Source organism: Promicromonospora sp. MEB111, assembly GCF_030209445.1.
In the GTDB taxonomy this organism is placed as follows: Bacteria; Actinomycetota; Actinomycetes; order Actinomycetales; family Cellulomonadaceae; genus Promicromonospora.
In genome coordinates, this window is record NZ_JARVSD010000022.1 from 1 (window position 1) to 115,343 (window position 115,343).

The window sequence follows — 115,343 nt, forward strand, 5'->3', positions numbered from 1 at the left end:
GGGCAGCGCGGGGCCGCGCGTCCGGCGTCGGGCGGCGGGCGTACCGCGGCCGACCACTTCCCGCGGCCGGACGGCGCCGCCCCCCGCCGTCGTCGGCGGGGCGGCCGTGGCCGCGGCGCGGGCAACGCGAACGCGTCCGCCGCGAGCTGACGCGGCCACAGCAGGACTCGTGGGGCCTTCCGACCGGTCGACCGGTCGGGAGGCCTTACGTGTTCGTCACCGCTGGAACACCGGCGGCGAGCGGGAAGTTGCTCTGTGCGGAGGTGTTGAGATGACGTACAAGATTTCGAAGTCCGACCAGGAGTGGCGCGAGCAGCTCTCGTCCCAGGAGTACGCGGTGCTGCGCCAGGCGGGCACGGAGCGGGCCTGGACGGGCGAGCTGCTGGACGAGAAGCGCACCGGCGTCTACCGGTGTCGCGCGTGTGACGCCGAGCTGTTCCGCTCGGACACCAAGTTCGACTCGCACTGCGGCTGGCCGTCGTTCTACAGCCCGCTCGCCGGCGACTCCGTCGAGCTGATCGAGGACCGCTCGCTGGGCATGGTGCGCACCGAGGTGCGCTGCGCCACCTGCGGCTCCCACCTGGGGCACGTGTTCGACGACGCGCCGCAGACCCCGACGGGCGACCGGTTCTGCATGAACTCGGTGAGCCTCACGTTCGAGGAGAGCTGATCCCGGAGTGCGCTGACGCCGGAGAGCGCGTCAGCGCACGCTCGCCTTCCACGCCACGATGTCCGCCGAGTAGCGGTTGAGGAGCCGGGCGAGCTGGGCGACGTCGTCGGTCTCCCAGGTCGTGAGCGCGCCCTCCAGCATGGCGACCCGGCTGGTACGCGCCTGCTCGAAGCGGGCGCTGCCGTCGGGGGTCAGGGTGATGCGCTGGCCGCGGCTGTCGTCGGGGTCGACGGTGCGTTCCACGAGGCCGAGCTCGACCAGGCGGCTGAGCTGCCGCGAGACCGTGGCCCGCCCGACGCCGAAGTAGGCGGCCAGGTCCGAGCCCCGGGTGCCGGGCCGCTCGGCGATGTGCGCCAGGAGCGGGTACGCGCTGGCGTCGAGCTCGGGGTGCACCCGCTGGGCGATGGACGCCCCGTTGGACTGCGCCCGGCGGATCAGCAGCCGGATCTCGCGTTCCAGGCTCTCGTACGGCCCCGGCCCGGTCCCCGTGTCGTCGACGGTGCCGCCGCCGGCCCCCCTGCCGGTGGCGGCACCGTCTTCGGACGTGTCCGTGCTGGACCTGCCGTTACTCGAGAGCATGCGCCCATGATGACGGGTCAAGCGCTCGGATCACAGCCCAGGGGTACGAAATCCCCCACTTGATCGCCCTACGCCTCGACGGGGTCGAGGTCCTTGAGCTGGTCGATGCCCGACCGGTGACCCAGCGGCACCTCCTTGATGAGGGAGACGCAGAGCAGCGCGACCAGGGCGAGCGGGACGGCGGCGAGGAAGATGTCCGCGATGCCGTTCGCGTAGGCCTTCTCGACGACCTCGACCAGCAGGGCCGGGAGCGTCGAGAGATCGGGCAGCGTGCCGCCGCCGGAGGACAGCGCCGACGGGTCGATCCCCTGCTTGGCGAGCTCGGGTGCGATCGCGGTGACGCCCTCCTTCAGGTTCTCCTTCACGCTGTGCCCCAGGATCGCGCCGAGCGCGGAGACGCCGATGGCGCCGCCGAGCGAGCGGAAGAACGTCACTGTGGACGTGCCCGAGCCCGAGTCCTTGATGTGCAGCGTGTTCTGCGTGGCCAGCACCATGTTCTGCATGAGCATGCCGACGCCCGCGCCGAGCACGAACAGGTAGATCGACACCAGCACGAACGAGGTGTGGTAGTCGAGCGTCGACAGGAGCAGCAGGCCGCCCGTCAGGAGCACGCCGCCGGCGACCATGAACGGCTTGTACCGGCCGGTCTTGGAGATGAGCTGCCCGCTGATCGTGGACGACAGGAACAGGCCGACCACCATCGGGATCGTGTAGAGGCCGGACTCGGTGGGCGTCTTGCCGCGCGAGAGCTGCATGTACTGGCTCAGGAACACCGACGAGCCGAACATCGCGACGCCCACGGCGACCGATCCGATGACGGCGAGCACCAGCGTGCGGTTCTTGAAGAGGTACATGGGGATGAGCGGGTTCTTGACCCGCAGCTCCACGAGCACCGCGATCGCGAGGATCACCAGGGAGCCGCCGACCATCGCCACGGTCTGCCACGACATCCAGTCGAACTTGCTGCCCGCGAAGGTGATCCACAGCAGCAGGGTGGCGATGCCGACCGAGATGAGCGTGGCGCCGATGACGTCGATCCGGGCCGAGCCACGGGGGCGCTTGGGGAGCTTGAGCGTCATCTGCAGCACGATGATCGAGGCGATCGCGAACGGCAGGCCCACGAAGAAGTTCCAGCGCCAGCTGATGGCGTCGGTGAGGAAGCCGCCGAGGATCGGGCCGCCGACCATGCCGACACCCATGATCGAGCCCATGAGGCCCATGTACCGGCCGCGCTGGCGCGGGCTGATGATGTCCGCGATGAGCACGGCGGCCAGGGACTGCAGGCCGCCCGCGCCGATGCCCTGGAAGGCACGGAACGTGATGAGCTGGCCGACGTCCTGCGAGAAGCCGGCGGCGGCCGCCGACAGCACCGAGATGACCAGTGCGATCTGGATCAGGGTCTTGCGGTTGGTGAGGTCGGCGAGCTTGCCCCAGATCGGGGTCGAGATCGTCGAGGTCAGCAGGGTCGCCGTCACGACCCAGGTGAAGGCCGACTGGCCGCCCTCGAGGTCGGTGATGATCTTTGGCAGGGACGACGAGACGACGGACATCGCGAGGACCGACACGAACATGCCGAGGAGGATCCCGGACAGCGCCCGGAGAACCTCGGTGTGCGTCATGGCGGGTGGTTCGCCCTGGAGGTGGTCGGGCTCGGCCACCGTGGTCGTGGTGTTGGGGCTGGTCATGCACACTCCTGCTGGTTCTGGGGCGTCTTTCGGTCCGGGATGTCCGCACTGATGGTGTCGACGAGGCGGTCCAGCGTGCGGGTCGCCTGGTCGAGGTCCTCGGGCGACCAGGCGGCGAACGCCCGGTCGATGAGCTTCTTGTACTGCTCCGTGGCCTCGGCTGCGAGAGCCCGGCCCGCATCGGTCAGCTCGACGGTGCGGACCCGGCGGTCCTCGTCGTCGACGGTCCGGACGACGTATCCGGCGTCGGCCAGGGTGCTGACCTGGCGGCTCGCGACCGACAGGTCGACGCGCTGGCGCGCGGCGATGTCGGACAGGGAGACCGGGCCGCACTTGGCGAGCAGGTGCAGCACGGCGACGCCGGCCCTGGGCCAGTCGAGCTCGTGGGCGATACGTGCCGCCGCCTCCCGCTGGGCGCGGGACAGGCTCTGGAGCGCGGTGATCAGGGCGACGGCGGGGGCTTCGGTGCCGGACGGCGTCCGGCTGCTGTGGGAAGTCATGGGTGCCTCGCGTTTGATTGCTTAAAGCAACTATATCCGGATGGTTGCCGAATGCAAGGGTCTCCGGGCCGGGGGGTCGACGGCGGCGGTGTGACCTGCGCGACACAGCCCGTCCACCGCCCGCGCACATGGAAACGGCGCCGCTCCCCGGGTGGGGAGCGGCGCCGTGGCCGCGGCTGGTGCGCGGCTGGTGCGGTGTGCCGGGGTCAGGCCCCGGCGCGGGACTCGTCGCCCATGTCCTCGAGCTCCATGCCCTTGGTCTCGGGCACCTTGCTGAACACGAAGAAGAAGCTCAGCGCCGCGAAGGCCGCGTACATCAGGTACGGCACGCTGGCGCCGAACGCGGACAGCAGCGGCGGGAACGTCAGGGTGATGGCGAAGTTGGCGATCCACTGCATGGCCGCCGCGACTCCGAGGGCGGCGGCGCGGATGCGGTTGGGGAACATCTCGCCGAGCAGCACCCACACGAGCGGGCCCCACGAGGCGCCGAAGAAGACGACGAACGCGTTGGCGCAGATCAGGGCGATGACGCCCCACGGGCCGCTCAGCGAGATGTCCTCGCCCGAGCCGGTCGCCTGCGTGAACGCGAGGGCCATCAGGCCGAGCGAGACGGTCATGCCGGCCGAGCCGATGAGCAGCAGGGGACGGCGGCCCACCTTGTCGATGAGCGCGATGGCGATGAACGTGACGGCGACGTTCGTGATCGAGGTGATGGTGGAGACCAGGAACGCCTGGCTCTCGTCGAAACCGACGGCCTGCCAGAGCGTGCTCGAGTAGTAGAAGATCACGTTGATGCCGACGAACTGCTGGAACACCGACAGCAGGATGCCCACCCAGACGATCGGCTTGAGGCCCAGCGCGCTGCCCCGGAGCGAGCCCTCGGCGGCGTTGGTCTCGTCGATCACGATGCTGCGGTGGATCTGCGCGAGGCGGTCGTCGACGTCCTCGTCGGGCCCGAGGACGCTGGCCAGGACGGCCCGCGCCTCGTCGTCGCGCCCCTTCGCGGCGAGGTACCGCGGCGACTCGGGGATGCGCAGGGCGAGGATGCCGTAGACGGCGGCCGGGACCACTGCGACGAGGAACATCCAGCGCCAGGCCTCCCAGCCGAGCCACAGGACGTTCGCGGCGCCGCCGGCCGACTCGGCGAGGATCTGGTCGGAGAGCAGGGCCGCGAAGATACCGACGGTGATCGCGAGCTGCTGCAGCGAGCCGAGGCGGCCCCGCATCGCGGCGGGCGCGATCTCCGCGATGTACGCGGGCGCGATCACCGACGCGATGCCGATGCCCACGCCGGCCATGAACCGCCAGACGGCGAGGTCCCAGGCGGAGAACGCGATGGCGGAGAGGATCGACGACACGAAGAACAGGACGGCGCCGAGCACCATGACGTTGGTGCGGCCCCAGCGGTCGGCGAGGCGTCCGCCGGCCCACGCGCCGAGCGCGCAGCCGAGCAGCGCGACGGCCACCACGAGCCCGGTGATCGTGGGGTCGAGCGAGAACTGGCCCTCGATGGCGTTCACGGCGCCGTTGATCACGGAGCTGTCGAAGCCGAACAGGAAGCCGCCCACCGCTGCGGCGAAGGCGAGTGCCGTCGCCTTGCGGTGGGCCGATTGCGCGGAGGCGTTCGGGACGGTGTGACCAGTGCTCATGCTGCGATGCTAAGTCGCCCCCCGGGCCAGTCGCGCGCGGAGAGCTCGCCCGGGGGTCTGGTCAGGTCAGGAACGGCCAGAGCGCCCACGTCGCCAGCGCGGCCACGAGGGCGGCGGCGGGGATGGTGAGGACCCAGGCGATGGCGATGTTCTGGGCCACGCCCCAGCGCACGGCGGAGAGCCTGCGGGTGGCGCCCACGCCCATGATCGCGGAGGTGATCGTGTGCGTGGTGGAGACCGGGGCGTGCAGCACGAACGCGTTGACGTACAGCACGAGCGCCGAGACAGACTCGGCCACGAAGCCTCGGGCCGGGTCGAGCTCGATGATCTTGCGGCCGAGCGTGCGCATGATGCGCCAGCCGCCCGAGTACGTCCCCGCGGAGATGGCCGCTGCCGCGCACAGCTTGACCCACAGGGGAATGCCGCTGTCCGGGTTGGCCCAGCCCACGGTGAGCAGCGCCAGGTAGATGACGCCCATGGTCTTCTGCGCGTCCTGCAGGCCGTGGCCCAGTGCCATCGCGGCGGCCGAGGCCGTCTGCGCGATGCGGAAGCGCCGGTGGGTCTTGGCCGGCGCGGCGTTGCGGAAGATCCACAGCACGGCGATCATCACGGCGAAGGCCAGGCCGAAGCCCACCAGGGGCGAGATGACCATCGGGAGCACGACCTTGTCCACGATCGCGGACCAGTAGACGCTCATGCCGCCCGCGAGCCCGGCCCCGACCAGCCCGCCGATGAGGGCGTGCGTGGACGACGACGGCAGCCCGAACCACCAGGTGATGAGGTTCCAGGTGATCGCGCCGAGCAGCGCGCACAGCACCACGGCGAGCTCCGCGTGCGTGCTCGCCCCCGTGAGGTCGACGATCGAGGTGGCGATGGTCTCCGCGACCTCGGTGCCCAGCAGGGCGCCCGCGAAGTTCATGGTCGCCGCCATGAGGAGGGCGACGCGCGGCGTCAGCGCCCGGGTCGAGACCGACGTGGCGATCGCGTTCGCGGCGTCGTGGAAGCCGTTCGTGTAGTCGAAGCTCAGGGCGAGCGCGACCACGAGGACGACGAGGGCGACCTCCAACTCAGGACTCCTTGAGGGCGATGGTCTCGACCATGTTCGCCACCTTCTCGAAGCTGTCCGCGGCGTTCTCGAGAACCTCCACGATCTCCTTCAGCTTCATGAGCTGGACGGGGTCGCCCGCCAGGTCGTCGAAGAGCTGGGCGATGAGCTTGCGGTGCAGCTTGTCCGCCTGGTTCTCCAGGCGGTTCACCTCGACCCAGTAGTCGGCGAGCTTGTCCATCGAGCGCAGGCGCGGCATCGCCTCGGCCGTCAGCTCCGCGCACCGCTGCAGCACCTGGACCTGGTCGGAGACGCGGTCCGGCAGGCCCTCGACCTTGTAGAGGACGATGAGGTCGGCGGCCTCGTCCATCTCGTCCATGCAGTCGTCCAGGGCCGAGGCCAGGCTGGAGATGTCCTCACGGTCGAACGGCGTCACGAAGGTCTGGTTGAGACGCCGCATGATCGAGTGCGTGGCGTCGTCGGCGAGGTGCTCGACGTCGTGCATCTCGTCGGCCAGCTTTTCGCGGCCCGCCCTGTCCGCACCGAGCAGCTCCGCCAACAGGGACGAGCCCCGGACAAGATGCTGGGCCAGGGCGGCGAGAAGGTCGAAGTACGTGGTGTCGCGCGGAGTAAGGCGCACGAGGGCTCCCGTTCTGAGGGCTCTGGAACCTGCTCAGCGTAGGGCTGTTGCCGACTATCGCCAATTTGCAAGGTCATGCTTTGGCAACTCGTGACACACGGCACAGCGCCGGTGCCGGGGCGCCACGGAGGGCGCGGGAGGCCGGGATGTGGGGGAAGAGTTGGGCGACGCCGAACCGGGAGCGCCTCTCGGCGCGGGGCCGCTCGTAGCGGCTTGAGGTGGAGCCCGGGGCTACCGCAGCCCGGCGTCGCATGGACCATCGTAGTCCCGTACGCGGATCTGCCAAGGGGGTCGGACGTCACAGGGCGCGCCCGCGCGGAGGGCTTGACAGCGTGCGGGCCTACTCCAGGGAGCCGGTTCTCCACAGGTCACCGGCTCTTTCCAGCTCTTCCGCGGTGCGCAGCAGCGAGCTGGCGCCCCGGGTCATCCGGGTGGCGCCGGTGGGGTCGGCGACCTCGCGGGAGTCCGCGTCGAAGGCCGCGCCGGTCGAGAGGATCCGGCAGAACGCGCCCGCCCGTTCGAGCGCGACGGCGAGGTCTCCGGTGAACACGCCGGACAGCACGGCGTCGGCGAGTATCTGCAGGTCACCGGGTTCCGGCGGGCTCGGCACGCCCGCGACGGCCTCCTGGACCGGGGCGGCGTCCACACCGAGTCGATACCTGAGCATGACGGTAGGCATGTCCCGCCGCACCCACTCGCGCAGCACGTACAGGCGCCAGAGCGCGCCCGGCAGGGAGACGGGGGCGGCGTCGGCCCACAGGCCCGCGACGGTGTCCAGGCCCTCGTTCTCGACGAGGTGGATGAGCCGCTCCACCACGGCAGGGTCCTCGGTGGTGCGGGCGCGGTCCACCAGGGCCCTGGCCGTCGCGTGGGCGATCTCGTCACGCAGGGCAGGGTCCGTCTCGCCGGGTAGCGCGTCGGCGTCCCGGGGATCCAGCATGGCCGGCCGTCTCGGCGGTCGTTGGTCGCTGCTCATGGAGACCGATAGTGCGCCGAAATGAAACGTGTGTCCACCACGATCCTGGTCGATCTGGTCACCAGACCTGCGGACTTGCCTTCTCCGTGGCCACGACGCGCGGTCCCGAGGGCGTGTCGGCGACGTGCGCGACGAGCACCTCGCCGGGTTCGAGGAACGGGTCCTGCCGGGGCAGGCCGTCCGCCACGGCACCCTCCGCATGCTGGGTGAGCACGTCCAGCACGGTGGGCAGCACGGGCCGGTGGGTGCAGATCAGCGACGACTCGGTGGCCTCCTCGAGCAGCTCGCCCACGGTCGCCGCGACGCGCGACGGCGACCGCTCGTGCTGCGCCTCCGTGAGGTACTCGCTGTAGCTCGGGCGCAGGCCGGCGGCCCGCACGTACGGGTCGATGGTCGTGGCGCAGCGCTCCCAGCGGGAGCTGATCACGTGCTCGACGCCGTAGGCGGCCAGCACGGGTACCAGCGCGGCGGCCTGCCCGTGCCCGAGCGGGGTGAGAGGACGGTCGCGCTCCCCGCCGTGCCAGGAGGTGCGCGACACCGCCCGGCCGTGCCGCGCGATCACGAGCACGCGGGTGTCCAGCGCGCCCTCGGCCTCGGCGGCGAGCAGGGCGTTCAGCGGCCCGCGGTCGGACGCGCGGGTGAGACGGCTCACGGCGTCGGCGGCGTCCAGCCACTCCACCGTGTCGACCTCCTCGCGGTCGACCGGGGCCACCGGCACACGGGCCGCGAGCCCTGCGGTGTCCCGGCCCCTGCGGGCCCGGCGGGATGCCCAGTAGTGCACCCGCTTCACGCGGCCCTCCGGCGTCAGGTACTGCAGGCCGGGCAGAGGGCGGCCGAGCACGATCTCCTTGCCCGTCTCCTCGGCGACCTCGCGGATCGCCGCGCCCTGGAAGGTCTCGCCGGTCTCCAGCTTGCCCTTGGGCCACGACCAGTCGTCGTAGCGGGGGCGGTGCACCAGCTGCACCTGTACGTTGCCGGCCCGACGACGCCAGACGATCCCGCCCGCCGTCATCACCACGGGAGTGTGCATCCCCGCCGGCGGCGAGGTCGCCGTCGTCGGCTCGGTACCCACCACCGACCTCCGGCCCGTCACCGGACGGGCTCGAGCCGGCGCCGCTGCCGCTGGATCAGGACCGCCTGCAGGTCGCGGAGGCCGTTGCCCTCCGAACCCGACGAGGGGCGCTCCCACCGGCCGTCCGGCAGCAGGTGCCAGGACGCCGTCGTGTCCGCCATGGACTCGTCCAGCAGGCCGAGCAGCTCGCCGATGTGGGTCGGGTCGGAGATCCGGATCAGGGTCTCGACGCGCCGGTCGAGGTTGCGGTGCATCAGGTCGGCCGACCCGATGTACACCTCCGGGCCCGTCGCGGGGCCCTCGGCGAGGGCGGGGCCCACCGAGTTGGCGAACGCGAAGATGCGCGAGTGCTCCAGGAAGCGGCCCAGGATGGACCGCACCCGGATGTTCTCGCTCAGGCCCGGCACGCCCACACGGACGGCGCAGATGCCGCGCACGACCAGGTCGACCTTCACGCCGGCCTGGGAGGCGCGGTACAGGGCGTCGATCACCGTCTCGTCGACCACCGAGTTGATCTTCATCTTGACCCACGCCTCGTGGCCCGCGCGGGCGGCGGCCGCCTCGCGCTCGATGCGCTCGACCAGGCCGGAGCGCACCGCGCGGGGCGCCACGAGCAGCCGGTGGAACGTCGACTTCGGCGCGTACCCGGAGAGCTGGTTGAACAGGCGGGTCAGGTCCTGGCCCACGTCGGGGTCGCAGGTCAGCAGGCCGTGGTCGGTGTACAGGCGCGCCGTCTTGGGGTGGTAGTTGCCCGTACCCACGTGGCAGTAGCGCAGCAGGGAGCCGTCGGGCTCCTGGCGCACCACGAGCGACAGCTTGCAGTGCGTCTTCAGGCCCACGATCCCGTAGACCACGTGCACGCCCGCCTCTTCGAGCTTGCGCGCCCAGGAGATGTTGGCCTCCTCGTCGAACCGGGCCTTGATCTCGACCAGGGCGAGCACCTGCTTGCCGGCCTCGGCGGCGTCGATCAGCGCGTCCACGATCGGAGAGTCGCCCGACGTCCGGTACAGGGTCTGCTTGATCGCCAGCACGTTCGGGTCGGCCGCCGCCTGCTCCAGGAACGTCTGCACGCTCGTGGAGAAGCTGTCGTACGGGTGGTGCAGCAGGATGTCCCGGCGCCGGATCGCGGCGAAGACGTCGGTGGGCTTGGAGCTCTCCACCTCCGCGAGGTGCCGGTGCGTGGACGGCACGAACGGCGGGTAGTGCAGGGAGGTCAGGTCGAGGTCCGCGATGAGGTTGAGGCCGGTGAGGTCCAGGAGCGCGGGCAGCTCGTAGACCTCCTCCTCCTTGACGCCCAGCTCCCGGACGATCAGGTCGCGGATGCGCGGGCTGATGTCCTTGGCGATCTCCAGGCGTACCGGCGGGCCGAACCGGCGCCGCAGGAGCTCCTTCTCCATCGCCTGGAGCAGGTTCTCGGCGTCGTCCTCCTCGACGTCCACGTCCTCGTTGCGGGTGACGCGGAACGTGTGGCTGTCGCGCACCTCCATCCCGGGGAACAGGTAGTCGAGGTGCTGGGCGATGACCTCCTCCAGCGGCACGAACGAGAGCGGGCCGCGCTGCGGGTCGGCCTTCTTGGTGCCGGGGCGGCGCGGCTTGCCCGACGCGTCGACCGCGATGAAGCGCGGCAGCAGCGGCGGCACCTTGACGCGGGCGAAGTGCTCCTTGCCCGTGGCCGGGTTGGCCACCACCACGGCCAGGTTGAGCGAGAGGCCCGAGATGTAGGGGAACGGGTGCGCCGGGTCCACCGCCAGCGGGGTGAGCACCGGGAAGATCTGCTTGCGGAAGAACTTGTGCAGCCGCTCCTGCTCCTTGGTGTCCAGCTCCTCCCAGTGCACCAGCGTGATGCCCTCGGCGGCAAGCGCCGGCTGCACCTCGTCCTCGAACACGCGCGCGTGCCGGGCCATCAGGGTGTGCGCGCCCTCGGAGATCGCCGACAGCGCCTGGCGGGGGCTGAGCCCCGAGGCGCTCGTGACCGCGATACCCGTGGCGATGCGGCGCTGCAGGCCGGCCACGCGCACCATGAAGAACTCGTCCAGGTTGGACGCGAAGATCGCCAGGAACCGCACGCGCTCCAGCAGCGGGATGCGCGGGTCCTCCGCGAGCTCCAGCACCCGCTGGTTGAACGCGAGCCAGCTCAGCTCCCGGTCGGCGAACCGGTCGACCGGCAGCGGCTCGCCGAGCAGCGGGTCGAGCAGGCTCGTCCCGCCGGGGTTCTCCGCGATGTGCTCCGCGATGTGCGCGGCCAGGCTCGGGTCCAGGGAGTGCGGCGCCAGGATGTCCTCCGGCTCGCCCGGCTTCGGCGGGGCCGGCCTCGGCGCGGCCGGCTTCTGCGCAGGCTTCTCGACGAGGGCGGACCTCAGCGCGGTCGGCCGCGCGGCCCCGGCGGCGACGGCGGGCACGCCGTCGGTCACCTTGGCGGCCGGAACCGGGACGGACTCGCCGTCGGTCGGCTCCACGCTTGCGGTACGGGGGCTCTGCTTCATGAATCGACCGTTCTTGTCCCGGGTCCTGGCGGAGCTGCTCGCGACGCTGTCCTTCATGTCGTTCATGGTGTCACCGTTCGGTACACAGTGGGTGACGCTCCCGGAGAGCGTCCGTCACGGGCGGGCATACTGCACGTGTACAGCGGCCCGCGCGAAGCCTGCGCGCTCGTACGTGGCGAGGGCGGGCGTGTTGTCGCCCTCGACGTAGAGCACGGCGCGCGTGGCCCCGGATCGTGCGAGGTGGGCCAGCCCCACCTCGGTCATCAGCCGGCCGAACCCCTTGCCCTGCTGGTCCGGGTCGACGCCCAGCGCGTAGATCTCGCCGTCGCGCGCGCCGTCCGGCTGGCCCGGCTCCGTCTTGGTCCACTGGAACGCGACCGGGTCGGCGTCGTCCACGCCGGGCGCCTCGTCGGGCACCAGGAGGAAGAAGCCCTCCGGGTCGAACCACGGCTCGGCCTGCCGGGCGCGCAGGTCGTCGAGCGACATCCGGCCCTGCTCCGGGTGGGTGGCGAAGGCGCGCGCGTTGACGCGGAGCCAGGCGGCGTCGTCGGCCCCGGGGCGGAAGGTGCGCAGGCGGTAGCCGGCAGGGGCGGCGGGCACCTCCGGGGCGCCGTCCGCCCCGGCGAGCGGGCGGGCCAGGAAGAGCAGCTCACGCACCGGCCGCAGCCCCGCCGCCCGCGCGAACTCGCGGGCGGGCTCCAGGTCGCCGTGCGCCCACACGCGCAGCTGCTTGCCGTGCTGGCCGGGCTCGCCCGAGCGTGACGGCAGCGTGGCGTCGCGCTCCGCGGTGCGCAGCAGCACCCGGCCGTGACCGTTCCTGCGGTGCTCCGGATGGATCACCAGCTCGGCGCTCGCGGTCTCGCCCGACCGGTCGATCTGCACGTAGCCGACCGTGCTGCCCGCCGTGGTGTGCGCCACGACGTGCGTGATCCACTCCGCGTCCGTGCCGAGGTTGAGCAGGGGCTGTTCGGACAGCGGCGCGACGCCGTCGTGCGCCTCCGCGGCCGCGGCCAGGTCTCGGACGGCCTGCTGGGCGTCGGCGTCGAGCGGGCCGATCTCGATGGGGGCGGCGATTCGCATGGACCCATCTTGCTCCACGGGGCGGGGTGACGTTTCACACGGCCGCGCCGCACCGGACACGCGGCGGAAACAGGCCGCCTCTAGCGTTCCGAATGTTCCTCTGATCAACATTCTTGTCCGGCCGGGCCGGCGGAGAGGAGATGCCGTGCACGACGGCACCACGAGGTCGGCGCCTCTCCCCGTCGGTGGTCCCGACGGTGCCGCGCTGCTCGCCGGCGCCCACGTCACCGCCCTGCGCGGTGTGCGCACCGTCGACGGCGAGCTCGTCGACGTCGAGATCGACGCCGGCCGGGTCACCTCCGTGGCGCCCGCCGGCCGGTTGCCGCACCTGGGCGACGACGCGGGGCGGCTGGACGCGACGGGCTGGCTCGCGCTCCCCGCGGCGTGCGAGCCGCACGCGCACCTCGACAAGGCGCTGACCGCCGCGCGCATCCCCGCCGGGACGGGGGAGGACCTGGTGGGCGCGATCGAGCGCTGGCGGGAGATCGCCCCGCACATCGACGGCGCCGACGTGCTCGACCGCGCCCGGGCCGCCGTGGGGCGCTACGTCAGCCGGGGCATCACGACGGTCCGGACCCACGTGGACGCCCCCGCGGAGGGCGACCCGCTGCGCATGCTCGACGCGCTGCTCACCCTCCGCGAGGAGCTCGCGGGGTCGGTGACGCTCCAGGTCTGCCTCCTCGGCGGGTGGCACACCCCCACCGAGGTCTTCGCCGAGGCGGCCGCCCGCGGGGTGGACGTGCTCGGCGGGTGCCCGCACCTGGCTCCCGACCCGCGCGCGGAGATCACCCGGGTGCTCGACCTGGCCGAGCGCACCGGTCTGCCCGTGGACCTGCACGCCGACGAGCAGACGGCGCTGCCGGACGACGGCGTGCTCGACGTCGAGGCGCTCGCCCGCGAGGTGATCGCGCGCGGCCTGACCCAGCGCGTGACCGCGAGCCACGTCGTGCGGCTCGGGTCGCTGCCGCCGGACCGCCTCGGCCCCGTCGTCGACCTCGTCGCCCGGGCCGGCCTGGGCGTGGTGACGCTGCCGATCACCAACCTCTACCTCCAGGGCCGCGACAGCACGCACCTCGCGCCCCGGGGACTGACCGCCGTGCGTGCCCTCCTGGACGCGGGGGTCCCCCTGGCCGCGGGGGCCGACAACCTGCGCGACCCCTTCAACCCCGCGGGCAGCGCCGACCCCTTCGAGACGACGTCGCTGCTCATGACCGCGGCGCACCTGTCCGCGCGGGAGGCGCTCGACGCCGTGACGTCGGGCGCCCGCACCGTGCTCGGCCTCCCGGCCGCGGGACTGTCTGTCGGCGACCGTGCCGACCTCGTGCTGGTGCCCGACGTGCCGCTCGGCGACGTGCTGGCCGGCGCGACCCTCGCGCGCGTGGTCGTCGCCGGCGGCCGCGTCGTGGCCGACACCCGCGTGCAGACCGCCCTCGCCCTCGGACCGGCCGCCATCCCGGCGGCCGAGGCCCCGCAACCCGACCAGCTCGTGAGGTGACCCCAGTGAGCACAGTGAGCACGACGACCCCGCGACCCCGGTCCATGACGCGCACCCTCGTGCTCGACGACGTGGCCAAGGCGTTCCCGACCGGCACCGTGGCGCTCGAGGGGGTGAGCCTGACGGTCGCCGCCGGGGAGTTCGTCTCCGTCGTCGGGCCCTCCGGCTGCGGCAAGTCCACCCTGCTGCGCCTCGCCTCGGGGCTCGACGAGGTGACCGGCGGCGACATCGAGGTGAACGCCACCTCGACGTCGTACGTGTTCCAGGAGCCCACGCTCCTGGAGTGGCGCAGTGCGCTGCGCAACGTCGAGCTCGCGGGCGAGCTGCGGGGCGCCGCGAAGGCGGACCGCCGCAAGCGGGCGCAGGAGGCGCTCGACCTCGTGGGCCTGACCGGCTTCGAGAAGCAGCACCCCCGGCAGCTCTCCGGCGGCATGCGGATGCGCGTGTCGATCGCCCGGGCGCTCGTCGCCGAACCCGACCTCGCGCTGTTCGACGAGCCGTTCGGGGCACTCGACGAGATCACCCGCCTGCGGATGCAGACCGAGCTGCAGAGCCTGTTCGCGCTCAAGGGCTTCGCCGGGCTGTTCATCACGCACTCCGTCTCGGAGGCGGTCTACCTCTCCACCCGGGTGGTCGTGATGAGCGGCCGCCCCGGCCGCGTGGTGGCCGACATCCCCGTCCCCTGGTCCTACCCGCGCCCGCCCCGGCTCCGGTACGAGCCCGAGTTCGCGGCGCTCACCGGCGAGGTCTCGGCGGCCCTCGAGGAGCACTCATGAGCACCGCCCGACCGATCGCCGCCCGCCCGACGACCGCCCGACGCAGGCTGTTCTCCGCCGGGGCCGCCGCTTGGCCGCTGCTCGCGGCCGTGCTCGGCATCGTCGCCGTCTGGTACGGCGTCACCTACCTCGTGCTCGCACCCGAGCGGCGCTTCCTGCTGCCGCCGCTGCACGAGGTGCTCGGAAACACGCTCGGCAACCCGAACGTCATGAACCCCATGTTCGACGCCCTCTGGCAGACCGTCGGGGTGGCGCTGTGCGGGCTGGCGATCGCGGTGGTGCTGGGCATCGGGTACGCCGTGGTCATGGCGCAGGCCGGCTGGGCGGAGAAGATCCTCTACCCGTACGCCGTGATCCTGCAGACCATCCCGATCCTGGCCCTCACGCCCCTGATCGGGATCTGGCTGGGCTACGGCTTCAGCGCCCGCATCGTCGTGTGCGTGATCATCGCGCTCTTCCCGATGATCGCGAACACGCTGTTCGGGCTGCAGTCCGCCGGTCCCGCCGCGCACGACCTGTTCACGCTGAACCGCGCCACCCGCGTGCAGCGGCTCCTCAAGCTCCAGTTCCCCGCGGCGCTCCCGTCGATCTTCACCGGCCTGCGCAACGCGGCGGGCCTGAGCGTCATCGGTGCCATCGTCGGCGACTTCTTCTTCCAGCAGGGCTCGCCGGGGATCGGCGGCCTGCTGCGCACCTACACGCTGCGCCTGAACATGGACGCCCTGTTCATGGCCATCATCCTCACCGCGCTGTTCGGGGTCGCGATGTTCTCCGTCTTCGCAGCGCTGGACCGGGCCGTCATCGGCCGCTGGTACGGCCGCGGCGCCGCCTGAGCGCCGCGCGTCCCCCTCGCCCCCCTCCCCCCTCAGGAGTCCTCATGCCCTTGTCCCTCATGCCCTTGTCCCGACCGCGACGCCTCGCGTTCGCCGCGCTGTCCGTCCTCCCGCTCCTCGCCCTGACCGCCTGCGGCACCGGCACCGCCGACGCGCAGGCGGGCGGCACCGGCCAGGTCGACGCGCCGGCGGCGGAGGCCGGCGGACCCCTCGACCTCGCCGACGTGTGTCCCGCGACCGTCGTCATGCAGCAGGACTGGCAGCCCGAGGCGGAGCACGGGGCGATGTACTCGCTCGTCGGCTCGGACCTCACGGTGGACACCGACGCCAAGTCGGTCACCGGCTCCCTGGTGGCCCAGGGCGTCGACACCGGGGTGGACATCGAGGTGCGTCCCGGCGGGCCGAACGTGAACTTCCAGCCCGTCCCGTCGCTCATGTACCTCGACGACTCGATCCTGCTCGGCGCGGTGACCACCGACGCCCAGATCACCGCGCTGGCCGACAACCCGGTGGTCACCGTCGCCTCGATGCTCACCACCAGCCCGCAGATCGTGATGTGGGACCCGGAGAGCCACGACGGCGCCGAGACGATCGAGGAGGCCGCCGCGGACGGCGACCCCGTGGTGTCCTCCGGCGACGTCTTCCCCCGCCTGCTCGCCGCCCAGGGCATCATCGACGACGCGCAGATCGACCTCAGCTACGAGGGCACGCCGCAGCGCTTCGTCTCCGACCCGGCCGTGCTGCAGCAGGGGTTCGCCACGGCCGAGCCGTACATCTACGAGAACGAGATCCCGCAGTGGGGCAAGCCGGTCGGGTACCAGCTCCTCGCCGACGTCGGCTACTCGGTCTACCCGGAGGCGCTCGCCGTGCGCGCCGACAAGGTCGAGGAGAACGCCGACTGCCTCGCCAAGCTCGTGCCGATCATGCAGCAGGCCCAGATCGACTACCTCGACGACCCGCAGGCCACCAACGAGCTGATCGTCGACCTCGTCGACCAGTACCAGACCGGGTGGACCTACTCGCTCGGCGTGGCCGACTTCTCCGTGCAGGCCCAGAAGGACCTCGACCTCGTGGTGGACGACCCGGCCTCCGGGGTGTTCGGCAGGATCGACCCCGACCGCATGACCGAGATCGTCGACACCTTCGCGCCGATCCTCGTGGACGCAGGCCAGATCGAGTCCCCGGACATCGAGCCCGAGTCGCTGTACACCAACGAGTTCACCGACGACACCATCTCGATGGGGAGCTGACGAGCACCGATGACCGACCACACTCCGAACACCGCAGAGCGGTCCGGTCTGGCCGCGGCCGAGATCGCCCGCACGCTCGGGCCCGGGCTCGTCTCCGTCGAGGCGGAGCTGCTGCTCAAGGCGTCGTCCGACTGGTCGCGCATGTCGCCGATCCTGCGGGAGAAGGTCCCCGCGGGCCGGTACCTGCCCGACGCCGTGGTGCGCCCGACCACCGCGGACGAGGTGGCGCAGGTGCTGCGCATCGCCTACGAGCACGACGTACCGGTGACCCCGCGCGGGTCGGGGACGGGCAACTACGGGCAGGCGACGCCGTTCGACGGCGGGCTCGTGCTCGACCTGCGCGGCCTCGACACGATCCGGGTCAACGACTCGGGCACGGTGACGGCGGGCGCGGGCGCGAAGATCAGCGCGATCGACGTGGCGGCCCGGGCCGCCGGACGGGACATCTGGATCTACCCGTCCACCAAGGGGACGACGATCGGCGGCTTCGTGGGCGGCGGCTCGGCCGGCACAGGGACGATCGAGCACGGGTCCACCTCCGACGGGTTCGTGCTCTCGCTCACCGTCGCCCCGATGGACGGCAGCGGCACCACGTTCACCGTGACCGGCCCCGACGTCATGCCGTACGTGCACGTCTACGGCGTCACCGGCGTGATCGTGGAGCTGGAGATCGCCACCGACCCCGCCCGCGACTGGGTCGCCGTCTACGCGGCCTTCGCCGACTGGGCGTCGCTCACGGGCGTGCACCGCTCGCTGCTCGACCTGCCGGTGCTGCCGCGGCTCGCGTCCGCGGACCCACCCGCGCTGGTGCCGAGCCTGCCCGCCACCGTGCCGCTCGACCCCGAGCGGTACAGCCTGCGCGTCATCGCAGAGGCCTCGACCGTGGCCGAGGTCGAGGCGCGGATCGTGGCGGCGGGCGGCGCGGTGGTCGCGAGCCTCGCGGACTACGCGGAGACCGACAAGCTGTCGTCGATGTCGTACAACCACCCGGTCTACCACCTGCAGCAGGCGCACCCCGAGCGCACGTGGTTCCACATGGAGACCGGCGGCCGGGCGCACTGGGAGCGTGAGGACGAGGTCCGGGCCGTCTACGACGGCGACGTCCACCTGCACCTGGAGCTCATGGGCACCGCCCCGCTCGCCATGGTGGTCGCCGACTACGTCTCGGAGGCCGAGGCGCTCGCCGGGATCGAGCGCCTGGAGGCGCTCGGCCTGGGCGTGCACTCCCCGCACCAGTGGTACGTGGACCGGCACGTCGACCTCGCCCGCGAGACGGCCCGCACCACCGACCCGAAGGGTCTGCTCAACCCGGGCAAGCTCGTGGACGCTCCGCCGGTCGACACCCGCGTGAACATCGGGGTGCGCTGATGGGCGCGGCCCGGGCCCCGCGGTTCGCCGACTTGACCTGGCCGGAGATCGAGGCGCTGCCCGACGACACGGTGGCGGTGCTGCCCCTCGGCGCGATCGAGCAGCACGGCCCGCACCTCCCGGTGTCCACCGACCTGGTCACGGCGACGGAGGCCGCGGCGGCCGCCGCCGCGGCGGTGACGGCGTCCGGTACGGCGTCCGTCGTGCTGCTCGAACCGCTCGCCTACACCAAGTCGGACGAGCACGCCGGGTTCCCCGGCACGATCTGGCTGTCGTGGGACACGCTCATGCGCGTGCTGGTGGACGTCGGACGGTCCGTGGCGGCCTCGGGCATCACCCGGCTGCTGTTCGTCAACGGGCACGGCGGCAACTCCGCGCTCGGCCAGGTCGCGAACCGTGAGCTGCGCCGCCGGTTCGGGCTGCGCACCTTCTTCGCGCACGTCGCGACGCCGCGCGACCAGGGCGGCGCCCCGGCGTCCGGCGCCGAGCACGGGCTGGGCGTGCACGGCGGCCACGGCGAGACCTCGCTCATGCTGCACCTGCGCCCGGAGCTGGTCCGGATGGACCGCGCCGAGCGGCGCGTGCCGGAGGACCTGCTCGCGTACGAGCAGATCGGGTTCGGCCGGTCGACGTCGTTCGGCTGGCTGTCGAGCGACTTCGGCCCGGACGGCCACATCGGCGACCCGACGACCGCCACCGCCGAGGCGGGCAAGGAGCTCTTCGAGCACGCGGTCGAGCACCTCGCACGCACCTTCGTCGAGGCGTCCAGGTTCACCACCCCGGCCGACGGGGCCGCGGGGCTGACGCCGCGGGACCGCGGGTGAGCGCTGCGGGGGCGGGCGGCGAGGTCGGCGGCCGGCCGCGGACGGCGCCGGGGCTGGTCGTGCGGGGTGCGCTCGCGGTGCGCACCGGGCCGGGCGCCGTCGAGGGCGAGCCGGGCGGCGACGTCGTGGTGGGCGCGGACGGCCGGGTGGTGCGTGTGGGTCCGTCCGCTGGGCCCGTGGCCGGCGGGCTCGCGGGCGGCGTCGAGGAGCTCGACGCCACCGGGTGCGTCGTCACGCCCGGGCTCGTGAACGCGCACCACCATCTGTTCCAGACGGCCTTCCGGACGCTGCCCGGCACCCGCGGCGTCCTGATGCGCGAGTGGCTCGGCCTGATGGCCGCCGCCTACGCGCGTGCCCGGGTGGACGCGGAGCTGGTGGGTCTCGCCGCACGCGCGGGGCTCGCCGAGGCGCTGCTCAGCGGCGTCACGACCGTCGCCGACCATCATCTGACCTGGCCCGCGGTGCTCTCCACCGCCGAGACGGTGGACCTCGCCCGGGCGGCGGCCGGGGCGGCCGACGAGCTCGGGGCGCGCCTCGTGCTGGTCCGCGGCTCCGCGGGCGACGACGCCGAGGCGGCGGCGTCGAGCGCCGACGCGATCGCCGCGGCGCTGGTGGGCGACGCGCCCGGTGGCGTGCGGGCCGACGGCCGCGTCCAGGTGGCGGTCGGCCCGGCCGGCGTGCACAGCGACGGCGAGCAGACGTTCCGGCTGCTGGGCGAGGTGGCGGCGCGGCGCGGGCTGCGCCGTCGCACCCAGGCCAACGAGCAGGTGGACGTGGTCGCGGCGCTGGAGCGCTACGGCCGGCGCCCGCTGGACCTGCTGGACGAGTGGGGCTGGCTGGCCCCCGACGTCACGGTCGCGCACCTGTGCGACGTCACCGACGACGAGATCGCCCGCCTCGCCGCCTCCGGCGCGTCCGCGACGCACGCGCCGGGGTGCGACGTGCCGATGGGCTGGGGCGTCGCGCCGGTGGCGCGGCTGCTCGCCGCCGGCATCACCGTGGGCCTCGGCACGAGCGGCGGCGGGTCCAACGACGCCGGCCACCTGCTCGCGGACGCGCGGCTGGCCATGCAGGTCTCCGCCCTGGTCGGCCGCCAGCTCACGGCGCGCGAGCTGTTGGACGCCGCCGGCGCGGGGTCGGCGGACGGGCTCGGCAGGCCCGAGCTCGGCCGGCTGGAACCCGGCTCGGCGGGGGACCTGTGCGTCTGGGACGTGAGCGGAGTCGCCGACGCCGGGGTGGCCGACCCGGTCGCCGGCCTGCTCTGGGCCGCGCCCGGGCGCAGGCCGCGCCACGTCGTGGTCGGCGGGCGGGTGGTCGTCCGCGACGGCCGCCTCGTGACGGCGGACGAGAGCGACATCGCGCGTGGGCTCAGCCGGCGTCTCGCGGGAGTCGCTGCTTGACGACCAGCAGGCGGTAGGGCTCGCCGTCGGCGCTGGCCCAGCGGTGGCGGGTGCCGCCGCGGTAGAAGGCGGAGTCGCCCGGTCCGGCACTCTCCAGCGTCCCGTCGAGGTCGAGCAGCACGTGCCCCTCCACGACGTAGGCGAACTCGTCCTCGTCGTGCGCCCAGTACGGACCCGGCTCGCGGGACGTCCCGGTGTACTCCATCGGGTCGAACGGGCGGTCGCCGGCCGGAGCGAGGGCCCGGACGGTGCCGCCGCCCGCCGAGGCGGCCGAAGCGTCGTCGGTCCGGCGCACCACGGGGGTGCCGCCCGCGGCGGGCGCCGTGCCCTCGGTGAGCAGGAGCTGCTGGGTGGTGCCCAGCCGGTCCGCGACGCGGAACAGCGACGACATGCTCAGCCGTGCCCGGCCGCGTTCGACCTGGCTGAGGAACGAGTGCGAGAGGCCCGTCGCCTCGGCGAGCTGGACGAGGGTCAGGCCCTGGGCATGGCGCAGCCCGCGGATCTTCTGCCCCAGGCGGGTGACCGATCGATCGAGAGGGTCGGTGGCCTCGTCGATACGCACGTCCATGCCTCGAATGCTAGGGGAGGCGGGCCCTCGGACGGTGGCGTTGCGGCGCGTTTCGGGGCTCGTCCGCAGCCGTAACAGAACCCGCGCGCCGGAGTGATCCCGGCGAAACATCGAGCGCGGAGGATGGAGAGATGTTGATGTCATCAACATCGCCTCTCGATCCCGTCGCCGACGGTTTCCGGGACGCGATGGCCGGGCTGGCGAGCGGCGTGTGCGTGGTGACGACGGCGGCGGGCGGAGTGCCCGCGGGCCTGACGACCACGGCGGTGATGAGCGTGAGCTTGGACCCGCCGCTGGTCGCCGTCGGGGTCGCGCACTCCAGCCGCACGCTCGGACCGCTGCGGGCGGCGCGACGGTTCGCCGTCCACGTGCTCGCGCACGACGCGCGGGACGTGGCTGCGGTCTTCGCCTCCAAGGCGCCGGACAAGTTCGCCGGCCTCGCCGTCCGACCGGGTGAGGGCGGTGTACCGGTCCTCGTCGAGGACGCGCGGCACGTGCTGGAGTGCGAGACCTGGACCGAGGTCGAGGCCGGCGACCACCTGCTGCTCCTGGGGCGGGTGGTCCGGGTGCACGCCTCCGGGTCCGTCGAGGGGCGCGCTCTGGTGCACTTCGACCGCACGTTCCACGAGGTCGGGCCGGAGCGCACCGAGGGCTGACGGCGGCGGCCGCCGAGGTGGTCGTCCCACCTCGGCGGCCGCCGGTCCGGTCCGCCTGGGACTCGGCCCTCCGGTAGCTCAGTCCTCGGAGGACGCCGACGGCGCCGCCAGGCCCGCCGTGATCAGGTCCATCACGGAGGAGTCGGCCAGCGTCGTGGCGTCGCCCACGGCCCGGTCCTCGGCGACGTCGCGGAGCAGGCGGCGCATGATCTTGCCGGACCGGGTCTTGGGCAGCTCCGGCACCACGAGGATCTTCTTGGGCTTCGCGATGGGGCCGATCTCCTTGCCCACGTGGTCGCGCAGCTCCTTCTGCACCTCGGCGGCGCCCTCCGGCGTCGAGGCCCGGCCGGCGTGGCTGCCGCGCAGGATCACGAACGCGACGACGGCCTGGCCGGTGGTGTCGTCCGCGGCACCGACGACGGCGGCCTCCGCCACGATCTCGTGCGACACGAGCGCCGACTCGATCTCGGTGGTGGACAGCCGGTGGCCGGACACGTTCATCACGTCGTCCACGCGCCCGAGCAGCCAGATGTCGCCGTCCTCGTCCTTCTTGGCGCCGTCGCCCGCGAAGTAGAGGCCCTCGAACCGCGACCAGTACGTCTCCTTGTAGCGCTCCAGGTCGCCCCAGATGCCGCGGAGCATGGACGGCCACGGCTCGGTGAGCACGAGGTAGCCGCCACCGCCGTCGGGCACGGGCTGCGCCTCGTCGTCGACCACGGTCGCGGCGATGCCGGGCAGCGCCACCTGCGCCGAGCCGGGCTTGGTCGCGGTCACGCCCGGGAGCGGGCTGATCATGATGGCGCCGGTCTCGGTCTGCCACCAGGTGTCGACGATCGGGGCCTTGTCGCCGCCGATGACGCGGCGGTACCACATCCACGCCTCGGGGTTGATGGGCTCGCCCACCGAGCCGAGGACGCGCAGGGACGAGAGGTCGAACCCGCCCGGGATGTCGTCGCCCCACTTCATGCAGGTGCGGATCGCCGTCGGCGCCGTGTAGAGGATCGAGACCTTGTACTTCTCGATGAGCTCCCACCAGCGGCCGCGGTGCGGGGTGTCGGGCGTGCCCTCGTACAGGACCTGCGTCGCGCCGTTCACGAGCGGGCCGTAGACCACGTAGGAGTGGCCGGTGACCCAGCCGACGTCGGCGGTGCACCAGTAGACGTCGGTCTCCGGCTTGAGGTCGAACACGTTCCGGTGCGTGTACGCGGCCTGCGTGAGGTAGCCGCCGGTGGTGTGCAGGATGCCCTTCGGCTTCCCGGTGGTGCCGCTGGTGTACAGGATGAACAGCGGGTGCTCCGCCTCGACGGCCACCGGCTCGTGCTGGTCGGACGCCTCGGCGAGGGCCTCGTGCCACCACACGTCCCGGCCCTCGACCCAGTCCACGTCCTGCTCGGTGCGCCGCACGACGAGCACCTTCCGCACCGTCGTCGGGTCGGCGCCCTCCTTGGGGGCGAGTGCTTCGTCGACGGCCGGCTTGAGGGCCGACGGCGCGCCGCGGCGGTAGCCGCCGTCCGCCGTGATGACCAGCGTGGCCTCGGCGTCGGCGACCCGGCTGCGCAGGGCGTCCGCGGAGAATCCGCCGAAGACCACGGAGTGCGGGGCGCCGATGCGGGCGCAGGCCAGCATCGCGACGACCGACTCGACGAGCATCGGCAGGTAGATGACCACGCGGTCGCCGGTCTGCACGCCCAGGGCGGTGAGCGCGTTGGCCGCGCGGGACACCTCCTGCTGCAGGTCGGCGTACGTGACCGTGCGGGTGTCGCCCGGCTCGCCCTCGAAGTGGATGGCGACGCGGTCGCCGTGGCCGGCCTCGACGTGGCGGTCCACCGCGTTGTACGCGGCGTTCAACGTGCCGTCGGCGAACCAGCGCGCGACGGGGGCTCCGCTCCAGTCCAGGGTCTCGGTGAACGGCGTCTTCCAGGTCACGAGCTCCCGGGCCTGGCCGGCCCAGAACTCCAGGCGGTCGGCCGACGCCTTCTCGTACAGGTCGGCCTGTGCGTTCGCCTGAGCCGCGAACTCCGCGCTGGGCGGGAAGCTCCGAGTCTCGTGCAGAAGGTTCTCGAGGCTGGGGCTGGATGCCGAGCCCGACGTCGGGTTGGTGTCTGTCACGGTGACCTCCGGTGCGCGTCTTCGCGTTCGTTCGGGCAGGTGCTTGGGGCTGCCTTGACGTTGTCTCTGGTCGGTGAGTGTAGTCCCGGACGGTGACCCCCCTCACAAACCGGTGTCACTTCCTGAGACGTCGTGCCGATGCCCCGGAATTGCCCGGAGACCGGCCACGTTAGGGGCTGGCGTGAGCCTCCTCCTCGAACCGATCGCCCTGCGCGACCTCGCCCTGCCGAACCGCGCCTGGCTGGCGCCGATGTGCGAGTACTCGGCGGACGACGGGCTCCCGAACGACTGGCACCTCGTGCACCTCGGCGCCCGGGCCGCCGGCGGGTTCGGGCTCGTCATGACCGAGGCGACCGCCGTCGTGCCGGAGGGGCGCATCTCGCCGCAGGACACCGGCATCTGGAACGACGTGCAGACCGCCGGGTGGAAGCGGATCGTCGACTTCGTGCACGCGCGCGGGGCGCGGATCGGCATCCAGCTCGCGCACGCGGGGCGCAAGGCGTCGACCTTCCGTCCGTGGGCACCGGAGCAGGGCAGCGTCCCGGCGGCCGACGGCGGCTGGCCGACCGTCGGGCCGTCCGCCACGCCCTACCCGGGGTTCGCGACGCCCGAGGAGATGACCCCCGAGCAGGTCGCAGACGTCCCTGAGCACTTCGCGGCGGCCGCGCGCCGGGCCCGCGAGGCCGGCTTCGACACGGTCGAGGTGCACGCCGCGCACGGGTACCTGTTGCACCAGTTCCTGTCGCCTGTCGCCAACTCGCGGACCGACGAGTACGGCGGGTCGGCCGAGGCGCGCTCGCGGCTCGTCGAGGAGACGGTGGGCGCGGTGCGGTCCTCGTGGCCCGAGGACCTGCCCGTGCTGGTCCGGCTCTCCGCGACCGACTGGCTGGAGGGCGGGCTCGAGGTGGACGACGTCGCCGCCGTCGCGGGCCGGCTCGGCACGCTCGGTGCCGACCTCGTGGACGTCTCGACCGGGGGTGTGGCGCCGGCGCACATCACCGTGGGGCCGGGCTACCAGGTGCCGCACGCCCGCCGTGTGCGTGAGGTGTCGGGCCTGCCGGTCAGCGCGGTGGGGCTGATCAGCGACCCGGTCCAGGCCGAGCAGATCCTCGTGGAGGGCTCGGCGGACGCCGTCATGATCGGCCGCGAGGCGCTGCGCGACCCCTCCTGGCCGCTGCGGGCGGCGCACACGCTGCGCGACAAGATCGGGACGGTTCCCGTGGACGCCGGCGTGGGGGTGCAGCCGCAGTACTCGCGGGCGCAGTGGCGGTGAGGGCTGCTGTGCAAACGGCGGGAATCGCGGCTGACGGCGTTTCAACGCCTGGAGAATGCCGGGTGTGGTGATTCTTTTCCGGCCGGCGTGCATTCCGCGAAACGATTCGCCGTGCGGCCGGGCTCCTCGCAATTTCCGTTCGCGATCCGGAAGTGCGAGGGCCCGGCCACTGCGGTGGCGAGATCTCGGCCTATCGAGTACGGAATCCGGGAGCATCCTCAAGCCGGGTTCCGCTCTCACCAGCTGGACGGGGTTGACCGTGCACGTCGCTCGCCGTCGATCAGGCTTGCGCCTTTTCGACCCCCAGGGCACGGTCCCTGCCGCCCTGAATACTTGCTGTGAACACAATCACACTGCCTGTCGCTTACAAAAGCAACCTGAACGCAGTGATCTTCACAATTGCCAATTCCTGTCATGTGCGCAATTGCCTGGGAAAATCTTCGGCCTTACCGATCCTTGACCTTTTGCGGCGGCCAGGATGAGGTGGGGTGCGCCCGTCGGATCGGCAGCTGGCCCGCCCTGGTTCGGCAGTGCGCCCGTTGGTTCGGCAGTTGGCATCGAGATCGGCACAGGCCTGTGCCGATCTCGATGCCAACTGCCGACCTCACTGGGCGGTCTGCCGACCTGGGGGCAGTCTCAGAGGCAGCCAGGTGCCGACGGCTGACGTGTACAGGGGTGGCTCAGCGGCGGCGTGCGCGGCGTCGGGCGGCGCGCCAGACCAGCCAGACCGTGACCCCGACCGCCACGGTGCCCACGACCGCGAGGAGCGGGAGGGGTTCGATGCGGGGGCGCAGCGCGATCGGGCGGGTGAACGCCAGTACGCCCCAGCCGGACTGCGTGGCCCGGCGCCTGAGGACCCGGTCCGGGTTGACCACGAAGGCGTGGCCGACCGCGGCCAGCATGGGGGCGTCCGTGATGGAGTCGGAGTAGGCGAAGCTCCGCGCGAGGTCGTAGTCCTCGCTCGCGGCGAGGCGGCGGACGCCCACCGCCTTGTTGTCGCCGTAGTTGTAGAAGTCGATCTCGCCGGTGAAGCGGCCGTCCCGCACCGTCATCTGCGTGGAGAGCACGTGGTCCGCGCCGAGCACCGCCGCGATGGGCCCCACCAGCACGGCGGCCGACGCCGACACCACCACCACGTCGCGGCCGGCCGCGTGGTGCTCCTCGATCAGCTCGACGGCCTCCGCGTAGACGTAGGGGTCGATGAGCTCGTGCACCGTCTCGGTGACGATCTGCCGGACCTTCTCCACGTCCCAGCCGGTCACCAGTGACGAGAGGTGTGCGCGCATCCGCTCGGTCTGGTCGGCGTCGGCGTTGCCGATCATGAAGATGAAGTGGGCATAGGCGCTCCGCAGCACGTCGGCACGCGACAGCAGCCCGCCCGCGAGGAGCGGTCTGGAGAACGCCGCCGACGAGCTGGTGGCGATGATCGTCTTGTCGAGATCGAAGAACGCGGCGGTGCGCTGTGCGCGCGACTGCGGTCGAGAAGCGATCTGGGGCACCTGCTCGGTCACGCGACGAGCCTAGCGGGGCCGTCCGTCGGAGCGGGTGTCCGCGCCGTGATTTCTTCCACCTGGATGAACTCGTCCGCCCGTTCGACAGACCGCCCGCACGGCGGGACGGGCGTCCGAGCCCGACCACAGGGGTCACTTCTCGCCGTTCGTGCACAGCCGCGCCGATGCGGGCCGCACGGGGTGCGGCCCTACGACCAACCTGGTCGCAGAGCCCGGGCGACGTGCCCGGGACGGCCGCCGGACCGGCTGCCGGGCCTGTGTCGGAGGAGGCGTGATGGTCAGCACGACGGGTGGTGCCCGGCCGGAGCCGGGTCGCGTGATCGGGGTGGTCGGGGCGTGCGGTGGAGCGGGCACGTCGGTGGTGGCCGCGTGCGTCGCGCACGGCCTGCGCCGTGGCGGCGAGCGCGCCACGCTCGTCGACCTCGACGCGCACGGGCCGGGTACGGACCTGCTCCTCGGGGCCGACGGCGGACGCGGCGCGCGCTGGCCGGACCTCGTCGAGGCGCGCGGCGAGGTCGACGGGCTGGGCGTGGTGGCGGCGCTGCCCCGCTGGGGCGCGGTACCCGTGCTGAGCGGCACGGCATCGGGGCCGCCGCCGGACGACGACGTGGTGCTCGGCGTCTGCCGCGGCCTCGTGCGCGCCGGCGAGATGCTCGTGCTCGACCTGCCGCGGCCCGGCGCGTGGGAGTCCGCTACCCGTCGGGACGGCGGTGGATCCTCGACCGCGCCGTCGGGCGGCGCCGGAGCCGTGGCCGCGCAGGGTCGTGAGCCTGCGGATGTGCGGAGCGGCGGTGGGCGTGCCGTCCGGGCACTCCTCGCGGCCTGCGAGACGGTGCTGCTCGTCGTCCCGCTGACCCTGCCCGGCGCCGTCGCCGCGCAGCGGGTGCGGGACGCGCTCCGCGCGGCGGACGTGTCCGACGTGCGCGTGGTGGCGCGCGGCCCCGCGCCCGGAGCGGTCGACCCCGACGACATCGCCGCCGCACTTGGGCTGCCCGTGATCGGCGTCCTGGACCGGGACGCGGGACTGGCCCGGGCGATCGAGCGGGGCGAGGGCCCCGCCGTGACGCACCGGACGGTGCTCGGGCGCTTCGCTGCCGATGTGGCGGCCGCCCTGTGACCGCGCTGTCGGTCGAGCCGTCCCTGCTCGACGACGTCCGCGCGCGGCTCGCGACGGGCCGTGCCGGCGCGGGCGCCGCCGTGCGTGCCGCGGTACGGGACTCCGGGCGGGTGCTCGGGTCCGACGCCCTGCGGGAACTGGAGCGGGCGGCCCGGGCCGAGCTCACGGGCGCCGGTCCGCTGCAGCCGCTGCTCGACGCACCCGACGTGACCGACGTGCTGGTCAACAGCCCGCGCGACGTATGGATCGAGCGGGGTGCCGGGCTGGAGCGGGCCGTGGTCGACCTGGGCTCGGCCGCGGACGTGCGGGCGCTCGCCGTCCGCCTGGCGGCGCTCGGGGGCCAGCGCCTCGACGACGCCTGCCCCACCGTCGACGCGCGCCTGCCCGACGGCACCCGGCTGCACGCCGTGCTCGAACCCCTGGCCGAGACGGGCGCCCTGATCTCGCTGCGCGTGCTGCGCACCCGCGCGTTCACGCTCGACGAGCTCGTGGCCGGCCGCGCCCTGCCGCGGCAGTGGGCGGGCCTCCTGCGATCCCTCGTGCGGTGCCGGGCGAACGTGCTGATCAGCGGGGGTACGGGCACAGGCAAGACGACGTTGCTCGCCGCCCTGCTCTCCCTGGTGCCGGACGGCGAACGCGTCGTGACCGTTGAGGAGGCCCGCGAGCTGCGACCCGTCCACCCGCACGTGGTGCACCTGACCGCGCGGCGCCCCAACGTCGAGGGCGCCGGCGCCGTGGACCTCGCCGACCTGGTACGGAACGCACTGCGCATGCGGCCCGACCGGATCGTGCTCGGCGAGTGCCGGGGCGCCGAGGTGCGCGAGGTCCTCATGGCCATGAACACCGGGCACGACGGCGGCTTCGCGACGCTGCACGCCAACGCCGTCGGGGTGGTGCCCGCTCGGCTGGAGGCGCTCGCGGGCCTCGCCGGGATGACCCGGGAGGCGGTGGCCGCGCAGGCGGTGGGTGCGCTGGACGTGGTGCTGCACCTGCGGCGCGGGCAGGGCACGCGGTACCTGGCGGAGATCGGGCTCGTGGGACGCGGCCCGGGCGGCGACCTGGAGGTGCGCACCGCCGGGCGCTGGGACGGCGGCGGCGAGTGGACGACTGACCCGGGCGCGTGGAGCGACCTGGTGGGGAGGTACGGGCCGTGGTGAGGGTCGTGGAGTCGCTCGGCGTGGGCCTGCTCGTCGCGGTCGGCGTCTGGCTGGTGCTGGCGCGCGGCGGCCGGCGGCTGCGTAAGGTGCTCGTCGGACCTGGCCTTGGGGCTGGTTCGGGTCCTGTGCCGCGCGTGGCCGTGGCACCCGATGCCAGTGCGGCCGGCGCGGCGACTGGCCGGTCAGGGCGCGGGGGCACGGGCGGGCGGGCGCCCGGCGGCGACGTCCGGGTGGTCGTGCTGCAGGTGGTCGCGCTGCTCAAGGCGGGCGCGCCGCCCGGCGCGGCGTGGTCGCGTGCCGCAGGGGTGGGCGTCGACCTTGCAGGTGTACCCGACGTCGACGCGCTGTCCCGGGTGCTCGGCTCCCGGCATGCGGCGGCGGTGGTCGCGGCAACCAGGCTCGCGCTCGACGTCGGGGCGCCGCTCGGCCGGGTCCTGGAGCAGGTCGCGGCGACCCTGGTCGCGGAGGCCGAGGCACAGGCCGAGCGAGACACGGCACTCGCCGGGCCGCGGACCACGGGTCGCCTGCTCATGTGGCTGCCGGTCGCGGGTGGGTTTCTCGGGTGGGTGCTCGGCGCCGACCCGGTGGGTACGGCCACGGACGGTGGCGTCGGAACGGCGGCCCTGGTGGCTGGTGCGGTGCTGCTCGTGGCCGGGCGGATCTGGTCGGACCGGCTGGTGGTCGCGGCCGGTGGCGCGGAGCGGTCCGGAGTTGACGTCCAGGTGGTGCTGGAGCTGGTGGCGGCCGCGATGCGGTCTGGAGCAGGTGTGCCGCGCGCGCTCCAGGCGGTGGGGGCAGCAGTTGACGGTCCCGATGGTGAGGTGCTCACCCGCGCGGCTCACGCGCTCGTGCTCGGCGCCGCCTGGGAGCGCGCGTGGGCCCACACCCCGAACGCCCTCTGCCCGGTGGTGCACGCGCTGCGCGGTGCGTGGCTGGACGGCGCCCCGGCGGGCGAGGCGTTGCGGGCTGCCGGGGCAGAGGTGCGGCACGTGCGGACCGCGGCGAGCCGGACCGCCGCGGCACGGCTCGGGGTGCGGCTGGTGCTGCCGTTGGGCGTCTGCTACCTGCCGGCGTTCGTGCTGGTGGGCCTGGTCCCGGTGCTTCTGGCCCTGGGTATCGACCTGCTCACCGGCTGAGGCGGGACAGGGGCGGGCCGGGGTACCGGGCGGCCGGCACCCGACGAGAGATGGAGGACTTCGGCGTGCTCACGCGCGCCGGTGCCGTCCGCCGTACGGCGGACGGGGCCCGTCGAGACGGGCCGTACAGGGTGCCCGCGGGCAGGCCGTGAGGTTCGCGCGCGGGCGGAGCAGGAGGAGAAGACATGACGATCACGACAGCGGTGGCCTGTCCCGAGCCGGACGACCGGTCGCGGACGGATGCCGACGGGCGCGAGTCGGAGAGGGGGCTGGCCACGGCCGAGTACGCGATCGCGACGCTCGCCGCGGCCGCCTTCGCGGGTGCGCTGATGGCAGTCCTCAAGGGCGGTGACGTGAAGTCGATGCTCACGTCGCTCATCCAGTCGGCGCTGACGGCCGGCTGACCCATGGCGGAGCGTGAGTCGGAACGCGGCACGGTGACGGCCGAGCTGGCCCTCGGGCTGCCGGTCGTCGTCCTCGTGCTCGTCGCCGTGCTCACCCTCGTGGCCGCGTCCACGGCGCAGATGCGCGCCCTGGACGCGGCCCGCGCGGGGGCGCGGGCGGTGGCGATCGGGGAGCAGAGCGATGCCGTGGCGGCGGTTGTCGCGCGGGTGGGCGGGCCCGAGGCCGAGATGTCGATCGCGCGGGAGGGCGAGTGGGTGCGGGTGACCGTCACACGCCCGGTCTCGGGTGGCTGGGTGTCCGGTCCGCTGCGGGCCACCGGGACGGCGGCGGCGTGGGTGGAGCCGTGAGGTGCTCGGCGGGTGCCTCGGCCGGCCCCGGGCGGGACGGGGCCGGGCGGTGGGATCCATGGCCGCGTCGTGCGGGACGGTGTCGCCTCGGGAGCGATCCCGAGCGCGGTGCCGGCACCGTCCTGGTGCTCGGGATCGTCGCCGGGGCCCTGCTTCTCGCGGTGGGGATCGCGGCGCTCGGCGCGGCCCAGAACGCGCGTGGCACCGCGCAGGCGGCGGCCGACCTCGGAGCGATCGCCGGTGCGACCGCGCTCCGCGACGGGTTCGACCCGTGCGGTACGGCGGGCGCGGCCGTCGTGCGCAACGGCGCGACGGTCGCGTCGTGCGAGGTGCTCGGCGGAGGAGTGGTGCGGGTCGTCGCGACGCGCGCGGCCGCCGGGCCGGTGGGGGAGTTCGGCGGTGCTCTGGGGCAAGCGCGGGCAACGGCGAGGGCCGGCCCACGGGAAAAGGGGATGACGTGGAACCCCGACGGATCGTAGTATCACTGCTATGGATGGTATGGAGAGTGCGATGACTGCACAGGACCGACCTCCGCCGTCGGGCGACATGGCGCTCGACGTGCGTGACCTACGGATGAGGTACGGGACGAAGGACGTGCTCAAGGGCGTGTCCTTCACGGCGCAGCGCGGCGAGGTCGTCGCCCTGCTCGGGCCCAACGGCGCCGGCAAGACCACCACGATCGAGATCCTCGAGGGCTTCCGCATGCGGTCGGCCGGAGAGGTCTCGGTGCTCGGGCAGGACCCGGCGCACGGCGACGAGGCATGGCGCGCACGGCTGGGCGTCGTGCTCCAGTCGTGGCGCGACCACGGCCGGTGGCGGGTGCGGGACCTGCTCGGATACCTCGCACGGTTCTACGTCCCCTACTCGACCGCCGAGGTGTCGCGGCCGTGGGACGTGGACGAGCTGATCAAGGTGGTCGGCCTCGCCGAGCAGACCAAGGCCAAGGTCCAGACCCTCTCGGGCGGTCAGCGGCGCCGCCTCGACGTGGCCATCGGGATCGTCGGCCGTCCGGAGCTCGTGTTCCTCGACGAGCCGACGGCGGGCTTCGACCCGCACGCCCGGCGCGAGTTCCACGACCTGGTGCACCGCCTGGCCGACTTCGAGAACACGACGGTCCTGCTCACGACGCACGACCTCGACGAGGCCGAGAAGCTGGCCGACCGGATCCTGGTGCTCGACGGGGGTGTGGTCGTCGCCAACGGGTCGGCGGAAAAGCTGGCACGAGAGCTGACCACGCAGGCGGAAGTGCGCTGGACGTCCGAGGGACGCCGGAACATCCACGCGGTGACCGAGGGCGATCCCACCGCGTTCGTCCGCCGGCTGTTGGCAGGCGACCCCGATGTCAGCGAGCTCGAGGTCAAGCGGGCCAGCCTCGAGGACACCTACATGGCACTCGTGCACCGGGCCGAGACCTATCGGCCGGAGTCGGACGGCGCGGTGTCGGACGGCGCAGTGTCGGACGGCGCCGGGCCGGACCACTCCGAGCCGGATCTGGCGGGGGAGGGCCCGACCGACCGGGCCGAGCAGAGCGAGGGAGTGCAGTCATGACCGCGACCGCGACCACCGACAGGCGCACTCAGAACGACGCGCGCTGGGCTGCGGTCCGCGCCGGGCTCACCCGCGGCTGGCTCGAGACCAAGTACTCGATCCTGAGCCCGAGCGATCTCATCTGGATCCTCGCGTTCCCCGTCATCTACGCGGTGGTCCTGCTGTTCATGCGGGGCAGCACCGTCCCCGGCACCGACTTCGCACTGGGTGCGATGGTGCTGCCGAGCCTCGTCGGCATGAGCATCGCGTTCGGCGGGCTCACCGGGCCTGCCAGCACGATCGCCGTCGACCGGGAGGACGGGACGCTGCTCCGGGCCAAGGCGACGCCCAACGGGATGCTGGGCTACCTGGTCGGCAAGATCCTGATGTTCGCGCTGACCACTCTGGTGGGCCTGATCGTCCTGGTCATCCCCGCCGTCACGGTCGCGGGAGAGCTGCGGCTGGACGGCCGCACCTTCCTCCTGCTGGCCCTGATCTTCCTGGTCGGGATGGTCGCCACGGTGCCGATCAGCGTGGCGCTCGGCTCGCTGTTCAAGAGTGCCTCGCAGACGGGGCTGCTGTTCCTGGGGTCGATGCTCCTGATCGTGCCGTCCGGGATCTTCTACCCGATCACGGCGCTGCCCGAGTGGCTGCAGTGGGTGGGGCAGGCGTTCCCCTACTACTGGCTCGGGCTGGGCGCCCGGTCGGCGATGCTGCCCGAGAGCATGGTCACGGCGGAGATCGGCGAGTCGTGGCGCACGTTCGAGATGTTCGCGGTGCTCGGTCTCTGGGCGGTTGTGGGTATGGTGCTCGCGCCGATCGTGCTTCGCAGGATGGCCCGGCGGGAGTCGGGTTCCACGGTGGCGGCGGCGCGGGAGCGTTACATGGCCAAGGGGTACTGAGCTGGTGGGGGAGCAGTCCGACGTCGTCCACAACCGCATAGCGATGCTGCGTGCCGAACGCGGCATCTCGCGGCGGGAGCTCGCCGACGCGCTCGGCGTGCACTACCAGACCGTGGGCTACCTCGAACGGGGCGAGTACAGCCCGTCGCTGTTCCTCGCGCTGCGCATCGCGGAGTACTTCGGCGTGGCGGTCGAGGTCGTCTTCTCGACGACGCCGTTCAAGCGACTGGGCGAGTAGCACCGCGGCGGCGAGAGCCCTCGCCGCCGCGGGCGCGCCTCACCGCGGCACGACCACCCTGGCCTCGGGCAGGAGCGCCGACCGGGTGACGTCGGCAGCGTCCGGCACCAGGCTGTGGCCGGGCGTGAAGCTCGTCATCGGACCGGACACGGGCAGGTTCAGCGCCGTGGAGCCGAGGTCGATCGAGTACTGCGTCGCCGCCCGGTCCACGGTCACGGTGGCGCCCCGGTCGGTGCCCATGACCACGAGCCCGAGCTGGTGCCCGGCGGGGACGACCAGGTCGTTCGTCTGCATCTCGACGGTCACGGTGTGCGTGCCTGCGCCGTCCAGCCGGGCCCAGCCGCGGCCCAGCACCTGGAGCTCCGTGGACCCGATGTTCCGGACCACGTCGCGGTAGCAGGCGTCGTCGACCCCGGCGGACTCGCCGTAGCAGGACTCGGTGCCGAGGGTCGTCGCGCCCTCGCCCCCGGTGAGCACCCGGTCCATCACGCCGTAGTCGACGAGACCCACCGTGATCTGGCCGGTCGACGCCCCGTGGGTGACGGTCGTCGTCACCGACGCCGCGCCCGACAGCCGCAGGTCGTCCGTCAGCGTGCCGGTGCGGAACAGCAGGCGGTTCGGGTTGGCGCCCGCGGTCAGGGCGGTGTTGAAGGTCTGGTTGGGGGCGTTCACCCAGCCGGCGTCGGCCGGCCGGCCGCGTGCGCCGAGCGCGAGGTTGCCGTCCGCGCGCGGCCGCAGCCGGGCGGTGCGGTCCGTGACCGGCCAGGTGTCCGAGGTGACCACCTCGTTCGGCGCTACCTCGACCCGTACCGCGGGCTCGTCGGTGATCCCGTTGTCGACGCCGAGCAGCTCGTGGTCGAACCAGCGGTGCAGGGTGTCGACCCACTCGACCCGGTCCGAGTCGAACGGGTCGACGTGGCCCAGACGGGTGAGCCACAGCTTGCGCTGCACGCCGTGCTCACCGAGCGCCGTCCACCAGCGGGAGAAGTTGGGGGTGTCCACGTTGGTGTCCTGCGCGCCGTGCACCACGAAGACGCTGGCTGTGACCCGCGAGGCGTCGAAGAGGGAGCCGGAGCGGTAGTCGCGCTCGTCCCAGAAGGCGTTGTGCGCGCCGGACGCGTCGTCGCCCGCCGTGTTGAGCGCCTCGGTGATCGCCGAGCAGTCCGTCGCGACGTGCCGGCCCCCGGCCACGTAGCCCATGAGGAACCGCGGATAGTTGGCCGAGAACGGGAGCCCCTGCGCCCGGTCGTAGTCGTACCAGGAGCTGATCGCGCCGATCGGCACGATCGTCTCCAGCCCCTCGACGCCGGTCGCCGCCACGCCGTTGGCGAGCGTGCCGTCGTAGGACTTGCCGATCATGCCGGTCTTTCCCGTCGTCCAGTCGGCGACCACGGGATCCCCGGTGCGTGGGTCCACCGCCATCGCGTTCCCGTTCAGCCAGTCCACGACGGCCTTCACCGAGAGCACGTCGGAGGGCCCGCCGTGGTCGGTGCAGCCCGTGGACCAGCCGGTTCCGGCCATGTCGACCGCGACGTACGCGTACCCCCGCGGCACGAACCAGTTGTCGTAGTACAGCGGGAACAGCGCCGGGTCCCCGGCGGCGTCGTACTGCTTGAGCTCGCTCTCGTTGCCACGGCCGCAGCACGCGTAGTACGGGCTGGCGTCCATCACGACGGGTACCTCGGCGACGCCGTCGAGCTCGGCCGGGCGGATGATGTCGGCGCGGATCTCCTCGGCGTCGCCGTCGCCGTCCAGGTCCGGCGCGATCACGTTCACCGACTCGCGGATCGCGCCGGCGTAGTCGTAGACGGGGGCCGTGACGCCGTCGTCGAGGACGTACGGGGCGTCGGCCGACCCTGCCGACAGCGCCCCGGCGGCGTCGGGAGACGTTCCGGCGGGAACCGCGGCGGCCGGTGCCTCGGTCGCGGCGACGACCCCGCCCGGAACCTCACCGGCGGGATCCGCTGCCGCGGGAACCGTGCCGGCCGCAAGGGCCAGTCCCGTGAGTGCGGCGACGGCGGCTGCGGCGACCTGCTTCGCCCGGACGTGGTGGACTCGCATCGGCGTGCTCCCTCGCGACGAACGGCCTGGTCCCGGGGAACATATCGGGTGAATGTCGCATACGGAAGACTCCTCCGTTACGACCCGGTAAGCGCCGCCCGCGGGTCGTGGGAGAGCACTGCGTCCAGCAGCCGCACCGCGGCGTCCTTGTCGAGCGGCGCGTTGTAGTTGCCGCACTTGGGCGACTGCACGCACGCCGGGCAGCCGTCCGCGCAGGGGCAGGCGGCGATCGCGTCGCGGGTGGCGCGCAGCCAGGTCGCGCCCAGGTCGTAGGCCCGCTCGGCGAAGCCCGCGCCGCCGGGATAGGCGTCGTAGACGAACACCGTGGCCTCGCCGGTGTCGGGGTGCAGCTCGGTCGAGACCCCGCCGAGGTCCCAGCGGTCGCATGTCGCCAGCAGCGGCAGCAGTCCGATCGACGCGTGCTCCGCGGCATGCAGCGCGCCCGGCGCCTGCTCGGGCGAGATGTCTGCCGCCCGCAGCACGAACTCCGGCACCGACCACCAGACCGCGACCGTCCCGAGGGTGTGCTCCGGCAGCTCGAGCTGCTCCGTGCCCAGCACCTGCATGTCCGGGACGCGGCGGCGCTGGAAGCTCACCACCTGCGACGTCACCTCCACCGGGCCGAGGCCCCACGTCACGGGTCCCCACTCGCGGGTGACCAGGTCGCGGCCCGGCCCGTCGTCCTCCTGTGCCGTGGCGGCACCGTCACCAGGAGACTGGTCCCACCCCTCGATCGCCACCGACATGACCGAGCGCGACCACGTCCCGTAGTCGAGCCGCCGCCGCTGCACGACGGCGGTGTGGTCGGTCAGGTCCAGGTGCGTCACCACGTAGGTGGTGCCCTGGTGCACGTAGACGGCGCCGTCGTGCACCTGACCGTCCGCCGAGGCCGCGTCGACCGTGCCGAGCATCCGGCCGGTCCCCTGCTCCACCACGCGCACGGGCGTGCCGCCCGCGCCGCGCAGGTCGGTCAGGCCCGCTGCGGGCTGGTGGTGGGTCCAGTACCACCCGGAGGTCCGACGCCGGAGCGCGCCGCGGGCGACGAGCACGTCCAGGATCCCGCGCACGTGGCCGGCGTCGCCGAATGCCGCGAGGTCCTCGGACCGCAACGGGGCCTCCTGGGCCGCCGCGCACAGGTGCGGGGCCAGGACGTGCGGGTTCGCGGGATCGAACACCGTCGCCTCGAGCGGGGCGTCGAACACTGCCTCCGGATGGGTCACGAGGTAGGTGTCGAGCGGGTCCTCGCGCGCCACGAAGGCGACCAGGCCGTCCGCCCCGGCCCGCCCCGCGCGGCCCGCCTGCTGCCACAGCGACATGCGGGTGCCGGGCCAGCCTGCGATGAGCACCGCGTCGAGGCCGGAGATGTCCACGCCCAGCTCCAGCGCGTTGGTGGTCGCCAGGCCGAGCAGCTTCCCCGTGCGCAGGTCCTGCTCCAGCTCGCGGCGCTCCTCCGGAAGGTAGCCGCCGCGGTAGGCGGCGATCCGGCGGGCAGCCTCGGGCGCGGCGTGGCGCAGATGGTCGCGGGCCTGCTGGGCCACGGACTCCGCCCCGCGCCGCGACCGGGTGAACGCGAGGCTGCGGGCGCCGGCCTCGGCGAGGTCGGCCAGCAGGTCGGCGACCTCCGCGGTGGCCGACCGGCGCGGGTGCTCCGGCGGTGCTTCGGTCGCGACGGGCTCGGCCTCCTGGTCGTCGCCGGGCAGCGCCCAGGGGTCGGGCTCCTGGGGGTCGGCACGTCGCATCGAGGTCGGCTCGTCCCTGGACCGATCTCGGTGCGAGCTGCCGACCTCGGCGTCGTCACCGTCCACAGGCGGGCGCCAGGAGGCGATCTCCGGCGGCTGCCACAGGAGCACGGTCCGGCGGCCCGAGGGCGAGGCGTCCTCGGTGACGGCCGCGACGTCGTCGGGCGACACCCCGATGAGGCGGGCCGCGCTGACGGCGGGCGCCGCCGTCGTCGCCGAGGCGACCACGAACGTGGGCGAGCCCTCGCCGTACCGCGCCGCGAGGCGCGCGAGCCGGCGCAGCACCAGCGAGACGTGCGCGCCGAAGACGCCGCGGTAGGCGTGCCCCTCGTCGACGACGACGTACCGCAGCCCCTTGAGCAACCGTGACCAGCGACGATGGTTGGGCAGCAGGGCGTAGTGCAGGAAGTCGGGGTTGGTGAGCACGACGTCGGCGTGGTCCTGGACCCAGGACCGCTCCTCGCGCGAGGTGTCGCCGTCGCAGGTGGCGACGCGGACGTCGCGCGTGCCCGCCGCGTCGAGCACGCGTTCCAGCGCGCTGAGCTGGTCGGCGGCCAGCGCCTTGGTGGGGCTCAGGTAGATGGTCGTGGGCCGCACGTGCGCCGACGCGATGTTCCCCGGGTCGAGGATCGCGGTCGCCGCCGCGGTCCGCACCGCCGACAGCGCGGGCAGCCAGAAGGCGAGCGACTTGCCCGACCCCGTGGACGTGGCCAGGGCGGTGTGCCGACCCCGGTGGACCAGGTCGGCGGCCACGGCCTGGTGCGTCCACGGCCGGTCGACACCGAGCTTCCGGTACCCCTGCACCACGGTCGCGTCCGCCCAGTCGGGCCAGTCCACGTGCTCGGCCGTGCGCTCCGGGAAGGTGCGCGACGCCGTCAGCCGCTCGGCGCGCGCGCCACCGGCGAGGAGCACGTCGAGGAGGGGGTGGGTGGGGACGTCGGGCACGGAGGACAGTGTCGCATCGGGTGGCGGGCGGCGAGGAGACCGGTCTTGGTTCCTCGCTGTCCAAGGAACGTGTGCGCTCTGGTCATGCATCGGTGCTGTTCTTTGCGTGGGACGCATTTCACCCGGGGATTCACCTGTTGAATGACGGTTTTGTGGCTTCTCAGGCGATACATTCCGAACGCCATCCTCTCCACTCCACCCGGAGCGCAGCCATGTCATGGTCGTTCGGAGATCGCTCCCAGTTGCGACGAGCGTTCTCATCACTCCTTGCTTTCGGCGCTGCGGGTGCCCTCGTCGTCGGGCTGGCAGTAGAGCCTGCCGCCGCAACAGCTGTTGCAGATGCATCCGTGGAGACGCCCCGCTTCATTCAGGAGGGCACCCGGGCAGACAACGGCGGCCAGGCAGTGCCATGGGGCGCCGGTCTGGGCCTCAGGGCCGACGACGACACTACTTACGCATGGGAACTGCCTCCCGGTGTGACGCACACAGCGGTCTCGACCGGCGGCACGGGAAGTGCTGGGATCACAATGTTCTTGCGCAGCGACGGCCGAGTCGTCGGGTTGGTGGACGACGATCGACAGTCGCAACCCGTGGTTCCCGAGCTTCCCGACGGCCTTGAGTACACGGCGGTGTCCGCAGGACAGAACGGGGCGAGCTTCCTCCTTCGGTCAGACGGTGCGCTCGTCACGGTGCTCCGGCCAAGCGTGCCGACGCCCCAGGTGCCGGCTCTGCCTGCCGGAATGTCCTACAGCGCGGTCGACGTCGGGCTGGCTGGTGCCTATGCAGTCAGGTCGGACGGGCAGATTGTCGGCATCAAAGCCGGGTGGTCCAGTTCACTCCCCTTGACGTGCACCGATGCGTTCATTCCGCCGGCGGGACTCAAGTACACGGCTGTCAATGCCGACCATCTCAGCTGGGCCGCGGTTCGTTCAGACGGCGCTGTCGTGTACTGCCGCTACGGCAACAGCAGCGCCCAGGTTGTCACGCCGGCCGCGGGCACTCGTTTCGTGGGCGTTGACGTTGCGCGCGGCCCGGATGGCAACGCTCAGGGGTTCGGGTACGCCCTGCGCGACGACAACGTCATCGTTGGTTTCGGGTCCGCTCCCGAGCCCGCTGCTGTCCCGGTCGGACGAGCTGTGGTAGGCCTTTCCGCACACGTCACGTACCCCAGCGCGGAGCATGGTTCTGGCGGCGCTGCGGTTCTCGACGACGGGACGCTCCTGACGTGGGGTGGAGCCGAGGCCGCTCCGCCGCCCGACCTTCCCGGCCCGCTCGGTGCGGTCGCTGTCTCCGAGTACGGATCGGCGAAGTGGCTCATCCGAGCTGGCAACGCGGCAGCGGTCGAGCTGGAGGTCACGTCACCCACCACCGTCGACTACAACCAGTTGACCGACGTCGAGGTGGCTGTCAGGACAGCGGACGGGACTTCGCCATCCGGCTGGGTGCGATTCGGAGACGTGCGCGATGACGGCACCACGTCGTGGGGAGCTCCCAAGAAGGTCGTGGATGGTCGCGTGGCGTTCACATTTCGGGCTTCGCCGGCGGGCACCTACCACCGCGCGTTGAGGTTTGACGGCCCGCCCTTCACGACCGCCGTGCTTCCGGTCGATTTCGTCGTGCGGTCGCAAAGCCCCTCGACGCTGACTGTCGACATGCCCGAGTCCTGGAGCGTGGGTGAGTCCGGCGTTTACGTGCAGACCCACGTGACGGCCGAAGGCGGGGCCTCGACCGAGGGCGGCTCGCTCAGGGTGATCGCTGAGGCCACCGGCGAGGCACTGAGCACAAGCCCCTATCAGGGGAGCCTGAGGATCGATACGAGCGTGCTCCCCGTCGGTGGCAGGCAGCGGGTCCGTGTCGACTATCGGTCCGAGGGACCGGCTGCTTCGACATCATGGGTGGGCACGGTGACGGTCCTGCCCACGCCAGAGACAGTGACGACCGCACAGTCCGAACTGGTCGTCGACTATGCGGACTACAGCGCACTGCTCGGCATCGGCGTGTCGGTCAGGACCCGCGACGGCTCACGTCTGGGGGTTGGCAGCTTTGAGATCCTTGCTGCGGACGACACGGTGCTGGGTTCGTCCGGTCAGCTCCGGGACGACGACTCCGGTGTTCTGACCGACTTGGTGTATGTGCATCTCGACGAGATGCCGCCTGGCGAGCACCCGGTCACGGTTCGCTGGGTTCCGACGCCCGACTGGGACCTCGCTCATCCCACGGGCGAGACGCTGCCTTCCCAGTGGTCCGGGACACTGACCATCCGCAAGGCCCCTACCTCGACACGTGTTGCCACCTCGAACAGGTTCGAGTACGGCCGGGACACCTCCGTCGGCGTCACGGTCGTTCCCAGCACCATCACGGATGTCGAAGGCGAGCTCGTGGCCAAGATCGATGGTGTGGAGGTCGGTCGCGCCGACCGTACTGGTACCTCGGGCGCCAGCGTGTCCGTTCCGGTGCTGCTGAGTGGTGTGTCGGCGGGTACTCATCAACTTGAGATCTCGTACCTCGGATCGGATCGCCTGAAGCCGTCCGCTGTTTCCCAGCAGATCGAGGTGGTTCGAGCAGCTTTCTCGGCTCCTGCCGTCACGATCGTCGGGACAGCCCAGGTCGGCGCAACGCTCACCGCGAACCGAGGAACGTGGACACCGGTCCCTTCCTCGACGACTTATCTGTGGATGGCCGATGGTGCACCGATCGCCGGCGCCGCGACGTCGAGTCTCACTGTTCCTGAGTCAGCGCTGGGCAAGCGAATCAGCGTGGCCGTGACCGGGGCTCGCGCGAACTATACGAACCTGACGCGAACGAGCACCCCGACGGAGCCGGTCCTTGGGGTGTTCACCCCGTCCAGGCTGCCCTCCGTCGCCGGCACCGTCCAGGTTGGCAAGACCCTGACCGCGAACCGGTGGACCTGGACCCCGACGCCGACGACGGTGAAGTACCAGTGGCGTGTTGACGGCAAGGCGGTCTCGGGTGCGACCTCGAAGACCTGGACGGTCCCGGCGTCGGCCAAGGGCAAGAAGGTGTCCGTGGCGATCACGGGCTCGACGACGGGTTACACCTCCAAGACCCTCGTGAGTCCCACGACGGCGGCCGTGAAGGCAGGTGCGTTCGTCGCGCCGGCGACCAAGATCACGGGCACGACCAAGGTCGGCTCCACGCTCAAGGCCGTGCGCGGGACCTGGACCCCGCAGCCGTCCACGGTGAAGTACCAGTGGAAGGTCGGCGGTGTCGCGGTCAAGGGCGCGACGAACTATTTCTTCAAGGTACCGGCATCGGCGAAGGGCAAGCGTGTCGCCGTCGTGGTCACCGGTTCCAGGACGGGCTACGTGACCAAGACCGTCACCAGCGCGCTGACGAGTGTGATCCGTTGATGCGGTTCGCAGGGCCTTCAGGTAACCCCACGAGCGAGGAGACATCCATGCGCCAAACGGACAAGGGCACGTCACATCGCGCGCCGATGCCGGCATTCATCGCAGGAGCGGTGACCACCGCGCTGATCGCTGCGGCGTTCCCGGTCACGGCGTCGGCGCAGGAAGCGCCCCGCACCGAGCCCGCCGGGAACCAGGAGGCCGAGAGCACCTACATCGACGGTTTCGTGCAGGAGGGAACGCCCGCGCCGGTCGGCGGGCGCTTCATCCAGCTCGATCCGTTCTCCATCGAAGGCCCGTCGTACTCGATGACCAAGGGCGGCGGATATCCGTTCGCCGGCGAGATGCGCGTCGAGGACGGCGTGCTGGACACGGCGTTCGTCTCGTCGGCCCGGTACGCGGCGGTCTACCGGAGCGATGGCTCGATCGAACAGTTCGACGAGTCCGGCTACTGGATGCCGGACGTGCCGGCAGAGAGCGGCGTCCTCAGCATGGCGGGCAGCTCGAGCTTCGGGTCCGCCTTCGTCGTGACGGGTGACGGCGAGCTCACGACCAACTACTGGGAGTGGCAGCAGATCCTTCCGGAGGATCCGCAGGGTCTCGGCTACTCCGCCGTCGCCGCGGGCGACGACCTGTTCTATGCGATTCGCGGCAACGGCGAGGTCGTCGGATTCGCCAAGCCTGTCGACGAGTCGCGACTCAGGTGTCAGGACCACTGGGTCCCGGCCGAGGGGACGCACTACACGGCAATCAGCGCGGCGGGCGGGAGCTGGATGGCGCTGCGGTCCGACGGCGCCGTCGTGACCTGTGGTTATGCGGAGGGGGCAGATCCCTACGTCGGCGAGGTCCACGCCGCGCCGGCCGGTTCCACGTACGTGGGAGTCGACGCCGGCCGGATCTACGGACTGGCGACGTCCAGCGCCGGCGCTGTTTCTGTGATCGGTACCACCGACCTGGTCCCGCCGCAGCCGCCGGCCGGGACCCAGGTGGTGGGGCTATCCGCGGGAGCTAGGACTGGGGCATACATCCTGAGTGACGGCTCCCTCACGACGTGGGGCGAGCCACTACGACTGCCGGACTTTCCCACCGGCACCGATCGGTTCATCGCCATCAGCGAGACCGCAACCGGTGACACGTACGCGATCTGGGCGCACGAGGTTTTGGACCTGGACATCGAGGTGACGGTCCCCGCCAGCGTGCGGATCGGGCAGCGGGTCGATGCCGAGGTCGAGGTCACGTTCGACGGCACGTACCGCCCGGAAGGGCGGCTCTGCCTGGTGGACCTCGGCGAGTCGACCGATGCGCAGTGCGCCTTTCCGCTGACTGACGGGACGGCCACCATCCCGATCGAGACCGATGTGAGCATGTCGAGCACGGTGCAGCAGCCGGGCACCAGGGAGTTCGGCTTCGGCTTCATCAATCCGCTCGGACGGTTCACATACACGACCGCCACCTTCGAGGTGCTCCCGCCCGCAGCCACTGAGCTGACGGCTACGGTTCCTTCGACCTACCGGCCGGGCTCCGCGGTCACGGCCACCTTCGAGCTCGACGTCGAGGACGACACGGTCCCTGCCGGGTCGGTTGTTCTTCGGGCGATCATCGGCGAGGACGACGACGACCTGGGATACACCGACGACGACGTGAACCTTGGTTACACGCGCATCGAGTCGACCGATCCAGCAGTGATGACGATCGACTCGAATGCCTTGCCGGACGGCCAGTACGCGCTGAAGGCGAAGTACGGGCCTGACATGGGTTCGGGCTGGTACGCCCCGACCGCTCCCGCGCAGTGGCGAGGAACGCTGACCGTCGGGTCGAACTTCGTGCCCTCCCGGTCCCCCTCCATCGCCGGCACCGTTCAGGTCGGCAAGACCCTCACCGCCAACCGGTGGACCTGGACCCCCACGCCCACGACGGTGAAGTACCAGTGGCGCCTCGACGGCAAGGCGGTCTCCGGCGCGACCTCGAAGACCTGGACGGTCCCGGCGTCGGCCAAGGGCAAGAAGGTGTCGGTCGCGATCACGGGCTCGAAGACGGGCTACACGACCAAGACCCTGGCGAGCCCCGCGACGGCGGCCGTCAAGGCCGGTGTCTTCGTGGCGCCGGCGACCACGATCACGGGCACCGTCAAGGTCGGTTCCACGCTCAAGGCGGTGCGGGGCACGTGGTCCCCGCAGCCGTCGACGGTGAAGTACCAGTGGAAGGTCGGCGGCGTCGCGGTCAAGGGCGCGACGAACTACTTCTTCAAGGTGCCGGCCTCCGCCAAGGGCAAGCGGGTCGCCGTCGTGGTCACCGGCTCACGCACCGGCTACACGACGAAGACCGTCACCAGCGCACAGACCAGCGTGGTCCGCTGAGCGCGCCTGGGGCAGCTCACAGGTCGAAGAGCGTGGGCTGCTCCAGGTAGACGCCCTCCTTCTCCAGCATGCGCAGCTTGGTGCGCGGGCCGCCGCGGGCCGAGAAGCCGCCGATGCGGCGGCCCGCGGCCAGCACGCGGTGGCACGGCACGATGGGCGGGAACGGGTTGCGGCCCATCGCCTGGCCCACGGCCTGGGCGGCGCCCGGCGCGCCGAGCTCCGTGGCCACCTCGCCGTACGTCCGGGTCTCGCCCGGCGGGATGGCGCGCACGATCTCGTAGACGCGGCGGTCGAAGTCGGGCACGGCGCTCATGTTCAGGGGGACCTCCGCGAGGTCCCCCTCGCCGTCCTCGAGCAGGTGCTTCAGCGCCTCGACGGTCGGCGCGACCGGGGCGGGCGAGGCCTCGACGGCACCCGGGTACCAGCCGCGTACGGCACCCCGTACCTGGTCGGCGCTGCCGTGGGGCAACGTCGAGCCGACGATCTCCGCGTCCTCGTTCCAGACGAGCGCGCACTCGCCGATCGCGGTGGGGACCACCGCGAACTCGAGCCTGTTCCGGTCCATGCGTCACACGATAGGCCGCGCCACTGACACTGCCGCGACCGCGTCGGAGAGGTCAGTCGGTGGTCCAGCGGGCCGCCAGGTCGGTCGCCTTCTGCGTGGGATCCGGTTCGGCGACGAGCGCGCCGGCCGCTGCCAGGCCGTCCGCGTAGCCGACGGCGTAGGTGGTCAGCGGGGCCGCCGGACGCTCGACGGCATGCGCGGCGTCCCGGGCGAGGTCCAGCACCTTCTTCATGTCGATGGTGCCGGTGGGGAGGCCGAGCTCCGACTCCAGGTCGGAGATCCACTGCTTGAGGTCTGTCATCTCACGTCTTTCCGGTAGCGGGCCACGTCGGCGGGGGTGTCGATGTCGTCGCTCCAGCCTGCCGGGTCCGGCACCTCGGTGCACCGGAGCGCGCCGACCAGCCGCTTCATCGGCGCCCCGTCCGTCTCGATCCCGTCCAACGCCTCGTCGAGCGCCGCGCGGCGGTACAGGCCGACCAGCCACTGCGCCCGACCCCCGCGCACCAGGTAGGCGCCGTCCGCCGGTTCACGTGAAACGGCCTCCTCCAGGTGGGCGATCGCCCGCGCGGCGCGCGGCACGTCCACCGCCAGGAGCAGCACCCACGGCGCACCCGGGTCGGGCAGGGCGCGCAGCCCGGCGGCGAAGCCCGCCACGGGCCCGCCGAACGGCGGGTCCTCCCTGGTCAGGAGGGGGGTGGGCCCGGCATAGCCCGACGCCGGATCGCGTGCCGGGAGCGCACGCGCCAGCTCCGGCGGTCCTACGACCACGACACGGCGAGCCCGCGCGCTCGCCGCGAGCGCACGGTCGAGCAGCCGGGTCCCGCCCACGACCAGGCCCGCCTTGGAGGTGCCGTCCAGCCGGGAGGCCCGGCCGCCGGCCAGCACGACGGCGTCGTACCCGACCCGGGGAGCGGCCCTGGTCATCGCAGCATCAGCACCTGGACGACGTCGCCGGCCCGCACCTTCTCGACGTCCGGCGGCACGAGGGCGAGGGCGTCGGCGGCGGCGAGCGCGGACAGGGAGTGGTGCGATCCGGCGGGCTCGACCCCGCCGTCGACCCACCGCACCGGCAGCACCTGGAGCCGGCCCGCGGGGCTGGACCAGGCCGTGGCGGCGCGGAGGGAACGGTGGGCGTGGCCGAGGGGGTAACGGAGAGGTAGCAGTGCTCGCTCAGCGTTACGTGCCTGGCCGGGTAAGCCTTCCGCCGCGCCCCCGAGGCCCCGGAGCCGGTCGATCGCCGGCCGCGCGAACAGCTCGAACGACGCGTAGGCGCCCACCGGGTTGCCGGGCAGGGCCAGCCACGGGACGCCCCGCCAGCGGGCGAGCGCCTGCGGCTTGCCGGGCGACATCGCGACGCTCGCGACGTCGGCGTCCGACACCCCGCCCGCCTCCGGACCCGATGCCGCCAGCACCTCGCGCACCACGTCCGCCGCGCCGGCCGAGACGCCGCCGGCGGTCACGATCAGGTCGGTGCCACCGACGGACGCCGCGTCGAGCGCGGCGCGCAGCGCCGCGGCATCATCGGACACCGGCCCGAGCCGGACGACGTCGGCCCCTGCCGTCCTGGCCGCCGCCGCGAGCATCGGGCCGTTGGAGTCCGTGATCTGACCCGGGCCGAGCACCCCGCCGACCGGCACCAGCTCCGAACCCGTGGAGATCACGGCGACCAGCGGCCGCCGTCGGACGGCGACACGCATCGTGCCTGACGCCGTCAGTGCACCCACCGCCGCCGCCGTCACCTCGCTCCCGGCCCGCGCCAGGAGCTCGCCCCGGCCGACATCCTCGCCCGCGGCGCGGACGTGCGGTCGTGGCCTGCGGGCCAGCGTGACCGAACCCTCTTCCCGGGCCGCCCCGGCGACGAACCGGCCCGTCGAGGTGTGCTCCACGGGGATCACGGCGTCCGCCCCGGGTGGGAGCGGGGCGCCGGTCATGATCCGCACGGCCTGTCCCGGCCCGATCCCGGCCCCGGAACCGGAGCCCGCGGCGACGTCGCCCGTCACCTGGAGCGTCACCGGTGCGCCGTCGGCCGGGAGGTCCGCCAGCCGCACGGCGTACCCGTCCATCGCGGCGCTGTCGAAGGGCGGCACGGCCACTCTGGCGTGCAGGTCCTCGGCGAGGACCGCGCCGTCGGCATCCGTGAGGTCCAGCGAGACGACCGGCAGTGGCCCGACGAGCGCGAGCACGCGCTGGACGTGCTCCGTGACGCTCCGCAACCCGGACTCCATGGGACGACGCTAGACGAAGGGCGTTCGGACGGGGTTACCTGTGCCTCACAACACGGCACCGTTTCCTGTGAGCACGGAATCATTCGGCGTCGTTCGTGATGCGATCGAACAGTTTGCGCAGGGGATCGAGGTCGCGGTTCTCGTCGGCCGCGCGGCAGGCGGAGTCGTTCTCCTCGCCCTGGACAGCGCGCCAGTCGAGGTCGTATCCCGCGGCGCTCACCACCCTGCTCCAGAAAAGACGCTGCGTACGCCCGTTCCCTCGCGGAACGGGTGCAGATAGTTGAACTGGTCGTAGTGGAAGGCAAGCCGCTCGACCAGTCGCTCACGCGGCATGCCGCGGAGGAATCCGTCTTCCCGGAGTGCCTCCGCTGCGTAACCGGCAGCCCGCTCGATCATTCCGACGGGCACGAAGAACTCCGCGCCGGCGACGTTCTTGCGGATATCGACGGTGCGGATCCTCCCCGCCCAGTCGTAGACGTCCTGGAACAGGTGACGATGGATGGCACAGAGCTCGGCAAGATCGTTGGTGGCCTTGATCCCGCGCGTCTGTATCTGCGTCGCGCGGGCCAAGGTGAGGTCAGCTTCGGCTTCGTTCAACGCGTCCTGAGACGAGATGCCCAGGTGATTGCGCAGGATGCCGGAGTCCGGGTCGGTGTAAGGATCGCGGAACTCACTCAAGGCCGTACCGGGCCCGCGTGATCCTGACGAGCTCGTCCTCGTCGATCTTGCCGCTCACATAAGCGACGGCGTCTGCGCGTGCGGCCGCCGTGACCTGAAGGCCTTCCATCTCGTTGCTGTGTATTGCCTCCTCGACGATCCGCTGCCTCTCGGCGCGGCGCAGGGTCCGGTAGGCGATCACGTCGACCATCGCAACGCGGCGATAGGTGTTGACCTTGGTGAACGGGATCTGCCCGGACTCCAGAAGCTTGACCAACGTTGGCCGCGAGACACCAAGGATGTCGGCGGCTTCCTGGGTGGTGAGCATGCGCGCGCGGTCCACGATCGTGACGGAGCTGCCCGTTCGCAGCGACTTCGCTGCGCTGTCGAGAAGGCGCCGAAGCTGGTCGGGCAGGTCCACGGCGACACCGCTCTCCGTCTGGAGCGTTACGTGACCGGGGCGCGCGAGAAGGTCACCGACCTGTTCCAGGACATCCAGGCTCTCCACGGTCGGCAGGACCGTGTTCTCGTCGATCATCGACATGACAACCACGGTAAGTCGAAAAAGTCGAAACGGCTAGGCCGATCGATCTCGGACCAGCATTCAGGCCCGCGCCCCCCGGCGCACCGGCCCGAGCGTGAACAGCAGCGTCGCCAGGCCCGTGGCCGCGAGCAGCGCGAACCCCATGCCGTAGTCGCCGTTGAGCTGGTAGACCGCGCCCATGATCAGGGGTGGCACGAACCCGCCGAGCCCGCCGGCCGCGCCGACGATGCCGGTCACCGCACCGACCTTGTCGGCGGGGGCGACCTTGGCGACCAGGGCGAACGTGGCGCCCGAGGACGCGCCCAGCGCCGCGGCGAGCCCGAGGAACGCGATGGTGCCCACCGGGACGAGCCCGGGCTTGAACGCCACGACAGCGGCCAGCACGGTCACGGCGGCGAAGCACCAGACCGACACGTTCACGGGTCCTAGCCGGTCGGACAGCATCCCGCCGACCGGGCGCATCACCACGGCGAGCACCACGAACCCGGCGGTGCGGGTCGCGGCGTCGGTGGCGGTGAGGTCGTAGGCGTTGGCGAGGAACGTCGGCAGGTACACGCTGAACGCGACGAACCCGCCGAACCCGACCGCGTACAGCCAGGCGAGCTCCAGGGTCGCGGGCAGCTTGAGCAGGGACCAGGTGCGCGCCAGCATGCCGCCGGTGGCGCCGGCGGTGCGCCCCGGGGCGTCGCGGAGCAGGAACCATGAGGCGATCGCGAAGACCGCCAGGATCGCGGCGACCAGCACGAACGGCGCCCAGCGCCCGTAGGCTTCGGCCAGCGGCACGGTGGTGAACGACGAGACGGCCGTACCGCCCATCCCGACCCCGAAGATCCCCAGGGCGGTGCCCCGCCGCTCGGGAGCGAACCACGCGTTGACGAACGGGACGCCGATCGCGAAGGTCGTGCCGCCGAGGCCCAGGAGGAACCCGCCGACGATCAGCGCGGCGTACGAGTCGGCGACGAGCCCCACGAACAGCACCGGGACGATCGTCAGCGCGCTCACGAGCGGGAACATCGTCCGGGCCCCGAACCGGTCGGTCAGGGCGCCCACGGGGATCCGGCCCACGGACCCGACGAGCACGGGGACGGCCACGAGCACCGACTGCTGGATCTCCGACAGGGTGTACTCGACCCCGTACGCCTTGCCGAGCGGGCTGATCAGGGCCCAGGCCCAGAAGTTCACCGCGAAGCCCACGGTGGCCAGAGCGAGCTGCACGCTCGACGACGTGCCGCTGGTCTCGGCCCGGCGGCTCGCCCGGGTCGGTGGTGCCTGCGCCATGTCAGCTCCTCGGGCGGGGTCCGGGTCCGGTGGGCGGCTCCCAGCCGGGACGGGTGCGGTGCGCGCCGGACCCGCCGGGGGCGGCGCCGGTGCCGGTGGCGTCGCGCGACCGGTAGACGACGTAGGGCCGGAACAGGTACGGCACCGGGGCGGAGAACGCGTGCACGAGGCGGGTGAACGGCCACAGCGCGAACAGCAGGAAGGCGGCGAGGATGTGCACCTGGAAGGCGACCGGCACGCCGCCCATCAGCTCGGGCTGCGGCTGGAGGTACCAGAGCGAGCGGAACCAGGGCGAGATGGTCTGCCGGTAGTCGTAGCCGTGCTCGGTCACGAGCTGCGTGGTGGCGGTCGCCCACGCGCCGGACAGCACCGACAGGGCGAGCATCGCGTACATGACCTTGTCCATCACGGTCGTCGCGAGGAACACGGCGCTGGTGGTGCGGCGGCGGTAGATCAGGATGAGCAGCCCGAGCACCAGCACGGCGGACGCGGCCGACCCCGCCAGCGCCGCGACCAGGTGGTAGACGTCCTCCGGGATGCCGACCGCCTCGGTCCACGACGCCGGGATCACGAGCCCCGCGACGTGCCCGAGGATCACCACGAGCAGGCCGAGGTGGAACAGCGGGGACCCGATGCGCAGCAGCCGCTTCTCGTACAGCTCGGACGAACGGGTGGTCCACCCGAACCGGTCGTACCGGTAGCGCCACACCGACCCGACGACCAGCACGGCGAAGGTCACGTACGGCAGCACCACCCAGAGCATCACGTCCACGGCGGCACACCCCCTCGGGCTCCGGGTCCGTCGTCCGTCCCGAAGCCCGGCAGCCCAGACAGGCCGACCAGCTCCGCGGGCGGCCCCTCCGCCACGAGCGACGCCACGCGGTCGAGCGTCCGCGCGTCGACGGGCGGGAGAGTCAGGCAGACGGCCTCGACCGCCGCGACCCACGGCGAGCCCTCGGCGGCGAGCGCCTGCCGGAGCACCTCGATGCCGTCGCGGTGGGCGGTCAGGAGCGCCCCGACGATGCGGGCGCCGTCGCCGTCGGCCCGGGCGGAGAGCTCGAGGACGCTGCCGAGGTGGTCGGGCAGCTCGCCCCGGGTGACCTCCCAGCCCACGGCGCGGTACGCCTCGGCGAACCGGAGCAGTGCGGCCCCGCGCCGCCGGGTGTCGCCGGCGGCGTAGTAGGAGAGGTAGAGCGTGCAGCGGCGCTTGAGGTCGAAGGTGGCCACGTAGGCGGCCTGGAGCGCGCCGAGGTCGCCGTCGGTCAGGGCGGTGGCCAGGCCGGTCAGCCGTTCGGCCACGGGCGGCGGCAGGTGGCCGACGGCGGAGCGCACCTCGTGTGCGGCGCGCACCGCCGCGTCGTCCGGGTAGGCGAGCAGGAGGGAGGCGGCCATGTGGGCGAGGCGGCGGTCGCCGTCGGACAGGGGGACGGGGGCCAGCGGCGCGCCCGACCCGGCGGAGCGGGCACCGCGGCGCAGCGTGGGGCGGGGCAGGAACGACAGGCTCACGACGGCCTCCCCTCGTCCGGCGGGAAGAGGCCGTCCGGCCGCCCGTTGCCGTCCCAGTTCAGGAGGTTGACCCGGCCGGGGGTGGACGGGCCGTTCGGGGAGTCGGCGGTCTGCCGGGAGGAGAGCGCGTGGAAGTTCTCCACGGCGACCGGGACGGGCGGGCCCGACGACTCCCCGAGGGGTCCGGCGCCGCCCATGCCCGGGCCGCCCTCGTAGTCCAGCGAGCAGGCGATCTCCTCCAGGTCGCGGGCCTGCTCGGCGTGCGCCGTCGGGATCACGTACCGGTCCTGGTACTTGGCGATCGCGAGCAGCCGGTACATCTCCTCGACCTGCGCGCCCGTCATGCCGACGGCGCTCGCGGTCTCCTCGGACGGGGTGTTGCCCAGGTTCACGTCGCGCATGTAGGAGCGCATGGCGGCGAGGCGGCGCAGCACCCGCTCGACGGGCCGGGTGTCGCCGGCGGTGAACAGGCCCGCGAGGTACTCCAGCGGGATGCGCAGCTTCGAGATGGCCGCGAACAGGGTGCGGGGGTCCTCGCCGTCGTTCCCTGAGCTCGCGACGACATCGACGACGGGGGACAGCGGCGGGATGTACCAGACCATGGGCAGCGTCCGGTACTCGGGGTGCAGCGGGAGCGCCACCTCGTAGTCGTTGATCAGCTTCCAGATCGGGGACGCCTGCGCGGCCTCGATCCAGTCCTCGGGGATGCCCTCGCGGCGTGCGGCGGCGACCACCTCGGGGTCGTCCGGGTCGAGGAACACCGACCGCTGGGCTGCTAGGAGCTCGTGCTCGTCCTCGACGGACGCGGCCTCGGTGACCCGGTCGGCGTCGTACAGCACGAGGCCCAGGTAGCGCAGGCGGCCCACGCACGTCTCCGAGCAGACCGTGGGCAGGCCCACCTCGATGCGCGGGTAGCAGAGCGTGCACTTCTCTGCCTTGCCGGTCTTGTGGTTGAAGTAGACCTTCTTGTACGGGCAGCCGGTGACGCACTGCCGCCAGCCGCGGCAGGCCTCCTGGTCCACGAGCACGATGCCGTCCTCGGCGCGCTTGTACATGGCGCCCGAAGGGCAGGACGCGACGCACGCGGGGTTGAGGCAGTGCTCGCAGATGCGGGGCAGGTAGAACATGAACGTCTGCTCGAGCTCCTCGGCGACGTGCTCGCTCATGTGCTTCAGCACCGGGTCGTCCTGCATCGTCGCGGTGGACCCGGCGAGGTCGTCGTCCCAGTTGGCCGACCACTCGATCTTCATGTCCTTGCCCGTGAGCAATGACTTCGGTCGTGCCACCGGGGTGTGCGCACCCTGCGGCGCGGACAGGAGCATGTCGTACTCGTAGGTCCAGGGCTCGTAGTAGTCGTGGATGGACGGCATCTTGGGGCTGGCGAAGATGGTCGCGAGCTTCTTGAGCCGGCCGCCCGCGCGGAGCTTGAGCCGGCCCCGCCTGGTCCGGACCCAGCCGCCGTGCCACTCGTCCTGGTCCTGGTAGGTGCGTGGATAGCCCAGCCCGGGGCGGGTCTCCACGTTGTTGAACCAGACGTACTCCATGCCGGACCGGTTGGTCCAGGCCTGCTTGCACGTCACCGAGCACGTGTGGCACCCGATGCACTTGTCGAGGTTCATCACCATCGACATCTGGGCCATGACCTTCATGAGTAGCGCACCTCCTGTGAGCGACGCCGGACCACGGTCACCTCGTCGCGCTGGTTGCCCGTGGGCCCCAGGTAGTTGAAGGCGTAGGAGAGCTGGGCGTACCCGCCGGCCAGGTGCGACGGCTTGAGCAGGATCCGCGTCAGCGAGTTGTGGATGCCGCCGCGCAGGCCGGACGCCTCCGCGATGGGCACGTCCACCGTGCGGTCGGTGGCGTGGTGCATGTAGACGGTGCCCTCCGGCATGCGGTGGCTCACCACGGCCCGCGCGACCACCACGCCGTTGCGGTTGACGGCCTCGACCCACTCGTTGTCCGCGACGCCGATCCGCTCGGCGTCGCCCGGCGACATCCAGATGTTCGGCCCGCCGCGCGAGAGCGACAGCATGAACAGGTTGTCCTGGTACTCGGAGTGGATGGACCACTTGGAGTGGGGCGTGAGGTAGCGGACGACGACCTCGGCCTCGCCCGCAGCCTGACCTGCGCCCCGCTCCGTGCCGCCCCGCGACCCGGACAGCTCGGGGGAGTCCGGGAACAGCCGGTGCATGTCCAGCGGCGGGCGGAACACCGGGAGCTGCTCGCCCAGCTCCACGAGCCAGTCGTGGTCCAGGTAGAAGTGCTGCCGCCCGGTCAGGGTGTGCCAGGGCTTGAGCCGCTCGACGTTCACCACGAACGCGCTGTACCGGCGTCCGCCGTGCTCGCTGCCCGACCACTCGGGCGAGGTGATCACGGGCGTGGGCCGGGCCTGCACGTCGGCGAACGTGATCCGCCGGCCCTCGTCCTCGCGGGCCAGGTCGGCCAGCGGGCGGCCGGTGCGGCGCTCCACGCGCTCGAACCCCTGGACCGCCAGGCGGCCGTTCGTGGTCCCGCTCAGCGCCAGGATCGCCTCGCAGGCGTGCGTGTCTCGGTCCAGCCGCGGCCGCCCGGCCACGGGCCCGTCGGGGACCAGCCCGTTGATCTCGCCGAGCCGGCGGACCTCGGCGTCGGGCGTGAACGACACGCCCTTGGTGACCATGCCGACGCCGTCCGTCAGCGGACCCAGCGCCGCCATCCGGGCCGCGAAGGCCGGGTAGTCCCGCTCGACCTCGACGATCTTGGGCATGTTCATGCCCGGCACCAGGTGCCGCTCGCGAAAGGGGACGTCGGCGTCGGTCAGCGTGCCGTGCGCCACCGCCATCTCGTCGGGGGTGTCGTGCGCCAGGGGCGAGGCGACGACGTCCTGCCGAACGCCCAGATGGTGCACCGCCATGGCCGAGACCTTGCGCGCGATCGCGTGGAACGCGGCGAAGTCGGTCTTGGTCTGCCAGGGCGGGTCGATGGCCGGGCTGAACGCGTGCACGAACGGGTGCATGTCCGTGGAGGACAGGTCGTGCTTCTCGTACCAGGTCGCGGCGGGCAGCACGACGTCGGAGAACAGCGTGGTGCTGGTCATCCGGAAGTCCAGCGTGACCAGCAGGTCGAGCTTGCCCTGCGGGGCCTCGTCCCGCCAGGTCATGGTGGCCGGACGCCGGTCCGGCGCGGACTCCTGCGCGAACACCGCCGAGTCCGTGCCCAGCAGGTGCTTGAGGAAGTACTCGTTCCCCTTTCCGCTCGACCCCAGGATGTTGGCCCGCCACACGGTCAGCACGCGCGGGAAGTTCGCGGGGTCGTCCGGGTCCTCGACGGCGAACCGCAGTCGCCCGGCCTTCAGCTCGTCCACCACGTGCTCTGCGGGCGGCTTGCCCGCGATCCGGGCCTCGTCGGCGAGGTCCAGCGGGTTGCGGTCGAACGTGGGGTAGCTCGGCATCCAGCCGCGCTGCGCCGACTCCACGAGGGTGTCCGCGGTGGTGCGTCCCGCGAACAGGCCGGGCGCCAGCGGCGAGGCCAGGGTGTCGGCCGGCAGGCCGTCGTACCGCCACTGGTCGGTCGCCAGGTACCAGAACGCCGTGCCGATCATCTGGCGCGGCGGGCGCACCCAGTCCAGCCCGCCCGCGTACTGGGCCCAGCCGGTGACGGGGCGGCACTTCTCCTGGCCCACGTAGTGCGCCCAGCCGCCGCCGTTCACGCCCTGGCAGCCGGTCATCGTGGTCAGCGCGAGAAAGGCCCGGTAGATCGTGTCCGAGTGGAACCAGTGGTTGGTCCCGGCGCCCATGATGATCATCGACCGGCCGTCGGAGTCCACGGCGTTCTGCGCGAACTCCCGCCCGATCCGGGCTGCCGCGGCCGCGGGGACGCCCGTGATCTCCTCCTGCCAGGCCGGGGTGCCGGGCGCGGGGTCGTCGTAGTCCGCGGGCCAGTCGCCCGGCAGGCCGGGCCGGCCCACGCCGTACCGGGCGAGCATCAGGTCGAACACGGTGGTCACCAGGTGCCCGCCGACGCGCCGCACGGGCACGCCCCGCACGACGACGCCCTTGCCGCCGGTGTGGGCGTCGTCGTCCGGCCCGGGCACGACGTCGAAGCGCGGGAGCGCGACGGCGACGGGCTCGGCCGGGCCGTCCGACCCGGGGCCCGCCGCGGGGGCGTGCGCCCCGGCCGGGAGGTCCGCGATGCTCAGGGCCGGGTCGACGTCGCCCAGGTCCAGGTTCCAGCGCCCCTCGTCGGCCTCGCCGTAGCGGTGGCCCAGGGTGCCGTTCGGCACCACGGGCCGGCCGTCGGCGTCGAGCAGCACGGGCTTGAAGTGCGAGTTCGCCTCGGTGGTGACGCCGGGCAGGACGTCGTCCGACAGGTCGGCCGCCGTCAGGAACTTGCCCGGGACGTAGGCGGTCTCGGCGTCGCCGGCCGCGTGCTGCCCCGCGCCGGACGACGGCACGAGGTCCAGCCGCACCAGGAACGGCGAGTCGCTGTACTGCTTGAGGTACCGCTCGAAGCGCTCCGTGCGCCGGTCCACGAGGTACTCGCGCAGGATCACGTGGCCCATCGCCAGGGCGAGCGCGCCGTCCGTCCCGGGGTGCGGGGCGAGCCACGCGTCGGCGAACTTCGTGTTGTCCGCGTAGTCGGGGGAGACCGCCACGACCTTCTGGCCCCGGTACCGGGCCTCGGTCATGAAGTGCGCGTCCGGCGTGCGCGTCACAGGGATGTTCGAGCCCCACATGATCAGGTAGGCGGCGTTCCACCAGTCCGCCGACTCCGGCACGTCGGTCTGGTCGCCGAACACCTGCGGGGAGGCCACCGGGAGGTCGGCGTACCAGTCGTAGAAGCTGAGCATCGTGCCGCCGAGCATCTGCACGAACCGGGCGCCCACCCCGTGGGAGACCATCGACATCGCGGGGATCGGCGAGAACCCGGCGATGCGGTCCGGCCCGTGCTCCTTGATCGTGTGCACGTGGGCCGCCGCGACGATCTCCGCGGCCTCCTCCCACGTGGCCCGGACCAGCCCGCCCTTGCCGCGCGCCCGCTTGTAGGCCGCGGCCGTGGCGGGATCGCCCGTGACCTCGGCCCAGGCGCGGACCGGGTCCCCGGTGCGGGCCTTCGCCGCCCGGTAGGCCTCCAGCAGCACGCCCCGCACGTACGGGTAGCGCACCCGCGTGGGCGAGTAGGTGTACCAGGAGAACGCGGCGCCGCGCGGGCAGCCGCGCGGCTCGTACTCGGGGGAGTCGGGACCCACCGACGGGTAGTCCGTCTGCTGGGTCTCCCACGTGATGATGCCGTCCTTGACGTACACCTTCCACGAGCACGACCCCGTGCAGTTCACGCCGTGCGTCGAGCGGACCACCTTGTCGTGCGACCACCGGTCCCGGTAGAACGAGTCGCCGCCCCGGCCGCCCTCCAGGTAGAGCCTGCGCAGGTCCTCCGACACCTCCCCTCGGCGGAGGTGCCGACCCAGCCTGACGAGCGTGTCCTCGGTGGCCATATTTTTCAGTTTCACCTGGGGCTGGTGAATGCGCGACCGGGCCGGGGCCCGGATGCCGCGGGCAACCCCTCACACCCCGGACAGGCCGCCTGTGCGTTCTTCCTTACGGTCGATTAACTGCTCTTGGACGGGCGATGAAACACCGCCTCCCTAGTTTCATAGCCGTCGGTCCGACGTCGGGCCGGCCCCGGACACGGCACCTGTCGGTCCGGGCGCGCCCGGCGTCGTCGGGCATACGCCCATGCAGGGAGGACGACGTGTCCACTCCGACCACACGCGACCAGGCACCCACACCCAGCGAGTCCGCCGTCCGGCGCCGCACCGGACGCTGGATCGAGCACTGGGACCCCGAGGACAAGACGCTCTGGGAGGACGGCGGACGCCGCACCGCCCGGCGCAACCTCGTGCTGTCGATCTTCGCCGAGTTCCTCGGGTTCGGGGTCTGGGCCGTATGGTCGATCGTCGTGCCCCAGCTCCCCGCCGCGGGCTTCGACCTCACCGTCGACCAGATGTTCTGGCTCATCTCCGTCCCGAGCCTCGTCGGCGCCACGCTCCGCATCCCCTACACCTTCGCCGTCCCCGTGTTCGGCGGCCGCAACTGGACCATCGTCTCCGCGCTGCTCCTGCTGCTGCCAACGACCGCGCTGATTCTCACGGTCGGCGACCCGACCACACCGTTCCCCGTGCTGCTCGGCGCCGCGGCGCTCGCGGGCCTCGGCGGCGGCAACTTCGCGTCGTCGATGGCGAACATCTCGTTCTTCTTCCCCGAGAAGGAGAAGGGCGCCGCCCTGGGCTGGAACGCCGCCGGCGGCAACATCGGCACGGCGGCCGTGCAGCTCGCGGTGCCGCTGGTCATCGTCGCCGGGGCGGGCGTGGCGCTCGACCGGGCCGGGCTGATCTTCATCCCGTTCATCCTGCTGGCCGCGTTCCTGGCCTGGCGCTGGATGGACAACCTGTCCTCGGCCAAGGCGGACCCGCGCTCGTTCGCCGTGGCGGTGCACCACAAGCACACGTGGGTCATCAGCTTCATCTACATCGGCACGTTCGGGTCGTTCATCGGTTACGCGGGCGCCTTCCCGACGCTCCTGGCCGCGCAGTTCCCGGAGGTCGCGATCCCGCTCGCCTTCCTGGGGGCGCTCGTGGGGTCGGTCGCCCGTCCGCTCGGCGGGATCCTCGCCGACCGCGTCGGCGGCGCGGTCGTGACCATCGGCGCCTTCGCCGTGATGGCGCTCGGGGCCGTGGGCGCGATCCTGGCGCTGGGGTCCGGGAGCTTCCCGCTCTTCTTCGGCTCGTTCCTCGGGCTCTTCGTGGCCACCGGCGTGGGCAACGGCTCCGTCTACCGGATGATCCCGGCGGTGTTCCGGGCCAGCGGCGGGACGGCGAAGGCCGCGGCCGGCTGCATCGGCATCGCCGGGGCGATCGGCGCGTTCGGTGGGTTCCTCATCCCCCGCGGGTTCGCCCTGTCCACCACGGTGGCCGGGTCGATCGTGCCAGCGCTGTGGCTGTTCATCGGCGTGTACGTCGTGATGGCCACGGTCTGCTGGCTGGTCTACGGGCGCGGTGCCATGGCCGCGGCACGGGTCTGACCATGCTCGCCTCCCCCGGGACCGCGGTCGAGTCCCACTGCCCCTACTGCGCGCTGCAGTGCGGCATGTCGCTGACGCCGCGCGCGGCGGTGCCCGACGCCGGTGCGCCGGGTGCCGTGGCGCCCGGTGGCGCGGGTGCGCCGGGTGCCGTGGCGGTGCTCGGCATGCCCGAGGTGCAGCCCCGCGACTTCCCGACCAACCGGGGCGGGCTGTGCCAGAAGGGGTGGACGTCGGCGGCGGTGCTCGGGGCGGCCGACCGGATCACCGTGCCGCTGGTCCGGCAGTCCCTGCTGACGGGTGCGGACCAGCCGACTGACTCGGCCGATCGGCCTGGCGAGTCAGCTGGTTGGTCCGACCAGCCGACTGACTCGGCCGATCAGCTTGGCGAGTCAGCTGGTTGGTCCGACCAGCCGACTGACTCGGCCGATCGGCTTGGCGAGTCAGTTGGTTGGTCGGACCAGCCGACTGACTCGGCCGACGACAGCCGGCGAGTCAGTCCGCTGGTGCCGGTCTCCTGGGACGTGGCACTCGATCTGGTGGCCGGCCGGCTGGCGCGCATCCAGGCGGAGCACGGCCCGCAGGCGGTCGCCGTCTTCGGCGGCGGCGGGCTGACCAACGAGAAGGCGTACGTGCTCGGCAAGTTCGCGCGCACCGTGCTGCGCACGCCGAACATCGACTACAACGGGCGGTTCTGCATGGCGTCCGCGGCGGCCGGCATGAACCGGTCGTTCGGCGTCGACCGCGGCCTGCCCTTCCCGCTGTCCGACCTCGGCGGCGCCCAGGCGGTGCTGCTCCTCGGCTCGAACATCGCCGAGACCATGCCGCCCGCCGTCCAGCACCTCGCCGGGGCGCGCGCGGCGGGCGGGCTCGTCGTCGTGGACCCGCGGCGGTCCGCGACGGCCCGGCTCGCCGAGGACCCGGCGTCGGGCGGGCAGGCGGGCGGCGCAGGGACCGCGGCGGCCCAGGGCGTGCACCTCGCCCCCGTGCCCGGCACGGACCTGGCGGTGCTGCTCGGCCTGCTGCACGTGGTGCTCGCCGAGGGGCTCGCCGATCGGGAGTACCTGGCGGAGCGCACCACGGGGTTCGACGACGTCGCCCGCTCGGTCGCCGGCTGGTGGCCCGAGCGGGTCGAGACGGTCTCGGGTGTGCCCGCCGACGACCTGCGCCGGGTGGCCCGCCTGCTGGCCGCCGCCGCCCCGGCGCACGGCGGCGCGGGCGCATACGTGCTGACGGGGCGCGGCGTCGAGCAGTCCACGCAGGGCACCGCCACGGTCACCGCCGCGATCAACCTGGCGCTGGCGCTCGGCCTGCCGGGCCGTGTCGGCTCGGGCTATGGCGCGATCACGGGGCAGGGCAACGGGCAGGGCGGCCGGGAGCACGGCCAGAAGGCCGACCAGCTCCCCGGCTACCGCAAGATCGACGATCCGGCAGCGCGCGAGCACGTCGCGGCCGTCTGGGGCGTGGACCCCGACTCCCTGCCCGGCCCCGGCCTGCCGGCGGTGCAGCTCCTCCGGTCCCTCGGGGCCGTGGACCCTGACGGCGCGACCACGCCGGGCCGGCCCCGCGCCCTGCTGGTGCACGGGTCCAACCTCGTCGTCAGCGCCCCGAACGCGGGCAGCGTGATCGAAAGGCTGCGCAGCCTCGACCTCCTGGTGGTCTGCGACTTCGTCCCGAGCGAGACGGCGCTGCTCGCCGACGTGGTGCTCCCCGTGACCCAGTGGGCCGAGGAGGAGGGCACCATGACGTCGCTCGAGGGGCGCGTCATCCGCCGTCGGGCCGCCGTCCGGGCGCCGGGCGAGGCGCGCTCCGAGCTGTGGATCCTCGCGGAGCTGGCGCGCCGGCTCGGCGCGGACGAGAAGCTCGCCTTCCCGACCGACCCCGCCGTGGTGTTCGACGAGCTCGCCCGCGCGTCCGCGGGTGGCCCCGCCGACTACTCCGGGCTGTCCCACGCACGGCTCGACGCCGACGAGGCGGCCGGCGGCCCGGGCCTGTTCTGGCCGGTCCCGGCCGGCACCGCGGACGTGTCAGACCCACAGTTCCCTGGGGTGACCCGTAGGTCTGACACGTCGCCGCACCCCGGGACGCCCCGGCTCTTCCTCGACCGGTTCGCGACACCCGACGGGCGGGCGCGCATGGTGCCCGTCGACCATGTGGGCCCGAGCGACGACGTGCGGCCCGACGCTCCGTTCTACCTGGTCACCGGCCGGGTGCTGCAGCACTACCAGTCGGGCGCGCAGACGCACCGCGTGGCCGAGCTGGAGAAGCTGGTGGCCGAGCCGTACGTGGAGCTGCACCCGGTGCTCGGCTTCCGGATCGGCGTGCCCGACGGCGCCCGCGTGCGCCTCACCAGCGCCCGTGGCCGGGTCGAGGCGACGGCGCGCTGGACCGATGCCGTACGTCCCGACACCGTGTTCATGCCGTTCCATTGGAGCGGCGTCGGGTCGGTCAACCAGGTGACGACGGATGCCACGGACCCGATCTCCGGGATGCCGGAGTTCAAGGTCTGCGCGGTGGACGTCGCGGTGGTGGATGCCGCAGTGGTGGACGCTCCGGCGGTCGACGCGCTCGACCGGCCGGGCACCCTACAGAAGGAGCTCTCGACATGAACCTGCGTGTCCCTGTGAAGGTCGTCGTGGTCGGTTTCGGGATGGTCGGTTCCCGGCTCGTCGACGAGCTGCTGCGCCGCGAGCCCGAGGCCTTCGACATCACGGTGCTCGGCAGCGAGCCCTACGAGCCGTACAACCGCGTGCTGCTCAGCGACGTGGTGGCCGGCCGGACCGACGTCGCGGCCATCACGATGCCCCTGCCCGACGGCGCCCGCGTCACCGTGCGCCGAGGCGTCACCGCGACGTCGATCGACCGGGAGTCGCGCGTGGTGCACGCCGACGACGGCACCGCGCACCCCTACGACCACGTGGTGCTGGCGACCGGCGCGGCGGCCCGGATCCCGCCGATCCCGGGCCTGCGCACGCCCGACGGCGGCCTGCCCGCCGGGGTGCACGCGCTGCGCAACCTCGACGACGCCCGCGAGATCGTGGCCGCCACGGTCAACTCGCCGCGCGCCGTGGTGGTCGGCGGCGGCGTGCTGGGCCTGGAGGCCGCCGTCGGTCTCGCCGGCCGCGGCCTGAACGTGACGCTCGTCCACAACGTCCAGGCCATCATGGAGCGCCAGCTCGTCCCGGAGGCCGCCGACGTCGTCCGGGCCGGGCTGGAGGGTCAGGGCGTCACCGTGCGGCCGAACAGCATCTCCAGCGAGGTGCTCGTGGCGGGCGGCCGCGCCGTCGGCATCCGGGTCCGGGACAACGCGGGTGCGGCGTCGGCGGGTGCTGCATCGGCGGGCGGCTCGGCGGGCGCCGCCGTGCGCGACGAAGTGGTCGCCGCGCGGCTGATCGTGTTCTCCGTCGGCACCATCCCCGAGACAGGGCTTGCCGCGGCGGCGGGGCTGACGACGGACCGCGGCGTCGTCGTCGGGTACGACCTCGCCAGCCCGGACGACCCGCGCGTGCACGCGATCGGCGACTGCGCGCAGCCCCCGAGCGGCTCGCGGGGGCTCGTCGCGGAGGGGTGGGACCAAGCACGCCGCCTGGCGGAGCACCTGGTCTCGCTGGTGGAGCCGGTCGCACCGGCCGTCGCGTCGGCCGTTGCGCCGGCCGTCGTGACGCCGGCGGGTGTCGCGGGTGGTGCGCCGGGCGATCCCGCCGGGGCCCGGCCGACGGCGCACCTCCGGCTACCGCACGACGGCGCCCAGCCCAGCATGGCGGTGCGGCTCGGAGCCCTGCTGACCAGCGGTGCGACGACAAGCCGCGCCCAGACGGACCGGGGGATCGACACGCGCGGGACCGACGTCGTGAAGGTCAAGGCCGGCCCGCTCAGCGTCACCACGATGGGGGTCTGCGGCCCGTCGCGCCCGGACGAGCTGACGCAGCGCGCGATCCGCCTCGCCGATCCCAGAGCGGGCCGGTTCATCGAGGTGGTGGTCTCCGACGGCATCCTCGTGGGGGCCACGTGCGTGGGCGACCCGCGCGTCGCCGCCGACCTCACCGCCGCCTACACCCGCCGCACCCCCGCGCCGCTGGACCCCGCGTTCCTGCTGCTCACCCCGGTGATGGCGGCGGCGGCCCCGGCGTCGTCCCCCGAACACATGCCCGAGGACGCCGTGGTGTGCCGCTGCAACGGTGTGACCAAGGGCGACATCGCGGGCGCGTGCCCGCCGGGTGCGCACTCGGTCGAGGAGGTCGTGCGCGAGACCCGCGCGACGACGGGCTGCGGCTCGTGCAAGGACGCCGTCTGCGGCCTGGTTGACTGGCTCCGGTCGACGGCGGAGGCGGTCCCGGAACCGGCATGACGTGCGGGAGGTGCGCTTCTACCCAGTCATCCGGCCCGGAATCACGGGGTTTCCGGGCCGGATGACTGGGTAGAAGCGCACCTTCAGCCCAGCGGGCGGGTCCACTCCAGCGTGTAGCGGAAGAACAGCCGACGGCGGAGCCGCGCCCCCGGCAGCACGGCGCGTGCGGTCCGGGAGATCTCCGCGAACGTCTCGGCGGGGTCGCGCACCGGCATCATGGGTTCGCCGTCCGCTCGGTCGCCGTCCGCTCGGTCGCCGTCCGCCCCGCCGTTGCCCGCGCCGGGACGGTCGCCGTCCGCGCCGCCACCGCCGTCGTCCACAGGGGCACGGACCGGCTGTGGATGCTTGATCAGCCCGACCAGCGGGTTGAGCAGGGACGACGGGAGGTCCCACGCGAGGTCGGTCAGCGAGTCGGCCCACGCCAGGCCGACCACCAGCAGCCGCCCGCCGGGCGTGAGCAGCCCGGCAGCGTGCCGGAGCGCAGCCTCCAGCGGCAGGTGGTGCAGCACCGCGACCATCGTGACGGCGTCGAACGTGCCGTCGACCTCCTCGAACCGGGCGTGCCGCACGGTCACCGCGAGATCGCCTGCGAACCGCTCGGCGGCGATCGCGGCCATGGCGGCGTCGGCGTCCACGCCGAGCACCTCGTCGAACCGCCCGCGCAGCCGGCCCAGCAGGAGCCCGTTGCCGCAGCCGACGTCAAGCACACGGAGCCGCCGGGCCGGGAGCCGCCGCAGGATCCACCCGTGGAAGTGGTCGTTGTGGCTCCACGGGTGCCGCTGGTTGACCCGGTGCAGCCAGCGTCCGCCGGCCCGCACCAACGGGTTGGGCACGGTCCGGATGTCCACGGCGCCACGCTAGCGGTGCATCTCGGCGCGCGGCCAGGCGTCCTTGTCGGTACGCTCAACCGCATGTAACTATCATTGGGGATAGTATCTTTCAAGATAGTAATAGGAGTCGAGATGTCGGAGTACGTCGAGCGGAGACGGCAGACCGCGGAGCTGCAGCACCTGCTCAACCAGGTGGCGAACGGGACGGATCGACCCGGTCGGGCCGTACTCATCCGTGGTCGACGCCGGGTGGGGAAGTCGCGTCTCGTCGAGGAGTTCATTCACAAGGCGGGGCTCCCCAGTATGTTCTTCACGGCGGCTGGCCGCTCGGTGCGTGATGACCTCGCGGCCTTCGCCCAGGACGCTGTCGCCTCAACCCTGCCTGGAGCGGAGCTGTTCGCTGGTGATCCGCCGTCGAGCTGGGACAACGCCCTTCGACTCCTCGTCGCAGCGCTCCCGACCGAGGGCCCCGCAATCGTGGTGCTGGATGAACTGCCGTACGTCACGGCAGCCGACGACGGCTTCGAGGGTGTGCTCCAGAGGCATTTCGACCGTGAGCTCAGCAGGCGTCCCGTGCTGCTCATCGGGATCGGTTCTGACCTGGCGATGATGGAGGCGCTCAACGACTACGACCGGCCCTTCCATCAGAGGGCGACCGAGATGGTTGTTCCTCCGCTCTCGCCGACCGAGGTAGGGCAAATGCTCTCGCTCTCGCCCGGGGACGCGTTCGATGCCTATCTCGTGAGTGGCGGTCTCCCTCTGATCTGCCGGGACTGGGGCAAGGGCCAGGGCCTGTGGGCCTACCTCGAGGAGGCGCTCACGCATCCGACGTCGTCGCTCCTGGTGAGTGCCGAAAGGTCGCTCGCTGCTGAGTTTCCGGGTGACGTGCAGGCTCGCCGAGTGCTCGAGGTGATCGGCCAGGGTCAACGCCGGTTCACCGAGATCGGCTCGAAGGCCGGCGACCTGAGGGCGACCTCCCTGACCCGGTCTCTCGATCTGCTCAAGACGAAGCGCGTGGTGGTGTCCGAGCGGCCGCTCTCGCTCAGGACGTCGACCGACACGAGGTACCGGATCGTCGATCCGTACCTGTTGTTCTGGCTCCACTTTCTCGGTCCTCACCTCGCCGAGATCGAACGAGGCCGAGGTGACCGCGTCCTCCACCGGGTCCGTGACGAGTGGACGCGGTGGCGAGGTCGTGCCATCGAACCGGTCGTCCGGGAGTCGATCGCCCTGATGCGACATGCGGAACTGCCGGTGCCTGTGGACGGGTCGATGTCGGTCGGGGGTTTCTGGAACCGCACCAACAGCGTTGAGGTCGACCTCGTTCTGGCAGACAAGGAGCCTGTCGCGAAGAGCGTCTACGGCGTGGGCTCGATCAAGTGGACCACCAAGCCGTTCGGCGTCAGGGAGCTCGGGGAGCTCATCGCTCACCGGGCTCAGGTGCCTGGCGCGACGGAGAGCACCGGCCTCGTGGTCGTCAGCCGGAACGGTGTCGACGACCAGGTCCGTGCGTCCGAAGCGGTTGTGCTCGGTCCGGATGAGCTGCTTGCCCAGTGGAACTGATCCCTACCCGCTCACCGGGCCGCGATCGGCCCTGTGAGGAAGATGTTCGGCTCGGGTAACCGAGGGCGCACCAGCGCGAAAAACCCGCGACCTACGGTCAAGACATGGTCAATTCCGGCAATCCTCAGCACCTTGTGGTGATCGGCGGTGGCATGGTCGCGCAGCGGCTCGTCGAGGCGCTGCGCGCCCGGGACGACGCCGGTCGCTACCACGTCACCGTCTTCGCGGAAGAGCCCCGCGCGCCCTACGACCGCGTGGGCCTGACCCGCTGGTTCGACGAGGGCCCCGAGGGCATCGCCCTGGGCGACCCGGCCCTGTGGGCGGACCCGCTCGTCACCCTGCACACCGACCGCAAGATCGAGTCGATCGACCGCGCGGCGAAGACGGTCACCGACCGCCTCGGCCACGTGCACCGCTACGGCGAGCTGGTGCTCGCCACGGGTTCCAGCGCCGCGATGCCGCCCATCCCCGGGAACGACCTCCCCGGCGTCTTCGTCTACCGCACCATCGACGACGTCGCGGCCCTGCGCGGCTGGGTCGAGGAGAAGCGCCGGAGCTACCCCGAGGGCAAGCCGGTCCGCGGCGCCGTCATCGGCGGTGGCCTGCTGGGCCTGGAGGCCGCCGGGGCCCTGACCGCGCTGGACGCGCAGGCCACCGTGATCGAGTTCGGCACCCACCTCATGGGTGTCCAGGTCGACCTCGGCGGCGGCCACGCGCTGAAGCGCCTGATCAACGGCAAGGGCATCGGCGTCCGCGCGGAGACCGCGACCAGCCAGATGAAGCCCCACCGGCGTACCGGCCACGTGGGCCGCCTGGACTTCGCCGACGGCGGGCGGCTCGACGTCGACGTCGTCGTGGTCGCCACCGGCGTGCGCCCCCGGGACGAGCTCGGCCGGGCGGCCGGGCTGCCGATCGGCGAGCGCGGCGGCGTCGTCGTCGACCTGACCTGCCGCACCGAGGACCCGCACGTCTGGGCCGTCGGGGAGGTCGCCTGCATCGAGGGACGCTGCCTCGGCCTGGTGGCGCCCGGCAACACGATGGCCGAGGTGGTCGTGGACCGGCTGCTCGGCGGCCTGGCCGAGTTCCCCGGGGCCGACACCGCGACCAAGCTCAAGCTCTCCGGTGTCGACGTCGCGTCGTTCGGCGACGCGCACGCCCGCACCGAGGACGCCGTCGAGGTGGTCTGGGCCGACCCCGTGGCCGGCGTCTACAAGAAGCTCGTCCTGTCCGACGACGCCCGCACCCTCCTGGGCGGCGTCTTCGTGGGCGACGCCGGACCCTACGCCAGCCTGCGCCCCATGCTCGGGGCGGAGCTGCCCGGCGACGACCCGAGCGCGTTCCTGCTCCCGGAGGGCGGCGGCTCCGCCCCGGGCCTGGAGCTGCCGGACGACGCCAACGTCTGCTCCTGCAACAGTGTCTCGGCGGGCACCATCCGCGGCGCCGTCACCGAGCACCAGTGCACCGACGTGCCGGGCGTGAAGGCCTGCACCCGGGCCGGCACCACCTGCGGCGCCTGCCTGCCGCTGGTCAAGAAGCTCGTGGACACCGAGCTGGAGCGCGCGGGCATCGAGGTCAGCACGGCCCTGTGCGAGCACTTCGAGATGTCCCGCGCCCAGCTCTTCGACGCCGTCCGGGTCGCCGACCTGCACTCGTTCAGCGACATCGTGGCCCGGTTCGGGAGCGGCACGACGGCGGACGGCGCGGCCGCCACCGCGAAGGGCCGCGGCTGCGACATCTGCAAGCCCGTCGTAGCGTCCGTCCTGGCGAGCCTCGGCAACGGGCACATCCTGGCCGGCGAGCAGTCGACGCTCCAGGACACCAACGACCACATGCTCGCCAACCTGCAGAAGGACGGCACCTACTCGGTGGTGCCCCGGATGCCCGGCGGCGAGGTCACGCCGGAGGGGCTCATCGTGGTGGGCGAGGTCGCGCGCGACTTCGGGCTCTACACGAAGATCACGGGCGGCCAGCGCATCGACATGTTCGGCGCCCGCGTGGAGCAGCTCCCGGACATCTGGCGCCGGCTGGTCGACGCCGGCTTCGAGTCCGGGCACGCCTACGGCAAGTCGCTGCGCACCGTGAAGTCGTGCGTCGGTTCCACGTGGTGCCGGTACGGCGTGCAGGACTCCGTGGGCATGGCCGTCGAGCTGGAGCTGCGCTACCGCGGCCTGCGCTCGCCCCACAAGCTCAAGATGGGCGTGTCCGGCTGCGCCCGCGAGTGCGCCGAGGCGCGCGGCAAGGACGTGGGCGTCATCGCCACGGACAAGGGCTGGAACATCTACGTGGGCGGCAACGGCGGTCAGACGCCGCGGCACGCGAAGCTGCTCGCGGAGGACCTGACGTCGCAGGAGCTCCTGCGCACCATCGACCGGTTCCTCATGTACTACGTGCGCACGGCCGACCGGCTGCAGCGCACCGCGCCGTGGATCGAGGAGGTCGACGGCGGCCTGGACGGCGTGCGCGAGGTGATCATGGAGGACTCGCTCGGCATCTGCGCCGACCTGGACGCCGCGATGGCCCGCCACGTCGAGAACTACGAGGACGAGTGGAAGGCCGTGCTGGAGGACCCGGAGAAGCTGCGCCGGTTCTCCTCGTTCGTCAACGCCCCCAACGACGCCGACCCGTCGCTGGCCTATGTGACCGAGCGCGGCCAGCGCCGTCCGGCGACGTCGGCCGAGCGCGCGTCCGGCGTCGTCATCGCAGGCCCGAAGCTGGAGGTACGAGCATGAGCGTCAACGAGCTGGCGGAGACCCGGGTGGCTGGGGAGCCGACCGCCCCGAGCCGTTGGGAGCGGGCCTGCCTGCTCACCGACCTGTTCCCCGAGCGGGGCGCGGCGGCGCTCTTCGGGGACGTCCAGGTCGCCCTCTTCCGCCTGCCCGACGACGCCGCCTACGGCGGCCACGCCGGGCGGGTGTACGCCGTGCAGAACCTGGACCCGTTCTCGGCGGCCAACGTGATGTCGCGCGGGATCGTCGGCACCCGCGGCGGCGAGCCCACGGTGGCTGCGCCGGTGTACAAGCAGGTGTTCTCCCTGGCCACGGGCGCGTGCCTGGTCCTGGCCGACAAGACCCCGAAGGACGACCTCCCCGCGGACCTGGTGACCTACCCGGTCGAGGTCCGCGACGGCGTGATCCACGTGGGCCTCCCGTGACCGGGCGCGTGACGCTGGTCGGGGGCGGGCCCGGGGCGCCCGACCTGCTGACCGTGCGGGCCTGGCGCGCGCTGCAGGCGGCCGACGTCGTGGTGGCCGACCGGCTCGGCCCCGTCGAGATCCTCGCCGAGCTCCCGCCGCACGTCCGCGTGGTCGACGTCGGCAAGGAGCCCGGCCGGCACCCCGTGCCGCAGGAACGCATCAACGAGCTGATCGTGGAGCACGCGCTGGCGGGCGCCCACGTGGTACGGCTCAAGGGCGGCGACCCGTTCGTGCTGGGCCGCGGCGGCGAGGAGGTGCTCGCGTGCGCCGCCGCCGGCGTGCCGGTCGAGGTGGTCCCGGGTGTCACCTCCGCCGTCGCCGTGCCGGGCCTGGCCGGGATCCCGCTCACCCACCGCGGGGTCACCACGGGCTTCCACGTGGTCTCGGGCCACTGCGCCTCGCCCCCTGACGTGTCAGACGCACAGATCACCCCAGGGAACCGTGCGTCTGACACGTCCGGGCCGCTCGACGGCGCCGCACTCTCCTGCGTGCGCGACGGCACGGCTACGCTTGTCGTACTGATGGGGGTGCGGTCCCTCGGCGCGATCGTGGCGCAGTGCCTGGCCGCAGGCGCGGATCCCGGGACTCCCGTGGCGATGGTGGAGAACGGTTCCACGCCGGAGCAGCGTGTCACGCGGGCCCGTCTCGACGAGGCGGCCGACGTGGCGGCGGCCCGTGGTGTCCGGTCGCCCGCGGTCGTCGTCATCGGCCACGTGGCCGCGGCTGGGCTTCTGGAGGGCACGAGTGAGCGACGTCTGGCAGGTGCCGGTGTCTGACGTCGCAGCGCCCGCCCACGCCCAGGCCGCCCACCCGACGCTGGGCCAGGTCATGGCCGGTGCGACCGTGCTCGTCACGGCCGAGCGCCGGGCTTCCGAGCTCGCCGCCGCCCTGGAGCGGCGCGGCGCCACGATCCGGCACGCGCCCGCCCTCAGCATGATCCCGCACGTCGACGACGAGACGCTGATCGCCGCGACCCGGGCAATCGTCGCCGCGCCGCCCGACGTCCTTGTGGTGACGACCGGGATCGGGTTCCGCGCCTGGATCGAGGCCGCCGACGCGCACGGGCTCGCCGAGCCGCTCCTCGGCATGCTCACCGGGATACGGCTCGTCGCGCGCGGGCCCAAGGCTCGCGGCGCGATCCAGGCCGCCGGTCTGCAGGCCGACTGGGTGGCCGAGTCGGAGACGTCCGCCGAGGTGGCGGAGGTGCTGCTCAGCGAGGGTGTGCAGGGGCTGCGCATCGCGATCCAGCACCACGGCGCGGGCGCCGACGGGCTGGACGACGTGTTCGAGAAGGCCGGCGCGCAGGTCGCGAGCCTCGTCGTCTACCGCTGGGGCCCCGCACCGGACCCGACGGCGGTCCGCGACTCCGCGCACGCGGTGGCCGACGGCGAGATCGACGCCGTGGTCTTCACGTCCGCTCCGGGCGCCGAGGCCTGGCTGCAGGCCGTCGAGGCGGAGGGCCTGGTCGACCGGGTCCGCGCACGGTTCGCCGACGGCGGCACGGTCGCCGCCGCCGTGGGGCCGGTGACGGCCAAGCCGCTGGAGCACCGCGGGATCGTGCCGCTGCAGCCCGAGCGCGGGCGGCTCGGCGCGCTCGTGCGCGCACTGGTGGGGCACTACGAGCACATCGAGTCCGTGGCACTGAGCACGGTCGCCGGGTCGTTGGTGATCCGGGCCCGCGTGGCGGTGCTCGACGGCAAGGTGCTGCCGCTGTCCCCGACAGGCGTCGCGGTGCTGCGGCTGCTCGCGGCGGCGGAGGGCGACGTCGTGCCGCGTGAGGAGGTGCTCGCCGCGCTGCCGGGCGACTCGCAGGACACCCACGCCGCCGAGGTCGCGATCGCGCGGCTGCGTGAGGCGGCGGGCCGCCGCGACCTGATCCGCACGGTGGTCAAGCGGGGCTACCGCATCGAGCTGGCCTGACGGTCGCTGAACCTGCGCGCTCCCCTTCGAGGCCTAAGTTTCTTCGCTTTGCGGCCGTTCAAAGCGGAGAAAGTCGGGTCTCGAAGGGGACCGGCCGCCCGCGGAATCAGTCGGCCAGCTTGAAGGCGAGCTCCGTGTCCCACTGCGCCATGTCCGGCTGCTCCGCGGGGTCGGTGAGGTAGAACTCGAACCGGCCCGCCCACGCGTCGCCCGAGTCGGTGTCGCGCCGGTCGAACGTGAGCCCCTCCGCGGCCGCCCACCGCAGCAGGGCGCCGGTGGCGTCGACCAGGCCGTCGGGGTGGCCGTGATGGACGGTCGTCACGTAGTGACCGGCCGGGATCGTGCTCACGGCGACGTCGCCCGCGGAGGTGAGCGCGGCGCCGTCGGGCACCGGGAAGCCGACCTCGACGACGAGGTCGGCGGCCATGTCGATCACGTGGTACCGGAAGTACGGGGCGCCGGCGGGGTGCGAGCCGCGCTCGGCGAGCCAGCCGGCGATCTCGGGGATGCGGTCCGCGATCCTCGCGATCTCGGTCATCGGCACGGTGTCCGTGATGCCGGCCGTGGGGGTCTCGGGGCGTGTCTCGACGCGGTAGGTGCTCATGGGGTGCGGACCACCCGGGTCGGCGGAACTCATCGGTCCGGTGACCGCAGCGCCCCCACCAGGACGGACTCGACCACCTCGCGCACCGCGGCCTCGTCGGGCAGCGCGCCCAGCTCGCCGGCGAACATCAGGTGCCCCGTGCCCACGACCGTCATCGCGAGGTAGCGGGGCTCGGGGGTCGGGGCCACGCGCCCGTACGACTGCTCGGCCGTCAGGTAGGTCGTCAGCGCCCGCGTGATCTCCACGAGCAACGGCAGACCCTCGGGCGACGTCTCGCGCAGCCGCCGGCGCAGCTCGTCGCGGGCGGTGACGAGCGCGACGACGGCGAGCGCGACGTCGTCGAGCGTGGCGGCCAGGTACCCCGACACGTTGCCGACCACCGTGCGGGAGCCCGCGGCGGCGACCAGTCGTTCGCCGACCTCGTCGGCGCGCTGGATGCGGGTGCGCACGAGCGCGGCGAGGAAGTCGTCGAAGTCGGCGAAGTGGCGGTGCAGCACGCCCTTGGCGACGCCGGCCTCGTCCGTCACGGCGCGGCTCGTCAGCGCCGTGGCGCCGCCCCTGGCGAGCAGCCGTTCCGCGGCGGCCACGAGCTGGGCGCGGGGGTCGTCGAGCGCGACTCCGGTGGGCACGGGCGCCTCCTCCTGTTCCGGCCGTGCGCGGGTCGCGGGGATGGTCCGCGACCGTTCGGGCCGTAGCAATGTTGCCTGAGTGGGCATGTGCCCACTAGCGTGGGCGCATGCCCACTTCAAGAGTGCCCGACGGCGTCAGCACCGCCCACCTGCACCGTGGTGCGGCCGAAGGCTTCGGCGCCGACGCCGAACGCTACGACCGCACGCGCCCGGTCACGCAGCGGCCGGTCGCCGACGCGGTCCTCCGGTACCTGGCCCACGACGGCGGCCGGCTGGGTGAGCGCGCCGCTCCTGGTGCTCCCGATCGTCAGGATGCCGCCGTGCCCGGCGCAGCCGGCGTCCGGCTGCTGGACGTGGGGATCGGCACGGGGCTGTCCGCCCTGCCGTTCCGCGCCGCCGGAGCGGAGGTGCTGGGCGTCGAGGCCGACGCGCGCATGGCCGCCGTGGCCCGGGCGCGGGACCTGGCCGTCGAGGTGGCGCGGTTCGAGGAGTGGGATCCCGCGGGTCGCACGTTCGATGCCGTCGTGTCGGGCATGACGTGGCACTGGGTGGATCCCGTCGCCGGAGCCGTCCAGGCTGCCCGGGTGCTGCGCGAGGGCGGCGTGCTGGCCGTGTTCTGGCACGCCGCTGACCTGCCGCCCACCCTCCGTGCGGCGATGCACGAGCTGTACTCCGGTGCGCTGGCGGGCACCCCGGGGGCAGCCATGTACGCCCCGGGGCGTACGGCCGCCGACGGGTATGAGGTGATGCTCGACCGTGCCGGGTCGGGCCTGGAGGAGGCGGGCGGGTTCGCCGGTCCGGAGCGCTGGCGGTACGCGTGGCAGCGCAGGTACGGCGTGGACGAGTGGCTCGACCAGGTCCCGACGTCGGGCGGCTTCGCTCGACTGCCTGAGGCGGTGCAGCACGCGGTCCTGGACGGCGTCCGGTCCGTCCTGTCCCACGACGAGGCCGTGGTCGACGGCACGTTCACGGTGGACCACACCACCGTCCTGCTGGCGGCCCGGCGTAGGTTCTGACAGCTCGGCGGTCCGGACTCAACCTTCTGCGTCCTCCGTCCGTTACGGGCAGCAGGACGAGAGGAGCGCTGGCATGGCGCGGTGGGAGGAAGAGCTCGCGGAGCTCGTGGTGCGGCGCGGTGGTGCGCTGGTGGGGTACGGGTACTCGCTCACGCGGGACAAGGCGCAGGCCGAGGACCTGGTGCAGGACGCGCTGGTCAAGGTGTACTCGCGGCTGCGCCGTCCGCCGTCGGTGGTCGGGCAGACGCAGGTCGACCTGGACCAGCCGGAGCCGACCAACGCCGAGGGGTACGTGCGTCGTGCCATGCTGACGATCTACCTGGACGGGTACCGCAGGCGGAGCCACTTCGCCGGGTTCAAGCACCTCCTGGCCGACGACGAGCACACGCCCGGCGCGGACCGGGTCGCCACCGCTCGGGTCGACGTGGGCGTGGCCCTCGCCCGCTTGTCCCCGCGGCAGCGCGAGGTGGTGGCGCTGCGCTACTTCGAGGACATGACGATCCCGCAGATCGCCACGGCACTCGGCCTGAACCAGGGCACGGTCAAGCGGCACCTGTTCGACGCGACGGCGGTGCTGCGCCAGGCGCTCGCCGAGGTCTCGGTGCCCGCCATGGACACCGATCTGGACGATCGGGTGGGCACCGTGGTGGGCGCGACGCGCCGGCGCCGGGTGACGAAGGTGGCTGCGGTGGCGGGAGTGTCGATGGTCCTGGCCGTGGTGCTGGCCCTGAGCGCGTTCGCGGTCAAACCGTGGATCCGGTCGGAGCCGCTGCCCGCGGAGGACAGGATCGAGTACACGCCGGGGTACGTGCCGGTCCAGTGGTCGGCCGGCACAGGCGTCTACTGCGGCATGCCCGTCGAGGAGCTCCTGGCGATGGACACGGGCACCTTCGACGTCGAGATCAGCGGCGACCTGGTGCCCGACCCGCAGGGCACCCAGACGTTCTGGAGCCTGCCGGTCACGGTCTCGGGCGAGGTACCGGAGGGCGTGTTCGACGGTGACTTCAACTCGATGACCTATCCGCTGATCGTCTGGGCGCACGAGGGCCGGATCGTCGACCTGCCGAGCTACTGGCGGGAGGCGGCCAATGTCGAGGCACCCGGGGCACTGGTCGACCACGGCACCTGGACCGGGTCCGCGTCCGCCGACAACGCGTCGACCTGCCGCGCGGAGACCCTGGTGGAAGGAGAATCCGCCATGGACAGCTACTACGACAACGAGCGCGCCGGCGGGCGGTACGAGCTGATCGCGATCGTCGGCGATCCCGTTCGGGCTGACGACCCGGAGGAGGACGCGAAGCGCCTGCTCGTCAGCGACCCGGTCACCGTCGACCTGGACAGCGGCGTGGCGCCGGCGCCGGACTACCCGGCGGCGTCCACCGACTGCAGCGGCGCCGCGTACGCCGGGCGGGAGCTGGTCGCGCCGGGCGTCACGGACGGGGTGCGGGCCGCGGCCGCACGGCTGTTGGAGGCGGTCACGACCTGTGACGAACGGCTGGTCGTGGAGCTGGCCGGCGTGAATCTTGATACCGCGCCGACACCTGAGCAGGACGACCTGCTCGTCAACGAGGTCTTCGCGCTCCCGGAGTCCGGGGGCAAGACGCCCTATGCGACGGTCGCGCGGCTCCTGACCGGGACCCAGCCGGTCAACCGGGACGACAGCGAGTCCTCGACCTGGCCCCGGGTGGCCACCTTCACCAAGAACGAGGCCGCGTGGCAGGAGGCGGTCGATGCTGGTGTCGTCAGCGCGGAGCAGGCCGCCGTCGATCGTCCCGCCGGGAAGTACTCGGGCTGGCAGCTCAACATCCAGGACCACATGCGGGAGGGGCCGACCTGGTCGACCTTCTACGAAGGCGACGACGAGTGGTGCTCGTTCGTGGACGTCGGGCTCGATCCGGAGTGCACAGAGGTTGGGCCGCGCCCATGAGGTTCCGCGAACTGCCCGCGCATCGCCATCATCGTTCTCGCGTTCCCGCCCGTCAGGGAGGATGAAAGCGAGAGGGGGCGTCACCGATGGCGCAGTGGGAGAGCGAGCTCGAGGAGCTCATGGCGCGGCGCGGCCGCGCGCTGGTCGGGTACGGGTACACCTTGTGCCGGGACCGGACGCAGGCCGAGGACCTGGTGCAGGACGCACTCGTGAAGGTGTTCTCGCGTCTGCGCCGCCCGCGCGGCATGGCGGACGACGGCGGGCAGGTCGTGGACCTGGACCAGCCCCGGCTGACGAACGCGGAGGCGTACGTGCGCCGGGCGATGCTGACCATCTACCTGGACGGCTACCGACGGCAGTCGAGCTGGACGGGCATCAAGCACCTCCTGGCCGACGAGGACCGCGCGCCCGCGGCGGAGCGTGTCGCGACGGCACGGGTCGACGTCGCGGTGGCGCTGGCCCAGCTCTCGCCACGGCAGCGCGAGTCGGTGGTGCTGCGGTTCTTCGAGGACATGACGGTGCCGCAGATCGCGCAGACCCTCGGCACGAGCCAGGGGACGATCAAGCGGCACCTGTCCAACGCGATGGAGGTGCTGCGCGGCTCGCTCGCGGAGATCACCGTGCCGGAGATGGACACGGCGCTGGACGAGCGGCTGGACGTGGTCTCGGGCCTGGTGCGCCGCCGGCGCGCGGTGAAGGTGGGCGCGCTGGGTGGTGCCTCGCTGGTACTGGCTGGCCTGCTGGCGATGGCGGCGCTGGGGGGGCCGTCGCGGCTCCTGTCCGAGCCGGTGGTTCCGGCCACCCAGAGCCCGGAGGTGTCGAACGCGGCCGTCGGTGGCTGGGCGCCGATGCAGTGGACCGACCAGGGCCCCCAGTACCGCTGCGGCATGGAGGTCACGGAGCTGACGTCCACCTCCGACACGGTGGAGCTGGAGCTGACCGGCGACCTGACGGTCGACGGGTACGGGCTCACCGCGCAGGTCCGCATCACCCGCACCGACGCCGAGGGTCCGGCGATGGACGGCGGTTACCCCATGCTGGTCTTCGCCCAGAACGGCCAGGTGGTCGACCTCGGGGCGGGCTGGCACGAGGGCGGTTACCCGCTGCCCGGCGCCGGAGAGTCGCAGGACGACGTCGCCGAGGCGGCCGCGGCCACGGCGTGCGGCGACTGGACGGTGGGCATGATCTCGGAGACCTTCCTGGAGCCGCGCCCGGCCGGCACCTACGACGTCTACGCGGTCATGCCGTGGGCCGACGGCGACGGGACGAGCGGGATGGCCGTCAGCGAGCCCGTCACCCTGGAGGTGCCGGAGGTCGACGTACCTGCCGAGGAGCCGCTGACGGTCGACATCCGTGACGGTTACCAGCCCGGGTGGCTGGAGGGCACCCGCCTGGCGTGCGGCGCCCACGCGTCGGACATCCCGCAGGGCCCGCACGTGCCCGCGGAGCGCGGGAACCTGCGGCTCTCGGCGGACACCAGCGGCGGGTCCCTCACCCCCACCGAGGTGACGGCCACGTTCGAGGAGACCGCCGGCAAGGCCGTCGACACCACCCGCACGCCCGTCACCCTGGTCTGGCTCAGCGCGGGCCGGGTGGTCGGGGTGGGCCGGGACGTCTGGTCGGAGCCGGCGGAGGACCTCCGGGTCGACGCCGGGGGCGACACCTCCGTCGTCGTCCCCGTCGAGCCGGACACGACCTGCCTCACCGATCCCGCGGAGGGGTTGCCGGACGGCGGCTACACCCTCTTCGCCTTCACGGAGCTCGACCCGGCGTCGGACGGCGAACCGCAGTACCTGGCCACGGAGGCGTTCGCCGACTACTACATCGGCGAGTGACCAACGAAACCTCCGGACGGCGCGTCATGTGGGTTGTGGAGACGATGACAGCACACACGCACCGGGGAGGTGGCCATGGCGGTATGGGAGAACGAGCTCGATGAGCTCATGAGGACGCGCGGCAGCGCGCTGGTCCGCTATGCCTACATGCTCTCCGGCGACCGCGCCCTCGCCGAGGACCTGGTCCAGGACGCACTGGTGAAGGTCTACTCGCGGCTCCGCCGCCCCGGCCGGGGCGGCGGGGTGGGCGTGGCGGTGGGCAGCCGGGCGCACGACCTCGACTCACCGTTCACCAACGTGGAGGGCTACGTGCGGCGGGCGGTCCTGACCATCTACCTGGACGGCTACCGCAAGCGGCAGCGCTGGTCCGGGATCAAGCACCTGATGGCGGACGACCCCAGCACCCGCGGCGCCGACCAGGCGGCGTCGGCACGGGTCGACGTCATGACGGCGCTCGCCAAGCTCGGCGCCCGGGAGCGCGCCTGCGTGGTGCTGCGCTACTTCGAGGACATGACGGTGCCGCAGATCGCGGACGCCCTGGGCACGGCACAGGGCACGGTGAAGCGGTACCTGTCCGACGCGACCAAGAACCTGCAGGAGATCCTGCGCCCCGACGACTTCCGACCCGCCGAAGGGAGGGCCGCCCGATGAGCCTCGACGACCTGAACGACCGTTCCGACCAGAACGACTTCCTGAGCGGCGCACTCCATGGCGCCGCCGACGCGATGCCCGGTGGGGAGGTGGACGACTTGCACGTCTCGTTCGGTGTGGTGCGCGACCGTGTACGACGCCGTCGTGCCGCGAAGGTCGGCAGCCTCGCCGGCGCCAGCCTGGTGGTGGCGGGCGTGCTCGCCTTCGGCGTCACGCAGACGCCGATGTGGGACAGCGCCGACCCGGTGCTGCCGGGGTCGCCCACCGAGATCGTGGCCCCGAACCGGTCCGCGGACCCGACCAGCGAGCCGTCCCCGTCGGGACCGCCCGCGACGAGCGTGATCCAGGACGGGTACCAGCCTTCCTGGATCCGTGACCTGGGCGCCGGACTGGAGTGCGGCATGCCGGTGGCGGACCTGGAGACGACGGCGGCCGGCTGGTCCGCCGAGTCGATCGGCGACATCTACTCCGTGACCTCGGAGCAGGGCGGCGAGCCCTCGACCACGTGGGGCATGGCGGCGACGGTCGCGGGGACCGACGGGTCGCTCGACGTCCCGCCGGTACTGGTCTGGAGCCAGGACGGTGTGGTGGTGGACCTGGGGACGAACGTCTTCGGGGCGCCGGTGCTCCGCGAGCCCCTGGTGGGTTCCGCCGGGGACGCGACCGAGGCCCAGGGCGGTGCGTTCACCACGTGCGCGCCTGTCGAGACCGAGACCGTCGACAACTTCGCGACCCCCCTGCCCGAGGGCGACTACGAGGTGCGGGTGGTCGCCTTCCCGCAGCTCGCGTCGGGCCAGTGGGCGACGGCGGTGAGCGAGCCGGTCGACGTCCGCCTCGACGCCGACGGCGCGCACAGCCCCACCGGCACGCGCGGCGGCGCCGCGACGATCGAGCCCCCGGAGCCCGTCGAGGGCGAGCTGTCGCGCTTCGTGCTGGACCGCAGCACGGACTGGGTCTCTGCGCGGCTGACACAGTTTGGGTACATCACGACCGGCACGCCGGTGATCACCGCCGAGTGCGAGAGCACCAAACCCGGGGACGTGGTGTCGATCGAGGTGCTGCTGCACTCCGGCGAGTCGTTCATGTCCTTCGACATCCCCTGCGACGGCGAGCGGTCCGTCTCGGATCCCGTGGTGAGCGGCGCCGAGGAGGTCGTGGACCTCCGGCTGGCGAGCGTGCCCGACGGCGTCGCGCGGTTCTGGGCGACCCTCGCCCCGAACACCGGCGGCAGCGGCGGGAGCGGCGACACCGGCGGCGAGGCCGCCGGCGACTGCTCCGCGGACGGTCTCGACCTGGCCTACGACCCGGCGAGCTCGCCGAGCGAGGGGGCCGGGGCAAAGGCGGAGGCCATCGTGGACGCGGCGCTGGCCTGCGACTCCGACCAGCTCATGGGCCTGGCGAACCAGGACGGCACGGAGCTCATGTTCACGACCGAGACGGCGGAGCAGACGTTCGCCCTGCCCGACACGGACACGCAGCACTACGCGACGCTGGCCCGGCTCCTGACCGGCACGGTCGGCGCGGTCGCCGGCGAGAACGGGGGATACCCGACTGTCGTGTGGCCCCGGGTCTCGACCGAGGAGTTCCGCGACTCGGACGAGGCCTGGCAGGAGGTGGTGGACGCGGGCCTGCTCACGCAGGAGCAGGCCGATGCCCAGCGGGCCGACACCACCTTCGGGTACACCGGCATGGTGATCGGCATCGGCGAGGACGGCACCTGGCGGTACTACTCCGCCAGCGACTGACCCAGCCGTCGTCGGACCCTGACCAGGCCGCGCCGGAACGGCCGGAAGATCCCGGCCGAAAAAGTTCGGCCCGCGTCCCAACGGTTCCTGCGCCCCGCTCGTATGTGGGTAAGAGCGGGGCGCAGGACCCGCAGGGTGAGGGGACGAGAACGTGACAGGGCAGACGACGTGACCGGGTCAGGGCAGGCCCTGCGATGAGTGCGCGCTGGGACGATGAGCTCACGGAGCTTGTGACCCGCAGGGGCCGGGCGCTCGTGGGGTACGGGTACGCGCTGACGGGTGACGTGCGCCGCGCGGAGGACCTGGTGCAGGATGCGCTGGTGCGCGTCTTCCGGCGGTTCCGCCGCCCCGAGGCCGCGGGCACCGAGGGCTTCACGGAGTTCCCGCTGAACGACGGCGGGAGCCACGCGGGCATCGAGGCGTACGTGCGCCGGACGATGCTCAACCTCTACCTCGACGAGGCCCGGCGGTTCACGCTGTGGCGCAAGGCCCAGCCCAAGGTGGCCGTCGAGGACCGGGTGCGGGCGCCGGCGTCGGACATCACCGCCCGCGCCGACGTGACCGCCGCGCTGCGCGGCCTGAGCCCACGCCAGCGCGCCTGCGTAGTACTCCGCTTCTACGACGACCTCACCGTGCCCCAGATCGCCGCGACGCTCGGCATCGCGGAGGGCACCATCAAGAGACACCTGGCCGACGGGATCAGCGCGCTGCGCGGGGTCCTCGTGCCGGAGGGAGAGCTGCGATGAGCGGGCACGACGACCACGGCGCCGACGACCTGGGCATCGGCCGCGACGTGCTGCGGCAGACCATCGACGCGCTCGTCTCGGGCGCCACCCCCACCGACGTGCCGAGCGCGCCGGAGGAGAACCTCGGGCTGCTGCGGCGCAGGGTCCGGACCTGGCGGGTCGCCAAGGCGGGCGCGGTCGGGCTGGGCACGGCCGCCGTCGTGGGTGCGCTCGCGTTCAGCGCCGCGCAGGCCTCGACCTTCACCCGGTCCGAGCCGCTGCCCGGACGTCCCACGATCGAGGCCACCGAGACGGGTCCGGTGCCGTCGGAGATCCCGACGACCCACCTCTCGCCGAGCCCGACGGCGTCGGTGAGCCCGTCGCCGTCACCGTCGGACACCCCGGATCCGGTGCCGTCGGGCGCCGCGGCCGTCGAACCGAGCGCGGACCCGAGCGCGTCCTCGGTCGCCACGAACGAGCCGGACCCGATCACCGCGACCTACGTCGACGGCTACGTGCCGCAGGGCTGGCTCAACAGCTTCGAGATCGAGGGGCTCGACGCGCACTGCGGCATGGCCGTCGAGGACCTCCTGAGCGCACCGGACGGGGGCTTCGACCTCGAGACGACGAGCGGTCCGGGCGCACGACAGGGCGAGGACGGCTGGCGGGCGGGCACCCGGCTCACCGGTGACGCCGCCGCGCTCAGCGGCTACCTGGACCCGATGCTGGTCTGGGTGCAGGACGGCGTGGTGGTCGACCTCCCGGCCAACACCGCCTCCAACCTGAGCTACTACGCGCCCGAGGAGGGCGCTGCGGAGGGGCCGTGGGACCTGGAGGCGCTGACGGGGCCCACCAACGCGTGCGCAGGCGAGATCGAGGGTTCGGAGGACGACTTCCCGGTGGTGTACACACACCTGCGCGAAGGCGGCACGTACGACGTCTACGCCGTCATGCCGGTGTTCGGTGAGGAGGACGTCTGGCTCCCTGTCGCCGAGCCGGTGCGCGTGACGCTGGAGGACGGTTCGGGCCGGGCGCGGTAGCTCGCGAGGATGGCGGCGCTGCGCCGGCGGCCCCAGCGCTCCAGGCGCTCGGGGCCGCCGGGCAGCCGGCCGAGCACGCGGTACCGCCACGTGTTGAGCGGCAGCAGGTAGGCGTGGGCCCACGGCGGGCGCAGCGGCAGGCCGAGCTCGCGCATGCTGCGCACCCCGAGGAAGGCCGTGAGCATCGACAGCAGCCGCTCCCGCTCGAACCACGCCCGGGCGGGCTGCCACCACGCCGGCCCGCGGTAGGTCCGCTCGGCCTGCGCGGCCACCACGGCCCGGGCGAGGCGCGGCCCGGCGTCCGAGACCCCGGACTGGGCGAGCAGCACGTGGTGGTTGAGCCGGTGCCGCGCCCACTCGTCGTCGACCAGGAAGTCCGGGTGCACACCCATCAGGTGTCCCACCCACTTCCACAGGTGCATCAGCGCCCGGCTGTCCGACGGCGGGACGGGCACCCCCATCGCCCGGCAGCCCAGGATCAGCGTGCCGTCGAACAGCCCGAGCGTCGCCGCCTGGTCGGCCTGGTTGATCGGCAGGCCCCAGCGGGCCGTGTCCCAGCGGTCCGTGCCCGAACCTTCAGCGCCGGACCGGTCCGCGAACGACGCGCCGACCAGGGCGTGCATGACCCGGACGTGCAGGGTGGCGCGCCACGCCGGGGCGTAGGGCAGCAGCGCGCCGGGCTCGGACAGCCCGACCGTCCACTCCTGCGTCTCGGCGAGCCGGCGCAACGTCCCGCCGGTCAGGGCGCCGGTGGCCACGAGCAGGTCGGTCGGGCCGCCGAACCGGTAGCCGCCCACGAGCGAGAGCTGGAGCAGCACGTCGGCCGCGTTCTGCCCGAGCCGCCGCTGCACCGCGGCGCCCTGCTCGACCAGGTCCCGGTCCACCCACGGGGGCACGGCGGTGACCTCGGCGAGGAACCGTCGCAGCGCGGGCGGCCGCGGGGCGACGCCCGCGCCGTCGGGCGCCGGCGTCCCAGCCGGGCCCGCGAGCGCCGTCCGGAGCTGCGTGTGCGTGACCCGCTCCGGGTCGCCGGCGGGGAGCCGCAGGGCCGCGGCGAGCGCCGCCCCGGCGTCGTCCTCCTCGTTGAAGGCGCGGCCGATCCGGTCGAGCAGGTCCTCGTCGACGCCGCGTACCCGCCCGAGCACGCGCAGCGGGCGGCCGATCCGTGCCCCGCGCGCCTCGGCGGCGCGGAACCGGTGCGGGTACGGCGCCGAGGCGGGCTCGACGTCGTCCACAGGGTTGTCCACAGGTTCGCCCATGTCCTCATCCTGACCCGGACGGCCCCGGCGGAACAGGACCCGGCCCACAGAATGGTTCCGCACGCGTCACAACCTCCTGGCGACCTGGTTCGTCGACACGGTCAGGACGGCAGGAAGGAGCCGGTGATGGGCTGGCACGAAGACCTGGAGCTGCTCGCCACTCGACGTGGCGGAGCGCTCGTGGGGTACGCCTACACGTTGTGCGGCGACGTGCGGCAGGCCGAGGACCTGGTGCAGGAGGCACTGGTCAGGTACTGCTCCCGTCTGGTGGGACGGGGCGGGCGGCGGGGCCGCGCGACGTCGGGCATGCGTGCGGTGCCCCTGGACGGGGACGACGGCGAGGGCCGGGGCTGGGCGGTGCAGCGTCCTGAGGCGTACGTGCGCCGGATGGTGCTGAACCTGTACCTGGACGGCTGGCGGCGGACCAAGCGGTGGGCGGACATCGCCCCGCGCGTCGCCGTGGACGACGTCCCGTTCCCCGACTCCGGGATCACGGCGCGGGCGGACGTCGTGCAGGCGCTGGCCCGGCTCGCGCCCCGGCAGCGCGCGGCCGTGGTGCTGCGCTACTTCGAGGACATGACGATCGCGCAGGTCGCGGACTCGATGGGCACGGTGCCGGGCACGGTCAAGCGCTACCTGCACGACGCCCTGCGCACGCTGCGCGACGTGCTCGAACCAGTGGACGCGACGACGGAAGGAAGCAAGCGATGAACCGGCACGACGACGCCAGGGACCAGGACCACGGCTGGGTGGACCCCGTGGGGACGGGCATGCTGGCGCAGACCCTCGGCGCGATGGCGGACGGCGTGGACCCGGCGTCGCCCAGCGGTCCCGCGGCGGCGATACCGGCCATGAGCAAGCGGGTGCGCCTGCGTCGAGGCGCGAAGCTGGGCGGGCTGGGTGGGGGAGCGCTGGCGGTGGCGGCCGTGGTGGCGCTGGGCGCGACGCAGCTCGCGCCGCCGGACGACGCCGAGGTGCTGCCGGGATCCCCCACGTCCGCGCCGGCGTTCCAGGTCCGGGAGGGTTACCAGCCGCCGTGGCTGGACTGGAGCGACCTGACGTGCGGCATGCCGGTGGCGGACCTGGAGTCCACGGCCAAGGGCTGGTCGGTGGCGCCGGCCGGTGACATCTACTCCCGGACGGCAGTCCTGGGCGACGTCGATCCCGTGCGGACCTGGGGCATGGCGGTCACGCTCCGGGAGGGTCAGGGCACGCTCGACACCCCGCCCGTCCTGGTCTGGAGCAGGGACGGCGTGGTCCTGGACCTGGGGCCGGACCTCGTCGAGGGACTGGACGAGCTGCCGCGACCGCTGCTCGGCGTGAGCGAGGACGACGTCGCCGCCGCGGGTAACTCGATGACCACGTGCATGGGCACGGCGACCGGCGGCGACCCGCAGCACGGGACGCCGCTGCCGGAGGGAGACTACGAGGTGCGCGCCGTGGCCTTCCCGCGGGTCGACGGACAGCTGGCCACGGTGGTGAGCGACGCGGTGCCGGTGCACCTGGACGCCGACGGCGCGCACGGCACGGGCGAGCCCCGGACCGCCGAGCCCGCAGTCGAGTTCCCCGGGCCTGTGGAGGGTCAGGTCTCGGGGTTCGTGCTGGACCGCACCACGGGCCGAGGCACCGCGGAGATGAGCCTGTGGGACTTCTCGTCGGACACCCCTATGCGCGTCATCGGGCAGTGCGTGGGCGGTGACCCGGAGGCGGTGCTCCCGATCGAGCTCGTGCAGCCCCTGACCGGTGAGATGGTCGCGGCCGCCCAGATCTCCTGCGACGGCGACGAGGCGGGGTCGGCGGTCGGGGTGCTGCCCAGCGGCACCACGGAGGTCGTCGAGATCCGGCTGCCGAGCGTGCCCGACGACGTCGCCCGGGCCTGGGTCTCCCTCGAACCGGAGACCCCTGTCGGAGGGGACACCGGGCCCGAGTGCTCGGCGACCGGCTTCGAACCGGACTACGCGCCCGGGTTCGAGCTGACCCAGAACACCTGGGCAACCGGCGGGAACATCCTGGTCCTGGCGCAGGCATGCAACTCCGAGGCGCTGGTCGAGCTGGCCAAGCAGCACGGGGTCGAGCTGATGTCCGGCACCGAGACCCCGGAGCAGGTCTTCGCGCTGCCCGAGTCCGACCCTGGCCGCTATCGCGAGCTCGCCGCCCTGGTGAGCGAGACCACCCCCGTGATCCCCGACGGGGATTCTCCGGACGCGGTGGTCGTGTGGCCACGAGTCGTCGCCGAGGAGTTCCACGACTCGAACGAGGCATGGGCCGAGCTGGTGACCGCAGGCGTGCTGACGGCGGCGGAGGCCGAGTCCCAACGGCCGGACGGGTACCAGGGTCCGCGGGTCGGTATCACCATGGACGGCGACTGGCTGTACTACACCACCGGCGAGTAACCGCTCGACGTGTCGGACGCTCAGTCACCCACGTGACCTGAGCGTCCGACACGTGGGCCGGGGGACCGGCACGGGCGGAGATAATGGCCGGATGACGGACCAGACCCTCACCCCCGCCCAGTCCGCAGCCGCCCGGCCCGCAGTCCCGACCGCCCCGGTCCAGCCCGCGACCGTCCCGGAGGAGGCCCGCGCCCACGCGGCCGACCTGGGCGAGTTCATCGCGGCGTCGCCGTCGTCCTACCACGCGGCGGCCGAGGTGGCCCGGCGCGCGCAGGCGGCGGGCTTCACCCGCCTCGCCGAGGACGCCGCCTGGGACGTCACCCGGGGCGGGCGCTACGTGGTGGTCCGCGACGGCTCGGTCATCGCCTTCACCGTGCCCGGCGCCGCCGGCCCCACCACGCCGTTCACCATCGTGGGCGCCCACACCGACTCCACGGGCTTCAAGCTCAAGCCCAAGCCGACCACGCGCGGCGCCGGCGGCTGGTGGCAGGTGGGGGTCGAGGTGTACGGCGGCCCGCTGCTCAACTCCTGGCTCGACCGCGAGCTGGAGCTGGCCGGGCGGATCGTCACGCACGACGGCACCGAGCACCTGGTGCGCACCGGCCCGATGCTGCGCATCCCGCAGCTCGCGATCCACCTGGACCGGGGCGTCAACGACAACGGGCTCGCCCTCGACAAGCAGCGCCACACCCAGCCCGTCTGGGGCCTCGGCGACGCGCAGAGCGCGGACGTCCTGGCGGCGCTCGCGGCGGACGCCGGCGTCGACCCCGCGGACATCGGCGGCTACGACGTGGTGCTGGCGGAGACGCAGCCGGCCCGGGCCTTCGGCGCGGGGCAGGTCCTGTTCGCGTCCGCGCGGCTCGACAACCTGCTCTCCACGCACGCGGGGCTGACGGCGCTGCTCGGCCGGGCGGCGGCCGCCTCCGACGGCGCCGGCGGCGAGGGCGCCACGAGCGTCGAGATGTTCGCGGCCTTCGACCACGAGGAGATCGGCAGCGCCTCCCGCTCCGGCGCGGCGGGCCCGTTCCTGGAGGAGGTGCTGGTCCGCGTCTCCACGGCCCTGGGCGCCACGCCGGAGGAGCGCTCCCGCGCGTTCGCGGCGTCGCTGCACGTGTCGTCCGACGTGGGGCACGCGGTGCACCCGAACTACCCCGAGCGGCACGACCCGGCCAACCACCCTGTCGCCGGGGGCGGGCCGATCCTCAAGATCAACGCGAACCAGCGCTACGCCACGGACGCGCACGGCGCGGCAGCGTGGAACGCCGCGTGCCGGGACGCGGGGGTGCCCACCCAGGAGTTCGTCTCCAGCAACGTGGTGCCGTGCGGGTCGACGATCGGACCCATCTCGGCGACCCGGCTGGGCATTCGCACTGTGGATGTCGGAGTGCCAATTTTGTCGATGCACTCGGCCCGTGAGCTCACCGCGGTGGTCGATCCGTGGTACCTCTCGCGCGCGATGAGGGCCGTCCTCGGGGGGTGAAAAGTCGAATCGTCCCGGAACGGGGCGAGAAGGACGGTTGATCGGGGCGACCTGCGCTTTTGCATGTTTCCGTTGGTTCTGTCCGGGTATACATTTGGCGCAATGCGGACAGGACTTGGACGTTTGTCCAAGAAAGAACCGGCCTGACCTGCGAAAACGTCCAGTCCTCGCACTTCATCGGTTTGGAAGAAAATACCTAGTACCGTCCAGATGCATGGACCTCGTGGGGGTGATACCACTGTGGTCATCCAGAGCCGTGAACTCGGCAAAAGAGAAATGCCGGACCATCAGGAGCCCCCTGTGCCTCGTGCAACCGTACGCACCTGCGCCCGATGCGGCTGTGTCCTCAGCCGCTACAACTCCGAAGCCCGTTGTGCCGCGTGCCGGCGCACCGAGTCAGTCCCCGTGGTGTCGCTGCCCAGCGTGCCGTCCCGGGTCTGGCAGGACGAAGCAGTCCGTTCGGCGCTCGCCGACTGGGACTTCGGTCAGGTCAGCCGCATGGTGCGGCAGCTCGTCCCGCTGCGGCAGGAGGACGTGGCAGCCCTGACCGGGCTGAGCCAGTCCTACCTGTCGATGCTGGAGTGCGGTGACCGCCGCCTGACCGACGTCTCGCGCGTCGTCCAGTTCCTCACGGGACTGGGCACGCCGCCGGACCTGGTGCGGCTCCCGCTCCCGGGGATCAGCCCGCTGCCCGACGCCGCCGAGCCCGCACGGGCGACGACGTCCGGCCAGGTCAGCAGCGCCCCGGTGGTCGTGACCCCCACGGCGCCGGACCCCGCGCTGCCGTGGACGGCCGACCGCATGCTCACCGCGCTCCGCCTGGCGCACGTCGCCGACAGCACGGCGGACTGGCTGCCCTCGGACGCGAACGGCCCCGTGTCGGCGAACGCGATGAGCGACGCGGCCGGCACTGACACACCGCGGCCGGCATCGGGCATCGCGCTGAACTCGATGATCCAGCGCTGGGACGCCGAGCAGGCCGAGCCGCTGCGCCGGGCCACGGTCGGCACCCGGGTGTCGCTGGAGCTCTGCGGGCACCTGCAGGGCACGCTCGACGAGCTGCGGGTCATGGACAAGGGCTCGGGCAGCGGCGCAGTCGCCGACCTCGCCCGCGCCCACCTCGCCCTCGTCGTCCGGATCCTGGAGCGCAGCACGTACGACGAGGTCACGGGCCGGCTGCTCGCCGCCGTCGCCGCGGACACCGCCACGCAGGCGGGCTGGTTCGCGTTCGACGCCGGGCGCACGGACTCGGCACGCGCCTACATGCTCGCCGGCCTGCGGGCCGCGCACGCGGCCGCCGACGACCGGCTCGGCGCGGGCGCACTGTCCTACCTCGCGATCCACGGCTACTCGAGCGGCGACCCGCGGGACGCGGTGCGTGCGGCCGAGGCCGGCCGGCGTCGGATCGCCCGCCTGGACGCGCCGCACCTCTCCGCGACCCTCCTGACCCGGCAGGCCCGCGGGCACGCGGCCGCGGGCGAGGGCGAGGCCGCACGCCGGGCCCTCGGCGAGGCCTCCGAGCTGTGCGCCCGGGGCCGCGGCGAGGACGACCCGCACTGGCTGTACTGGATGAACGAGGGCGAGATCCACGGGCAGGCCGGATCGGCCCACCTGGCGCTCGGCAACACGGCACGCGCCGTGGAGAGCTTCGGGCACGCGATCCGGGCCGAGCGGGCGGGCGAGCGCCGCACGCACGGTCTGTTCCTCAGCCGGGCGGCCCAGGCGCACGCCCGGGCCGGCGACCTCGACGCGGCCTGCGCCACGGGCGAGGAGGCGGTGAGCATCGCGGAGACCGTGCAGTCGGCGCGGCTGCGGGAGCACCTGCGGGACCTGTCCGCCGACCTGCGGCGCGGCGGTTCCACGAGGCGCTCCGGCATGGGGGCGCGGGTGCTGACCGAGCGGATCGCGGCACTGGCGTCGTGACCGCCGCGCCCACCTCCGGTGGCGACGTCCGGACCGGCGATGCCAGGGCCCTGGTGCTCTGGGACATCGATCGGACCCTCGTCTACGTCGGGGAGGTGGACCGGACGGCATACCGGGAGGCGTTCGCCGAGGTCGTGGGACGACCCGCCGAACGCCTCCCGGCCAAAGGCACCGGCGTGACGATGCCGCTGGCCATCCGTGGCCTGCTGGCGGACAACGGGGTGCCCGAGCGCGAGGCCGAGCGCCTGCTGCCGCGCATGCTCGCGGCGGTCCCGGTGCGCTTCGCGGCCCACACCGACGACGTGCGCCGCCTCGGGACCGTGCTGCCCGGGGCGATGGGTGCCCTCAAGGCGGTAGCGGCCGAGCCCGACCTGGTGGCCACGGTCCTGACGGGCAACCTCGAGGAGAACGCCCGGATCAAGCTCGGCGTCTTCGGCATGGACCAGTACCTCGACACCGCGGTGGGCGGCTACTCGTCCGACGACGCGCACCGCCCGGCGCTCGTCGCGGTCGCCCAGCGGCGCGCCGGCGACCGGTACGAGAGCACGTTCCACAAGGGCAACACCGTGATCGTCGGGGACTCCCTCGAGGACGTGCGCACCGGGCTCGAGGGCGGCGCGTCCGTCGTGGCCGTGGCCTCGGGCACGACGCCGGCGGACCGGCTCGCCGAGGCGGGGGCCGACGTGGTGCTCCCCGACCTGACCGACCCGGGCCGGCTGATCCAGCAGATCCGCGTGCTCACCGACACCGCGGGACCCGTGTAGGGGCAGTCCGATCCAGGTGCGGCGACCTTGATGTTCCGACATAGTGACTGTCGTCACATGTGGGTAGACTCTGGTCTCTTCCCGCCATCGACGTTGCTGGTGGGTCGCATCGGCCTTGCACGGGTCAAGCCCGTGCCGGGCATTTCATATCTGGGGGAACAGCCCCGGAGCTCGTCGAGGAGGACGGATGCTCGAAGACGGCATTGTTTTCGGCGCAGGGAGCTACACCACGGTGGCGGTGATCGCCGTCATCGCGGTCGCTGCCCTCGGGTGCGCCTTCGTGCTGCGCCGCCAGGTGCTCGCCGCGCCTGATGGAACCGCCAAGATGCAGGACATCGGCCAGGCCGTGCAGGAGGGCGCCTCCGCTTATCTCAAGCGGCAGTTCCGCACCCTCGTGCTGTTCGCCGCGGTGGTGTTCGCTCTGCTCTTCCTGCTGCCGGGCGACGGCGGCGTGCGGGTCGGACGCTCGATCGCCTTCCTGTTCGGCGCCGGGTTCTCCGCCGCGATCGGCTACCTGGGCATGTGGCTCGCGGTCCGGGCGAACGTCCGCGTCGCGTCGGCCGCGACCCGCCCGGGCGGCCGGGCCGAGGGCGCCCGCATCGCCTTCCGTACCGGCGGCGTGGTCGGCATGTCCGTGGTGGGCCTGGGCCTGCTCGGCGCCGCGCTCGTCGTGCTCGTGTACGACGTCGACGCGCCCGCCGTGCTGGAGGGCTTCGGCTTCGGCGCCGCGCTGCTCGCCATGTTCATGCGCGTGGGCGGCGGCATCTTCACCAAGGCGGCCGACGTCGGCGCCGACCTGGTCGGCAAGGTCGAGCAGGGCATCCCCGAGGACGACCCCCGCAACGCGGCCACCATCGCGGACAACGTGGGCGACAACGTCGGTGACTGTGCCGGCATGGCGGCCGACCTCTTCGAGTCCTACGCCGTGACCCTCGTTGCCGCCCTGATCCTGGGCAAGGCCGCCATGGGCGAGCAGGGGCTCGTGTTCCCGCTGATCGTCACCGCGATCGGCGCGTTCGTCGCGCTGCTGGGCGTCTTCATCACCCGGGTGCGCGGGTCCGAGAGCGGGCTCACTGCGATCAACCGCGGCTTCTACATCTCGGCCGTCGTCGGGGCCGTGCTGGCCGGGATCGCGGCCTTCGTCTACCTGCCGTCCTCGTTCGACCAGATGACCGGCACCGCGGACCTCTCCGGCGTGACCGCCGACCCGCGGGTCGTGTCCGCCCTCGCCGTGCTCGTCGGCGTGGTGCTCGCGGGCGTCATCCTCTGGGTCACGGGCTACTTCACGGGCACCGACAAGAAGCCGACGCTGCACGTGGCCGAGACGTCGCGGACCGGCGCCGCCACCGTCGTGCTCTCCGGCATCGGCGTGGGCTTCGAGTCCGCCGTCTACACCGCAGGCATCATCGCCGCCGCGATCTGCGGCGTGTTCCTGCTCGCCGGCGGCTCCGTCCCGCTCGCCCTGTTCCTCGTGGCCCTCGCGGGCTGCGGCCTGCTCACCACGGTCGGCGTCATCGTCGCGATGGACACCTTCGGCCCGGTCAGCGACAACGCGCAGGGCATCGCCGAGATGTCCGGCGACGTGGACGAGGAGGGCGCGCAGATCCTCACCGACCTCGACGCCGTGGGCAACACCACCAAGGCCATCACCAAGGGCATCGCGATCGCCACGGCAGTGCTTGCCGCCACGGCGCTCTTCGGCTCGTACGCCGACGCCGTGTCGCACGCGCTCGCCCAGGTCGGGAACGTCGGCTCGGGCCTCGTGACCTCGATGCTCAGCTACGAGATCATCTCGCCCGTCACCCTCGTGGGCGTGATCCTCGGCGGGGCCACGGTGTTCCTGTTCTCCGGGCTCGCGATCGACGCCGTCACCCGCGCCGCGGGCGCCATCGTGTTCGAGGTGCGCCGCCAGTTCCGCGAGCACCCGGGCATCATGACGTTCGACGAGCGTCCCGAGTACGGCAAGGTCGTGGACATCTGCACCCGGGACTCGCTGCGCGAGCTCGTCACCCCGGGCCTGCTGGCTGCGTTCGCGCCCATCGCGGTGGGCTTCGGGCTCGGCGTCGGGCCGCTGGCCGGGTTCCTGGCCGGTGCGATCGGCTCCGGCGTCCTCATGGCCATCTTCCTGGCCAACTCGGGCGGAGCCTGGGACAACGCGAAGAAGATCGTCGAGGACGGCAAGTACGGCGGCAAGGGGTCCGAGGCGCACGCGGCCACCGTCATCGGTGACACCGTGGGCGACCCGTTCAAGGACACCGCCGGCCCGGCCATCAACCCGCTGATCAAGGTGATGAACCTGGTCGCTCTGCTCATCGCCCCGGCGGTGGTGGCGATCAGCGTCCCGGACGACGCCAACCATGCGCTCCGCATCGGCATCGCGCTGGTGGCGGCGGCGGTGGCGTTCGGCGCCGTGATCTGGTCCCGCGTGCGGGCGTCCCGCGTCGACGCGGCCCAGCAGGCGGAGCAGGACCGGGCGGCCGCCGCGGTCTGACGCCGAGGCAGCACAGCGAGGTAGCACCGCAGCGAGGTGGAACCCTGGCGAGACTGCCAGGGTTCCACCTCGCTGCGGTTCTGCCTCGGCAGGGCTCGGACGGGCCTACTGGCCCACGCGGCCGTCCACGCACTCGCGGAGCAGGTCGGCGTGGCCCACGTGCCGGGCGTACTCCTCGATCATGTGCACCAGCACGTCCCGGATCGGGATCTGCTCGCCGTGGTGCGCGACGGTCTCGCCCAACCCGTCCTCGGACAGGGTCTCCATCCAGGCGTCGGCGTCCCGGACCTCGCGCCGCCAGCTCTCCCACGCGTCCTCGACGACGGCGGGGTCGGCCACGGAGCCGTCGAAGTCCGCGTCGGGGTTCTCCGGCGACTTGCCGAACAGCTTGGGCAGGTCCGGCTGCGCCCGCAGCACCCGCTGGAACCAGGTCTGCTCCACGTGCGCCAGGTGCCGCACCAGCCCCAGCAGCGACATGGTCGACGGCGGCACCGACCGGCGGGCGAGCTGCTCGGCGTCGAGCCCGTCGCACTTCATCTCCAGCGTGATCCGGTAGTGCTTGAGGTAGTTCCAGAGGGTCTCCTTCTCGCCGACCGGGTTGGCCAGCGCCTCGCGCGGGTCGTCGTCGGGGTCCGCCCACATGTCGGGGTAGACGGTCGCCGAGGTCCATCGCTCTGTCGTCATGGAACCAGTGCACCCTCCGGTCGCGGGACGGTCAACGAGATACCCGGCCAGGGTTCGCTCCCACTTCGCCCGCGTCATGGTCCAGACTGGGCCGGGTTGTCGCTGGGAGGCACCGTTGCTCGTTCGTACTCGCCTGCTCGCCGCGCTGACCGGCGCGACGCTCGCCGTCGGCGCCCTCGGCGCGCCCGCCGTGGCACGGACCGGCCCGGCGGACGGCCCCACGGACCCCGGCGCCTTTGTCGCCTCCTACGTACCGCCCGAGCCGGTGCCGAGCCCCCGGGCCGGGCTGCGCCTGCCGACGTCGTACCCGTACCAGCCTGACCTGCGGGTCTACCCGGCGAACGCGCGTGACGCCACGGAGCGCAACGGCACGGTCAGCCACGCGGACCTGGCCCCGCGCCTGACGAGGCTGATGGACCGGAGCGACCGGGTCTCGACGCAGGTGGTGGGGCAGTCGACCGAGGGCCGCGACCTCTACCTGGTCACCGTGACGGCGCCGGAGCGGCGGTCGGAGACCGCGCGGCAGGCCGCCTGGCGCACGGAGATCCGGGAGCGGCCGGACCGCGCCGCGCGCGACACCGCCCTGCGCGCGGGCTACAAGACCCCGATCTGGATGAGCGCGAACATCCACGGCGACGAGTGGGAGGGCACGGACGCCGCGCTGCGCGTCATCGAGCGACTGGCGACGGCGGACGACCGCGCGACGCGGGAGACCCTGGCGCACCACCGGCTCGTGTTCAGCCTGACGCTCAACCCGGACGGGCGCACCCACGCGACCCGCGAGACGTCCCTGGGCCTGGACGCGAACCGCGACATGATCACGCTCGCCACCCCGGAGGCACGCTCGTACGCCCGCACCGTGCAGGCGGTGCAGCCGCTCTTCGCGGCGGACTTCCACGGCTACACCGACGTGCTCCAGGTCGAGCCGGCAGGCCCGCCGCACGGCGCGAGCTACGAGTACGACCTGCTCGTGCCGCACGCCTACGCGATCGCGCGCCAGGTGGAGGACGACGTCGTCGCGGCCGACATCGACGGCAACACCTCCTACGACCCCGGCACGGGCGACGCGGTCGAGGAGGACACGGGGTTCGTCAAGATCCCGTACCGGGACACGCCGTCGGGCTGGGACGACTACCCGCCGGTCTTCACCGCGCAGTACGCGTCGCTGCAGGGCGCGGTGACCAGCACGGTCGAGCTGCCGCTGGGCCGCACGGGCCCCACCACGACGCGGGCCGACTCGGCGGTGGACACCGAGGTAGCCGTCACGACGATGACGTCGATGATCGACTACGTCCGGACCCACTCGGACGCCATGCTCGCGAACCAGGTCGAGATGTTCCGCCGCGGGGTGGCGGGTGCGCCGAAGGTCGCGCTGACCACCCGGAACATCGCCGGTGTACCCGGCCCGGACGAGTGGAAGCGGCTCTGGGACCGGGCGGACGACCAGGAGACGGTGCGCCTGCCGCGCGCGTACGTGATCCCGGTGGGCCCTGGCCAGCGGTCGGCGAGCGACGCCGAGGACCTCGTGGACACGCTGCTGTTCCACGGCATCGAGGTGGGGCGGCTGGCCGCCCCCGCGCACCTCCCGGGCACGGGCACCACCTATCCCGCCGGCTCGTACGTGGTGGACCTGCACCAGCCGCTGCGCGGCCTGGCGAGCTCGCTGCTCGGCCCGGGCTCGGACATCTCCGCCACGGTGCCCGCCATGTACGACATCTCGGCGTGGTCGCTGGCGGCCCTCTGGGGCGCGACGGTGGACCGGGTGGGCGCGACCACCGACGGCCCGGTGGGGCGGACCGTTCCCGTCCTCGCGGGGCGCGGGCGCGGCAGCGTCCCGGACGGGCAGCCCTACGTCGGCTTCGACCTGGCCGGCGTAACGGACCAGCGGGCCCTGAACGACCTGCTGGACCAGGGCGTCGCGGTGCGGCTCACGGCGGACGGGCGCGCCGTCGTCGGGCCGCGCGGGCACGGGGCGGCCCATCACGTGGCCGACCGGTACGGCATCGACTTCGCGGCGGCGTCGCGCGCCGCCTGGGCGGCCGGGGAACCGGCCGAGGACCTGACGGTCGCGTACGTGGGCGACCAGGACGACCGGCTGTCGCTCCTGGCGCTCGGGTTCGACGACCTGGTCGCGGTCTCGGCGCGAGGGATCGGCACGAGCGCGGCGGCGGGCCGCCCGACCGGCCTCGAGGGCGCCGACGTCCTGTGGGTGGGCTCATCCTTGGACCTGCCCACGGGCTCGGCCGGCCACGCGTACGTCCGGTCCTGGTTGCGCGACGGCGGCGCGATCGTCGGGCGCGGGGCCGGCGCGTTCGCGGCCGCGGAGTCGTACGGGCTGGTCAGCGGCACCGCGGTGACGGGCGACGCGGACGGCAACGGCATCATCGAGACCGACGCCGCTGGTGACGTGCTGGACGACCACCCGCAGGAGCAGGGGTTCGTCTACCCGGCCGTGTGGTTCACGGACCTCGGTCCCGGCACGACGGCGGAGCTGACCTACGGCAGCTTTCTCGCCGGCCACTGGACGTCCTCGGAGGACGGCGACGGGCCGGAGGCGGCCGATGGGCAGATTGCTGCCGTATCCGGCAAAATAGGACACGCGCGGGCGTTCGTGTTCGGCACCTCGGTCTTCTTCCGCACCCATCCCCGGGGCGGCCTGAGCCAGGCGGGGACGGCGATCCACTGGGCCGCGTCGTGACCACCGCGGACGTCTGATCCGTGCGGTCCGCGGCGCGTCCGGGATCACCAGGGGTATGTGGAAAACCGGGTGCTGCCGCTATCGTCTGCCGTGTTGTGCTCCCGAACGCCCCGTGGTCCGCGGGCGTGGACGGGAGCCCCGACGCAGGGGGCCCCGACGTGGGACCCGGAGCAGGAGAAGGTCCCGTGAGTGCCGACATCGACCCGACCGAGGCCATTCCTCAGGTCACGGCCGAACTGATCGCGAAGGCGGCAGCCCGGCAGGCCCCGCCGCCCGAGCGCGAGGCGACGAGCGCCCCGGCGGGCACGGTGCGCACCGCGCCGGAACGCAGCGCTGCCAGGAAGGCGCCGGACGCCAGGCAGGAGCAGCCGGTCACCGAGCAGCCCGCCGCGCCGGACGCCGTCCTGTCCAAGCGCCCGGGTTCGCCGTTCGTCCCGTCGGAGCCGTACGGCGACCGGCACACGTCGGCCGGCCACATCGCCGCGGGGCACCTGTCGTCGCTCGTGCAGATCCCCACCGTCTCGGTGTGGGACCCGCAGTACCTGGACCACGAGTCGTTCGCGCGGCACCGGGCCGCGCTGGCCACGTTCTACCCCCGCGTGCACGCCCTGCAGAGCGAGCCGGCGGGCGACCACGGCCTGCTCTACCGCTGGCCCGGCAAGGGCCGGCAGGACGTGCTGCACCCCTACCCGGTGGTGCTCATGGCGCATCAGGACGTGGCGCCGGTCCGGGCCGTCGACTGGTCCGGGAACCCGTTCTCGGGCGAGATCCGCGACGGCGTGGTGCACGGCCGCGGCACGCTCGACGACAAGGGCGGGCTGGTCGCGGTGCTCGACGCCGTCGAGACGCTGCTCACCGAGGGCTTCGTGCCCGAGCGCGACATCTGGCTGTTCTTCGGCGCGGACGAGGAGACGGTCGGCGAGTCCGCCCAGATCGCCGTCCGCCGCCTGTACGAGCTCGGCGTGCGGCCGTGGCTCGTGATCGACGAGGGCGGGTCCGTCGCGACCGACGTGCTGCCCGGCGTCGACCGGCAGACGGCCCTGGTGGGCGTCGCGGAGAAGGGCCTGGTCGGGATCAACCTCTACACCACCGACGTCGGCGGCCACGCGGCCACGCCCGGGCGGTGGACCGCGACCACGCGGCTCGCCCGTGCCGTGACGCGCGTGGGCCGGCACCGGTTCGCGGCGCGGGTCGACGCGCCGACCGTGGAGATGCTGGGCAAGGTGGCCCCGGGTGCCACCGGTCTCAAGGGCGCCACGCTCCGGCTCGCGGCCAGGACCGCGGCCGGGCCGCTGCGTAAGCTGGCCGCCTGGGTGCTGGCCGGAGGCGGCCCCGAGGCCGTCGCGACGGTCCGCACCACGGTGGCGGTCACCGAGCTCGAGGGCAGCCCCGGCGCGAGCACCGCCGCCACGACGGCCCGGGCCCGCCTCGACGTCCGGGTGGCGCTCGGCGACACCGTGGACCGGACGGTCGCGCGGCTGCGCCGTGTCATCCGGGACAAGCGGGTCGAGATCGAGGTCGTGGAGAGCAGCGAGCCCAGCGAGGTCTCGCCCACCGACAGCCAGCAGTTCGCGCTCCTGAGCGAGTCGATCGGGGCCGCGTACCCGGACGCCGTCGTGGCGCCCTACGTGACGGTCGCCGCCACCGACGCGCGCCGGTTCACGCCGATCAGCGACCACGTCTTCCGGTTCAGCCCGTTCGTCATGACGCGTGAGCAGCGGCAGTCGACGCACGGCACCGGGGAGCACCTGACGGTTGATTCCCTGAGCCGCGGAGTGCATTTCTATCGTGAGGTGCTGCGCAAGATCCCGGCCTGACCTGGGCATTCAACAAATCACCGAAATTGGACTAAGTTCTCCCTCTACATCGGCGAGGGAGACTTTCATGAGCAGCTCCGCAGCACCGTCCGGCACGCCCGGCGGGTCGCGTTCGCCCGTGAACGTCAACGTCCACACGTACCCCGCGCAGCTGCAGTACCCGCCGCGGTCGTACCTCGTGTTCAGCATTCTGATGACCATCTGCGTCTGGCCCACGGGAATCGTGGCGCTCGTGAATGCGTCGCGCGTGAACGCGCACTGGAAGACGGGTGAGCACGACAAGGCGCGCAAGGCGTCCCGCCGGGCGCGCAACTGGGGTCTGTGGTCGCTCGCCATCTGGGTGGTCATGCTGGTCGTGGTCGTGTTCTGGTCGAGCATCGCCTACCTGAACGGGTAGCACTTCACCCACAGTTCGTCAGCTATCACACGATTGCCCCTCCTGTCCTCCCGGGTTCTGCGGGTAAAGTGCGCGGCTATGAGTGCGACACGGCGCAAGGGCTCGCGGGGCGGTCGTGCTGCTTCCCGCGCCGGTGGTCCCCCCGCGAGCAACGCCCTCACCTGGGCGGAGAGCCTCGCGGCGGGTGAGGCCGCCCCCGGTGCCAGCGCCCTCGAGTGGGCCGAGGGGCTCGCGCAGAACGACACCGCCACGCCCAGCCCGTGGGGCAGCGCGGGTGCGTCCGCCGCCCCCGCCGACCCCGCACCGGCCGAGGAGAGCGGCACCGGATCCCCGTGGGGCCCGGTACCGGCACCCGTCGTCGTCGACGGCGAGGACGCCGCCCCCGGCGAGCCCGAGGGCGACGCGAACCCGTGGGGCTCCGTGGCGGCGGCGGAACCCGCCGCGGCCCGGGGCCGGAGCAAGAACGCCGGCGGCAAGAGCGGCAAGGCCGGCAAGTCCCGCTCCAAGGGCAAGGGCGCCAAGTCGGGTGCCAAGGGCGCGCCGAAGGACGACACCGCCCCCACCCCCGCGGGGGGCTTCCCGCTGAACGTGGGCCCTGCGGCCGACGAGGCCCCGGAGGAGGCGCTGCCGGAGGACGACGTCCCGGCCGCGCCGAGCACGCCCCCGTCCCGCGGTCAGGGCTCCACGAAGGCCGGGAAGGGCCCCCGGGGCCGCATCCCCACCCCCAGCACGGCGCAGCAGCGCAAGATCAAGCGGACCCTGCGCCGCGGCCTGCCTCCGTTCCTCGACCGGCCGATGGTGCTGGTGCTGGCCGGCGTCATCGCCGCGGTGCTGGGCCTCGGCACGGGCTGGGGCATGGACAACCTCCCCTCGTCGGGCGGCGCGATGTCGTCGGCGGACGCCGCGTCGTGCGCGCAGACGCAGATGGCGTGGACGCAGGCCGCCAACGCGCAGTCGGCGATGGTCGAGGACCAGCCCGAGACGCTGCGCAAGGGCTTCATCAACGCGCGCAACGCGCTGGACGGCGTGACGCCGCCGGAGGCGATCTCCGCGGACTGGGCGGTGGCGTTCACCTACTACTCGACCGTGGCGAACAACATCGAGAAGGTGAAGGCCAACGACGGCCCCGCCGTGCTCTCGGCGGTCGGCGGCGCGCAGGAGGAGCTCGACACCGAGGCGATGATCGAGGCGACCAAGGCCATCGGGCTCTACGTCAACTCGAACTGCCGGCAGTAGCCCGTCAGGATGGGGCCGTGCAGCCTCCTGTGACCGACCCCGCCCTCGTCGCCTCCCTCCGGGCCGACCTGCTCGCCTCCGCCTACGACGTCGACGGCGTCGAGGACGTCCTCGGGCCGCTCGCCGCGGCCGCGCTGCACCGGGAGCAGGCGCTGCCGGCCCGCCGGGCGGTCGCGGCGGCGACGGCCGGCAAGCCTCCGTCGGACCGCGACCCGCGCGCCACCCTCGCCGCCCTCTTCCTGCTGGGCGCAGCCGTGCCGCGCGCCGCGGTGGACCGCGCGCTGCCCGCGACCGGCGCGGCCGGGGCGGAGCGGCTGGGCCTGGTCACCGCGCAGGGCTCCGGGGACGACGACGAGGTGCGCGCCGTCGTGGACCTGCACCCCTACTCCTCGGTCGACGCCGTCGGCGACGCGCGCTGGTGGCTGGCCTCCGACCTGGGCGAGCTCGCGACCGGCGGCCGCCTGGCGACCGACCACGTGCTCGGCGCGGGCGGCGCGTCCCTGACGCTCGCGCAGGTGACCGTGCGCAACCCGACCGGCCGGGTGCTGGACCTGGGGACCGGCTGCGGCATCCAGGCCCTGCACGCGGCGCGGCACGCCCGGCAGGTGGTGGCGACCGACATCTCGCGGCGCGCGCTGTCGTTCGCGCGCTTCAACGCCACCCTGAACCAGCCGGACGGGGCCGAGCTGGAGCTGCGGCACGGGTCCCTGCTGGAGCCGGTCGCGGGGGAGCGGTTCGACCTCGTGGTCTCCAACCCACCGTTCGTCATCACGCCGCACGCCGGGGCGGCCGGCCGCGCCGTGGCCGACGCGATCGGCGACTACGAGTACCGCGACGGCGGCCGGGCGGGCGACGACCTGGTGCGCGACCTCGTGCTCGGCGTCGGCGACGTGCTCGCCCCGGGCGGCACGGCCCAGCTCCTCGCCAACTGGGAGCACCGCAGGGGCGAGCCCTGGGCCGAGCGGGTGGGCCGCTGGCTCGACGAGGCGGGCCTGGACGGCTGGATCATCCAGCGCGAGGTGCTCGACCCCGCCGAGTACGCCGAGACCTGGATCCGCGACGGCGGGACCACGCCCGACCGCGAGCCGGACGCCTGGGCCGCCGCGTACGGCGCGTGGCTCGACGACTTCGCCTCCCGCGACGTCGAGGCCGTCGGCTTCGGGATCGTGACTCTCCGGCGGCCCGCCTCGGGTGCCGTGACCTTGCGGCGCCTGGAGGAGCACACCGGGTCGGTGCGCCAGCCGCTCGGGGCGCACATCGCCCGCAGCCTCGCCGGGCACGACTGGCTGGCGGCCCGGGACGACGCCGCGCTCGCCGCGGCCCACCTCGTGACGGCCGCGGACGTGACGGAGGAGCGCTACCTGACGCCGGGCGCCGCCGACCCGAACGTCGTCGTGCTGCGGCAGGGGGACGGGCTGGGGCGGGGCGTGCACGCGTCGAGCCCGCTCGCGGCCCTCGTGGGCGCGTGCGACGGCGAGCTGTCGGTCGGGCAGATCGTCGGCGCCCTCGCGTCGCTGTTCGAGGTGCCCGTGGACGCGCTGGCGGCCGAGCTGCTCCCGGCCGTCCGGGGACTGGTCAGGGACGGTTTCCTGGAGGAGTGAGCCCGAGCGCCTCGGCCGGCGCTGCGGGCCGCGCGCCGTTACCGGGACGTAACGGAATTGTCGAAGACCGATAAATCTTGTCGATGCCCGAGACATATCCGGCTATGACAGATATTTTCCACCGTGTGGAACTCGACATGCGGCACTTGAGGATGGTTGTCGCTGTTGCCGAGTCGGGCAGCGTCACGAAGGCGGCCGCTGCCCTCGGCATCGCGCAGCCGGCGTTGACCGCGCAGCTCAACCGCATCGACCGGTCCCTGGGCGGGAACGTCTTCGTCCGCGACCGGTTCGGTGCGCGACCGACAGAGCTCGGTGAGCTGGTGCTCAGGCACGCTCGCGTGCTTCTCCCCGCCATGGCGGCCCTCGCGGACGACGCCGAACGCCTCGTCAACGGCGACGTCGCCCACGGCGAGACCGTGCGGGTCGGCATCACCGGGACCGGGCTGGGCGGGCTGTTCGTCAACCAGCTGCACATCGGGATGCCCGGTGCGCAGGTCACGACGGCGATGCCCCCGCTGCCCGACGACGTCGCGTCCCGGCTCGCCCGCGGCACCATCGACGTCGGGCTGGTCGGGATGTGCTCCGACGTCTCGCCGCCGGCGGCGGTCGAGGTGTCGTGGACGCGGGTGTGCACCGACCCGATGTTCGTGCTGATCGACGAGCACCACCCGTACGCGGGCAAGCCCGAGGTGTCCCTCGCCGAGCTGGCCGAGGAGCAGTGGCTCTGCGTGCCGTCGCACGGCTGCCTCGAGGAGTGCTTCGTGTCGGCGTGCGTGCGCGCGGGGTTCACGCCGCGCGGCATGGGCGAGGCCGAGTGGACCACCGCCGTCGACCAGGTGCGGGCCGGCCGCGCCGTCGCGCTCGTGGAGCCCGGGCAGCCGGACCCGCCGGGGGTGGCGACGGTCCCCCTGTCCGGGGCGCCCCTGCGCCGCACCCACTACCTGGGCTGGCGGCACGACGCCGACCTCCGGGTGGACCTGGAGGCCGTCGAGGGCGCCGCCCACCGGGCCCACCGCGACGCCGTGCGCCGCAGCCCGCAGTACGAGCAGTGGCTGGCGATGTACGGGATGCTCGGCTGATTCGCTACGTGTCAGACGTCAGGTCACAGGAGTGACCTGTACGTCTGACCCGTCATGCCTCGGCTGAACCTCGTACGTGGTTTGCCCTCCATAGGAAATATGTATGACCTGAGTGTGATCTGGGCGTGAAGTCCATCTCCTCCTACGGTGGCAGGGCGGGTGAAAAATCACCCGCGGGTGGAACTTCACCCTCTCCGATCCAAGGAGTCGCTGGAGATGAGTCGCACTTCCCTCCGGGGCGTCGCCGTGGCAACCGCCACCGTGGGCCTCTTTGCCGGCACCATCAGCGCCGTCGCCGCCGCACCGTCCGACGTCGAGGCCGCCACCGCCGGCTACACGCCGGGTCTCGTCTCCGCCATGGAGCGCGACCTGAACCTGAGCACGGCGGACGCCGTGGCCCAGCTCCAGGCGCAGGAGCTCCTGGCCGACACGCAGCAGAGCCTGGAGAAGTCGCTCGGCGCCTCCTACGCCGGGGCCTGGGTCGAGGGTGCGGACACCCTGCACGTCGCCGTGACCGACGCCGCCGAGGCGGCCGACGTCCGCGCGGCCGGGGCCACCCCCGTGACCGTTGACCACTCGCTCACGGTCCTCGACGCCTGGACCGCGGACCTGGACGGCGCGCTGTCCCCGGCCGACGTGACCTCGTACCACGTGGACGTGGAGACCAACGAGATCGTCGTCGACGTGGTCGACGGCGCCCAGGCCGACGTCCGGGCCGCCGTGGCCGAGGCGGGCGTGCCCGCCGGCGTCGTCTCGCTGACGCGGTCCGCGGAGCGTCCCCGCACGTTCGCCGACGTGATCGGCGGCGAGGCGTACTTCATCGACGGCAGCGCGCGCTGCTCGGTCGGCTTCGCCGTCACCGGCGGCTTCGTGTCCGCCGGGCACTGCGGTTCGGTGGGCTCCTCGGCGAGCGAGCCGAGCGGCACCTTCGAGGTCTCGGAGTTCCCGGGCAGCGACTACAGCTATGTCTCGGTGGACTCGGACACCCCGGTCGGCGTGGTCGACGACTGGGCCGGCGGCACCGTGGCCGTCGAGGGTTCGACGCCCGCCGCCGTGGGCGCCAGCGTCTGCCGCTCGGGCTCCACGACCGGCTGGCACTGCGGCACGATCCAGGCGCTCAACGCCACGGTGAACTACGCCGAGGGCAGCGTCTCCGGTCTCATCCAGACCAACGTGTGCGCCGAGCCCGGCGACTCGGGCGGCTCGCTGCTCGCGGGCTCGCAGGCGCAGGGCATGACCTCCGGCGGCTCGGGCAACTGCTCCTCCGGCGGCCAGACCTTCTTCCAGCCGGTGGGCGAGGCGCTGAGCGCGGCAGGGGTGTCGCTCCTGACGAACTGACGTCCTGAGGAACCGCGGGGCGGGTAGGGGAAGTCCCTACCCGCTCTGCGGCATGTCCGCATATTGCTCCGATATGTCCTAACCGGTATCTGGGAGTTGCCTGAAAGCGACCATACGCTGTGCCGCACTGGGTGAATCCATTGCCCCGACGACAAGGAGTCGCTGGACATGAGACGCACATCCTTCAAGGCGATCACCGTGGCCACAGCCGCGGCGACGCTTCTCGCCGGCAGCATCACCGCTGCTACCGCAAGCGCAGCTGCCGGAGCGGACAAGCCCGAGGTGACGAGCTACGCCCCGGGCATGGTCGCGGCCCTGGAGCGCGATCTCGGCCTGACCACCTCCCAGGCCGTGGACCGCCTCAAGACGGACGAGGCTCTGTCCGACAAGCAGCACTCCATCGTCAAGGCCCTCGACAAGGGCTACGCGGGCTCGTGGGTGGACGGCTCCGAGCTGTTCGTCGCGGTCACCGACAAGGCCGGGGCGGCCGAGGTCCGCGCCGCCGGCGCCACGGCGGTCACCGTCGACAAGTCCCTGGCGCAGCTCGACCGGCTCGCCACGAAGGCGTACCGGGCGGCCCCGCGGGCCGACGTCGCCGGCGCCTACGTGGACGTCGAGTCCAACGCCGTGGTCCTCGAGGTGGCCAAGGGGGCGAAGGCCGCCGTGGCCGCCGCCGTCGCGGACGCCGGGGTCGCGGCAGGCTCGGTCTCCCTCGTCGAGGTGGCGGAGATGCCCCGCACCTTCATCAACGTGATCGGCGGCAACGCCTACTACATCGGCGGCTCGCGCTGCTCGGTCGGCTTCTCGGCCACCGGCGGCTTCGTCACCGCGGGTCACTGCGGCGACGTCGGCAACGCCACCACCAGCCCCAGCGGCACCTTCCGTACCTCCTCGTTCCCGGGCAACGACTACGCCTACGTGAACGTCGGCACGGACGACACCCCGGTCGGCGCGGTGAACAACTACAGCGGCGGCACCGTGAACGTCGCCGGTTCGACGGCGGCCGCGGTCGGCGCCACCGTCTGCCGCTCCGGTTCCACCACCGGCTGGCACTGCGGCACCATCCAGGCCCTGAACGCCTCGGTCACCTACGCCGAGGGCACCGTCTCGGGCCTGATCCGGACCAACGTCTGCGCCGAGCCCGGCGACTCCGGCGGCTCGCTGCTGGCCGGCACCCAGGCCCAGGGCATGACCTCCGGTGGTTCCGGCAACTGCTCCTCGGGCGGCACCACCTACTTCCAGCCGGTGAACGAGGCGCTCAGCGCCGCGGGCGTCACGCTGATCACGGGTGGGGGCGGCACGACGCCGCCCACCGGGTGCGCCAGCCAGGAGACGGCGTTCAGCGGCTCGCTGACCAACGGCGCCTACACCTACAAGCCGAGCAGCAGCGGGTTCTCGGCGTCGTCCGGCACCATCACGGGCTGCCTCGACGGCCCCACCGGCGCCGACTTCGACCTGTTCCTGCAGAAGGTGAGCGGCAGCAGCTGGGTCACCGTGGCCCAGGGCATCACGTCGTCGCCCGACGAGAGCGTGAGCTACTCGGGCACGGCCGGCACCTACCGCTGGATCGTGGAGTCGTACTCGGGCTCGGGCTCGTACACGGGCGGCTACTCCACCCCGTGATCTCCGCCTGACAGGTCAGACGCCCAGGCCACTGATGTGGCCCGGGCGTCTGACCCGTTCCGGGCTCAGGGGCGGGCCGTGGACTGGCGGACCAGGAGCATCAGCGCGAACGAACCGAGCGTCACGGCCACCACCCCGAGCGCCCCGCCCATGTAGGCCGTGAGGTCGCCGCCGATCGGCAGCCCCCAGCCGTAGCCGCGCACGCTGCCCAGCGCGCCGAGGCCGAGGGCGCCGCAGACGACGGCGCCGAGCAGGAGCAGCCCGGCCACGCCCGACGACCCGGGCTCCGCGCCGGTGCGCGGCTCGTCCAGGGACGACGGCGAGCTCAGCGCGCACACGCCGGCGCTCCAGGCGAGCACGACGAGGATCGCGGCGACGACGTCGGACGGCCGGTGCCACTGCCCGATCAGCGTGGACACCCCGGTGGCCGCCGTGTAGGCCGCACCGGCCAGCGCGACGAGCGGGCGCCAGCGCCGCGGCACCGCGATGAGCAGCCCGGCGGCGACGGACGCCGCGACGGTCGTGTGCCCGCTGGGAAGGGTGTTGATGTCGGCCCGCGCGATGTCGAGCAGCGCCGGCCGGTCGAGGACCACGTGCTTGAGCAGCTGCGTGGTGAGGTTGGCGCCGGCCACGAGGATCGCGACCTGTGCCGCGAGCCACCAGCGGCCGCGGGCCAGCGCGAGCACCACGGCGACCGCCAGGCCCAGGCCGACGAACGAGTTGGACACCACGCCGAGCACCGGCTCGGCGAGCTCCCAGAGCACGCCCTGCCCCGTGGCCGCGCCCTCGAGCGCGAGCTGGTCGGCGTGCTGGCCGCGGCCCGAGCCGACGAAGGTGTCCCAGGTGGCCCACACGCCCCACAGCGCGAGCACCGCGACCACGGCGGCCGCGACGCGCGGCACCACCCGGGGCCGGAGGCCCGCCGTCCGGCCGGGCATCGGGCTGCCGACGCTGCCGACATCGCCGGCGTGCGGGGGTCGCGGCAGGTCGCGGCGCGGGAGGGTGCGGTCGGTCATGGGCTCCACCGTAGAGGAGCCTCCTGAAGAGACCGTGTCGCTGGTGTGAGGCTCCCCGTGTCCTTGCCGCCACGTGTCCGTGACGCCGGTGTCTTTGACGCCACGAGTGAAAATCACCACGGTCATGTGAAACCGCCGGGCGTGCCGCTGTGAGCCCGGATAGGGTGCGATCCGTCGTGCCTGGCGTACCGTGAACTCTCCAACGCCACCCGGCGCACGTCCCCAGACCCAGCAGGAAGCAGGCAGGACCGGATGTCCCAGGCACGCAAGCTCGTGATCGTCGAGTCGCCCACGAAGGCTCGCAAGATCCAGAGCTATCTCGGTGACGGCTACGAGGTCGAAGCCAGCGTGGGGCACATTCGCGACCTCCCGCAGCCCAAGGACCTGCCCGCGGAGATGAAGAAGGGCCCGTACGGCAAGTTCTCCGTGGACGTCGACAACGGGTTCGACCCGTACTACGTGGTCCACGCGGACAAGAAGAAGAAGGTCTCCGAGCTCAAGAAGGCCCTCAAGGACGCCGACGAGCTCTTCCTCGCGACCGATGAGGACCGCGAGGGCGAGGCCATCGCCTGGCACCTGATCCAGGAGCTCAAGCCCAAGGTCCCGGTCAAGCGCATGGTCTTCCACGAGATCACCCGGGACGCGATCCTCCGCGCCCTGGAGAACACGCGCGAGCTGGACCAGGACCTGGTGGACGCCCAGGAGACGCGGCGCATCCTCGACCGTCTGTACGGCTACGAGGTCTCGCCGGTCCTGTGGCGCAAGGTGCGGCAGGGCCTGTCCGCCGGCCGTGTGCAGTCGGTGGCGACGCGCCTGGTGGTCGAGCGCGAGCGCGAGCGCATGGCGTTCGTGTCCGCGGACTACTGGGACGTCGCGGGCACGTTCGCGGTCCCGGACGGGTCGGACGGCGGTCAGCCCTCCTTCCGCGCCCGGCTCACGCAGCTCGCGGGCCAGAAGGTCGCGTCGGGCCGTGACTTCGACGACCGGGGCCGGCTGAAGGTCCGCACCGGCGTGGTGCAGCTCGACGAGACGGCCGCCCGCGCCGTCGTCGCCGGGCTGGAGGCCGCCGACTTCGCCGTCCGCAGCCTGGAGACCAAGCCGTACACGCGCCGTCCGGCGGCGCCGTTCACCACCTCCACCATGCAGCAGGAGGCGGGCCGCAAGCTGCGGATGTCGTCGCGCCAGGCGATGCGCACCGCGCAGGGCCTGTACGAGAACGGCTACATCACCTACATGCGTACCGACAGCCCCTCCCTCTCGAAGGAGGCGACGGACGCCGCGCGGCGGCAGGCCGCCGAGCTGTACGGCGCCGAGTACGTGCCGGGCGCGCCCCGCCTCTACAACAGCAAGGCGAAGGGTGCCCAGGAGGCGCACGAGGCGATCCGCCCCGCGGGCGACTCCTTCCGTACCCCGGCGCAGGTCGCCGGCGAGCTGAGCGGCGACCAGTTCCGGCTGTACGAGCTGATCTGGAAGCGCACCGTGGCCTCGCAGATGGCCGACGCGAAGGGGTCGACGGCGTCCGTCCGGCTCGGCGCGACCATCACCGGCGGCGCGCAGGACGGCAACGAGGCGGTGTTCTCGGCGTCGGGCACGGTGATCTCGTTCCGTGGCTTCCTCGCCGCGTACGAGGAGGGTGCGGACGCCGAGACCGACGCGCCGGAGGGTGCCGCGGCGGCGAAGGAGACGCGCCTGCCGACGATGGCCGAGGGTGACGCGCTGGTCGGCACCGACCTCGCCGCGGACGGCCACTCCACCACGCCGCCCGCGCGGTACACGGAGGCCTCGCTGGTCAAGGCGCTGGAGGAGCGCGGCATCGGCCGCCCGTCCACGTACGCCGCGACCATCTCGACCATCCAGGACCGCGGCTACGTCATCACGCGCGGCCAGGCCTTGGTACCGACGTGGCTCGCGTTCGCGGTGATCCGCCTGCTGGAGGAGCACTTCGACCGGCTCGTCGACTACGACTTCACCGCCACGATGGAGGAGGACCTCGACCAGATCGCGGCCGGCTCCCGCGAGCGCGTGGCGTGGCTGCGCGAGTTCTACTTCGGTGAGGTGCCCGGCAACCTCGGCACGTCCGACGAGCTCGGCGTGGACAGCGAGGGCGGCGGTCTGCGCGCGCTCGTGGCGAACCTCGGCGAGATCGACGCCGCGGCGATCAACTCCGTGGACATCGGCGAGGGCATCCGGGTGCGCGTGGGCCGCTACGGCCCCTACCTGGAGGACCTCGCGGCCGAGGTCGAGGAGGGCAAGACCCCGCCCCGCGCCTCGGTGCCGGACGACGTCGCGCCCGACGAGCTGACGGTCGCCAAGGCCCGCGAGCTGCTCGCGGCGGGCGCCGACGACGGCCGTGTGCTCGGCACGCACCCCGAGTCGGGCAACCCGATCGTGGCGAAGAACGGCCGGTACGGCCCGTACGTGACGGAGCAGCTGCCCGAGCCCGACCTCGACCCCGACCTGTCGGCCGCGGCGAAGAAGCGGGCGCTGGCCGCCCTGCCCAAGCCGCGTACGGCGTCGCTGCTCAAGACCCAGGCCCTCGACTCGGTGACCCTGGAGGACGCGCTGCAGCTCATGTCGCTGCCGCGGGTCGTGGGCACCGACCCGGAGTCGGGCGACGAGATCACCGCGCAGAACGGCCGCTACGGTCCGTACCTCAAGAAGGGCACCGACTCGCGCACCCTGCCGTCCGAGGAGGCCATGTTCACGGTCACCCTGGACGAGGCGCTGGAGATCTACAAGCAGCCCAAGCGGGGCCGCGGGCGCACCGCGACGCCGCCGCTGCGCGAGCTCGGCGACGACCCGACCAGCGGCAAGCCGATCCAGGTCAAGGACGGCCGGTTCGGCCCGTACGTGACCGACGGCGAGACCAACCGCACCCTGCCGCGCGACGTCACGCCGGAGTCGATCACGGCCGAGCGGGCCATCGAGCTGCTCGCGGAGAAGCGCGCCCAGGGCCCGGCCAAGAAGCGCACCCCCGCCAAGAAGGCGCCGGCCAAGAAGGCGCCCGCGAAGAAGGCACCGGCCAAGAAGGCCCCGGCGAAGAGCACGTCCACCAAGGAGTAGCCGGGCGGGCGGGTCAGCGGCGCAGGCGGCGGCCCGTCACCTGGGCGGGTGTGATGCGCACCCAGGTGTCGCGGGTGTCCTCCAGGTAGCTGACCAGGTTGGTCGACTCGGCCGCCGCGATGTCGGCATCGGTCTCCAGGATCTCCGCGGTGCCCTTCACGACGACGCTGTAGGCGATCTCGGGCCCCCACTGGTCCACCTCGAACGCGACCTTCTCGTTGATCGCCACCTCCGCGACCTTCGTGCCCGGGATGGTGTGGAAGTAGATGGTCCGGTCCGCGACCGCGAAGTTCAGGGGGAAGATCTCCGGCTCGCCGGCGACGGCGGTGCCGAGGCGCCCGATGGGCTGCATCGAGAGGAACTCCCAGCACTCGTCCACGGTCATCGGCGTGATGCTCTGCTCGTTGTCGTCCATGTCCCCATCGTGCGCCGACTGCGCGGGCGTCGCCCGGCAGGGCGGGCCGGACCGGAGCGGGGGTCGATGTCAGCGGGCCCGGTTAGGGTGGCGGCGTGAACGCACCGGGCTACTTCATCTCCTTCGAGGGCGGCGAGGGCGTGGGCAAGTCGACCCAGTCACGCCTCCTCGGCGACTGGCTGGCGGACCTGACGGGCCGTGAGGTCCTGCTCACGTTCGAGCCGGGCGCCACCGCGCTCGGCAAGGAGCTGCGGGCCGCGGTCATGCACGGGCAGGACATGGGCCCGCGGGCCGAGGCGCTGATCTACGCGGCGGACCGCGCCCACCACGTCGAGACCGTGGTGCGGCCCGCGCTGGAGCGCGGCGCCGTGGTGGTCACGGACCGCTACGTCGACTCCTCGATCGCCTACCAGTCGGGCGGGCGCGACCTGCCTCCGGGCGAGGTGGAGCACATCTCCCTGTGGGCCACCAAGGGCCTGCGGACGGACATCACGATCCTGCTCGACCTCGACCCCGAGGCGGCCGCCGCCCGCCGCGCGGCGGCCGAGGGCAAGGGCGAGCTCGACCGGCTGGAGCGTGCCGGGGTCGAGTTCCACACGCGGGTCCGGGACACGTTCCTCCGGCGCGCGGCGGCCGACCCGGAGCGCTGGGTGGTCATCGACGCCGCGGCGCCGGTCGACGACATCCAGGCGCAGATCCGGGTCGACGTCGCGGCCCGCCTGGGCCTGACGCCGGTGGTCACCGAGGCCGCGAGCGTCACCGGGTCCGACCCGGCCGCCGAGGGGGAGGACCGCTCGTGACGGTGTGGGACGACGTCGTCGGGCAGGAGTCCGCCGTCGCCGCGCTGCAGGGCGCCGTGGCCAACCCGGCCGCCATGACGCACGCGTGGCTCGTGACGGGCCCGCCCGGGTCGGGCCGGTCGGTGGCCGCGCGCGCCTTCGCCGCGGCGCTGCAGTGCCCGCAGGGCGGCTGCGGCGTCTGCCGGTCGTGCACCACGACCATGGCGGGCACCCACCCGGACGTGACGCTGCTGGCCACGGAGAAGGTGGTCATCGCGATCGACGAGGTGCGCGACCTGATCATGACGGCGTCGCGCTCGCCCTCGGGCGGCCGGTGGCGCGTGATCGTGATCGAGGACGCGGACCGCATGGCGGAGCGCACCACCAACGTGCTGCTCAAGGCCATCGAGGAACCGCCGCCGCACACGGTGTGGGTGCTGTGCGCGCCCTCCGTCCAGGACGTGCTGCCGACCATCCGGTCGCGCTGCCGGGCCGTGGTGCTCCGCGTGCCGCCGCCGGAGGCCGTCGCCGACCTGCTGGTGCGGCGCGACGGCGCGGACCCCGCGGTCGCCCTGAGCGCGGCCCGCGCCGCGCAGAGCCACGTCGGCCTGGCCAAGCGCCTGGCGCGGGACGCCGGCGCGCGCGAACGGCGCACCGCGGTGCTGAGCATCGCGCGGCGCATCCGCGGCGTCGGCGACGCCGTGCTCGCCGCGGGCGAGCTCGTGGACGTCGCCAAGGCGGAGGCCGTGTCGGCCACCCAGGAGCGCGACGCCGCCGAGAAGGCCGAGCTGCTGCGCGCGCTCGGCGTGGCCGACGGCGAGACGCTGCCGCCGCGCCTGCGCTCGCAGCTCAAGCAGCTCGAGGACGACCAGAAGCGCCGCGCCACGCGGCACCAGCGCGACGTGCTCGACCGGGCGATGGTGGACCTGCTGTCGCTCTACCGGGACGTGCTCGTGGTGCAGCTCGGGGCGGAGGTCGACCTCGTCAACGCCGAGCTCGCCGAGACCGTGCGCGCGCTGGCCGCCGACTCGACCCCCGAGCAGACGGTGCGCCGCATGGACTCGATCGGCGTGGCCCGCACCCGGCTGGACGGCAACGTGGCGCCGCTCCTCGCGCTGGAGGCGATGGCGATAGCCCTGCGCCCCCAGGGCTGAACACCTTTCGCCGCGGCAGCCACGTGTGAAGATTTCGCACGGGTGAATGTGAACCACCGCGGCACATTGTCCCGAATGCCGTCCCTGGTTAGGCTGCGGGGCGCCCCCAGAGCTCTTCCGTGCGATTTAGGAGTCCACCGTCCGATGAGGATCCTCCTGCTGGTTTCTGCCTTCAACGGTCTTACCCAGCGGGTCTGGTGCTCCCTGCGGGAGCAGGGGCACGACGTCGGAGTCGAGCTCGCCCCGACCTTCGAGTCGGGCGCCGCCATGACCCGCGCCGTCGAGCGGGCGGACCCCGACCTGATCCTGTGCCCGTTCCTCAAGCACCGCGTGCCGGACACGATCTACGACCGCTGGCCGACCGTCATCGTGCACCCTGGCCCCGTGGGCGACCGCGGGCCCTCGTCGCTGGACCACGCGATCCGCGACGGCCGCGACCGGTGGGGCGTCACGGCCCTGTCCGCCGTCGAGGAGCTGGACGCCGGCCCGGTGTGGGCCACCGCCGTCTTCGACATGCCGGACCAGCCGATCTCCAAGAGCGCCCTCTACAACAGCCGGGTCGCGGACGCCGCGATGGCCTGCATCGGCGAGGTGGTCCGCAAGGTCGCCGACGGCGAGCGGCCCATCCCGGCCGAGGCCTGCCTGCGGATCGTGCCGGTCAGCGGTGAGCTGCCGCTGCTGCGCCGCGAGGACTTCCGGGTCGACTGGAGCCGCCCCGCCACCGAGCTGGAGCGGCTCGTCGCCGCGGCCGACGGCGCCCCCGGCGCCCCGGCGGGCGTGAACGGCCGGTCGGTCTGCATCTTCGACGCCGTCGCGTCGCCGGAGCACACCGGCGCGCAGCCCGGAACCGTGGTGGGCCGCAACCTCGACGCGGTGGCGATCGCCTGCGGCGTCGGCACGCTCTGGGTCGGCTACGCCGCCGAGCTGAGCGGACGCCGCGGCACCAAGCTGCCGGCCGCCCAGGTCATCGACGCGAGCAACGCACCGTTCCGCCGCGTCCCGGACGCCCTGGCCGAGACGACCTACGTGCGCGACGGCGCCGTCGGCTACCTGACGTTCCGCTCGTACAGCGGCGCGATGTACACCGAGCAGTGCCGCCGCATGACCAGCGCCGTCGAGAAGGCCCTCACCGAGGACACCCGGGTGCTGGTCATCAAGGGCACCGAGCACGCGTTCTCCAACGGCATCCACCTGGGCACCGTCGACGCGTCGCCGGACCCGGCCGCGGAGGCCTGGGAGAACATCTGCGCCATCGACGAGCTGTGCCTCGCCATCGCCACCGCGGAGCAGCTCACGGTCGCCGCGTTCACCGCGAACGCCGGCGCCGGCGGCGTCATGGCCGGGCTGTGCGCGGACGTCACGCTCGCCCGCGAGGGCGTCGTCCTCAACCCGTACTACGACATGGGGATCTACGGCTCCGAGCTGCACTCGTGGAGCATGCCGGCCCGCGTCGGGGACCACCGCGCGTCGCTGCTGCTGTCGCGCAAGCTGCCGATCTCGGTGGCCGAGGCGGCCCGCATCGGGCTGATCAGCGCCGTCGGGCCGCGTGAGTGGGGCGAGTTCACCACCTGGCTGTCCTCGGCGGCGCAGGGGTACGAGGAGCCCGCGACGCTCGGCTGGATGCTCGCCGCGCGCGCGGAGCGCCGCGCGACGGACCGCCCGCTGTCGTACTACCAGACCATCGAGCTGGCCGAGATGGCCCGCGACTTCTTCGACGACCGCAACGCCTTCTCGGTGCACCGCCGGGCGTTCCTGCGCAAGACGGCGGCGGACGCCACCCCCGAGAAGCTGCGCTTCTCCACCGCCCGCGTCTGACGCCGGCGGCGACCCCGCGGTGACCCGCGGCAGGAGGTCAGGTGATTTGCGGCTCGACGTGCCGATCACCTGACCTTTTGCCAATGTTGGCCGGAGTGTCGTGCAAGATCCACGCCGCTCGCCACATGACACGGGTGGAGGCGTCGCAGTCCTGCGGCACACACCTGGTGGTGTCAGAGGCGAGTGGAAGGAACTGGGCATGAAGATCGAGCGGACGAACCGGTCGGGCAAGACGGCACGGACCCTGGCGCGCACGGGTGCGTCGGCCCTGGGCATCGGGGTGGTCGCGGTCCTCGCGCTGACGGGGTGCGCGCAGTCCGACGTCGGCGGCTCCGAGGTGGCCGGGTCCACGACCACCACGTCCCCGTCCCCGGAGGAGAGCGACGTGACCAGCCCCAGCCCGTCGGACGGCGCCGAGGACGGCAAGCTGCCCGAGGCCGCCGAGATGGAGATCGTGGCCGGAGCGAAGGGCCGCGGCCTGCCGCCGGGCCTGGAGGGCAGCACCGAGTCGACGGCGGGCGTCGCGTGGGCGCCCGAGCCCGGTCTGCTCTACGTCGTGACCAACGGGTCCAGCTCCTGCCCCACCTTCGCGGAGCCCGAGGCGACCATCGGCTCGGGCGGCAAGTCGGACGGCGTCGCCGCGGCGGACGGCGTGCTCGCGGTGACGTTCGTGCCTGCCGACAACGGCATCTGCACCATGGACTTCGTGCCCACGACCACGGTGGTCGAGGCTCCCGCGGAGGCGGACACGGGCCGTCCGGTGCCGGTTCAGCTGGGCGACAAGGGCAAGGTGGAGCTCGAGCCCCGCGACGCCGACGGCGAGGCCGGACCCGTCGCGTGGCTCGACTCGTGAGGGTCGCGTGTCGGTTCGCCAGCGGGTAGGAAATCCACCGAGCACAACCGGTAGGTTGTCCGGGTGATTCGCCCCGCCCGCCGTCGTCAGCCTGCGGCCGTTGTCGCCACGCTGCTCACCTCAGTTCTGCTCCTCGCCGCCTGCGGAGCACCCCCGAAGGTGCAGACGGCGCTGGAGGACGTGGGCAAGTCGGACGGCTCGGCGACGGAGGGCGCTCCCGAGGGCTACGAGGACTACTACGGCCAGTCGCTGGAGTGGACCGAGTGCGGCGGGGAGTTCCAGTGCGCCACGGCGTCGGCCCCGCTCTCGTGGCACGACCCGGGCGAGGGGAGCATCGAGATCGCGCTCAAGCGGCTCCCCGCCTCCGGGCAGAAGATCGGGTCCCTGCTGGTCAACCCGGGCGGGCCGGGCGGGTCGGGCGTGGACTTCGTGAGCGACCCGGCGCGGTTCGGGCAGTCGCTGCGCTCGTCGTTCGACATCGTCGGGTTCGACCCGCGCGGGGTGGGGCAGTCGACGCCGGTCACGTGCCTCGACGACGCGGGCAAGGACGAGTTCCTCAGCACGGACTACCCCTACACGCCCGAGGGCCTGGCCGACCGCCAGGACGCGGTGCGCGCCTGGGGCGAGGCCTGTGCCGAGAACACGGGGCCGCTGCTGGGGAACGTGGACACGCAGTCCGCCGCGCGTGACATGGACATGCTCCGCGGCGCGCTCGGCGACGACGAGCTCAACTACCTCGGCTACTCCTACGGCACCCAGCTCGGGGCCACCTACGCAGGCCTGTTCCCGGACCGGGCCGGCCGCCTGGTGCTCGACGGCGCGCTCGACACCACGCTCAGCTCCGACGAGGTCGCGCTGCAGCAGGCCGAGGGCTTCGAGAGCGCGCTGCGCGCCTACGTCACCGACTGCCAGGCGGGCAGCGACTGCCCGCTCGGCGACGACGTGACCACCGGCCTGCAGCAGATCCAGGCCATGGTGGAGGACGCCGAGCCCAACCCCATCCCGACGTCGTCGGGCCGCGACGTGACCAAGAAGCTCGCGTTCTACGGCGTGGCCGTGACGATGTACGACGAGGCCTCCTGGTCGTTCCTCACGCAGGCGCTGCAGCAGGTGTTCTGGGAGGGCAAGGGCGACGACCTGCTCTACCTCGCGGACGTCTACAACGACCGCAACGACGACGGCACCTTCAAGTCCAACAGCGAGGAGGCGTTCCGCGCGATCAACTGCGCCGACGCCCGCGCCGAGGAGGACATGACGAAGATGCGCGACCTCGCCGAGGACATCCGGAAGGCCGCCCCCACGCTCGGCGAGTCGTTCGGCTACTCCGGCATCGAGTGCACGGACTGGCCGTACCCGGCGGCCGAGCAGGAGTTCGACCCCGCCGCGAAGGGCGCGCCGCCGATCCTGGTCGTCGGCACCACGAACGACCCGGCCACGCCGTACCGCTGGGCCGAGTCGCTCGCCGACACGCTCGACTCGGGCGTGCTGGTCACGTACGAGGGCGAGGGGCACACGGCGTACGGCCGGTCCAACACCTGCGTCAGCAACGCCGTCGAGGCCTACCTCGTCGAGGGCAAGGTGCCCGAGGACGGCCTCACCTGCTGACCGTTCGCCGGCTCGTCCCGGGCCGGCGAGCGGCCTGGTTCGGCGGGTCGACGACGTCACACGGTTTCGCTTTGGAACCTGGGACGTGCATTGGGTACAGTTAGGCCCGCTCACCCATCCGGCTCCGGCCGGCGTGCGGTGCGTACGCCGCCTTAGCTCAGTCGGCAGAGCGTCTCACTCGTAATGAGAAGGTCGTGGGTTCGATTCCCACAGGCGGCTCCACCAAGAAAACCCCGTCCGACCAGGCCATATGTGCCTCGGTTGGCCGGGGTTTCTTGCGTCTCAGGCCCCGTTGCGGGCATCTCGCGCACCCCCCGCGCTCCCCGGGTCGTTGTTGAGCCTGTTCAGCCCTGCCTTGTCGGCGTCGGTTCCAAGGCGCCGCTGCGCGGCGCTGGGCCGTCCGGCCGGCGGGGGCCCGCGATGGGGCCCCGCGCTCCGGGCCGCAAGCGGCCCTCGCGCACCCCACCGCACCCCGACGGCCTACCGGCCCGGTCCGCTAGCCTCCCGCTATGGCAAAAGCGGCAGACCGTGAGCGCGAGCCAGTGACCGGCAGCGGGTGGCCTCGATGACGTTCCGCTACCCCACCGAGAGCCCAGCGGAAAGTGCGGCCTACTGGAGACGCCTGCGACCCCAGGGCACGTTCGTGGTCGGCGTCGCGGTCCTCCTGTTCTACGCGATCGTGGGCGCGCCCTGGTGGTGGGTTGCGATCGTCACCGCAATCTCAGTTGTCTCGGGCATCCCCGCGTTCAGCGCCTGGATCACCGACCGACGCTGGGCACGCCGTCTAGCTGCCATCGGGGACAACCTGCGACCCCGCATGATCACGCTGGGCCTCGTGTTCGGAGCCACGATCCTGCTGCAAGGAATCGTCGGCATGACACTCGGCACCTGGCCTGCGACAGCCCTCGCACCTGTGGCCTTCGCCATCGAATTCCTCATCGCACGGGAACGCCTCCGCGCACGCGCAGCGAACAAGGGCAAGCGGTAGGCCACGAGCCTCCGGCGGGCACCCGGGAGTCAAGAGGATCGGGGGAGCCGCGGTGCCCCTGTTCCTCCGTCATCCATTGGCTTGACCGGGACCCTGACACCGAACCCGCCGCCAGTGCAACAGGTCCCGCCACCACCCAGCACCACCGCACCGAAGTCCGATGAGCGGGACCTGTTGCACTACCGGCAGAACCGACGTCCGAGACGTGCCCCGCGCCAACGGATGACGGAGGAACAGGGACCCCGAAGCAGGAGCATGTTGGGTCACAGACCCGCGATGACAGCTCCGATTCCACGCACCCCCCGCGCACCCCCACCGAGCGAACGCCTGGTTCGAGCGCACCACATGCACGCGGAACGAGGCGAAGAATCTGGCCCGCAGGGCTCCGGGACGTTCTCGTAATGAGAAGGTCGTGGGTTCGATTCCCACAGGCGGCTCAGACAGGCCAGGTCAGAAGCTAGTTTCTGACCTGGCCTTCCTGCGTCATTCACCCAGTTCGGGTGACGACCACCTGCCCGCCGGCCCCTACCGTCGCGCTCATGAGGGGCCTCGGATGAGCGCGGCGGGCACGGCGGCGGCCACGTCGGTCGGCGCCCGTGGGGTGCTCGCGGCGACCTGCATCTCCACCCTGGTCGTCAACGCCAACACCTCCGCCGTCAGCATCCTGCTGCCGGCGATCAGCGAGGACACCGGGATGTCGGTCGACACCCTCCAGTGGGCCGTCACCGGCTACTCGCTCGTCGGTGCCGCGGTGATCATCACGTCCGGCTCCCTGGGCGACGTCTTCGGGCGCAAGCGGGTCTTCCAGCTCGGCCTGGCGCTGTTCGTCGTCTCCTGCGTGCTGATCGCGCTGGCCTCGTCGGGCGGCATGGTGATCGCGGGCCGGGTCATCCAGGGTGCCGCCGGCGCGACCATCCTGGCCTGCGGGCTGAGCCTCCTGTCGGTGGCCACCAAGGGGGACGAGAACCTCCGTGCCGTCTCGCTGTGGGGCGCCGCGGCGGCGGTCGGCGCGGCCGCGGGGCCGCTGGTCGGCGGCGTGCTCGTCGACGTCACGGGCTGGCAGGGACTGTTCTGGATCGACGCCGGCGTCGCCGTGCTGTGCATGGCGCTCACCTTCTTCACCGTCTCGGAGTCCAGCGATCCCGACGCGCCGCGGTCGGTCGACTACCTCGGCACCGTCCTGATCGCGGCCACGCTGGTGCCGTTGATCCTCGGGGTGAGCAAGAGCGGCGACTGGGGATGGATCTCGGTGCCCACGCTCACCTGCTTCGCGA

92 protein-coding genes and 1 tRNA gene (1 of these 93 running past the window's edge) are annotated in these 115,343 nt (G+C 72.8%); 59 read left to right on the top strand and 34 right to left on the bottom strand.

Annotation, left to right across the window (positions count from 1 at the left end; all coding sequences use genetic code 11):
- Positions 1 to 271: 271 nt before the first annotated feature.
- Positions 272 to 670 carry a peptide-methionine (R)-S-oxide reductase MsrB gene (gene msrB / locus QRN56_RS23980; RefSeq protein WP_108495362.1) on the top strand — a complete coding sequence of 133 codons (399 nt, stop codon included), beginning with the start codon at positions 272 to 274 and terminating at the stop codon, positions 668 to 670.
- 30 nt (positions 671 to 700) lie between these two features.
- On the opposite strand, the gene QRN56_RS23985 is transcribed toward msrB, so the two are convergent.
- The 10 genes from QRN56_RS23985 to mshD form a co-directional block, all read right to left on the bottom strand.
- Complete coding sequence (locus QRN56_RS23985; protein ID WP_285107540.1) at positions 701 to 1,249, bottom strand: MarR family winged helix-turn-helix transcriptional regulator; 549 nt, start codon at positions 1,247 to 1,249, stop codon at positions 701 to 703.
- A gap of 68 nt (positions 1,250 to 1,317) precedes the next feature.
- On the bottom strand, positions 1,318 to 2,934 hold the full coding sequence (locus QRN56_RS23990; protein ID WP_285107542.1) for an MDR family MFS transporter: 1,617 nt from the start codon (positions 2,932 to 2,934) through the stop codon (positions 1,318 to 1,320).
- A complete protein-coding gene (locus tag QRN56_RS23995; protein ID WP_285107544.1) occupies positions 2,931 to 3,434 on the bottom strand; it encodes a MarR family winged helix-turn-helix transcriptional regulator in 504 nt (167 codons plus the stop codon). Before QRN56_RS23995 ends, QRN56_RS23990 begins: the two co-directional genes overlap by 4 nt.
- Before the next feature lie 206 nt (positions 3,435 to 3,640).
- Complete coding sequence (locus tag QRN56_RS24000) at positions 3,641 to 5,083, bottom strand: sugar porter family MFS transporter (protein ID WP_285107546.1); 1,443 nt, start codon at positions 5,081 to 5,083, stop codon at positions 3,641 to 3,643.
- A 61-nt stretch (positions 5,084 to 5,144) separates the two neighbouring features.
- Complete coding sequence (locus QRN56_RS24005) at positions 5,145 to 6,149, bottom strand: inorganic phosphate transporter (RefSeq protein WP_285107548.1); 1,005 nt, start codon at positions 6,147 to 6,149, stop codon at positions 5,145 to 5,147.
- Between the two features lies 1 nt (position 6,150).
- Entirely contained in the window at positions 6,151 to 6,768 is a 618-nt protein-coding gene (locus QRN56_RS24010) for a DUF47 domain-containing protein (RefSeq protein ID WP_285107549.1), read from the bottom strand.
- 340 nt (positions 6,769 to 7,108) lie between these two features.
- Positions 7,109 to 7,708: a hypothetical protein gene (locus QRN56_RS24015; protein ID WP_285107551.1), complete on the bottom strand. Its 600-nt coding sequence runs from the start codon at positions 7,706 to 7,708 to the stop codon at positions 7,109 to 7,111.
- A 94-nt stretch (positions 7,709 to 7,802) separates the two neighbouring features.
- Positions 7,803 to 8,819 carry an NUDIX hydrolase gene (locus QRN56_RS24020; RefSeq protein WP_285107553.1) on the bottom strand — a complete coding sequence of 339 codons (1,017 nt, stop codon included), beginning with the start codon at positions 8,817 to 8,819 and terminating at the stop codon, positions 7,803 to 7,805.
- Between the two features lie 14 nt (positions 8,820 to 8,833).
- Complete coding sequence (locus QRN56_RS24025) at positions 8,834 to 11,356, bottom strand: RNA degradosome polyphosphate kinase (RefSeq protein ID WP_285107704.1); 2,523 nt, start codon at positions 11,354 to 11,356, stop codon at positions 8,834 to 8,836.
- 57 nt (positions 11,357 to 11,413) lie between these two features.
- Positions 11,414 to 12,379, bottom strand: coding sequence for a mycothiol synthase (gene mshD, locus QRN56_RS24030; RefSeq protein ID WP_285107555.1), 966 nt, complete (start codon positions 12,377 to 12,379; stop codon positions 11,414 to 11,416).
- Between the two features lie 145 nt (positions 12,380 to 12,524).
- Between mshD and QRN56_RS24035 the strand changes: the two genes are divergently transcribed.
- The 7 genes from QRN56_RS24035 to QRN56_RS24065 are packed head-to-tail and all read left to right on the top strand — an operon-like array spanning position 12,525 to position 20,325.
- The gene (locus QRN56_RS24035) at positions 12,525 to 13,874 is read left to right on the top strand and encodes an amidohydrolase family protein (protein WP_285107557.1); all 1,350 of its coding nucleotides are present in this window, start codon (positions 12,525 to 12,527) and stop codon (positions 13,872 to 13,874) included.
- A gap of 5 nt (positions 13,875 to 13,879) precedes the next feature.
- Complete coding sequence (locus tag QRN56_RS24040) at positions 13,880 to 14,650, top strand: ABC transporter ATP-binding protein (protein WP_285107559.1); 771 nt, start codon at positions 13,880 to 13,882, stop codon at positions 14,648 to 14,650.
- Positions 14,647 to 15,483, top strand: a complete 837-nt coding sequence (locus QRN56_RS24045; RefSeq protein WP_285107561.1) for an ABC transporter permease — start codon at positions 14,647 to 14,649, stop codon at positions 15,481 to 15,483. The genes QRN56_RS24040 and QRN56_RS24045 overlap by 4 nt, the downstream gene beginning before the upstream one ends.
- Before the next feature lie 44 nt (positions 15,484 to 15,527).
- Positions 15,528 to 16,733, top strand: a complete 1,206-nt coding sequence (locus QRN56_RS24050) for a substrate-binding domain-containing protein (RefSeq protein ID WP_285107563.1) — start codon at positions 15,528 to 15,530, stop codon at positions 16,731 to 16,733.
- Positions 16,734 to 16,742: 9 nt separating this feature from the next.
- Positions 16,743 to 18,101 carry an FAD-binding oxidoreductase gene (locus tag QRN56_RS24055; protein ID WP_285107565.1) on the top strand — a complete coding sequence of 453 codons (1,359 nt, stop codon included), beginning with the start codon at positions 16,743 to 16,745 and terminating at the stop codon, positions 18,099 to 18,101.
- Positions 18,101 to 18,925: a creatininase family protein gene (locus tag QRN56_RS24060; RefSeq protein ID WP_285107567.1), complete on the top strand. Its 825-nt coding sequence runs from the start codon at positions 18,101 to 18,103 to the stop codon at positions 18,923 to 18,925. Before QRN56_RS24055 ends, QRN56_RS24060 begins: the two co-directional genes overlap by 1 nt.
- The gene (locus tag QRN56_RS24065; protein WP_285107569.1) at positions 18,922 to 20,325 is read left to right on the top strand and encodes an amidohydrolase family protein; all 1,404 of its coding nucleotides are present in this window, start codon (positions 18,922 to 18,924) and stop codon (positions 20,323 to 20,325) included. The genes QRN56_RS24060 and QRN56_RS24065 overlap by 4 nt, the downstream gene beginning before the upstream one ends.
- Here QRN56_RS24065 and QRN56_RS24070 read toward each other — a convergent pair.
- Positions 20,294 to 20,893, bottom strand: coding sequence for a helix-turn-helix domain-containing protein (locus tag QRN56_RS24070; RefSeq protein ID WP_285107570.1), 600 nt, complete (start codon positions 20,891 to 20,893; stop codon positions 20,294 to 20,296). The genes QRN56_RS24065 and QRN56_RS24070 overlap by 32 nt on opposite strands.
- A 137-nt stretch (positions 20,894 to 21,030) precedes the next feature.
- Between QRN56_RS24070 and QRN56_RS24075 the strand changes: the two genes are divergently transcribed.
- Positions 21,031 to 21,549, top strand: a complete 519-nt coding sequence (locus QRN56_RS24075) for a flavin reductase family protein (protein WP_285107572.1) — start codon at positions 21,031 to 21,033, stop codon at positions 21,547 to 21,549.
- Positions 21,550 to 21,627: 78 nt separating this feature from the next.
- Here QRN56_RS24075 and acs read toward each other — a convergent pair whose 3' ends face one another.
- A complete protein-coding gene (acs, locus tag QRN56_RS24080) occupies positions 21,628 to 23,658 on the bottom strand; it encodes an acetate--CoA ligase (RefSeq protein ID WP_285107573.1) in 2,031 nt (676 codons plus the stop codon).
- A gap of 181 nt (positions 23,659 to 23,839) precedes the next feature.
- Here acs and QRN56_RS24085 point away from each other — a divergent pair, with 181 nt between their 5' ends.
- Positions 23,840 to 24,931 carry an NADH:flavin oxidoreductase/NADH oxidase gene (locus QRN56_RS24085; protein WP_285107575.1) on the top strand — a complete coding sequence of 364 codons (1,092 nt, stop codon included), beginning with the start codon at positions 23,840 to 23,842 and terminating at the stop codon, positions 24,929 to 24,931.
- A 680-nt stretch (positions 24,932 to 25,611) separates the two neighbouring features.
- Here QRN56_RS24085 and QRN56_RS24090 read toward each other — a convergent pair.
- On the bottom strand, positions 25,612 to 26,442 hold the full coding sequence (locus QRN56_RS24090) for an HAD family hydrolase (protein WP_285107577.1): 831 nt from the start codon (positions 26,440 to 26,442) through the stop codon (positions 25,612 to 25,614).
- Between the two features lie 274 nt (positions 26,443 to 26,716).
- Between QRN56_RS24090 and QRN56_RS24095 the strand changes: the two genes are divergently transcribed.
- The 9 genes from QRN56_RS24095 to QRN56_RS24135 all read left to right on the top strand — a co-directional run bounded on the left by QRN56_RS24095 (position 26,717) and on the right by QRN56_RS24135 (position 33,271).
- Entirely contained in the window at positions 26,717 to 27,559 is an 843-nt protein-coding gene (locus tag QRN56_RS24095; RefSeq protein WP_285107579.1) for a CpaE-like family protein, read from the top strand.
- Positions 27,556 to 28,716, top strand: coding sequence for a TadA family conjugal transfer-associated ATPase (locus QRN56_RS24100; RefSeq protein ID WP_285107580.1), 1,161 nt, complete (start codon positions 27,556 to 27,558; stop codon positions 28,714 to 28,716). Before QRN56_RS24095 ends, QRN56_RS24100 begins: the two co-directional genes overlap by 4 nt.
- Complete coding sequence (locus QRN56_RS24105) at positions 28,710 to 29,852, top strand: type II secretion system F family protein (RefSeq protein WP_285107582.1); 1,143 nt, start codon at positions 28,710 to 28,712, stop codon at positions 29,850 to 29,852. Before QRN56_RS24100 ends, QRN56_RS24105 begins: the two co-directional genes overlap by 7 nt.
- A gap of 185 nt (positions 29,853 to 30,037) precedes the next feature.
- Positions 30,038 to 30,256 carry a DUF4244 domain-containing protein gene (locus tag QRN56_RS24110; protein WP_285107584.1) on the top strand — a complete coding sequence of 73 codons (219 nt, stop codon included), beginning with the start codon at positions 30,038 to 30,040 and terminating at the stop codon, positions 30,254 to 30,256.
- A 3-nt stretch (positions 30,257 to 30,259) separates the two neighbouring features.
- On the top strand, positions 30,260 to 30,604 hold the full coding sequence (locus tag QRN56_RS24115) for a TadE family type IV pilus minor pilin (RefSeq protein ID WP_285107586.1): 345 nt from the start codon (positions 30,260 to 30,262) through the stop codon (positions 30,602 to 30,604).
- A complete protein-coding gene (locus QRN56_RS24120; RefSeq protein WP_285107588.1) occupies positions 30,601 to 31,083 on the top strand; it encodes an Rv3654c family TadE-like protein in 483 nt (160 codons plus the stop codon). The genes QRN56_RS24115 and QRN56_RS24120 overlap by 4 nt, the downstream gene beginning before the upstream one ends.
- Positions 31,084 to 31,114: 31 nt before the next feature.
- Positions 31,115 to 32,152 carry an ABC transporter ATP-binding protein gene (locus QRN56_RS24125; RefSeq protein WP_285107590.1) on the top strand — a complete coding sequence of 346 codons (1,038 nt, stop codon included), beginning with the start codon at positions 31,115 to 31,117 and terminating at the stop codon, positions 32,150 to 32,152.
- Positions 32,149 to 33,033 (top strand): ABC transporter permease, encoded by an 885-nt coding sequence (locus QRN56_RS24130; RefSeq protein ID WP_285107592.1) that lies wholly within the window; start codon positions 32,149 to 32,151, stop codon positions 33,031 to 33,033. Before QRN56_RS24125 ends, QRN56_RS24130 begins: the two co-directional genes overlap by 4 nt.
- 4 nt (positions 33,034 to 33,037) lie before the next feature.
- Positions 33,038 to 33,271, top strand: a complete 234-nt coding sequence (locus tag QRN56_RS24135; protein ID WP_350224606.1) for a helix-turn-helix transcriptional regulator — start codon at positions 33,038 to 33,040, stop codon at positions 33,269 to 33,271.
- Between the two features lie 39 nt (positions 33,272 to 33,310).
- On the opposite strand, the gene QRN56_RS24140 is transcribed toward QRN56_RS24135, so the two are convergent.
- The gene (locus QRN56_RS24140) at positions 33,311 to 35,332 is read right to left on the bottom strand and encodes a CocE/NonD family hydrolase (protein WP_285107594.1); all 2,022 of its coding nucleotides are present in this window, start codon (positions 35,330 to 35,332) and stop codon (positions 33,311 to 33,313) included.
- A 77-nt stretch (positions 35,333 to 35,409) separates the two neighbouring features.
- Complete coding sequence (locus tag QRN56_RS24145) at positions 35,410 to 38,016, bottom strand: DEAD/DEAH box helicase (protein ID WP_285107596.1); 2,607 nt, start codon at positions 38,014 to 38,016, stop codon at positions 35,410 to 35,412.
- A gap of 347 nt (positions 38,017 to 38,363) precedes the next feature.
- On the opposite strand from QRN56_RS24145, the gene QRN56_RS24150 reads away from it, so the two are divergent.
- Both QRN56_RS24150 and QRN56_RS24155 read left to right on the top strand, forming a co-directional pair.
- Complete coding sequence (locus QRN56_RS24150) at positions 38,364 to 41,387, top strand: hypothetical protein (RefSeq protein ID WP_285107598.1); 3,024 nt, start codon at positions 38,364 to 38,366, stop codon at positions 41,385 to 41,387.
- Between the two features lie 47 nt (positions 41,388 to 41,434).
- Positions 41,435 to 43,741, top strand: a complete 2,307-nt coding sequence (locus tag QRN56_RS24155; protein WP_285107600.1) for a hypothetical protein — start codon at positions 41,435 to 41,437, stop codon at positions 43,739 to 43,741.
- A gap of 16 nt (positions 43,742 to 43,757) precedes the next feature.
- Here the strand turns inward: QRN56_RS24155 and QRN56_RS24160 are convergent, their stop codons facing one another.
- From QRN56_RS24160 to QRN56_RS24215, 12 genes are all read right to left on the bottom strand, one after another.
- Positions 43,758 to 44,306, bottom strand: a complete 549-nt coding sequence (locus tag QRN56_RS24160) for a methylated-DNA--[protein]-cysteine S-methyltransferase (protein WP_285107602.1) — start codon at positions 44,304 to 44,306, stop codon at positions 43,758 to 43,760.
- Between the two features lie 52 nt (positions 44,307 to 44,358).
- Positions 44,359 to 44,607: a DUF6457 domain-containing protein gene (locus QRN56_RS24165; protein WP_285107604.1), complete on the bottom strand. Its 249-nt coding sequence runs from the start codon at positions 44,605 to 44,607 to the stop codon at positions 44,359 to 44,361.
- Positions 44,604 to 45,230, bottom strand: coding sequence for a molybdenum cofactor guanylyltransferase (gene mobA / locus QRN56_RS24170; RefSeq protein WP_285107606.1), 627 nt, complete (start codon positions 45,228 to 45,230; stop codon positions 44,604 to 44,606). Before mobA ends, QRN56_RS24165 begins: the two co-directional genes overlap by 4 nt.
- Complete coding sequence (locus QRN56_RS24175; RefSeq protein ID WP_285107608.1) at positions 45,227 to 46,531, bottom strand: molybdopterin molybdotransferase MoeA; 1,305 nt, start codon at positions 46,529 to 46,531, stop codon at positions 45,227 to 45,229. The genes mobA and QRN56_RS24175 overlap by 4 nt, the downstream gene beginning before the upstream one ends.
- A 79-nt stretch (positions 46,532 to 46,610) precedes the next feature.
- Positions 46,611 to 46,751, bottom strand: coding sequence for a hypothetical protein (locus QRN56_RS24180; protein WP_285107610.1), 141 nt, complete (start codon positions 46,749 to 46,751; stop codon positions 46,611 to 46,613).
- Positions 46,748 to 47,209, bottom strand: a complete 462-nt coding sequence (locus QRN56_RS24185; RefSeq protein ID WP_285107612.1) for a Fic/DOC family protein — start codon at positions 47,207 to 47,209, stop codon at positions 46,748 to 46,750. The genes QRN56_RS24180 and QRN56_RS24185 overlap by 4 nt, the downstream gene beginning before the upstream one ends.
- Positions 47,202 to 47,732, bottom strand: a complete 531-nt coding sequence (locus QRN56_RS24190) for an antitoxin VbhA family protein (protein ID WP_285107613.1) — start codon at positions 47,730 to 47,732, stop codon at positions 47,202 to 47,204. Before QRN56_RS24190 ends, QRN56_RS24185 begins: the two co-directional genes overlap by 8 nt.
- Positions 47,733 to 47,792: 60 nt before the next feature.
- Positions 47,793 to 49,010 (bottom strand): MFS transporter, encoded by a 1,218-nt coding sequence (locus tag QRN56_RS24195; RefSeq protein WP_285107614.1) that lies wholly within the window; start codon positions 49,008 to 49,010, stop codon positions 47,793 to 47,795.
- A gap of 1 nt (position 49,011) precedes the next feature.
- On the bottom strand, positions 49,012 to 49,773 hold the full coding sequence (gene narI, locus QRN56_RS24200) for a respiratory nitrate reductase subunit gamma (RefSeq protein WP_502928831.1): 762 nt from the start codon (positions 49,771 to 49,773) through the stop codon (positions 49,012 to 49,014).
- Positions 49,773 to 50,516, bottom strand: a complete 744-nt coding sequence (narJ, locus tag QRN56_RS24205) for a nitrate reductase molybdenum cofactor assembly chaperone (RefSeq protein ID WP_285107617.1) — start codon at positions 50,514 to 50,516, stop codon at positions 49,773 to 49,775. Before narJ ends, narI begins: the two co-directional genes overlap by 1 nt.
- Positions 50,513 to 52,165 carry a nitrate reductase subunit beta gene (narH, locus tag QRN56_RS24210; RefSeq protein ID WP_285107619.1) on the bottom strand — a complete coding sequence of 551 codons (1,653 nt, stop codon included), beginning with the start codon at positions 52,163 to 52,165 and terminating at the stop codon, positions 50,513 to 50,515. Before narH ends, narJ begins: the two co-directional genes overlap by 4 nt.
- Positions 52,162 to 55,989: a nitrate reductase subunit alpha gene (locus tag QRN56_RS24215; RefSeq protein WP_285107621.1), complete on the bottom strand. Its 3,828-nt coding sequence runs from the start codon at positions 55,987 to 55,989 to the stop codon at positions 52,162 to 52,164. The genes narH and QRN56_RS24215 overlap by 4 nt, the downstream gene beginning before the upstream one ends.
- A 257-nt stretch (positions 55,990 to 56,246) precedes the next feature.
- On the opposite strand from QRN56_RS24215, the gene QRN56_RS24220 reads away from it, so the two are divergent.
- The 3 genes from QRN56_RS24220 (at position 56,247) to QRN56_RS24230 (ending at position 61,920) form a co-directional block, all read left to right on the top strand.
- On the top strand, positions 56,247 to 57,575 hold the full coding sequence (locus tag QRN56_RS24220) for an MFS transporter (protein WP_285107623.1): 1,329 nt from the start codon (positions 56,247 to 56,249) through the stop codon (positions 57,573 to 57,575).
- Positions 57,576 to 57,640: 65 nt separating this feature from the next.
- Positions 57,641 to 60,181: a molybdopterin oxidoreductase family protein gene (locus tag QRN56_RS24225; protein WP_502928832.1), complete on the top strand. Its 2,541-nt coding sequence runs from the start codon at positions 57,641 to 57,643 to the stop codon at positions 60,179 to 60,181.
- Entirely contained in the window at positions 60,178 to 61,920 is a 1,743-nt protein-coding gene (locus QRN56_RS24230) for an FAD-dependent oxidoreductase (protein WP_285107627.1), read from the top strand. The genes QRN56_RS24225 and QRN56_RS24230 overlap by 4 nt, the downstream gene beginning before the upstream one ends.
- 83 nt (positions 61,921 to 62,003) lie before the next feature.
- Here QRN56_RS24230 and QRN56_RS24235 read toward each other — a convergent pair whose 3' ends face one another.
- Complete coding sequence (locus QRN56_RS24235; protein ID WP_285107628.1) at positions 62,004 to 62,768, bottom strand: class I SAM-dependent methyltransferase; 765 nt, start codon at positions 62,766 to 62,768, stop codon at positions 62,004 to 62,006.
- A 114-nt stretch (positions 62,769 to 62,882) separates the two neighbouring features.
- Between QRN56_RS24235 and QRN56_RS24240 the strand changes: the two genes are divergently transcribed.
- From QRN56_RS24240 to QRN56_RS24260, 5 genes are all read left to right on the top strand, one after another.
- Positions 62,883 to 64,313: an ATP-binding protein gene (locus QRN56_RS24240; RefSeq protein ID WP_285107630.1), complete on the top strand. Its 1,431-nt coding sequence runs from the start codon at positions 62,883 to 62,885 to the stop codon at positions 64,311 to 64,313.
- A gap of 104 nt (positions 64,314 to 64,417) precedes the next feature.
- Positions 64,418 to 67,042 (top strand): nitrite reductase large subunit NirB, encoded by a 2,625-nt coding sequence (gene nirB, locus QRN56_RS24245; RefSeq protein ID WP_285107631.1) that lies wholly within the window; start codon positions 64,418 to 64,420, stop codon positions 67,040 to 67,042.
- The gene (gene nirD, locus QRN56_RS24250; protein WP_285107633.1) at positions 67,039 to 67,464 is read left to right on the top strand and encodes a nitrite reductase small subunit NirD; all 426 of its coding nucleotides are present in this window, start codon (positions 67,039 to 67,041) and stop codon (positions 67,462 to 67,464) included. Before nirB ends, nirD begins: the two co-directional genes overlap by 4 nt.
- Positions 67,461 to 68,282, top strand: a complete 822-nt coding sequence (gene cobA, locus QRN56_RS24255) for a uroporphyrinogen-III C-methyltransferase (protein WP_350224607.1) — start codon at positions 67,461 to 67,463, stop codon at positions 68,280 to 68,282. The genes nirD and cobA overlap by 4 nt, the downstream gene beginning before the upstream one ends.
- 52 nt (positions 68,283 to 68,334) lie before the next feature.
- The gene (locus QRN56_RS24260; RefSeq protein WP_285107707.1) at positions 68,335 to 69,426 is read left to right on the top strand and encodes a uroporphyrinogen-III synthase; all 1,092 of its coding nucleotides are present in this window, start codon (positions 68,335 to 68,337) and stop codon (positions 69,424 to 69,426) included.
- A gap of 106 nt (positions 69,427 to 69,532) precedes the next feature.
- Here the strand turns inward: QRN56_RS24260 and QRN56_RS24265 are convergent, their stop codons facing one another.
- Positions 69,533 to 70,030 carry a GyrI-like domain-containing protein gene (locus tag QRN56_RS24265; RefSeq protein WP_285107635.1) on the bottom strand — a complete coding sequence of 166 codons (498 nt, stop codon included), beginning with the start codon at positions 70,028 to 70,030 and terminating at the stop codon, positions 69,533 to 69,535.
- A 29-nt stretch (positions 70,031 to 70,059) separates the two neighbouring features.
- Complete coding sequence (locus QRN56_RS24270; RefSeq protein WP_285107636.1) at positions 70,060 to 70,659, bottom strand: TetR/AcrR family transcriptional regulator; 600 nt, start codon at positions 70,657 to 70,659, stop codon at positions 70,060 to 70,062.
- Positions 70,660 to 70,766: 107 nt separating this feature from the next.
- Here QRN56_RS24270 and QRN56_RS24275 point away from each other — a divergent pair, with 107 nt between their 5' ends.
- The 7 genes from QRN56_RS24275 to QRN56_RS24305 all read left to right on the top strand — a co-directional run bounded on the left by QRN56_RS24275 (position 70,767) and on the right by QRN56_RS24305 (position 79,598).
- A complete protein-coding gene (locus tag QRN56_RS24275) occupies positions 70,767 to 71,675 on the top strand; it encodes a class I SAM-dependent methyltransferase (protein WP_285107638.1) in 909 nt (302 codons plus the stop codon).
- Positions 71,676 to 71,748: 73 nt separating this feature from the next.
- Positions 71,749 to 73,602 carry an RNA polymerase sigma factor gene (locus tag QRN56_RS24280; RefSeq protein ID WP_285107640.1) on the top strand — a complete coding sequence of 618 codons (1,854 nt, stop codon included), beginning with the start codon at positions 71,749 to 71,751 and terminating at the stop codon, positions 73,600 to 73,602.
- Positions 73,603 to 73,688: 86 nt separating this feature from the next.
- Positions 73,689 to 75,437 carry an RNA polymerase sigma factor gene (locus QRN56_RS24285; RefSeq protein WP_285107642.1) on the top strand — a complete coding sequence of 583 codons (1,749 nt, stop codon included), beginning with the start codon at positions 73,689 to 73,691 and terminating at the stop codon, positions 75,435 to 75,437.
- 75 nt (positions 75,438 to 75,512) lie between these two features.
- Complete coding sequence (locus QRN56_RS24290; protein ID WP_285107644.1) at positions 75,513 to 76,088, top strand: sigma-70 family RNA polymerase sigma factor; 576 nt, start codon at positions 75,513 to 75,515, stop codon at positions 76,086 to 76,088.
- The gene (locus tag QRN56_RS24295; RefSeq protein WP_285107645.1) at positions 76,085 to 77,833 is read left to right on the top strand and encodes a hypothetical protein; all 1,749 of its coding nucleotides are present in this window, start codon (positions 76,085 to 76,087) and stop codon (positions 77,831 to 77,833) included. Before QRN56_RS24290 ends, QRN56_RS24295 begins: the two co-directional genes overlap by 4 nt.
- Before the next feature lie 194 nt (positions 77,834 to 78,027).
- Positions 78,028 to 78,579 (top strand): sigma-70 family RNA polymerase sigma factor, encoded by a 552-nt coding sequence (locus QRN56_RS24300; protein WP_285107647.1) that lies wholly within the window; start codon positions 78,028 to 78,030, stop codon positions 78,577 to 78,579.
- Entirely contained in the window at positions 78,576 to 79,598 is a 1,023-nt protein-coding gene (locus QRN56_RS24305) for a hypothetical protein (protein WP_285107648.1), read from the top strand. The genes QRN56_RS24300 and QRN56_RS24305 overlap by 4 nt, the downstream gene beginning before the upstream one ends.
- On the opposite strand, the gene QRN56_RS24310 is transcribed toward QRN56_RS24305, so the two are convergent.
- Positions 79,499 to 80,857 (bottom strand): oxygenase MpaB family protein, encoded by a 1,359-nt coding sequence (locus QRN56_RS24310; RefSeq protein WP_285107650.1) that lies wholly within the window; start codon positions 80,855 to 80,857, stop codon positions 79,499 to 79,501. The two genes, QRN56_RS24305 and QRN56_RS24310, sit on opposite strands and share 100 nt — an antisense overlap.
- A 126-nt stretch (positions 80,858 to 80,983) precedes the next feature.
- Between QRN56_RS24310 and QRN56_RS24315 the strand changes: the two genes are divergently transcribed.
- The 6 genes from QRN56_RS24315 (at position 80,984) to QRN56_RS24340 (ending at position 89,908) form a co-directional block, all read left to right on the top strand.
- A complete protein-coding gene (locus tag QRN56_RS24315) occupies positions 80,984 to 81,568 on the top strand; it encodes a sigma-70 family RNA polymerase sigma factor (protein WP_285107652.1) in 585 nt (194 codons plus the stop codon).
- A complete protein-coding gene (locus QRN56_RS24320) occupies positions 81,565 to 83,250 on the top strand; it encodes a hypothetical protein (protein WP_285107653.1) in 1,686 nt (561 codons plus the stop codon). The genes QRN56_RS24315 and QRN56_RS24320 overlap by 4 nt, the downstream gene beginning before the upstream one ends.
- 91 nt (positions 83,251 to 83,341) lie before the next feature.
- Positions 83,342 to 84,730 carry a M18 family aminopeptidase gene (locus QRN56_RS24325; protein ID WP_285107654.1) on the top strand — a complete coding sequence of 463 codons (1,389 nt, stop codon included), beginning with the start codon at positions 83,342 to 83,344 and terminating at the stop codon, positions 84,728 to 84,730.
- A gap of 408 nt (positions 84,731 to 85,138) precedes the next feature.
- On the top strand, positions 85,139 to 86,653 hold the full coding sequence (locus QRN56_RS24330; protein WP_285107656.1) for a helix-turn-helix domain-containing protein: 1,515 nt from the start codon (positions 85,139 to 85,141) through the stop codon (positions 86,651 to 86,653).
- Positions 86,650 to 87,417, top strand: a complete 768-nt coding sequence (locus QRN56_RS24335) for an HAD family hydrolase (protein WP_285107657.1) — start codon at positions 86,650 to 86,652, stop codon at positions 87,415 to 87,417. The genes QRN56_RS24330 and QRN56_RS24335 overlap by 4 nt, the downstream gene beginning before the upstream one ends.
- 187 nt (positions 87,418 to 87,604) lie before the next feature.
- The gene (locus QRN56_RS24340; protein WP_285107659.1) at positions 87,605 to 89,908 is read left to right on the top strand and encodes a sodium-translocating pyrophosphatase; all 2,304 of its coding nucleotides are present in this window, start codon (positions 87,605 to 87,607) and stop codon (positions 89,906 to 89,908) included.
- A gap of 105 nt (positions 89,909 to 90,013) precedes the next feature.
- On the opposite strand, the gene QRN56_RS24345 is transcribed toward QRN56_RS24340, so the two are convergent.
- Complete coding sequence (locus tag QRN56_RS24345; protein WP_285107661.1) at positions 90,014 to 90,592, bottom strand: DinB family protein; 579 nt, start codon at positions 90,590 to 90,592, stop codon at positions 90,014 to 90,016.
- 115 nt (positions 90,593 to 90,707) lie between these two features.
- On the opposite strand from QRN56_RS24345, the gene QRN56_RS24350 reads away from it, so the two are divergent.
- The 8 genes from QRN56_RS24350 (at position 90,708) to QRN56_RS24385 (ending at position 102,381) form a co-directional block, all read left to right on the top strand.
- Positions 90,708 to 93,290: a M14 family zinc carboxypeptidase gene (locus QRN56_RS24350; RefSeq protein WP_285107663.1), complete on the top strand. Its 2,583-nt coding sequence runs from the start codon at positions 90,708 to 90,710 to the stop codon at positions 93,288 to 93,290.
- 185 nt (positions 93,291 to 93,475) lie between these two features.
- Positions 93,476 to 95,107 (top strand): M20/M25/M40 family metallo-hydrolase, encoded by a 1,632-nt coding sequence (locus tag QRN56_RS24355; protein WP_285107665.1) that lies wholly within the window; start codon positions 93,476 to 93,478, stop codon positions 95,105 to 95,107.
- A 67-nt stretch (positions 95,108 to 95,174) separates the two neighbouring features.
- Positions 95,175 to 95,504 (top strand): CD225/dispanin family protein, encoded by a 330-nt coding sequence (locus tag QRN56_RS24360; RefSeq protein ID WP_285107666.1) that lies wholly within the window; start codon positions 95,175 to 95,177, stop codon positions 95,502 to 95,504.
- A gap of 78 nt (positions 95,505 to 95,582) precedes the next feature.
- Positions 95,583 to 96,740, top strand: a complete 1,158-nt coding sequence (locus QRN56_RS24365) for a hypothetical protein (protein WP_285107668.1) — start codon at positions 95,583 to 95,585, stop codon at positions 96,738 to 96,740.
- 17 nt (positions 96,741 to 96,757) lie between these two features.
- Positions 96,758 to 98,341, top strand: a complete 1,584-nt coding sequence (locus QRN56_RS24370) for a DUF7059 domain-containing protein (protein WP_285107670.1) — start codon at positions 96,758 to 96,760, stop codon at positions 98,339 to 98,341.
- A 137-nt stretch (positions 98,342 to 98,478) separates the two neighbouring features.
- Complete coding sequence (locus tag QRN56_RS24375) at positions 98,479 to 99,420, top strand: LysR family transcriptional regulator (RefSeq protein WP_285107671.1); 942 nt, start codon at positions 98,479 to 98,481, stop codon at positions 99,418 to 99,420.
- Between the two features lie 216 nt (positions 99,421 to 99,636).
- Positions 99,637 to 100,758 carry a S1 family peptidase gene (locus QRN56_RS24380; protein ID WP_285107673.1) on the top strand — a complete coding sequence of 374 codons (1,122 nt, stop codon included), beginning with the start codon at positions 99,637 to 99,639 and terminating at the stop codon, positions 100,756 to 100,758.
- Positions 100,759 to 100,926: 168 nt separating this feature from the next.
- Positions 100,927 to 102,381 carry a S1 family peptidase gene (locus QRN56_RS24385; RefSeq protein WP_285107675.1) on the top strand — a complete coding sequence of 485 codons (1,455 nt, stop codon included), beginning with the start codon at positions 100,927 to 100,929 and terminating at the stop codon, positions 102,379 to 102,381.
- A 65-nt stretch (positions 102,382 to 102,446) separates the two neighbouring features.
- On the opposite strand, the gene QRN56_RS24390 is transcribed toward QRN56_RS24385, so the two are convergent.
- Positions 102,447 to 103,397 (bottom strand): phosphatase PAP2 family protein, encoded by a 951-nt coding sequence (locus tag QRN56_RS24390; protein ID WP_285107677.1) that lies wholly within the window; start codon positions 103,395 to 103,397, stop codon positions 102,447 to 102,449.
- 252 nt (positions 103,398 to 103,649) lie between these two features.
- Here QRN56_RS24390 and topA point away from each other — a divergent pair, with 252 nt between their 5' ends.
- Positions 103,650 to 106,460 (top strand): type I DNA topoisomerase, encoded by a 2,811-nt coding sequence (gene topA / locus QRN56_RS24395; RefSeq protein WP_285107679.1) that lies wholly within the window; start codon positions 103,650 to 103,652, stop codon positions 106,458 to 106,460.
- Between the two features lie 13 nt (positions 106,461 to 106,473).
- Here topA and QRN56_RS24400 read toward each other — a convergent pair whose 3' ends face one another.
- Positions 106,474 to 106,875 carry a pyridoxamine 5'-phosphate oxidase family protein gene (locus QRN56_RS24400; RefSeq protein WP_285107681.1) on the bottom strand — a complete coding sequence of 134 codons (402 nt, stop codon included), beginning with the start codon at positions 106,873 to 106,875 and terminating at the stop codon, positions 106,474 to 106,476.
- 95 nt (positions 106,876 to 106,970) lie between these two features.
- Between QRN56_RS24400 and tmk the strand changes: the two genes are divergently transcribed.
- The 8 genes from tmk to QRN56_RS24440 form a co-directional block, all read left to right on the top strand.
- Positions 106,971 to 107,675: a dTMP kinase gene (gene tmk / locus QRN56_RS24405; protein WP_285107683.1), complete on the top strand. Its 705-nt coding sequence runs from the start codon at positions 106,971 to 106,973 to the stop codon at positions 107,673 to 107,675.
- On the top strand, positions 107,672 to 108,808 hold the full coding sequence (locus QRN56_RS24410; protein WP_285107685.1) for a DNA polymerase III subunit delta': 1,137 nt from the start codon (positions 107,672 to 107,674) through the stop codon (positions 108,806 to 108,808). The genes tmk and QRN56_RS24410 overlap by 4 nt, the downstream gene beginning before the upstream one ends.
- A gap of 144 nt (positions 108,809 to 108,952) precedes the next feature.
- A complete protein-coding gene (locus QRN56_RS24415) occupies positions 108,953 to 110,623 on the top strand; it encodes an enoyl-CoA hydratase-related protein (protein ID WP_285107687.1) in 1,671 nt (556 codons plus the stop codon).
- 199 nt (positions 110,624 to 110,822) lie between these two features.
- Positions 110,823 to 111,476: a hypothetical protein gene (locus QRN56_RS24420; protein ID WP_285107689.1), complete on the top strand. Its 654-nt coding sequence runs from the start codon at positions 110,823 to 110,825 to the stop codon at positions 111,474 to 111,476.
- 63 nt (positions 111,477 to 111,539) lie between these two features.
- Positions 111,540 to 113,081, top strand: coding sequence for an alpha/beta hydrolase (locus tag QRN56_RS24425; RefSeq protein WP_285107690.1), 1,542 nt, complete (start codon positions 111,540 to 111,542; stop codon positions 113,079 to 113,081).
- A gap of 146 nt (positions 113,082 to 113,227) precedes the next feature.
- Positions 113,228 to 113,303: transfer RNA gene (locus QRN56_RS24430), tRNA-Thr, on the top strand.
- Positions 113,304 to 113,646: 343 nt separating this feature from the next.
- A complete protein-coding gene (locus tag QRN56_RS24435; RefSeq protein ID WP_285107691.1) occupies positions 113,647 to 114,069 on the top strand; it encodes a hypothetical protein in 423 nt (140 codons plus the stop codon).
- A gap of 553 nt (positions 114,070 to 114,622) precedes the next feature.
- A protein-coding gene (locus tag QRN56_RS24440; RefSeq protein WP_285107692.1) for an MFS transporter crosses the window boundary here: on the top strand, positions 114,623 to 115,343 show its beginning. The gene runs 833 nt beyond the window's last position; 721 of the gene's 1,554 nt are visible here — the first part of the coding sequence; the start codon lies at positions 114,623 to 114,625; the stop codon falls past the right edge of the window.

Excerpts from the sequence above, each read along its gene's own strand:
- QRN56_RS24325 (WP_285107654.1), top strand. The coding sequence starts at position 83,342 with ATGACGGACCAGACCCTCACCCCCGCCCAGTCCGCAGCCGCCCGGCCC.
- msrB (WP_108495362.1), top strand. The coding sequence starts at position 272 with ATGACGTACAAGATTTCGAAGTCCGACCAGGAGTGGCGCGAGCAGCTC.
- QRN56_RS24310 (WP_285107650.1), bottom strand. The coding sequence starts at position 80,857 with ATGGGCGAACCTGTGGACAACCCTGTGGACGACGTCGAGCCCGCCTCG.
- narI (WP_502928831.1), bottom strand. The coding sequence starts at position 49,773 with ATGCTCTGGGTGGTGCTGCCGTACGTGACCTTCGCCGTGCTGGTCGTC.
- QRN56_RS24215 (WP_285107621.1), bottom strand. The coding sequence starts at position 55,989 with ATGGCCACCGAGGACACGCTCGTCAGGCTGGGTCGGCACCTCCGCCGA.
- QRN56_RS24055 (WP_285107565.1), top strand. The coding sequence starts at position 16,743 with ATGACCGACCACACTCCGAACACCGCAGAGCGGTCCGGTCTGGCCGCG.
- QRN56_RS24175 (WP_285107608.1), bottom strand. The coding sequence starts at position 46,531 with ATGGAGTCCGGGTTGCGGAGCGTCACGGAGCACGTCCAGCGCGTGCTC.
- QRN56_RS24225 (WP_502928832.1), top strand. The coding sequence starts at position 57,641 with ATGTCGCTGACGCCGCGCGCGGCGGTGCCCGACGCCGGTGCGCCGGGT.
- QRN56_RS24385 (WP_285107675.1), top strand. The coding sequence starts at position 100,927 with ATGAGACGCACATCCTTCAAGGCGATCACCGTGGCCACAGCCGCGGCG.
- QRN56_RS24300 (WP_285107647.1), top strand. The coding sequence starts at position 78,028 with ATGAGTGCGCGCTGGGACGATGAGCTCACGGAGCTTGTGACCCGCAGG.
- QRN56_RS24400 (WP_285107681.1), bottom strand. The coding sequence starts at position 106,875 with ATGGACGACAACGAGCAGAGCATCACGCCGATGACCGTGGACGAGTGC.
- QRN56_RS24190 (WP_285107613.1), bottom strand. The coding sequence starts at position 47,732 with ATGTCGATGATCGACGAGAACACGGTCCTGCCGACCGTGGAGAGCCTG.
- QRN56_RS24340 (WP_285107659.1), top strand. The coding sequence starts at position 87,605 with ATGCTCGAAGACGGCATTGTTTTCGGCGCAGGGAGCTACACCACGGTG.
- QRN56_RS24195 (WP_285107614.1), bottom strand. The coding sequence starts at position 49,010 with ATGGCGCAGGCACCACCGACCCGGGCGAGCCGCCGGGCCGAGACCAGC.
- QRN56_RS24025 (WP_285107704.1), bottom strand. The coding sequence starts at position 11,356 with ATGAAGGACAGCGTCGCGAGCAGCTCCGCCAGGACCCGGGACAAGAAC.
- QRN56_RS24290 (WP_285107644.1), top strand. The coding sequence starts at position 75,513 with ATGGCGGTATGGGAGAACGAGCTCGATGAGCTCATGAGGACGCGCGGC.
- topA (WP_285107679.1), top strand. The coding sequence starts at position 103,650 with ATGTCCCAGGCACGCAAGCTCGTGATCGTCGAGTCGCCCACGAAGGCT.
- QRN56_RS24050 (WP_285107563.1), top strand. The coding sequence starts at position 15,528 with ATGCCCTTGTCCCTCATGCCCTTGTCCCGACCGCGACGCCTCGCGTTC.
- QRN56_RS24160 (WP_285107602.1), bottom strand. The coding sequence starts at position 44,306 with ATGGACCGGAACAGGCTCGAGTTCGCGGTGGTCCCCACCGCGATCGGC.
- QRN56_RS24275 (WP_285107638.1), top strand. The coding sequence starts at position 70,767 with ATGCCCACTTCAAGAGTGCCCGACGGCGTCAGCACCGCCCACCTGCAC.
- QRN56_RS24260 (WP_285107707.1), top strand. The coding sequence starts at position 68,335 with ATGGCCGGTGCGACCGTGCTCGTCACGGCCGAGCGCCGGGCTTCCGAG.
- QRN56_RS24285 (WP_285107642.1), top strand. The coding sequence starts at position 73,689 with ATGGCGCAGTGGGAGAGCGAGCTCGAGGAGCTCATGGCGCGGCGCGGC.
- QRN56_RS24390 (WP_285107677.1), bottom strand. The coding sequence starts at position 103,397 with ATGACCGACCGCACCCTCCCGCGCCGCGACCTGCCGCGACCCCCGCAC.
- QRN56_RS24315 (WP_285107652.1), top strand. The coding sequence starts at position 80,984 with ATGGGCTGGCACGAAGACCTGGAGCTGCTCGCCACTCGACGTGGCGGA.
- QRN56_RS24415 (WP_285107687.1), top strand. The coding sequence starts at position 108,953 with ATGAGGATCCTCCTGCTGGTTTCTGCCTTCAACGGTCTTACCCAGCGG.
- QRN56_RS24365 (WP_285107668.1), top strand. The coding sequence starts at position 95,583 with ATGAGTGCGACACGGCGCAAGGGCTCGCGGGGCGGTCGTGCTGCTTCC.
- QRN56_RS24070 (WP_285107570.1), bottom strand. The coding sequence starts at position 20,893 with ATGGACGTGCGTATCGACGAGGCCACCGACCCTCTCGATCGATCGGTC.
- QRN56_RS24435 (WP_285107691.1), top strand. The coding sequence starts at position 113,647 with ATGACGTTCCGCTACCCCACCGAGAGCCCAGCGGAAAGTGCGGCCTAC.
- QRN56_RS24140 (WP_285107594.1), bottom strand. The coding sequence starts at position 35,332 with ATGCGAGTCCACCACGTCCGGGCGAAGCAGGTCGCCGCAGCCGCCGTC.
- QRN56_RS23990 (WP_285107542.1), bottom strand. The coding sequence starts at position 2,934 with ATGACCAGCCCCAACACCACGACCACGGTGGCCGAGCCCGACCACCTC.
- QRN56_RS24095 (WP_285107579.1), top strand. The coding sequence starts at position 26,717 with ATGGTCAGCACGACGGGTGGTGCCCGGCCGGAGCCGGGTCGCGTGATC.
- QRN56_RS24380 (WP_285107673.1), top strand. The coding sequence starts at position 99,637 with ATGAGTCGCACTTCCCTCCGGGGCGTCGCCGTGGCAACCGCCACCGTG.
- QRN56_RS24015 (WP_285107551.1), bottom strand. The coding sequence starts at position 7,708 with ATGCTGGATCCCCGGGACGCCGACGCGCTACCCGGCGAGACGGACCCT.
- nirD (WP_285107633.1), top strand. The coding sequence starts at position 67,039 with ATGAGCGTCAACGAGCTGGCGGAGACCCGGGTGGCTGGGGAGCCGACC.
- mobA (WP_285107606.1), bottom strand. The coding sequence starts at position 45,230 with ATGACCAGGGCCGCTCCCCGGGTCGGGTACGACGCCGTCGTGCTGGCC.
- QRN56_RS24130 (WP_285107592.1), top strand. The coding sequence starts at position 32,149 with ATGACCGCGACCGCGACCACCGACAGGCGCACTCAGAACGACGCGCGC.
- QRN56_RS24305 (WP_285107648.1), top strand. The coding sequence starts at position 78,576 with ATGAGCGGGCACGACGACCACGGCGCCGACGACCTGGGCATCGGCCGC.
- QRN56_RS24230 (WP_285107627.1), top strand. The coding sequence starts at position 60,178 with ATGAACCTGCGTGTCCCTGTGAAGGTCGTCGTGGTCGGTTTCGGGATG.
- QRN56_RS24165 (WP_285107604.1), bottom strand. The coding sequence starts at position 44,607 with ATGACAGACCTCAAGCAGTGGATCTCCGACCTGGAGTCGGAGCTCGGC.
- QRN56_RS24375 (WP_285107671.1), top strand. The coding sequence starts at position 98,479 with ATGCGGCACTTGAGGATGGTTGTCGCTGTTGCCGAGTCGGGCAGCGTC.
- QRN56_RS24110 (WP_285107584.1), top strand. The coding sequence starts at position 30,038 with ATGACGATCACGACAGCGGTGGCCTGTCCCGAGCCGGACGACCGGTCG.
- QRN56_RS24045 (WP_285107561.1), top strand. The coding sequence starts at position 14,647 with ATGAGCACCGCCCGACCGATCGCCGCCCGCCCGACGACCGCCCGACGC.
- QRN56_RS24155 (WP_285107600.1), top strand. The coding sequence starts at position 41,435 with ATGCGCCAAACGGACAAGGGCACGTCACATCGCGCGCCGATGCCGGCA.
- QRN56_RS24115 (WP_285107586.1), top strand. The coding sequence starts at position 30,260 with ATGGCGGAGCGTGAGTCGGAACGCGGCACGGTGACGGCCGAGCTGGCC.
- QRN56_RS24280 (WP_285107640.1), top strand. The coding sequence starts at position 71,749 with ATGGCGCGGTGGGAGGAAGAGCTCGCGGAGCTCGTGGTGCGGCGCGGT.
- QRN56_RS24320 (WP_285107653.1), top strand. The coding sequence starts at position 81,565 with ATGAACCGGCACGACGACGCCAGGGACCAGGACCACGGCTGGGTGGAC.
- QRN56_RS23985 (WP_285107540.1), bottom strand. The coding sequence starts at position 1,249 with ATGCTCTCGAGTAACGGCAGGTCCAGCACGGACACGTCCGAAGACGGT.
- nirB (WP_285107631.1), top strand. The coding sequence starts at position 64,418 with ATGGTCAATTCCGGCAATCCTCAGCACCTTGTGGTGATCGGCGGTGGC.
- QRN56_RS24125 (WP_285107590.1), top strand. The coding sequence starts at position 31,115 with ATGACTGCACAGGACCGACCTCCGCCGTCGGGCGACATGGCGCTCGAC.
- QRN56_RS23995 (WP_285107544.1), bottom strand. The coding sequence starts at position 3,434 with ATGACTTCCCACAGCAGCCGGACGCCGTCCGGCACCGAAGCCCCCGCC.
- mshD (WP_285107555.1), bottom strand. The coding sequence starts at position 12,379 with ATGCGAATCGCCGCCCCCATCGAGATCGGCCCGCTCGACGCCGACGCC.
- QRN56_RS24360 (WP_285107666.1), top strand. The coding sequence starts at position 95,175 with ATGAGCAGCTCCGCAGCACCGTCCGGCACGCCCGGCGGGTCGCGTTCG.
- QRN56_RS24265 (WP_285107635.1), bottom strand. The coding sequence starts at position 70,030 with ATGAGCACCTACCGCGTCGAGACACGCCCCGAGACCCCCACGGCCGGC.
- QRN56_RS24240 (WP_285107630.1), top strand. The coding sequence starts at position 62,883 with ATGTCGGAGTACGTCGAGCGGAGACGGCAGACCGCGGAGCTGCAGCAC.
- QRN56_RS24000 (WP_285107546.1), bottom strand. The coding sequence starts at position 5,083 with ATGAGCACTGGTCACACCGTCCCGAACGCCTCCGCGCAATCGGCCCAC.
- QRN56_RS24420 (WP_285107689.1), top strand. The coding sequence starts at position 110,823 with ATGAAGATCGAGCGGACGAACCGGTCGGGCAAGACGGCACGGACCCTG.
- QRN56_RS24295 (WP_285107645.1), top strand. The coding sequence starts at position 76,085 with ATGAGCCTCGACGACCTGAACGACCGTTCCGACCAGAACGACTTCCTG.
- narH (WP_285107619.1), bottom strand. The coding sequence starts at position 52,165 with ATGAAGGTCATGGCCCAGATGTCGATGGTGATGAACCTCGACAAGTGC.
- QRN56_RS24060 (WP_285107567.1), top strand. The coding sequence starts at position 18,101 with ATGGGCGCGGCCCGGGCCCCGCGGTTCGCCGACTTGACCTGGCCGGAG.
- QRN56_RS24075 (WP_285107572.1), top strand. The coding sequence starts at position 21,031 with ATGTCATCAACATCGCCTCTCGATCCCGTCGCCGACGGTTTCCGGGAC.
- QRN56_RS24345 (WP_285107661.1), bottom strand. The coding sequence starts at position 90,592 with ATGACGACAGAGCGATGGACCTCGGCGACCGTCTACCCCGACATGTGG.